Annotated in this window: 95 protein-coding genes and 1 tRNA gene (1 of these 96 cut by a window edge); 63 read left to right on the forward strand and 33 right to left on the reverse strand. The window is 36.5% G+C overall.

Going from position 1 to position 104,092, the window contains the following annotated elements:
- Window positions 1-55 carry the 5' end (the start) of an ecotin gene (locus tag AC5YGI_RS12160; protein ID WP_126358679.1) on the reverse strand. 137 nt of this gene lie to the left of the window's left edge, so 55 of the gene's 192 nt are visible here — the first part of the coding sequence; it begins with the start codon at window positions 53-55; its stop codon lies off the left edge, out of view.
- A gap of 51 nt (window positions 56-106) precedes the next feature.
- Window positions 107-2,233, reverse strand: a complete 2,127-nt coding sequence (locus AC5YGI_RS12165) for an outer membrane beta-barrel family protein (RefSeq protein ID WP_496168476.1) — start codon at window positions 2,231-2,233, stop codon at window positions 107-109.
- Between the two features lie 210 nt (window positions 2,234-2,443).
- Here AC5YGI_RS12165 and AC5YGI_RS12170 point away from each other — a divergent pair, with 210 nt between their 5' ends.
- From AC5YGI_RS12170 to AC5YGI_RS12190, 5 genes are all read left to right on the forward strand, one after another.
- Entirely contained in the window at window positions 2,444-4,174 is a 1,731-nt protein-coding gene (locus AC5YGI_RS12170) for a helix-turn-helix domain-containing protein (RefSeq protein ID WP_496168477.1), read from the forward strand.
- 148 nt (window positions 4,175-4,322) lie between these two features.
- Window positions 4,323-4,493, forward strand: coding sequence for a hypothetical protein (locus tag AC5YGI_RS12175; RefSeq protein WP_164720342.1), 171 nt, complete (start codon window positions 4,323-4,325; stop codon window positions 4,491-4,493).
- A 57-nt stretch (window positions 4,494-4,550) separates the two neighbouring features.
- Window positions 4,551-6,782, forward strand: a complete 2,232-nt coding sequence (locus tag AC5YGI_RS12180; protein ID WP_496168478.1) for a CocE/NonD family hydrolase — start codon at window positions 4,551-4,553, stop codon at window positions 6,780-6,782.
- Window positions 6,782-8,977, forward strand: coding sequence for a lantibiotic dehydratase family protein (locus AC5YGI_RS12185; protein ID WP_496168480.1), 2,196 nt, complete (start codon window positions 6,782-6,784; stop codon window positions 8,975-8,977). The genes AC5YGI_RS12180 and AC5YGI_RS12185 overlap by 1 nt, the downstream gene beginning before the upstream one ends.
- 5 nt (window positions 8,978-8,982) lie before the next feature.
- Window positions 8,983-9,834: a thiopeptide-type bacteriocin biosynthesis protein gene (locus AC5YGI_RS12190; protein WP_496168482.1), complete on the forward strand. Its 852-nt coding sequence runs from the start codon at window positions 8,983-8,985 to the stop codon at window positions 9,832-9,834.
- 57 nt (window positions 9,835-9,891) lie between these two features.
- Here the strand turns inward: AC5YGI_RS12190 and AC5YGI_RS12195 are convergent.
- Window positions 9,892-9,965 (reverse strand) — tRNA-Ile (locus AC5YGI_RS12195).
- A 62-nt stretch (window positions 9,966-10,027) separates the two neighbouring features.
- Entirely contained in the window at window positions 10,028-10,426 is a 399-nt protein-coding gene (gene mce, locus AC5YGI_RS12200; protein WP_137905486.1) for a methylmalonyl-CoA epimerase, read from the reverse strand.
- A 93-nt stretch (window positions 10,427-10,519) separates the two neighbouring features.
- On the opposite strand from mce, the gene rbfA reads away from it, so the two are divergent.
- The 8 genes from rbfA (at window position 10,520) to AC5YGI_RS12240 (ending at window position 18,697) form a co-directional block, all read left to right on the forward strand.
- Window positions 10,520-10,879 (forward strand): 30S ribosome-binding factor RbfA, encoded by a 360-nt coding sequence (gene rbfA / locus AC5YGI_RS12205; protein ID WP_002983518.1) that lies wholly within the window; start codon window positions 10,520-10,522, stop codon window positions 10,877-10,879.
- A 3-nt stretch (window positions 10,880-10,882) separates the two neighbouring features.
- Window positions 10,883-12,088: an ABC transporter permease gene (locus AC5YGI_RS12210; RefSeq protein ID WP_496168485.1), complete on the forward strand. Its 1,206-nt coding sequence runs from the start codon at window positions 10,883-10,885 to the stop codon at window positions 12,086-12,088.
- Window positions 12,089-12,167: 79 nt separating this feature from the next.
- Window positions 12,168-13,961, forward strand: a complete 1,794-nt coding sequence (locus AC5YGI_RS12215) for an endonuclease (protein ID WP_496168487.1) — start codon at window positions 12,168-12,170, stop codon at window positions 13,959-13,961.
- 63 nt (window positions 13,962-14,024) lie between these two features.
- Window positions 14,025-14,762 (forward strand): shikimate dehydrogenase family protein, encoded by a 738-nt coding sequence (locus AC5YGI_RS12220; RefSeq protein ID WP_330745275.1) that lies wholly within the window; start codon window positions 14,025-14,027, stop codon window positions 14,760-14,762.
- 74 nt (window positions 14,763-14,836) lie between these two features.
- Entirely contained in the window at window positions 14,837-16,636 is a 1,800-nt protein-coding gene (locus AC5YGI_RS12225; RefSeq protein WP_330745274.1) for a DUF349 domain-containing protein, read from the forward strand.
- Between the two features lie 64 nt (window positions 16,637-16,700).
- Window positions 16,701-17,726, forward strand: a complete 1,026-nt coding sequence (ribD, locus tag AC5YGI_RS12230; RefSeq protein WP_496168490.1) for a bifunctional diaminohydroxyphosphoribosylaminopyrimidine deaminase/5-amino-6-(5-phosphoribosylamino)uracil reductase RibD — start codon at window positions 16,701-16,703, stop codon at window positions 17,724-17,726.
- A 64-nt stretch (window positions 17,727-17,790) separates the two neighbouring features.
- Window positions 17,791-17,973: a bacteriocin-like protein gene (locus AC5YGI_RS12235; protein WP_330745272.1), complete on the forward strand. Its 183-nt coding sequence runs from the start codon at window positions 17,791-17,793 to the stop codon at window positions 17,971-17,973.
- 118 nt (window positions 17,974-18,091) lie between these two features.
- Window positions 18,092-18,697 (forward strand): IMPACT family protein, encoded by a 606-nt coding sequence (locus AC5YGI_RS12240; RefSeq protein WP_496168492.1) that lies wholly within the window; start codon window positions 18,092-18,094, stop codon window positions 18,695-18,697.
- On the opposite strand, the gene AC5YGI_RS12245 is transcribed toward AC5YGI_RS12240, so the two are convergent.
- On the reverse strand, window positions 18,694-19,404 hold the full coding sequence (locus AC5YGI_RS12245) for a zinc metallopeptidase (RefSeq protein WP_171006330.1): 711 nt from the start codon (window positions 19,402-19,404) through the stop codon (window positions 18,694-18,696). The two genes, AC5YGI_RS12240 and AC5YGI_RS12245, sit on opposite strands and share 4 nt — an antisense overlap.
- 104 nt (window positions 19,405-19,508) lie before the next feature.
- On the opposite strand from AC5YGI_RS12245, the gene AC5YGI_RS12250 reads away from it, so the two are divergent.
- The 18 genes from AC5YGI_RS12250 to AC5YGI_RS12335 all read left to right on the forward strand — a co-directional run bounded on the left by AC5YGI_RS12250 (window position 19,509) and on the right by AC5YGI_RS12335 (window position 38,043).
- Window positions 19,509-20,636 carry a GNAT family N-acetyltransferase gene (locus tag AC5YGI_RS12250; RefSeq protein WP_330745271.1) on the forward strand — a complete coding sequence of 376 codons (1,128 nt, stop codon included), beginning with the start codon at window positions 19,509-19,511 and terminating at the stop codon, window positions 20,634-20,636.
- A gap of 51 nt (window positions 20,637-20,687) precedes the next feature.
- Entirely contained in the window at window positions 20,688-20,864 is a 177-nt protein-coding gene (locus AC5YGI_RS12255; RefSeq protein WP_330745270.1) for a hypothetical protein, read from the forward strand.
- 273 nt (window positions 20,865-21,137) lie between these two features.
- Window positions 21,138-21,509 carry an NADH-quinone oxidoreductase subunit A gene (locus tag AC5YGI_RS12260; protein WP_034693436.1) on the forward strand — a complete coding sequence of 124 codons (372 nt, stop codon included), beginning with the start codon at window positions 21,138-21,140 and terminating at the stop codon, window positions 21,507-21,509.
- A gap of 103 nt (window positions 21,510-21,612) precedes the next feature.
- Window positions 21,613-22,173, forward strand: coding sequence for an NADH-quinone oxidoreductase subunit B (locus AC5YGI_RS12265; RefSeq protein WP_002983540.1), 561 nt, complete (start codon window positions 21,613-21,615; stop codon window positions 22,171-22,173).
- 6 nt (window positions 22,174-22,179) lie between these two features.
- A complete protein-coding gene (locus AC5YGI_RS12270) occupies window positions 22,180-22,674 on the forward strand; it encodes an NADH-quinone oxidoreductase subunit C (protein WP_110009632.1) in 495 nt (164 codons plus the stop codon).
- Window positions 22,675-22,749: 75 nt separating this feature from the next.
- Window positions 22,750-23,973 carry an NADH dehydrogenase (quinone) subunit D gene (nuoD, locus tag AC5YGI_RS12275; protein ID WP_065400512.1) on the forward strand — a complete coding sequence of 408 codons (1,224 nt, stop codon included), beginning with the start codon at window positions 22,750-22,752 and terminating at the stop codon, window positions 23,971-23,973.
- Window positions 23,974-24,064: 91 nt separating this feature from the next.
- A complete protein-coding gene (locus AC5YGI_RS12280; protein ID WP_062675585.1) occupies window positions 24,065-24,574 on the forward strand; it encodes an NADH-quinone oxidoreductase subunit NuoE family protein in 510 nt (169 codons plus the stop codon).
- 102 nt (window positions 24,575-24,676) lie between these two features.
- On the forward strand, window positions 24,677-26,035 hold the full coding sequence (nuoF, locus tag AC5YGI_RS12285; RefSeq protein ID WP_089697000.1) for an NADH-quinone oxidoreductase subunit NuoF: 1,359 nt from the start codon (window positions 24,677-24,679) through the stop codon (window positions 26,033-26,035).
- A gap of 7 nt (window positions 26,036-26,042) precedes the next feature.
- Window positions 26,043-26,954, forward strand: coding sequence for a hypothetical protein (locus tag AC5YGI_RS12290; RefSeq protein WP_117753116.1), 912 nt, complete (start codon window positions 26,043-26,045; stop codon window positions 26,952-26,954).
- A 41-nt stretch (window positions 26,955-26,995) separates the two neighbouring features.
- Window positions 26,996-27,994, forward strand: a complete 999-nt coding sequence (locus tag AC5YGI_RS12295; RefSeq protein WP_062675587.1) for an NADH-quinone oxidoreductase subunit G — start codon at window positions 26,996-26,998, stop codon at window positions 27,992-27,994.
- Between the two features lie 89 nt (window positions 27,995-28,083).
- On the forward strand, window positions 28,084-29,148 hold the full coding sequence (gene nuoH / locus AC5YGI_RS12300) for an NADH-quinone oxidoreductase subunit NuoH (RefSeq protein ID WP_202843681.1): 1,065 nt from the start codon (window positions 28,084-28,086) through the stop codon (window positions 29,146-29,148).
- A gap of 124 nt (window positions 29,149-29,272) precedes the next feature.
- Window positions 29,273-29,830 (forward strand): NuoI/complex I 23 kDa subunit family protein, encoded by a 558-nt coding sequence (locus AC5YGI_RS12305; RefSeq protein WP_002983553.1) that lies wholly within the window; start codon window positions 29,273-29,275, stop codon window positions 29,828-29,830.
- A complete protein-coding gene (locus AC5YGI_RS12310) occupies window positions 29,830-30,327 on the forward strand; it encodes an NADH-quinone oxidoreductase subunit J family protein (protein ID WP_202843683.1) in 498 nt (165 codons plus the stop codon). Before AC5YGI_RS12305 ends, AC5YGI_RS12310 begins: the two co-directional genes overlap by 1 nt.
- Window positions 30,328-30,331: 4 nt before the next feature.
- Window positions 30,332-30,661: an NADH-quinone oxidoreductase subunit NuoK gene (gene nuoK, locus AC5YGI_RS12315; RefSeq protein WP_002983557.1), complete on the forward strand. Its 330-nt coding sequence runs from the start codon at window positions 30,332-30,334 to the stop codon at window positions 30,659-30,661.
- Window positions 30,662-30,663: 2 nt separating this feature from the next.
- Window positions 30,664-32,577, forward strand: coding sequence for an NADH-quinone oxidoreductase subunit L (gene nuoL, locus AC5YGI_RS12320; RefSeq protein ID WP_227942373.1), 1,914 nt, complete (start codon window positions 30,664-30,666; stop codon window positions 32,575-32,577).
- A gap of 2 nt (window positions 32,578-32,579) precedes the next feature.
- On the forward strand, window positions 32,580-34,073 hold the full coding sequence (locus AC5YGI_RS12325) for a complex I subunit 4 family protein (protein WP_330745269.1): 1,494 nt from the start codon (window positions 32,580-32,582) through the stop codon (window positions 34,071-34,073).
- 16 nt (window positions 34,074-34,089) lie between these two features.
- Window positions 34,090-35,469 carry an NADH-quinone oxidoreductase subunit N gene (locus AC5YGI_RS12330; RefSeq protein WP_330745268.1) on the forward strand — a complete coding sequence of 460 codons (1,380 nt, stop codon included), beginning with the start codon at window positions 34,090-34,092 and terminating at the stop codon, window positions 35,467-35,469.
- A gap of 261 nt (window positions 35,470-35,730) precedes the next feature.
- Window positions 35,731-38,043, forward strand: coding sequence for a GAF domain-containing protein (locus AC5YGI_RS12335; RefSeq protein ID WP_496168494.1), 2,313 nt, complete (start codon window positions 35,731-35,733; stop codon window positions 38,041-38,043).
- Between the two features lie 4 nt (window positions 38,044-38,047).
- Here the strand turns inward: AC5YGI_RS12335 and AC5YGI_RS12340 are convergent, their stop codons facing one another.
- Together AC5YGI_RS12340 and AC5YGI_RS12345 are read right to left on the reverse strand one after the other, a co-directional pair.
- The gene (locus AC5YGI_RS12340) at window positions 38,048-38,971 is read right to left on the reverse strand and encodes a bestrophin family protein (protein WP_496168495.1); all 924 of its coding nucleotides are present in this window, start codon (window positions 38,969-38,971) and stop codon (window positions 38,048-38,050) included.
- Between the two features lie 17 nt (window positions 38,972-38,988).
- Window positions 38,989-40,164, reverse strand: a complete 1,176-nt coding sequence (locus AC5YGI_RS12345; protein WP_330745265.1) for a Pycsar system effector family protein — start codon at window positions 40,162-40,164, stop codon at window positions 38,989-38,991.
- A 26-nt stretch (window positions 40,165-40,190) separates the two neighbouring features.
- On the opposite strand from AC5YGI_RS12345, the gene AC5YGI_RS12350 reads away from it, so the two are divergent.
- Together AC5YGI_RS12350 and AC5YGI_RS12355 are read left to right on the forward strand one after the other, a co-directional pair.
- Window positions 40,191-43,907, forward strand: coding sequence for a metallophosphoesterase (locus AC5YGI_RS12350; protein ID WP_496168496.1), 3,717 nt, complete (start codon window positions 40,191-40,193; stop codon window positions 43,905-43,907).
- A gap of 313 nt (window positions 43,908-44,220) precedes the next feature.
- Entirely contained in the window at window positions 44,221-44,943 is a 723-nt protein-coding gene (locus AC5YGI_RS12355) for a hypothetical protein (protein WP_146207843.1), read from the forward strand.
- A gap of 93 nt (window positions 44,944-45,036) precedes the next feature.
- Here the strand turns inward: AC5YGI_RS12355 and AC5YGI_RS12360 are convergent, their stop codons facing one another.
- From AC5YGI_RS12360 to ruvX, 5 genes are all read right to left on the reverse strand, one after another.
- Window positions 45,037-45,909 (reverse strand): SdiA-regulated domain-containing protein, encoded by an 873-nt coding sequence (locus AC5YGI_RS12360; RefSeq protein WP_496168498.1) that lies wholly within the window; start codon window positions 45,907-45,909, stop codon window positions 45,037-45,039.
- Window positions 45,910-45,966: 57 nt separating this feature from the next.
- Window positions 45,967-46,734: a nucleoside triphosphate pyrophosphohydrolase gene (mazG, locus tag AC5YGI_RS12365; RefSeq protein WP_454511517.1), complete on the reverse strand. Its 768-nt coding sequence runs from the start codon at window positions 46,732-46,734 to the stop codon at window positions 45,967-45,969.
- 231 nt (window positions 46,735-46,965) lie between these two features.
- Window positions 46,966-47,520, reverse strand: a complete 555-nt coding sequence (locus AC5YGI_RS12370; protein WP_330745261.1) for a DUF5606 family protein — start codon at window positions 47,518-47,520, stop codon at window positions 46,966-46,968.
- 75 nt (window positions 47,521-47,595) lie between these two features.
- Entirely contained in the window at window positions 47,596-48,168 is a 573-nt protein-coding gene (gene def, locus AC5YGI_RS12375) for a peptide deformylase (RefSeq protein ID WP_110009647.1), read from the reverse strand.
- Complete coding sequence (gene ruvX / locus AC5YGI_RS12380; RefSeq protein WP_496168499.1) at window positions 48,165-48,581, reverse strand: Holliday junction resolvase RuvX; 417 nt, start codon at window positions 48,579-48,581, stop codon at window positions 48,165-48,167. Before ruvX ends, def begins: the two co-directional genes overlap by 4 nt.
- 115 nt (window positions 48,582-48,696) lie before the next feature.
- Between ruvX and AC5YGI_RS12385 the strand changes: the two genes are divergently transcribed.
- Together AC5YGI_RS12385 and AC5YGI_RS12390 are read left to right on the forward strand one after the other, a co-directional pair.
- Window positions 48,697-49,173, forward strand: coding sequence for a SixA phosphatase family protein (locus AC5YGI_RS12385; protein WP_330745260.1), 477 nt, complete (start codon window positions 48,697-48,699; stop codon window positions 49,171-49,173).
- Window positions 49,154-50,047 carry a Zn-dependent protease gene (locus AC5YGI_RS12390; protein ID WP_496168500.1) on the forward strand — a complete coding sequence of 298 codons (894 nt, stop codon included), beginning with the start codon at window positions 49,154-49,156 and terminating at the stop codon, window positions 50,045-50,047. Before AC5YGI_RS12385 ends, AC5YGI_RS12390 begins: the two co-directional genes overlap by 20 nt.
- Before the next feature lie 276 nt (window positions 50,048-50,323).
- On the opposite strand, the gene AC5YGI_RS12395 is transcribed toward AC5YGI_RS12390, so the two are convergent.
- On the reverse strand, window positions 50,324-51,868 hold the full coding sequence (locus AC5YGI_RS12395) for a serine hydrolase (protein WP_496168501.1): 1,545 nt from the start codon (window positions 51,866-51,868) through the stop codon (window positions 50,324-50,326).
- Between the two features lie 88 nt (window positions 51,869-51,956).
- Between AC5YGI_RS12395 and AC5YGI_RS12400 the strand changes: the two genes are divergently transcribed.
- The 6 genes from AC5YGI_RS12400 (at window position 51,957) to AC5YGI_RS12425 (ending at window position 55,479) form a co-directional block, all read left to right on the forward strand.
- The gene (locus tag AC5YGI_RS12400) at window positions 51,957-52,424 is read left to right on the forward strand and encodes a hypothetical protein (protein WP_330745257.1); all 468 of its coding nucleotides are present in this window, start codon (window positions 51,957-51,959) and stop codon (window positions 52,422-52,424) included.
- A gap of 56 nt (window positions 52,425-52,480) precedes the next feature.
- Window positions 52,481-52,930, forward strand: coding sequence for a hypothetical protein (locus AC5YGI_RS12405; protein ID WP_496168502.1), 450 nt, complete (start codon window positions 52,481-52,483; stop codon window positions 52,928-52,930).
- Window positions 52,930-53,427, forward strand: coding sequence for a metallophosphoesterase family protein (locus AC5YGI_RS12410; RefSeq protein ID WP_496168503.1), 498 nt, complete (start codon window positions 52,930-52,932; stop codon window positions 53,425-53,427). Before AC5YGI_RS12405 ends, AC5YGI_RS12410 begins: the two co-directional genes overlap by 1 nt.
- A 143-nt stretch (window positions 53,428-53,570) precedes the next feature.
- On the forward strand, window positions 53,571-54,065 hold the full coding sequence (locus tag AC5YGI_RS12415; RefSeq protein ID WP_330745254.1) for a DUF8465 domain-containing protein: 495 nt from the start codon (window positions 53,571-53,573) through the stop codon (window positions 54,063-54,065).
- Between the two features lie 18 nt (window positions 54,066-54,083).
- Window positions 54,084-54,800 (forward strand): DUF3822 family protein, encoded by a 717-nt coding sequence (locus AC5YGI_RS12420; protein ID WP_110011729.1) that lies wholly within the window; start codon window positions 54,084-54,086, stop codon window positions 54,798-54,800.
- 106 nt (window positions 54,801-54,906) lie between these two features.
- Complete coding sequence (locus AC5YGI_RS12425; RefSeq protein ID WP_227942389.1) at window positions 54,907-55,479, forward strand: RsmD family RNA methyltransferase; 573 nt, start codon at window positions 54,907-54,909, stop codon at window positions 55,477-55,479.
- On the opposite strand, the gene AC5YGI_RS12430 is transcribed toward AC5YGI_RS12425, so the two are convergent.
- A complete protein-coding gene (locus tag AC5YGI_RS12430; protein ID WP_034693356.1) occupies window positions 55,476-55,823 on the reverse strand; it encodes a winged helix-turn-helix transcriptional regulator in 348 nt (115 codons plus the stop codon). The genes AC5YGI_RS12425 and AC5YGI_RS12430 overlap by 4 nt on opposite strands.
- 84 nt (window positions 55,824-55,907) lie before the next feature.
- Here AC5YGI_RS12430 and AC5YGI_RS12435 point away from each other — a divergent pair, with 84 nt between their 5' ends.
- A complete protein-coding gene (locus AC5YGI_RS12435; RefSeq protein WP_446106761.1) occupies window positions 55,908-56,507 on the forward strand; it encodes a nitroreductase family protein in 600 nt (199 codons plus the stop codon).
- 267 nt (window positions 56,508-56,774) lie between these two features.
- Here the strand turns inward: AC5YGI_RS12435 and murI are convergent, their stop codons facing one another.
- The 5 genes from murI to AC5YGI_RS12460 all read right to left on the reverse strand — a co-directional run bounded on the left by murI (window position 56,775) and on the right by AC5YGI_RS12460 (window position 62,073).
- Entirely contained in the window at window positions 56,775-57,605 is an 831-nt protein-coding gene (gene murI / locus AC5YGI_RS12440) for a glutamate racemase (RefSeq protein WP_110011736.1), read from the reverse strand.
- A 60-nt stretch (window positions 57,606-57,665) separates the two neighbouring features.
- On the reverse strand, window positions 57,666-58,790 hold the full coding sequence (gene hemW, locus AC5YGI_RS12445; RefSeq protein ID WP_496168505.1) for a radical SAM family heme chaperone HemW: 1,125 nt from the start codon (window positions 58,788-58,790) through the stop codon (window positions 57,666-57,668).
- 51 nt (window positions 58,791-58,841) lie between these two features.
- Window positions 58,842-59,792 (reverse strand): PorP/SprF family type IX secretion system membrane protein, encoded by a 951-nt coding sequence (locus tag AC5YGI_RS12450; RefSeq protein WP_110011724.1) that lies wholly within the window; start codon window positions 59,790-59,792, stop codon window positions 58,842-58,844.
- Between the two features lie 51 nt (window positions 59,793-59,843).
- The gene (locus tag AC5YGI_RS12455) at window positions 59,844-60,917 is read right to left on the reverse strand and encodes an RluA family pseudouridine synthase (protein WP_171006329.1); all 1,074 of its coding nucleotides are present in this window, start codon (window positions 60,915-60,917) and stop codon (window positions 59,844-59,846) included.
- 73 nt (window positions 60,918-60,990) lie between these two features.
- Window positions 60,991-62,073 carry a PASTA domain-containing protein gene (locus tag AC5YGI_RS12460; protein ID WP_496168506.1) on the reverse strand — a complete coding sequence of 361 codons (1,083 nt, stop codon included), beginning with the start codon at window positions 62,071-62,073 and terminating at the stop codon, window positions 60,991-60,993.
- A 156-nt stretch (window positions 62,074-62,229) separates the two neighbouring features.
- Between AC5YGI_RS12460 and AC5YGI_RS12465 the strand changes: the two genes are divergently transcribed.
- The 3 genes from AC5YGI_RS12465 to AC5YGI_RS12475 all read left to right on the forward strand — a co-directional run bounded on the left by AC5YGI_RS12465 (window position 62,230) and on the right by AC5YGI_RS12475 (window position 64,512).
- Window positions 62,230-63,213, forward strand: coding sequence for a D-alanine--D-alanine ligase (locus AC5YGI_RS12465; RefSeq protein WP_496168507.1), 984 nt, complete (start codon window positions 62,230-62,232; stop codon window positions 63,211-63,213).
- Window positions 63,214-63,301: 88 nt separating this feature from the next.
- On the forward strand, window positions 63,302-63,766 hold the full coding sequence (gene coaD / locus AC5YGI_RS12470) for a pantetheine-phosphate adenylyltransferase (protein ID WP_047428484.1): 465 nt from the start codon (window positions 63,302-63,304) through the stop codon (window positions 63,764-63,766).
- 110 nt (window positions 63,767-63,876) lie between these two features.
- The gene (locus tag AC5YGI_RS12475) at window positions 63,877-64,512 is read left to right on the forward strand and encodes a trimeric intracellular cation channel family protein (RefSeq protein WP_227942395.1); all 636 of its coding nucleotides are present in this window, start codon (window positions 63,877-63,879) and stop codon (window positions 64,510-64,512) included.
- A gap of 335 nt (window positions 64,513-64,847) precedes the next feature.
- On the opposite strand, the gene AC5YGI_RS12480 is transcribed toward AC5YGI_RS12475, so the two are convergent.
- Both AC5YGI_RS12480 and AC5YGI_RS12485 read right to left on the reverse strand, forming a co-directional pair.
- A complete protein-coding gene (locus AC5YGI_RS12480; protein ID WP_496168508.1) occupies window positions 64,848-65,417 on the reverse strand; it encodes a DUF2892 domain-containing protein in 570 nt (189 codons plus the stop codon).
- 147 nt (window positions 65,418-65,564) lie between these two features.
- Complete coding sequence (locus tag AC5YGI_RS12485) at window positions 65,565-66,065, reverse strand: dihydrofolate reductase (protein WP_496168509.1); 501 nt, start codon at window positions 66,063-66,065, stop codon at window positions 65,565-65,567.
- 73 nt (window positions 66,066-66,138) lie between these two features.
- Between AC5YGI_RS12485 and AC5YGI_RS12490 the strand changes: the two genes are divergently transcribed.
- From AC5YGI_RS12490 to AC5YGI_RS12510, 5 genes are all read left to right on the forward strand, one after another.
- Window positions 66,139-66,744: a LemA family protein gene (locus AC5YGI_RS12490; RefSeq protein ID WP_034693337.1), complete on the forward strand. Its 606-nt coding sequence runs from the start codon at window positions 66,139-66,141 to the stop codon at window positions 66,742-66,744.
- A gap of 2 nt (window positions 66,745-66,746) precedes the next feature.
- Window positions 66,747-67,175, forward strand: a complete 429-nt coding sequence (locus AC5YGI_RS12495) for a TPM domain-containing protein (RefSeq protein WP_227942397.1) — start codon at window positions 66,747-66,749, stop codon at window positions 67,173-67,175.
- Window positions 67,156-67,968 carry a TPM domain-containing protein gene (locus AC5YGI_RS12500; protein ID WP_062675618.1) on the forward strand — a complete coding sequence of 271 codons (813 nt, stop codon included), beginning with the start codon at window positions 67,156-67,158 and terminating at the stop codon, window positions 67,966-67,968. The genes AC5YGI_RS12495 and AC5YGI_RS12500 overlap by 20 nt, the downstream gene beginning before the upstream one ends.
- Before the next feature lie 198 nt (window positions 67,969-68,166).
- The gene (locus tag AC5YGI_RS12505; protein ID WP_330745249.1) at window positions 68,167-68,688 is read left to right on the forward strand and encodes an NAD(P)H-dependent oxidoreductase; all 522 of its coding nucleotides are present in this window, start codon (window positions 68,167-68,169) and stop codon (window positions 68,686-68,688) included.
- A gap of 3 nt (window positions 68,689-68,691) precedes the next feature.
- The gene (locus tag AC5YGI_RS12510; RefSeq protein WP_446106764.1) at window positions 68,692-70,581 is read left to right on the forward strand and encodes a monovalent cation:proton antiporter-2 (CPA2) family protein; all 1,890 of its coding nucleotides are present in this window, start codon (window positions 68,692-68,694) and stop codon (window positions 70,579-70,581) included.
- Between the two features lies 1 nt (window position 70,582).
- On the opposite strand, the gene AC5YGI_RS12515 is transcribed toward AC5YGI_RS12510, so the two are convergent.
- Window positions 70,583-71,410, reverse strand: a complete 828-nt coding sequence (locus AC5YGI_RS12515; RefSeq protein ID WP_496168510.1) for a GIN domain-containing protein — start codon at window positions 71,408-71,410, stop codon at window positions 70,583-70,585.
- A 185-nt stretch (window positions 71,411-71,595) separates the two neighbouring features.
- Here AC5YGI_RS12515 and AC5YGI_RS12520 point away from each other — a divergent pair, with 185 nt between their 5' ends.
- Window positions 71,596-73,737, forward strand: coding sequence for a M3 family metallopeptidase (locus AC5YGI_RS12520; protein ID WP_454511531.1), 2,142 nt, complete (start codon window positions 71,596-71,598; stop codon window positions 73,735-73,737).
- Between the two features lie 241 nt (window positions 73,738-73,978).
- A complete protein-coding gene (locus tag AC5YGI_RS12525) occupies window positions 73,979-74,266 on the forward strand; it encodes a YchJ family protein (RefSeq protein ID WP_496168511.1) in 288 nt (95 codons plus the stop codon).
- A gap of 297 nt (window positions 74,267-74,563) precedes the next feature.
- Here the strand turns inward: AC5YGI_RS12525 and AC5YGI_RS12530 are convergent, their stop codons facing one another.
- Entirely contained in the window at window positions 74,564-75,064 is a 501-nt protein-coding gene (locus AC5YGI_RS12530; protein ID WP_330745244.1) for an FKBP-type peptidyl-prolyl cis-trans isomerase, read from the reverse strand.
- Window positions 75,065-75,210: 146 nt separating this feature from the next.
- Window positions 75,211-75,459, reverse strand: a complete 249-nt coding sequence (locus AC5YGI_RS12535) for a VF530 family protein (protein WP_114820949.1) — start codon at window positions 75,457-75,459, stop codon at window positions 75,211-75,213.
- A gap of 121 nt (window positions 75,460-75,580) precedes the next feature.
- Between AC5YGI_RS12535 and AC5YGI_RS12540 the strand changes: the two genes are divergently transcribed.
- The 3 genes from AC5YGI_RS12540 (at window position 75,581) to AC5YGI_RS12550 (ending at window position 80,123) form a co-directional block, all read left to right on the forward strand.
- A complete protein-coding gene (locus AC5YGI_RS12540; protein WP_171006328.1) occupies window positions 75,581-75,733 on the forward strand; it encodes a hypothetical protein in 153 nt (50 codons plus the stop codon).
- A gap of 145 nt (window positions 75,734-75,878) precedes the next feature.
- The gene (locus AC5YGI_RS12545; RefSeq protein WP_496168513.1) at window positions 75,879-77,084 is read left to right on the forward strand and encodes a metallophosphoesterase family protein; all 1,206 of its coding nucleotides are present in this window, start codon (window positions 75,879-75,881) and stop codon (window positions 77,082-77,084) included.
- 3 nt (window positions 77,085-77,087) lie between these two features.
- Window positions 77,088-80,123: an AAA family ATPase gene (locus tag AC5YGI_RS12550; protein WP_496168514.1), complete on the forward strand. Its 3,036-nt coding sequence runs from the start codon at window positions 77,088-77,090 to the stop codon at window positions 80,121-80,123.
- A gap of 73 nt (window positions 80,124-80,196) precedes the next feature.
- Here the strand turns inward: AC5YGI_RS12550 and AC5YGI_RS12555 are convergent, their stop codons facing one another.
- Window positions 80,197-81,222, reverse strand: coding sequence for an LLM class flavin-dependent oxidoreductase (locus tag AC5YGI_RS12555; RefSeq protein ID WP_330745241.1), 1,026 nt, complete (start codon window positions 81,220-81,222; stop codon window positions 80,197-80,199).
- A gap of 292 nt (window positions 81,223-81,514) precedes the next feature.
- Here AC5YGI_RS12555 and AC5YGI_RS12560 point away from each other — a divergent pair, with 292 nt between their 5' ends.
- The gene (locus AC5YGI_RS12560) at window positions 81,515-81,889 is read left to right on the forward strand and encodes a hypothetical protein (RefSeq protein WP_330745240.1); all 375 of its coding nucleotides are present in this window, start codon (window positions 81,515-81,517) and stop codon (window positions 81,887-81,889) included.
- Between the two features lie 40 nt (window positions 81,890-81,929).
- On the opposite strand, the gene AC5YGI_RS12565 is transcribed toward AC5YGI_RS12560, so the two are convergent.
- On the reverse strand, window positions 81,930-84,068 hold the full coding sequence (locus AC5YGI_RS12565) for a S9 family peptidase (protein ID WP_496168515.1): 2,139 nt from the start codon (window positions 84,066-84,068) through the stop codon (window positions 81,930-81,932).
- A gap of 331 nt (window positions 84,069-84,399) precedes the next feature.
- Between AC5YGI_RS12565 and AC5YGI_RS12570 the strand changes: the two genes are divergently transcribed.
- Window positions 84,400-84,912, forward strand: coding sequence for a YceI family protein (locus AC5YGI_RS12570; protein ID WP_395972437.1), 513 nt, complete (start codon window positions 84,400-84,402; stop codon window positions 84,910-84,912).
- Window positions 84,913-84,992: 80 nt separating this feature from the next.
- Window positions 84,993-85,820, forward strand: coding sequence for a 4,5-DOPA-extradiol-dioxygenase (ygiD, locus tag AC5YGI_RS12575; protein WP_496168516.1), 828 nt, complete (start codon window positions 84,993-84,995; stop codon window positions 85,818-85,820).
- Between the two features lie 69 nt (window positions 85,821-85,889).
- On the opposite strand, the gene AC5YGI_RS12580 is transcribed toward ygiD, so the two are convergent.
- The 3 genes from AC5YGI_RS12580 to hutH all read right to left on the reverse strand — a co-directional run bounded on the left by AC5YGI_RS12580 (window position 85,890) and on the right by hutH (window position 89,529).
- Window positions 85,890-87,371: a S8 family peptidase gene (locus tag AC5YGI_RS12580; protein WP_330745236.1), complete on the reverse strand. Its 1,482-nt coding sequence runs from the start codon at window positions 87,369-87,371 to the stop codon at window positions 85,890-85,892.
- Window positions 87,372-87,462: 91 nt separating this feature from the next.
- The gene (locus tag AC5YGI_RS12585) at window positions 87,463-87,909 is read right to left on the reverse strand and encodes a GNAT family N-acetyltransferase (protein WP_330745235.1); all 447 of its coding nucleotides are present in this window, start codon (window positions 87,907-87,909) and stop codon (window positions 87,463-87,465) included.
- A gap of 132 nt (window positions 87,910-88,041) precedes the next feature.
- Complete coding sequence (gene hutH / locus AC5YGI_RS12590) at window positions 88,042-89,529, reverse strand: histidine ammonia-lyase (protein WP_330745234.1); 1,488 nt, start codon at window positions 89,527-89,529, stop codon at window positions 88,042-88,044.
- Between the two features lie 130 nt (window positions 89,530-89,659).
- On the opposite strand from hutH, the gene AC5YGI_RS12595 reads away from it, so the two are divergent.
- Both AC5YGI_RS12595 and uvrC read left to right on the forward strand, forming a co-directional pair.
- Window positions 89,660-90,421 carry a hypothetical protein gene (locus AC5YGI_RS12595; RefSeq protein ID WP_110011807.1) on the forward strand — a complete coding sequence of 254 codons (762 nt, stop codon included), beginning with the start codon at window positions 89,660-89,662 and terminating at the stop codon, window positions 90,419-90,421.
- Between the two features lie 87 nt (window positions 90,422-90,508).
- Window positions 90,509-92,302: an excinuclease ABC subunit UvrC gene (uvrC, locus tag AC5YGI_RS12600; RefSeq protein WP_110011808.1), complete on the forward strand. Its 1,794-nt coding sequence runs from the start codon at window positions 90,509-90,511 to the stop codon at window positions 92,300-92,302.
- 392 nt (window positions 92,303-92,694) lie between these two features.
- On the opposite strand, the gene AC5YGI_RS12605 is transcribed toward uvrC, so the two are convergent.
- From AC5YGI_RS12605 to AC5YGI_RS12615, 3 genes are read right to left on the reverse strand one after another with little or no spacing between them, the layout of a single operon-like run.
- Window positions 92,695-93,438: a hypothetical protein gene (locus tag AC5YGI_RS12605; protein WP_496168517.1), complete on the reverse strand. Its 744-nt coding sequence runs from the start codon at window positions 93,436-93,438 to the stop codon at window positions 92,695-92,697.
- Window positions 93,439-93,448: 10 nt separating this feature from the next.
- Window positions 93,449-94,531 (reverse strand): putative type IX sorting system protein PorV2, encoded by a 1,083-nt coding sequence (locus tag AC5YGI_RS12610; RefSeq protein WP_330745232.1) that lies wholly within the window; start codon window positions 94,529-94,531, stop codon window positions 93,449-93,451.
- Between the two features lie 13 nt (window positions 94,532-94,544).
- Window positions 94,545-95,423: a DMT family transporter gene (locus AC5YGI_RS12615; RefSeq protein ID WP_110011811.1), complete on the reverse strand. Its 879-nt coding sequence runs from the start codon at window positions 95,421-95,423 to the stop codon at window positions 94,545-94,547.
- Between the two features lie 528 nt (window positions 95,424-95,951).
- On the opposite strand from AC5YGI_RS12615, the gene AC5YGI_RS12620 reads away from it, so the two are divergent.
- Window positions 95,952-97,580, forward strand: a complete 1,629-nt coding sequence (locus tag AC5YGI_RS12620; RefSeq protein WP_110011812.1) for an acyl-CoA carboxylase subunit beta — start codon at window positions 95,952-95,954, stop codon at window positions 97,578-97,580.
- Between the two features lie 62 nt (window positions 97,581-97,642).
- Here the strand turns inward: AC5YGI_RS12620 and AC5YGI_RS12625 are convergent, their stop codons facing one another.
- Entirely contained in the window at window positions 97,643-97,840 is a 198-nt protein-coding gene (locus tag AC5YGI_RS12625) for a hypothetical protein (RefSeq protein WP_202843765.1), read from the reverse strand.
- Window positions 97,841-98,368: 528 nt separating this feature from the next.
- Between AC5YGI_RS12625 and AC5YGI_RS12630 the strand changes: the two genes are divergently transcribed.
- A complete protein-coding gene (locus tag AC5YGI_RS12630; protein WP_496168518.1) occupies window positions 98,369-101,509 on the forward strand; it encodes a SusC/RagA family TonB-linked outer membrane protein in 3,141 nt (1,046 codons plus the stop codon).
- A 28-nt stretch (window positions 101,510-101,537) separates the two neighbouring features.
- Window positions 101,538-103,193 (forward strand): SusD/RagB family nutrient-binding outer membrane lipoprotein, encoded by a 1,656-nt coding sequence (locus AC5YGI_RS12635; RefSeq protein ID WP_496168520.1) that lies wholly within the window; start codon window positions 101,538-101,540, stop codon window positions 103,191-103,193.
- The last annotated feature ends 899 nt before the right edge of the window (window positions 103,194-104,092 follow it).

Genomic DNA, 104,092 nt, shown 5'->3' on the forward strand with positions numbered 1-104,092 from the left:
TGATCTTACCGAGGGTTATCTTTTTGGATAACTCCACAAGTTTTTTGTTTTTCATGGTTATTAGTTTTTATTCTTAGTGTATTAGTTTTGCAGTAAAAAAACAGGATTACAGCCGGGGGTTTTCATTTTGAGTTCTCCCCTTGTCTATGTCTCCGGTATTCACTTTTTTTACTTTGTTGTTTCCAAATGTTTTGGATATGCTGAGTGATATGGATCTTAAATTTGATTGCGAAAGAGTTTCAATATATCCGTCATTATTATATAGTGTATTGCGGGAGTTTGAAAGATTCAGCAGATCTTTTACAGAAAGCTTGAACTTAAAATCTTTATAACTCTTTGAAACCTCAAGCTGATTATTGATAAAATAACCGTTTTTCTTATTAACTAATGTATATGGAGAGGTGTAACCAAAGTTATAGCTTATGTTCCAGCCTTTATTCCAAAGATTATTTCCACTAATTGTAACGGAAGAGTTATTATACCAAGAACTAGGATAAACATCATAGATATCTGCATTATTGATATAATACATTCCTGTAGACAGATTGAACATCCATTTGTTTTCAAACAATGGTTTATTATAGTTCAATCCCACATAAAGACGTTTTACATTACCTTCAAAGTTTTTGGGTCTTGTAATGGAAACATTATCTACAACCTCTGTATAAGGAAGAATAGGATTTTTTACAATTCCGAAATTACTTACAAACACCCAGGTTCTTTTTATGCTGTAGCTCGCATTGAATAAGTACATCTTTGCCACATTAAGGTCAGGATTTCCGGTTTCCCACCAGGTTTCATTATTCTTATAAATAAACGGGTTCAAATCATCTACATAAGGTCTCCATAATGCAGTTCTGTATCCCAGAGAAACTCTGTTGTTCTTATTGATCATATAAGAAAGGTTGATGCTGGGCACAATATTGTTGTAACTTCTGGAAAAGTTCTCGCTAACTGTATTTTGTTTTGCGTTGATATTTGTGTTTTCATAACGCACCCCTAAGTTGACATCCAACACAGAAAAGATTTTTTTCTTAACATTAGTATATAACGCGTTTATATTTTCATGATACGTGAAATTATTGGAAAATAGGGTATTCAATGTGCCGTCTGCGTTGTAATAAGCATAAGGGTTATCCGTAGAAAGCCAATTAAGCTTTCCTCCCGCTTCAAGACTAATCTTTAGTTTTTCGAAAGTTTTGGAGTAATCTACTCTTACCGTATAATTGTCCTTCTGATAATCATTATATATTAAATTAGTATACGGATTTGTCAAATTAAAAAACTCTGTCGTATTATCTCTGTGATGGGTGTAATAATCAAAGTTGATATCTAGTCTTTTGGATTTTTTATCATCATCAAAGCTGTAATAAATATTTCCTCCGAAAAGATTCAGCTTATCATTTTGTGTATTTACCGTTCTGTTTTCAAAAATTCCTCCTGTAGTATCATAGTATATATTCCTGTTTTCAAGTGAAGATTCAGGTGTTTTGTGGTAATATTCCAGAATACCTCCTATGCTGCTTCTTTCATTAAGCTCGTAATCAAAACCTGTATTTCCTCCAAAGTTGGTTTCTTTAATCAGCGTACTTCCTATAATCTGATTTCTGCTGAATTTTGAGCTATAGTTATCAATACTGTTTCTTTGCAGGTCATTATTATTTTCAAAAAACAGCATGGTATTATTTGAAAATCTGTTTTTATGATAATTTAAAGCAATATTCGCCTGCTGGCTGTTTTTTCTGTTTTGTTTATCGGTAATGGTAAAACTTCCTTTCAGTCCATCTGTTTCCAGTTTCTTCAGCTTCAGATTAATAATCATTGCATCCTCCAGATCATATTTTGAGGAAGGATTGGTAACCAGCTCTATCTTTACCAGATTAGAAGCCGGCATAGCATTAAGATATTGTATTAAATCTTTGCCTTTAAGAATTGATTTTCTGTCATTGATGTAAACAGAGGCGTTCGTTCCCAGAAGAGTTATTTTATTATCATCTACTTTTAACAATGGTGTTTGAGAGAGAACTTCGGATATGTGATTTCCTACAACCAAATCGCTATTTTCAACATTAAAAACAAAACGGTCATCCTTTTGTTCAAAAAAAGGTTTTTTACCATTCACTTTTATTTCTGCAATTTGTTTTTCTATAACTGTTTTAATGGAATCTTTCTTCTCTTGAGAGAAACCCAACAAGGGAAGCAGAACACTTACACATATTAATATTTTCCTCATTTACTTTCAATATTTCTGATGCAAACATCATGATTATACCTAAGGTCTACAAGATTAGTAATCCGAGATTGATCAATATCGGTATATCATTTTCCAAAAATTTACAAATTCACGATTAAAAGAGATCAATACACAACTGATAAACAACCGTTTATACTTCCATGATAAAAATCCGATGATAATTCATAAATTTGCAGTGTATTTAGAAATATGAAGAAGTTTCATTTAATTATTTTAACTGTTTTCCCTGTTTTTTTCTTTTCTCAAAGTATAAAGGGACTAAACATTCCAGACTCGTTAAAGAATAAAAGTTATAAGTATATTAATGATGCTTACAATAAAGTATTCCAGGTTGACAACGATAAAGCTGAGCTTTTTGCCAATTACATTCTATTAAAAGGAAAGAAAGAAAATAATAAGGACATCCTGTTTGATGGATATTATAATATAGCACGGGTAAAAAATCTGAAGAATGAAAACGGGCATCCCTTTGCAGATTCACTCATCTCTGCCTCAAAAAACGTTAATAACTACGATTACCCGGCAAAATCTTATATATTAAAGGGTATTTTATTCAACAATGAAGGGAAATACAAAGAAGCTTTAGATGAATATACTATAGCTATTAATCACAACAGAGCTGAAAATAAAGAACAGTTTTTTTATATAAACAAACTCATTGCTATCCTAAAAACAGCCACAGAAGAATATCAGGAAGCACTCCCTCTCTTTTTGAAATACTATAAGTATGAAAAAGATAAAATAAAAAACAACAATGTAGATGCTAAAAACTATATTGCTTCTATTTTTTCTTTAGCTAATATTTATACCAAATGTAAGGACTATAAAAAAGGTATTGAATTTGCAGATCTGGGGCTTACAGAATGTAAGAAATACAATAATTATTCTTATTACAGCTATCTGCTTATGATAAAAGGGATTAGCCTCTTTTATGTAAAAGATTATTCGCTGTCTTATAAAATCCTGCTGGAAGTACAAAAAGGATTGATAACAAATAAAGATTATAGTAATCTAGGAGTTTTATATTACTATCTGGGAAAAATAAAATATGCAACCCGCAGTGAAAACGAAGCTATAGAATTTTTTAAAAAGGCAGATTCAATTTCTTTTACTTTCAACAGTTTTGAACCTATAAAAAGAGAGGGATATGAAATTCTGATAGACTTTTATAAAAAGAAAGGCGATTTAAAAAACCAACTAAAATACATTGACAACCTGATGTATAGTGACAGTATAATAGCTGTGAACCGAAAAAATCTTTCAAAAGAAATTCTGAAAAAATATGACACCCCTTTGCTTATGAAAGAAAAGGTAAGTGTAATTGAAAGACTGAACCATCAGAATGCCTGGCTGATATCGTGTTTGCTTCTGATTACTTTAGCTTTCATATTCGTAATCAGGAAAAACAGGAAGAAAATAAAAGAATACGAAAAGCAGGCAAAAGTATTATCAGAAAAACCTTTGAGTACCCCTGTGCTGGAAAAAGAGCAAAAGAATGAAACTCCCATTACAGATAATGCTTCCATTACCATTGAAAGAAAGGAAAAAGCTACGAAAAGTGACCTTTCTTCTAATCCAAAATTTAAAATACTCATTGATAAAATAGAACAGTTTGAAAAGACTAATAGTTTTCTAAATAAAAATATTACTTTAGATTCTCTGTCAAAAGAATTTGATACTAACAGAGATTATCTCTCAAAGCTAGTCAATGAATTAAAGGGTAAAAACTTTTCCCAATATCTGAACGAGCTTAGGATCAACTATATTGTTGAAGAATTAAAATCTAACGAAAAAATAAGAAAGCATACCATTGCTGCTATTGCTGATGATATTGGCTACAACAATGCTGAGTCTTTCACGAATGCCTTCAAAAAAATAACAGGAACACTTCCTTCTTATTATATAAAAGCACTCAATTAAAACAAAATTACAAACTGCTAAAAATTAATATTTTACATGTAAATCTCACCGAAATTTATCAATTTCGGCATATATAAATTCTTTATTTACAGGAATAGAATTTCCTTTGTACTTCAATTTATTTAAAAATCTTAAAACTACTTTAGCAGTGAAAAAAATTAAAAAAACAGAAAAAAGATTATCCCTAAACAAAGTTCAAATGTCTAAAATAAAAGGAGGGATTAGCTCCGGAGGAGGTGATCAAATGCTTTTGAATGATGGTAATGATACGGTCTTAGACAAAACATTAGATACTCTGGATGTGACAGTAAAAAATTAATGACAATTTTAACATTTTATCAGTAATTTTGAGAAAAATTACTGATTTTTTATTTTTATGAAGTACCTGTTAGCCCTATCATTTTTCCTTACATTCAATATTTCTTTTTCTCAGAAAATAAGTATTAAACATTTTAATGACTACAATATTGAAAAACTGCAGCCTTTAATTTCTTATTTAAATTCTGAAATACAACAGAATTATAAAGAAAAAGACAAGGCGGTAAAGTATGATAATCTTTTCAGAGTAAGTATGGCAGCACAAAACTATGATACTGCTTTAAGTCAGCTAGATTCAGTACGCAGTGTTTACAGAAAAAGTAATCCTATTATTTCATACGCTATGGGAACACAGTATGAAATTTACATAAATGCTCAAAAAAATAAAAATTCATACAAAAATTTTCAGGAAAAATATAAAGAAGAATTTCTGAAAAAATATGAAAGTCTTCCTATAAAAACACAGGTCATACTTCCCCGCTATTTCAATGGTGATACCGAGAAAACAAAAAAGGAAATTCTGGCTACTCTTAAAAATGATTTTGAGAACAAAGACAGCGTAGATCTGAAAAAAGCTTTACAGCTATGCAGAAGTTATAACTCATATATAACAGGACCTACATTTGATATCGCTAAAAATTATTTAAAAGAACTCGACTCCAGAAACTTTGAAGTAAAAGACAGTTTATTAATCAATAATAATATAAGTATAAGAGTTGTTTTAAATAAAAAAATAACTAATCCGGAAGCCACCATCCTGGTCAATTCCATCTATCCCGATCCGGAAGATGTCAATGATCAAAAAGTACATGCAAGCTCTGGTTATCATTCTGTTTACATTTATCCCAGAGGAAAATATACGAGCAACGCTGCCATAGAACCTTTTGAGCATGAGCAGGAAGATATAAATAAGGTTATAGACTGGGTGATAAAACAGCCATGGAGCAATGGCAAAGTAGGAATGATCGGAGGCAGTTATCTGGGATTCAGCCAATGGGGGGCCGCTAAAAATATTCATCCTGCTCTAAAAACTATTATTCCACAGGCCTCTGTAGGAATTGGCGTTGTAGATTTCCCCATGAATAATAACATCTTTTCATCCTATTCGCTTCGTTGGATTAATTATGTTACCAACAATAAAATGCTTGATGCAGGTTTTAAAGATGAAGATCATTGGAATTCTGTTTTTAAAAAATGGTATGAAGGTGGTGAGGCATTTAACAAGTTAGATTCTATTGCCGGTAAAAAAAATATCATATTTCAGCGCTGGTTAAAACATCCGGCATTTGACAGCTATTGGCAGAAAATGATTCCTTATAAAAAGGAATATTCTAATATCAACATCCCGGTTTTAACCATTACAGGATATTATGACTCTGATCAGCTGGGAGCATTATATTATTTAAGAAACCACTCTAAATATAACAAAAACGCCGACCATTATGTCATTATCGGCCCGTATGATCATTCAGGAGCTCAAGGTTATATTAAAAGTAATTTAAAAGGGTATGCTATTGATTCTGCAGCCAATATTGATCTCGGAAATATGACAATGGAATGGTTTGATTATATTCTGAAGGGTAAATTAAAACCAGCTTTCTTAAAAGATAAAATTAATTATCAGGTAATGGGAACCAATGAATGGAAAAGTACCTCCGGCATTGATGATTTTGATAAAAATAAATTAAAATTCTATATCACAAACCAACATCAGCTTTCTCTAGCAAAAGATAAAGATAAAGATAAAGACTTCACACCACTTACGGTAGATTTAAAAGACCGTACCAATGCAGATGAGCTTTTTAAGCAAAAAGATAATGTGCTCGATAGTAAAATTTACAGTCCAGACGCTGTTGTATTTTCATCACAGCCATTTGAAAAACCGGTAGAATTTACAGGAAATTTTGTGGGTAATCTGAAATTATCTGTTAATAAAAAAGATGTTGATGTATATATGAAACTTTATGAAAAGACCAAAGAAGGTAAATATTTTCTGTTATCCACCTATTATGGAAGAGCAAGCTATGCTAAAAGCTCAGAGAAAAGAAAATTGCTGCGTGAAAATAAAGAAACGGATATAGCTGCTGTCAATAATGAATTTGTAAGCAAAAAAATAGAAATAGGCAGTACACTTGTCTTGGTGCTGGGAGTTATAAAAAATCCACTTATGCAGATCAACTATGGAACCGGAAAAGATGTGAGTGAAGAAACCATCAAGGATGCTTCCGTTCCTGTGGAAATAAAATTTTACAATAACAGTTTTATAGAAATTCCTATTTCACTTAATTAATGCCACGTTTTCCATTTCAGTTTTTTGACACATTTGTTGTCAGATCGCCAATTTTTTCCTACAAAGAATTTCAGGATCATTTCTCTGGTGAAAACATCACCAAGGGATCTTTAGAAAAATATTGCAACCATACAATTTTTAGAGAAGCCATTTATTTAGCTTCTCTTTCCTTATATGATGAGATAAAGAAATTGACGGATCGTGAACATACAACGTCTAATTTGCCAAATGAAAAAACAAAGATTTCATTATTAAAATATTATAACCGCTCAAGTACCCGCTGTACCCCATTTGGTTTATTTTCAGGAGTAAGTACAGGAAAATTTGAAAAAGAGACTCTATTTCCGATATTCTCAGAGCCTACAAAAGTAAGAGATACAAAGCTGGATATGCATTTTTTAGTGGCACTATCAGAGCAGATTCTTTTAATTCCGGCCATTAAAAATAGTATCTCTTTTTTTCCTAACAACAGTATTCATAAGGTTGGAAATAAAATTCGCTTTGTAGAATATGAAAATACAGGAGGAAAAAGAGATTACATCATTTCTTCCGCTCCATTTTCCAAAGAGTTGGAACTTATACTACAATTTTCAGAAACCGGTAAAACAATTGACCAGCTTGCCACCTTTCTCGTTCATGAAGATATATCTTTTGAAGAAGCCCGGGAATTTATTGATGAGCTTATCGGAAATCAGGTTTTGATAAGTGAAATTAATCCTACAGTTTCGGGAGGAGATTTTCTGGAACGATTAATCTACATGCTAAACAAAATTGGCAGATATCAGGAAAAAGATATTTTAGTGGCTATTAAAAACAAGATCAGTGAACTTGATTTACATTTTGGAAATACGGCAGAAGTATATTCTGAAATTGAGGAACTCATCAAAAAGCTGAATGTACAATATGAAAAGAAATATCTTTTTCAGACAGATCTTTATTTTGAAGATGAAACAAATTTATCCTATCAATGGAAAAAAGAACTGAAGAAAGGAATCTCTTTTCTGAATAAAATTGCTGTTCCTTACAAAGAATCTGCTTTAGAAAAATTCAAAAAAGCCTTTTATGAAAGATTTGAAAACGAAGAAGTTCCATTATCGTATGCTTTAGATCCGGAAATAGGAATTGGCTATTTACAAGATATTATGGCCAAAGGGGTTCATCCTTATATTGAAGATTTAATCCTGCCCTATTCTAATCAGAAAAAAGAAATTCGGGTAAATCTTAATCCGGTACAAATTATTCTCAATAGGAAATTACAAAAAGTTTATTGGAATAAAGATCATGTAATACATTTAACTGATGATGATTTTAATGGTTTTGAGGAACAGTGGAATCAACTGCCAGATACATTGTCCGTTATGGCTGAAATCATTTCAGAAAATCAGCAGGAAAAATTATTTTTAAAATCTGCCGGTGGAAATGCCGGAAAATTATTGGGCAGATTCTGTTCAGAAAAATCATCTATAAAAGATTTGGTGAAAGCCATTGCTGAAAAAGAACAGGAACTTAATCCGGACAAAATTTTAGCAGAAATTGTACACTTACCCGAATCCAGAATTGGAAATGTGATCAGAAGACCTTCTATAAGAGAGTATGAAATTCCTTATCTGGCGGGCTCTGCATTAGAAAAAGACAATCAAATTTTTGTGGAAGACTTGTACCTGTCCATAAAGAATAGCCAGTTATTTCTAAGGTCAAAGAAGCACAATAAAGAAATTATTCCTCATCTTACGAATGCCCATAATTATTTAAACAACTCTTTACCTGTCTACCATTTTTTATGCGATTATAATAATCAGAATGTAAAACCTTATTTATCATTTAGCTGGGGGGGATTATCCCAAATTTATGACTTCCTTCCAAGAATTGAATATCAAAATATCATTTTGTCTAAAGCACAGTGGAAAATTGATCCTGAACAAATTCATTATTTTGATTCCATTCTTCAATCTGGTAAAAAAGATCTTCTGTTTCAAAATATTGAAGAGTGGAGAAAATTAAAACAAATTCCACAATGGATACAGTGGGTAAAAGGAGATAATACACTGGCGGTCAACCTGAAAAATTACGATTTAATTCAAATGTTTTTATCATCCGTAAAAAATGAGAAACTAATTTTTATTGAGGAGTTCCTGTATAATGATCAGTCAGATTATATTCATCAATTCGTTTTCTCTCTTTATAAAGATCTATAAATAAGATGATAACCAGAAAATTTCATCCGGGAAGTGAATGGCTTTATTTTAAAGTTTACACCGGGATCAAAACTTCAGATACTATTTTACAGGAAGTTATAAAACCATTAGTTGAACAATTACAAATTCAAAACCTTATTGATCAATGGTTTTTTATACGATATAACGATCCTAAACCCCACCTGAGAATAAGATTAAACCTTAAAAATATAACTGCCTGTAGTATGATCCTGGGAATGATCAATTCCTTATTTAAGGATTATCTGGAATCGGGAGAAGTCGCTTCTATCATTATGGATACCTACTCAAGAGAACTTGAACGTTACGGTGAAAACACGATAGAATACGCGGAAGACCTCTTTTTTAAAAGCAGTCAATTGATTTTAAACTTTCTGGAATACAGTGATGAAGAAAAGATCATTACTTCTTTATTTTATATAGATCAAATTTTATCAGCATTCAACCTATCTCCTGAAGAGAAAATAGAGTTTGCAAAGCGTTCTGAAAATGCTTTCAAATCAGAATTCAATGCAGATAAGAACTTAAATAATCAGTTAAAGAAAAAGTATAATGAGTTTTATCCTCATTACTTTGAATTTATTACCTCTGAGGAATATGAAGAAATCAGAAATTTAATAAAAAGTAATATCACTGAAATTGCATTAAAGCCTGAAGAACTTTCAAAATTAGAAAATGACAATGTATTAAAAATAAAACCAAAAGATTTCTTCAAAAGTATTTTTCATATGCATATTAACCGATTGTTTATTTCCCATCAAAGATTATTTGAGATGGTGGTTTATGATCACTTATTCCGTCTTTATAAAACAAACAGAACCCATTCTCTGAAAAAATAAATTTGAATTTATGAAAAATAAAAAACCGCCTACATGATGTAAGCGGTTGATTTTCTGTGGTCCCACCTGGGCTCGAACCAGGGACCACCTGATTATGAGTCAGGTGCTCTAACCAACTGAGCTATAGGACCTCAAAACTTGGTTAAATTTTGTGTTTGCAAAAATAGTAAAATTTCTTTCACTACAAAATTTTTTATTGCTTTTCTTGGCAAAGTTCTACCAGTACGCCGTTGGTAGACTTCGGATGAAGGAATACAACTAATTTGTTATCAGCACCTTCTTTCGGTTCTTCGGAGATAAACTGAAATCCTTCTTTTTTTAATCTTTTTACTTCCTCTAGGATATTTTCAACCCCAAATGCGAGATGATGGATGCCCTCTCCTTTTTTATCAATAAATTTAGAGATCGGACTTTCAGGATTACTGGCTTCCAGAAGTTCAATTTTACTTTCTCCTGTTTCGTAAAAAGAAGTTACCACACCTTCTCTTTCCACCGTTTCTTTTTTATAGGATTCTTTTCCTAATAGTTTTGTAAAAAGTTCATCAGAAACGCCTAAAGACTTTACTGCAATACCAATATGTTCTAGCTTCATAAATAGTAATCAATATAATTAAATCGTAAATTTGATACTACAGTTGAATTTCAAAGTATCAATTCAAACAAAAGTACTAAATTTGCAGAAATTATGGAAAGTAACAGACAAAGAAAAGTAGCACAGATCATTCAGGAAGACTTCGCGGAGCTTTTCCGCAAACAGGCTGCAGAAAGCAAACAGAGCATATTGGTATCTGTTTCAGATGTAAAAGTAACTGCCGACTTAGGAATTGCCAAAATTTATTTAAGCATTTTTCCACAGGAGTTCCGTACCGCTGTGATGAAGGAGATTGAAGAAAACAAACCTCAATACAGAAATTTCATTGGCCAGAAAATGGCAAAGCAGGTGCGTATTATTCCACAACTTAACTTTTACCTGGATACCGCTCTTGATGATGTTGAAAGACTGGAAAGAGAATTAAGAGGCGAAGGCGACAATCCTGTTTTATAGATCTTGAAGAATATTGCATTTTACATAGCATCCAGATACCTTTTGGCTAAAAAAGGAAGTACTGCCGTTACGTTCATTACGTGGCTGGCCGTGGGTGCCATGACGGTTGCTGTGGCTGCAATGTTCGTCATTATTTCGGTATTTTCAGGACTTGAGGACCTGAATAAAGACCTTATTTCCAATCTTCATGCTGATCTTACTTTAAAAAGCACTTCCGGAAAAACAATTAAAAATCTGGATAATGTCACAAAAATTCTCACCAGCAATAAAGAAATCAGCAGTTTCTCCCGTGTTATTGAAGAAAAAGTATACATCAGCTTCAACGGAAAGGGCGATATTGCTTACTTAAGAGGTGTAGATTCTGCCTATGTGAAGGTAAATCCTATCAATAAAGAAGTATTCTACGGAACGTATCCAAGTTTCAGATACTCGAATGAGGTATTGATGGAGAACAGTCTGGATAACAGACTATCAATTCCGGTAGATTCTTCCAATCATTATGCAACAGTCTTCATGCCCAAACCGGGAACAGGGATTATCACCAAGGAAGAAGACATCTATAATAAAAGAGATATTCTGGTAACGGGTGTTTTCCCCGGAAAAGACCAGCTGGACAATTATATCGTTTCTCCTATTGAGCTTACGGAAGAATTACTTAGTCTTCCTAAAAATTCGGCTTACCAGATTGTTATTAAATTGAAAAATCCGGAAAATGCAGATATAGTAAAACAAAGTCTGCTTTCTTCACTCGGAAAAAATATTGAGATCAAAACCAAGGAAGAAGAGAATGCAGCTTTCTGGAAAATGATTAACACTGAAAAGCTTTTTATTTACCTGATCTTTGCATTGGTGATCTTTATTACGACCTTTAATCTTGCCGGAGCAATTATCATCCTTCAGCTTGATAAAAAAGAGCAGGCAAAATCATTGATATCACTCGGCTTCCCTTTAAGCCATTTAAGAATGACCTATTTCTACACCGGACTTCTGATTGTTATTTCCGGAGTAATTACCGGATTAATTTTTGGAACAGCTCTTTGCTATTTCCAGCTATATACAGAATTCTTCAGAGCCAATGAAGTTCTGCCATTCCCGGTAAAAATTGTAGGAAAGAACTATCTTATTGTAGCCCTTACGGCTTCTTTATTTGGAATCACTATTTCATGGTTCTTTTCAAAAATCAGTAAAGAATATATTACTAAAAACTAATATTTCAAGTTTATATATTACATACAATTAATATACTTCGGTTTCATTTTTTCGTACCTTTACGCCCCAATTTTAAAAAATGAAACAAATTTTATCTTTTTTTCTTTTAAGCGTGACATTTATAAGCGCTTTGGCACAGGCTCCGGCAGGATATTATAACCAATCGCCGACCTTAACAGGTGCAGCTCTTAAAACAGCTCTTAAAACCATTATCACTAATGGACATGTAGACAATGGTTATGGTGGCCTATGGACAGGTTATGCTACCACAGACCGCGATTATTTCTATGAAAATGATGGAACTATTCTGGATATTTATTCTGAAAATCCAAATGGACCAGATCAATACAATTTCACCCTGGGGACCAGTCAATGCGGATCTACCGGATATTCTAATGAAGGTGACTGTTACAACAGAGAGCACGTAATTCCTCAGAGTCTATTCAACAGTGCATCTCCTATGGTTGCTGATATTCATTTTATCCGAGCTACCGATGGAAAAGTGAACGGAATGAGATCCAACTACCCTTTCGGAATTGTAGGAACCCCTTCTTTTACTTCGAAAAACGGATCAAAATTAGGAAATTCTGTATCAGCAGGATATGCAGGCACTGTATTTGAACCCATTGATGCTTTCAAAGGAGACATTGCGAGAATGATTCTTTATTTCGTAACAAGATATGAGGATAAACTTCCTAATTTCACTACTGGTGACATGCTTGGCAACACCGCATTTCCGGGATTACAGCCCTGGGCACTTAATCAGTATTTAGCGTGGAATGCAATGGACCCTGTGTCTGCTGAAGAAATTGCCAGAAACAATGCTTCTTATACTTACCAGGGAAACAGAAACCCTTTCATTGATCACCCTGAATATGTTACCCAGATCTGGGGAGCTCCGGTTATTGACAGCCAGGCACCTACAGCAGCAACCAACCTCGTTGCCAGCAATCCGACTTCAAACTCTATTGCTTTAAGCTGGACAGCTGCAACAGATAATGTGGGAGTAACGTCTTACCAGATTTACGCCAACGGAACATTAAAAGCTACTGTTTCAGGAACAACAACATCTACTATTGTTTCAGGATTATCACCATTGACTCAGTATACATTCTACATCATTGCTAAAGATGCTTTCTCAAACTCTTCCCCACAAAGTACAACTGCTACAGAAACAACTCTGGATGTACCTGCCGGAGGAGGAAGCTGTGGAACTGAAAATTTTGAAATGATCAGCGGTGCTGCCAATACTTATCTGACAGCAACCTGGACCAACAACGGAATTTCCTGGACTGCAACAGATGCAAGAGTTGATCAAACCATCAATAATAAAGCGATCACCATTAGAAATGGTATTTTAACAAGTTCTTCATTTTCAGGTGGAGTTCAAAGCTTAACTTTAACAACTCAATTGAAGTTCTCCGGAAGTGCAGGATACTTCAATGTTCTTGTAAACGACGTCAATGTAGGAACCATTCCTTACAGTAATGTTGTTACTACAACTACCATTAATAATATAAATGTGAGCGGAAATGCGGTGATTAAACTGACAAATTCCTCTACTTCCAACAGAGTAGCTCTGGATGATCTGAGCTGGACATGTTTCGGAACTACGCTAGCTACTGCTGAAAACCTAAAAGACAAGTCAGCTATTACCATCTACCCTAACCCGGTAAGAAATAATGAATTATTTGTAAAAGGAGAAAACCTTAGCAAAATTTCAAAAGCTGATATCTATGATCTTTCCGGAAAATTAATTGAAACGATTGCCAATCCTTTCAGACATTCAAATAAGATCAACCTTAAAGGTTTGCTTAAAGGAACTTACATTCTGAAAACAGAAAATTTCTCTACTAAATTTATCGTAGATTAATTATTAAAAAATATTTCAAATTAAAAGACTGGATTTATCCGGTCTTTTTTTTACTTTTGATAGATGGATTCCAATAAAAAATTAGGATTGATAGGACGAAACATTTCCTATTCTTTTTCTAAAAAATTCTTCGAAAACAAGTTCCAAAAGCTCATGCTGAAGAACTTCTCCTACGATATTTTTGATCTGAACGAAATTAATGAAGTAGAAAAACTTTTTGCGTCTCCGGACCTGTTAGGTTTCAATGTAACGATTCCTTACAAAGAAAAAATAATTGATTATCTGGATGAATTAAGTGATGAAGCGGAGAAAATAGGTGCCGTAAACTGCGTTCTTATTCAGGATGGTAAGAAAACAGGCTATAATACAGATGCATTCGGTTTTGAAAAAACGCTTCTTTTGCACAGAAAACCTTCACAGGATAAAGCTTTGATTTTAGGAAACGGAGGAGCTGCAAAAGCCGTAAAATATGCCTTGGATAAACACAGTATTCCTTCAGTCACCATTTCCAGAAGTACGGAAATCAATTTTGAAAATCTTGATCAGGAAACTGTTGCCGACCATAAAATTATCATTCAGTGTACGCCGGTAGGTACTTTCCCGAATGTGAAAGACTGTCTTAATTTTCCTTTTGACGGGCTTTCTTCAGATCATTTGGTTATCGACCTGATTTACAATCCCAACTACACCCAATTCATCATCAATGCCTCTGAAAAAGGAGCAAAAACCGTGAATGGCTATTATATGCTTGAACAGCAAGCAGAAAAAGCCTGGGAAATTTGGAATTTTCAAAAAAAATAACATAAATTAGTACTTTAATTGGCCTTAAAGCTATATTTAAAAGATATTAACGCCACTCACATAAAAGATTTGCTATGACTACAGAAAACAATCTTTCTGAAAACGAAGAAAAGAAAAATCCTAACGAAGTATCTCAGGACACATCAGAAAACACGGTTTCTCATGATGCAAACCACCATGACGATGATACAGAACACCTGGATGAACATGAAGAAGAAATTTCCCTTGCCGATGCTTTAAAGGAAATGGAAAAAATCATCAACACTCCCAACGCCGGTGAAAATTTCAAAAGATTCAATCAGCTGAAGGAAAAAGCAAGTCATTACATCCATGATGAAGTGGAAGATAAAAAGCATGAATATGTAGAAGCCGGAAATCCTGCTGAAAATTTCAGCTATGAACATCCATCTCAGGCAAAGTATTCTGCATTGGTTAATATCTTCAAGGAAAAACATGATGACTTCCAGAAAGGACAGGAAGAAGAACAAAAGAAGAATCTGGACCACCGCCAAAGTATTATCGAAAGACTTAAAAATCTATACACAAGCTCAGAACCGGGAATCAATCTTTTCAAATCTATTCGCGAGATTAAAGAAGACTGGTCAAAAGCCGGACAAGTTGCCAAATCTGAATTCAAAATTCTTAACAATAATTATTTCCACCATCTGAATCAGTTTTATCAGATGCTGGATCTGAATAAAGAATTTCTGGAACAGGAATACAGCCACAATCTGGAAAAGAGAGAGCATATCATTGCCCGTGCTAAAGAACTTGAGAATGAGCCTGTAATTCAGAAAGCGTTAAACGAGCTTCAATATCTTCATAAACTTTGGAAAGAAGAAGCAGAACCTGTTGCTGAAGAATTCCGTGAAAAAACATGGGAGGAATTCAAAGAAATTTCCAACAAAATTCACGAAAGAAAGTCTGAACTTTCCGCATCCATTGAAAAAGAGCAGGCTGTGAACCTTGAAAAGAAAAATGAGATCATCGCTGAAATCAAGAAACTGTCTGAACCTTCGGAAACGCCCAACCACAACTACTGGCAGAATGCCATTAAAAGAGTGGAAGATCTGCGTTCTGAATTCTTAAAAACAGGAAGTGTTCCAAGAAAACTTTCCAACCAAAACTGGAACGACTTCAAAACGACACTAAGAGGCTTTAATACAACGAAAAATAATTACTACAAATCGTTGAAAGGTTCTCAACAGGCGAATCTTGAAGAAAAATTAAAACTGATCCAGACTGCACAGGACAATATGAATAATGAGGAATGGGATATCGCCGTTCCGTTATTCAAAAAACTTCAGGAAGACTGGAAAAAAATCGGCCACGTTCCAAAGAGCATGACCAATAAAATATGGGATGAATTCCGTGACGCCTGTAATGCATTCTTCAACAATTACAGAGAGAAGAGCAATACTTCTACCGACAACTGGAAGGAAAACTATAAAAACAAAAAAGCACTTCTTGATGAATTGAAGGAAGTTTCCAACGAAGAAGGAAGCATCGAAAGAATTGAGCAGATCAAGACTTCATGGAATAACATCGGAAAAGTTCCGAGAGACAAAATTTCAATCAACTCTGAATTCAACAAAACATTAAGAGAGAAATTGAAAATAAACAAGATCAATGAGCTTGAACTGAAAGAAGAAGGTCTATCTGAAAACCAGCTTACCGACAAAGCAAGAAAGATCAAAAATCAAATCTCTGACCTTGAGGCAGAAATCGTTAAACTGGAAAACAACCTTTCTTTCTTCAACAAACCGTCGAGAGAAAACCCTCTGTTGAAAGATACTTACAACACGATTGATGAGAAAAAGGCTCATCTTGAAACATTAAAACAAAATCTCCACAGCATTATCAGCGGAGAATAATACATAACAAAATTAATAAAGGCGGAGCAAAGCAATTTGTCTTCGCTTTTTCTTTTTATAAAACATGAACAACGACGAATTTTATATTAAAAGATGTATCGAACTGGCTCAAAAAGCTCTCGGCAACACCTATCCCAATCCTCTTGTAGGAAGTGTTATAGTGCACAATGGGGAAATTATAGGTGAAGGATATCATCATAAGGCGGGAGAAAACCACGCAGAAATCAATGCCATCAATTCCGTTAAAAATAAAGATCTGATCCCGGAATCAACGATCTATGTATCTCTCGAACCGTGCGCCCATTATGGTAAAACACCGCCTTGTGCTTTAAAGATTAAAGAGCTGGGCTTTAAAAAAGTGGTGATTGGTGCTATGGATTCTCATGACAAAGTGAACGGCAAAGGAAAAAAAATCATTCAGGATGCTGGAATTGAAGCTGTATCAGGAGTGCTGGAAAAAGAATGCATTGAACTGAACAAAAGGTTTTTCACTTATCATGAAAAGAAAAGACCCTATATCGTTTTAAAATGGGCAGAATCCGGTGATGGTTTTCTTGATAAAGATTTTAAACCGACTGCTGTTTCAAACTCGTTAGTGAATCAGTTTGTTCATCAGTTAAGAGCTGACGAGCATGCCATTTTAGTAGGAACTCAAACTGCATTCAATGACAATCCAAGTCTTACCGTAAGAAATGCAGAAGGAGTAAACCCTGTCCGGATTTTAATTGATTTTGATTTAAAAGTTCCTGCCAGCTTCAATATTTATAACAATGAAGCAAGAACATTGGTTTTAAATTCTGTGAAAGAAGGTTCTGAAGGACATATTCAATTCATTAAAATCAACAAGGCCGATTTTCTGGCTGAACTCATGGTGGCATTGTATAAAGAACAGATACAATCAGTTATTATCGAGGGCGGCCGTTTTACGCTGCAGGAATTTATTAATGCAGGTCTCTGGGATGAAGCAATAGTGATAAAAAATGAAAATCTCATCCTTAAAAACGGAACAAAAGCGCCGGAATTCAATTATACAGCAACGAAAACAGAAACATTCAGAGATAATATAGTTTCATTCTATAATTCAAAATAACACGATTTTATCACCGTAAAATGAAATAATTTATTTACATTAGTTTTACAAAATTAAAACGACCATGAAAAATTTGAAAAAAGTATCAAGAACCGGTTTAAAAACAATCCAGGGAGGAGCTTTTGTAACATGTATCCTGCCCACCGGACAGCCTACCACATGCAGAGATAAATGTCCTCAGGATTTTTGCGGCCCAACAAGTTATATGTGCCTGATTCCGATGGATCTTTGCGGAGATGGAATGTAAGATATAATTTCAGATCAAAAAACAGATAAGCCGTCAAGATTTGACGGCTTAATTTATGATCATGGTGCAGAATCGTAAAGCATTTAATATTTTTGCATAAACAAAGCAGGAACCTCCAATGACGTTTGAATACAAAACCATAGAAAAACCCATAGAAAATACTCTTTTAAAAGAAAAAGGGAGCAAGTTCATCGGATTTGCTTTCCCGGTAACCAATGAAAAAGAATTAAAGAGTGCGCTGGAAAAAATCAGAGAAGAACATCCGAAAGCTACTCATCACTGCTATGCCTTCAGAATGGGATTAAATGGTGAAAATTACCGTGCCAATGATGATGGTGAGCCTTCCGGAAGTGCAGGTTTGCCAATCTACAACCAGCTTCTGGCTAATGAAATCACGAATGTGCTTGTCATTGTTGTCCGTTATTACGGGGGAACCAAATTAGGGGTTTCAGGATTGGTAAAAACCTATAAAGAATCGGCAAAGATCACATTGGAAGAAGCCAACATCATTACCAGAGAACTGGAAACAGAAGTAGAGATCAGGTTCAACTTCAATCAGCAGAACACGATTTTCACCCTGCTTTCAAAATTTGATGCTAAAGTTTTGAACTTCGATGCGAATGAAAACTGTATTCTTACCGCCTCACTGAAACTGGCACAAAAAGAAAGCATCTCAGAAAAGTTTTCCGAGATGCAATATGTTTCATTTGAATTTAATGACTAATCCCTCCTTCCACCAAGAAGCAAAGATGCCCAGTAAAGAAGTTGTGCCAGAGAGCCTAAGGCTGCCACCACATAAGTTCTTGCGGCCCATTTCAGGCTGTCCTGTACTCCAACAAATTCTTCTGCAGTTACCGTTCCCGTATCTTTAAGCCACTTCATCGCTCTGTTACTCGCATCGTATTCCACGGGAAGCGTTACAAAAGCAAAAAGAGTGGTCATCGCAAACATTGCTACTCCGATGGCAAGAACAGTTGTATTTCCATTTGGATTTTCAATTGTTCTCGATGCCGCCATTACTGCGATACCCGCAATAAGGACAAACTGCATCAGATTAGAACTTATATTTACAATAGGAACCAGCTTTGAACGTAAATTCAGCATAGAATATCCTACCGCATGCTGCACTGCATGTCCGCACTCGTGAGCTGCTACTGCCGCTGCCGCTGCATTTCTCTGCATATAAACTCCTTCCGAAAGGTTCACTGTTTTATCTGCCGGATTATAGTGGTCCGTCAACTGTCCGGGTACTGATATTACCTGAACATCATTTATCCCGTTATCTCTCAACATCTTTTCCGCTACTTCTTTGCCTGAAAGGCCATTTCGAAGGTGTACATTGGAATAATATTCAAATTTCGATTTCAATCTGGACGAAACCCACCAGCTCACCAACATTGAAATACCAATAATGATATAATAACCCACCATTTTATATAAATTTTGTGTTTAATTTTACCCATAATCAAATAAAAACTGTGCCAAAGTATACGATATTATTATTTATATTTGTCCTTTAATTCCTCTCAAAAAACATGTCTACAGTTTCAATTATTGAAGTAAAAACAGCGGGTCAGCTCAAGCAATTCGTAAAGTTCCCGATGGATTTGTATAAAAACAATCCCTACTATGTTCCGTCTTTTATCAATGACGAAATCAACATCTGGAATGCTGATGAAAATCCTGCGCTTCAATATTCTGAGGCAAAACAATATCTGGCTTATAAAAATGATAAGATCGTTGGAAGAATTGCCGTTCTGATTAATCATAAGGAAGAGAGAGAATTAGGAATTAAAAAAGTTCGTTTCGGATGGATCGACTTTATTGATGATGCTGAAGTTTCAAAAGCATTGATTCAAAAAGCAGTTGATTACGCTAAAGAAAAAAGTATTGACAAAATTGAAGGGCCTATGGGCTTCACCAATCTTGACAAAGCCGGGATGCTGGTAAAAGGTTTCGACCAGCTTGCGACCATGATTGGAATTTACAACCATGCGTATTATCCTCAGCATCTTGAAAACCTGGGTTTAACCAAAGAAAAAGAATGGGTAGAATTTGAAATCATTTTCCCTGAAACGTTACCGGATAAAATTCATAAATTTAATCAGCTTATTTCTGAAAAGTACAAACTGAAAGTTTTAAAATTCAAAACGAAAGAAGAGATTATTCAGTATGTGGATCCTATGTTTGATCTTCTGGATGAGACTTATAAACATCTTTCTACTTACACTCCGATTTCGGATGAACAGCGCAAAACCTACAAAGAGAAATATTTCAAACTTATTGATAAAGATTTCATTGTTTGTATTGCTGATGAACAGAATAATCTGATCTCATTCGCCATTACAATGCCTTCTTATTCCAAGGCGCTGCAGAAGTCCGGCGGAAAACTACTTCCATTCGGCTGGTGGCATTTTTTACAGGCAGGAAAGAAAAATGACAGAGCCAATTTTTACCTGATCGGTATTCACCCTGATTATCAGAGAAGAGGGGTCACTTCCATTATTTTCAAAGAAATCTGGGATATTTTCAGAAAAAAGGGAGTAAAATACCTTGAAACCAATCCGGAGCTGGAAGAAAACAAAAGCATTCAGCTGCTATGGCAGGATTACGATCCGGTGAATCATAAAAGAAGAAGAACCTATTCAATGGAAATCAAATAATTGATACCGTATTTTGTACGATGTAAATTTATCACCTAAACTTTGAATTTTATGAAACCACAGCTTATCATATTTGCTATTTTAATTGCCGGATTTATTATTTACAATTTTTTATTTCAGTCACCGGATGACAAAACAAACACCGTAATCAATATTCTTTTTGCGAGTATTCTTTTTGGTTACATTTCTTTTATGGCTTATACTCTTCTGAAAAAAATGAAGAAATAAGACCATAAAACAGCAACAGCACTGGTTTGTCATGTAAGCTCTTTCCGGTATTAAATGAATTCAAAATATTCCAAATGCAGGGAAAGAGAGTCCGTCTTTCCACAGTTACTACAAAAAATGGGGAAAAACACACCAAAAAAATAATCATAAAAAGCTAATTTTTATTGATTCTAAATTACCGGTTTAACTCATTTTCATCCTACTTTTAAGCTGATAAATTTCATGCTTTCTTGTTTATTCGCTAAATTTGCAAATTGAGATAATAATGCAAAAATGAATTTACCTGAAAGTTATATTCCAATCCTTATCCAGGCTGGTGTAGCAGTAGGATTTGTAGCGGTTTCTTTGCTTGGGGCACATTTCTTGGGGCCACAGCAGAAAAAAGGAAACTCTGTAAAAAACCAAAGCTGGGAATGTGGGGTTCCTGTAGAAGGAAACGCCAGAACACCGTTTTCTATCAAGTACTTCCTGACTGCGGTATTGTTCGTACTATTCGATATTGAAATCGTATTCTTTTATCCTTATGCTGTCAACTTCAGAGAATTCGGTATGGAAGGATTCCTTGCCGTACTTACATTCGTTGCGATATTCTTCGTAGCGTTTTTCTATGTCTGGAAACGCGGTGCGCTGGATTGGGATAAATAAAGTAATTATAAATTTTAATTAAACATTTTAGATGGTGATTTTAAGTTATGCCATTAAGAATTAATTTAAAATCTAAAATTTAAAATCTAAAATCATCTACAAGATGTCAGATAAAAAACCAGTAATAAGAACAGATGCACCTGCTCCCGAAGGCTATGAAGGAGAAGGGTTTTTCGCAACAAAACTGAGCAGTGTAATCGGGATGGCAAGAAAGTTTTCACTTTGGCCGTTACCATTTGCAACCTCTTGTTGTGGTATCGAGTTTATGGCTACCCTGAACCCGACATATGATGCTTCAAGATTTGGTATGGAAAGAAACTCTTTCTCTCCAAGACAGGCAGATATGCTGATGGTTTGCGGAACTATATCAAAGAAATTGGGACCTGTCCTGAAAGAAGTGTACACTCAGATGGCTGAGCCAAAATGGGTGGTAGCAGTTGGAGCTTGTGCTTCCAGCGGTGGTATTTTTGATACGTATTCTGTGCTTCAGGGAATTGATAAAATTATTCCGGTAGACGTTTACGTTCCGGGATGCCCTCCAAGACCTGAGCAGATCATTGAAGGTGTAATGCAGGTACAGGCTCTTGCAGAAAGCGAAAGCATCAGAAGAAGAGACATGCCTGAATATCAGAAATTATTAGATTCTTACAACATAAGCAACTAAACGGAAATGACAAACGAATTTGTATTAGAAGCAATCACAAGAGAATTTCCGGAATCTGTTATTTCAAGTTCAGAACCTTATGGGATGCTGACGATTGAAGTGAAGAAAGAAGATATTAAGAAAATCATTCATTATCTTAAAGATTCATCTCTGGAATTTAATTTCCTTACGGATATCTGCGGTATTCACTATCCTGAATTCCCTGAAAAGGAAATTGGCGTTGTATACCATTTGCATAATATGATGGCCAATTTCAGATTACGTCTGAAAATCTTCATGTCCAGAGAAAATATTGAAGTAGACTCTCTTGTGGATCTGTATGTAGGAGCTAACTGGATGGAAAGAGAAACGTTTGATTTTTATGGGATTAAATTTAAAGGACACCCGGATCTGAGACCTATCCTGAATATGGAAGACCTGGGATACCACCCAATGTTGAAGGAATATCGCCTTGAAGACGGTACAAGAACCGACAAGAACGATAGCATGTTCGGAAGATAAAAAATAATGCAATAAGCAGTAAGCAGCAAGCAATAAGCTTAAAGCCTAGAGCCTATAGCCTAAAGCATTTCAATTATGAAAGATAACTCATTATCTAATATACTAAACCAGTACGAAAGTAAGGAACAGATTGACGGACAATTGTATACCCTGAATCTGGGACCTACCCACCCTGCTACTCACGGGATTTTCCAGAATATCTTAACGATGGACGGAGAAAGAATCCTTCATGCTGAGCAAACTGTAGGATATATCCACAGAGCATTTGAGAAGATTTCCGAAAGAAGAAACTATTCTCAGATCACGACCCTTACGGACCGTATGAATTACTGTTCTGCACCGATCAATAACTTAGGCTGGCACATGACAGTAGAAAAACTGATTGGCGTAGAAGTTCCAAAACGTGTAGACTATATGCGTGTTATCCTGATGGAGCTTGCGAGAATCGGTGACCACCTGATCTGTAACGGGGTAACCGGGATGGACTCAGGAGCTATTACAGGTCTTACTTATATGTTCATCGAAAGAGAACGTATTTATGATATGTACGAACAGATCTGCGGAGCCAGAATGACTACCAATATGGGAAGAATCGGAGGTTTTGAAAGAGATTTCACTCCTAAATTCCATGAGCTGATCAAGGATTTCTTAAAAACATTCCCGCCAAGATTCAAAGAATTCTGTACTTTATTAGAAAGAAACAGGATTTTCATGGACAGAACCATCGGTACAGGAGCTATTTCTGCCGAAAGAGCATTAAGCTATGGTTTTACAGGTCCGAACTTACGTGCGGCAGGGGTAGATTACGATGTAAGAGTTGCACAGCCTTATTCCTCATACCAGGATTTCGACTTCATTATTCCTGTTGGAACTTCAGGAGACACTTACGACCGTTTCATGGTTCGTCAGCAGGAAATCTGGGAATCAATCAAAATTATCAAACAAGCATACGAAAATCTTCCGGAAGGACCATTCCATGCGGATGTTCCTGATTTCTATCTTCCTGAAAAGGCCGATGTATATCAGAAAATGGAAGCATTAATCTACCATTTCAAAATTGTAATGGGAGAAACTGATGTACCGAAAGGAGAAGTTTACCATGCTGTGGAAGGTGGAAACGGAGAATTAGGTTTCTATCTTGTGAGTGACGGAGGAAGAAGCCCTTACAGACTTCACTTCAGAAGACCATGCTTCATCTACTATCAGGCCTACCCTGAAATGATTACAGGTTCTGTAATTTCAGATGCCATTGTAACGATGTGTAGTATGAATATTATTGCGGGAGAATTAGACGCATAACTGGAATTATAAATTTTGAATTATAAATTATAAATTGATTTTAGACCGTTATTCATTTAGAATTTAAAATCTAAAATCTAAAATTTCAAAAATGAGCGAAACAATAGCTTTTAAACCGGAAAGTTTAGCACAGGTACACAAAATTATCGCAAGATATCCTGAAGGAAGACAGAAATCTGCTCTTCTTCCTGTACTTCACCTGGCACAAAAAGAATTCGGAGGATGGTTAGATGTTCCTGTGATGGATTATGTTGCCGGACTATTAAGTATCCAACCGATCGAAGTATATGAAGTGGCTACTTTCTATACCATGTTTAATATGAAGCCGGTAGGTAAATATGTATTGGAAGTTTGCAGAACAGGACCTTGTATGGTTTGTGGAAGCGAAAAAATCCTTGATCATATCAGAACCAAACTGAACATTAAGGATGGGGAAACTACTGAAGACGGTATGTTCACTTTAAAGCCTGCTGAATGTCTTGGAGCATGCGGATATGCACCTATGATGCAGCTAGGAAAATTCTTTCATGAAAATTTAACGATAGAAAAAGTAGATGAAATCCTTGATCTTTGCAGACAAGGACAAGTTGCTTTAGACTAATAGAAATTTTAAATTCTAGATTTTAGATTTTAAATTATTCACTTAACGTTTAATCATAATTAATGCAAGAAGCCAAAAGCCTATTGCAATAAGCAAATAACAATGAGTAAAAAACTTTTACTTAAAGACGCACATATAGAAGGTATTCGCTACTTTGAAACTTACCGTAAACAGGGAGGTTACACAGCCGCTGAAAAAGCCTTGAAAATGACTCCTGACGAAATTCTTGAAGAAGTAAAAGCTTCAGGATTAAGAGGTCGTGGTGGAGCTGGATTCCCAACAGGAATGAAATGGAGCTTTCTGGCAAAGCCTGAAGGTGTTCCAAGACACCTTGTTGTGAATGCGGATGAATCTGAACCCGGAACGTTCAAGGACAGATATCTGATGGAGTTCCTTCCTCATTTATTGATCGAGGGAATGCTGATTTCTTCTTACTGTTTAGGTTCCAATACTTCTTATATCTACATCCGTGGAGAATATTCGTGGATTCCGGATATCCTTGAAGAAGCTATTGAAGAAGCTAAAGCAGCAGGATTTTTAGGTAAAAATATTTTAGGAACCGGTTTCGATCTTGAAATCTACGTACAGAGAGGTGGTGGAGCATACATTTGTGGTGAAGAAACTGCATTGCTTGAATCCCTTGAAGGAAAAAGAGGTAACCCAAGATTAAAACCGCCATTCCCGGCTGTAAAAGGCCTTTGGGAGAGACCAACGGTGGTAAACAACGTTGAGTCTATTGCGGCAGTGGTTCCGATCATTGATATTACAGGTGCTGAATATGCTAAAATCGGGGTGGGAAGATCTACAGGTACGAAATTGATTTCTGCTTGTGGAAACATCAACAAACCGGGTGTATACGAAATCGATATGACGATCACTGTAGAGGAATTCATCTATTCTGATGAATATTGCGGTGGTATTAAAGATGGTAAAAAATTAAAGGCTTGTATTCCTGGAGGAAGTTCTGTTCCGATTGTTCCTGCTAACTTATTGTTAAGAACCGTGAACGGAGAGCCAAGATATATGAACTATGAATCATTGGCAGATGGTGGTTTTGCTACCGGAACCATGATGGGTTCAGGAGGTTTCATCGTTTTGGATGAAGACCAGTGTATTGTAGAACATACCATGACATTGGCAAGATTCTACAATCACGAAAGCTGCGGACAATGTACGCCTTGCCGTGAAGGAACGGGATGGATGTACAAGATTTTAAAGAAAATCGAGAAAGGAGAAGGAAAAATGGAAGATATCGATCTGCTTTGGGATATCCAGAGAAAAATCGAAGGAAATACGATTTGTCCGTTGGGTGATGCCGCAGCTTGGCCAGTTGCAGCAGCGATCCGTCACTTCAGAGATGAATTTGAGTGGCACGTAAAAAACCCAGAGTTGTCTCAGACACAAAATTATGGATTGGCACATTATGCTGACCCTATCCCGGCTGTTGAAAAGAACGCATAAGTAAAAGATGAAAAAATTATTGGTGGTCGGCTTAATGATGTCGAATTTTGTATTTGCACAGAATAAAAAAACTGATACTGCAAATTATAACAGATCTGTTGAAGAGGATTTGTCATATTTAGTAAGTGAGAAAGAGCAGATTAAAGCTGAGAGAAAGGAAAAACCTTTACCATTGAGCAAAAAAGGTCAGGTTTTCGTATTTTATGGTTGGAACAGAGCAGCTTACAGCAATTCTGACATTCACTTTACCGGAAACGGATACGATTTTCAGCTGAATAATGTAAAGGCACAGGACAGGCCTACAAAATTTGGAATTGTCTATTTTGATCCAAGCTGGTTTACTGTAACACAGTATAATTTCAGAATAGGATATTTTATTAAAGACAATTTAGCATTGGTATTAGGGATCGACCATATGAAATATGTAATGGATCAGAACCAGACTGTAGGTTTCAAAGGTCATATTTCAGATCCTGAGTATGCAGCAATGGTTCAGAACGGGCAGGTTAATCTTGCAGATGAGAAGTTCCTTACTTTCGAACATACAGACGGGCTTAACTATGAAAACTTAGGTCTTGAGAAATACAAAAATCTTGTTCATAAGAAAAATATAGATTTAGTATGGTCTTATGGAGCCGGAATCGGATTTATGTTTCCGAAAAGTAATGTAAAACTTTTTGGCAACGAAAGAAGTGACCGTTTCCACGTTGCAGGGATGGGAACCGATATCAGATCCAGTCTTAACCTTGTATTCTGGAAAAACTGGATGCTGAGATTAGAAGGAAAAGCCGGTTATATCAATATGTGGGATATTAAAACTACATTAAATAACAAACCGGACAAAGCACGCCAGGATTTTGTTTTCGGACAGGTCCTTGGAGGAATTGGATATACATTTAATACAAAGAAATATAAATAACAAAGCCTATTGCTTAACGCATAAAGCTTAAAGCATATCATATGAGCGAAGAAGTTAAAAAATTCAAAATAACTATAGACGGACAAACTACCGAAGTTTTGCCTGGTACTTCTATTCTGGAAGCTGCAAGACAAATTGGTGGTAAATCTGTACCTCCTGCAATGTGCTACTACAGCAAGTTGGAAACCAGTGGAGGAAGATGTAGAACTTGTCTTGTAGAAGTTTCTAAAGGATCTGAAGCAGATCCTCGTCCTATGCCAAAATTAGTAGCAAGCTGCAGAACTAATGTAATGGACGGTATGGAAGTAAAAAATCTTACTTCTGAGAAAGCTCAGGAAGGAAGAAAAGCCGTTACCGAATTCCTATTGGTAAATCACCCGCTGGACTGCCCTATCTGTGACCAGGCAGGAGAATGTCATCTTCAGGACTTAGGATATGAACATGGTGTTGAAAATACAAGAACAGAATTCGAAAGAAATACTTACGAAGCTGATGATCTTGGACCGAACATCAAATTAAATATGAACCGTTGTATTCTTTGCGCAAGATGCGTATTGACAGCCAACCAGCTTACAGAAACAAGAGAACACGGTATCCTTTTCAGAGGAGATCACGCTGAAATTTCAACGTATTTAAATAAAGCTTTAGACAATGACTTCATCGGAAACGTTATCGATGTTTGTCCTGTAGGAGCATTAACAGACAGAACAGCCCGTTTTGCAAGCAGAGTATGGTTTACAAAACCAATGAACGCTTCATGCAAATGTGATAAATGTTCAGGAAAAGCTGTAGTATGGATGAAAGGTGACGAAATTGTGAGAGTTACTGCCAGAAAAGACCAGTGGGGTGAAGTAGAAGAATTCATCTGTGATACATGCCGTTTCGAAAGAAAATCTTTATCAGACTGGAATATCGAAGGTCCTAGACATATCGACAGACATTCTGTAATTTCATTGAACCACTACGAAAAGCCTAAAGATGAGCTAAGAGTTTTAGATAATCCGATGGCTAAAGAAATCAGTGAAAAAGACGAAAAATAATTAATAAGACATCAGATTTCAGATACCAGACTTCAGTCAGCAAATTAAATCTGACATCTAGCATCTGACATCTTAATATCTAAATAAAAATGGATTTACTTACATTTAAACTTATACTTGTACTAGCACTTTTTCTGCTGTCACTTACGATTGCAGCCTACTCTACCTGGGCAGAAAGAAAAGTTGCCTCTATTATGCAGGATAGAATTGGTCCCAACAGAGCCGGACCTTTCGGATTGCTGCAGCCTCTTGCTGACGGTGGAAAGTTTTTCTTCAAAGAAGACTTTACGCCTGCCAATGCAGAAAAATTCCTTTTCGTATTAGGACCAGCGCTGGTAATGTTTATTTCATTGATCACAGGAGCTGTGATTCCTTGGGGTAAGAGTTTAAATATTGCAGGTACTTCTTTTGATCTTCAGGTAGCAAACATCGATGTTGGTGTACTTTTCATCATAGGTATGGCTTCCATCGGGGTTTACGGAATTATGATCGGAGGTTGGGCTTCGAACAACAAATATTCATTACTAGGTGCTATCCGTGCTTCTTCTCAGATGATTTCTTATGAATTGGCAATGGGATTAGCGCTTCTTTCTATCATTATGATGTCTGGAAGTTTGGATTTAAAAGAAATCACTGAAAGTCAGACTACCGGAAAATTATGGGGCGTTATTCCATGGGTTTCAGGATTGAACTGGAATATTTTCTACCAGCCGATTGCATTCCTTGTTTTCTTTGTAGCTGCTTTGGCAGAAACCAACAGACACCCGTTCGATTTACCTGAGTGTGAATCTGAATTGGTAACAGGATACTCTACAGAATACTCTTCCATGAAATTAGGATTATATATGTTCGGAGAATACGTGAACATGTTTATTTCCAATGCATTCATGGTAGTTCTTTTCTTCGGAGGTTATAACTATCCTGGTATTGAATGGGTAACTCAGAACTGGGGAGAAAATGCTGCAGGGATTTTAAGTATCGTAGCATTCCTTACGAAAACAGTAATCGGAATTCTGATCTTCATGTGGATCAGATGGACACTTCCAAGATTCAGATATGACCAGCTAATGCACTTAGGATGGAAAACATTAATCCCGATGGCATTGGTAAACCTATTAATTACAGGTGCTGTAATTTTAGCGTTTGGAAATTAAATTATCTAAACCTAACAGGTTTTTGAAACCTGTTAGGTTTGTGTAAATATTGAATATTAAAAATTAAGATAACAGACAAGATTAGTCTAAAATCTGGTGTCTAACATCTAATATCTATAATTAAATGAAACTTACAAACAGATCAAAAGTTGTTTCCAATAAAGAAATGACCCTTGCTGAAAAAATCTACCTTCCTGCCATCTTTACAGGGATGGGGATTACATTTAAGCATGCTGTAAGAACCGTGATAAAGGGTGCTCCCGCAGTATATTCGTATCCGGAAGTACAGAAGCCAAGAACCACCATCTGGAGAGGCCAGCACGTTTTGAAAAGAGACGAAGAAGGCAGAGAAAGATGTACAGCTTGCGGACTTTGTGCGGTAGCTTGTCCTGCAGAAGCCATTACAATGACTGCTGCTGAAAGAACTAAAGAGGAAAAACATCTTTACAGAGAAGAGAAATACGCTTCAGTATATGAAATCAATATGCTAAGATGTATTTTCTGTGGTATGTGTGAAGAAGCTTGTCCTAAATCTGCCATCTATCTTACTGACAGATTGGTAGACGTAGAAACCAACAGAGGTTCTTTCATTTACGGAAAAGATAAATTAGTTGAAAAAATAAATGAAAGGATTGATATCACCACAAGACAATCCGAGAAACAAAAAAATGCGGTAAAATAATGGATCAGTTTTTATTTTTCTTGGTGGCGTTTTTAGCTGTGGCAAGTGCAGTTTACTTTGTATTTGCAAGAAATCCTCTTTATGCTATTTTGTCATTAATTGTTACGATGTTTTCAATTGCCGGAATGTACATTCTTCTCAATGCACAGTTCCTTGCAATTATCCAGATTATTGTTTACGCAGGTGCCATCATGGTCCTTTTCCTTTACATCTTAATGATGCTTAACCTTAATAAACAAGACGAAAGTAAGAAGAACAATACTTTAAAATTTGTTGGAGTTTTTACTGCATGTCTTTTATTAATTGGAGTTTTAGGAGTATTCAGAGGAATTCAGGACCACCACATTGTTGTTGAAAATGTAGACAGAGGGGTTGGTCTTACCAAAAATCTGGGTAGACTTTTGTTTAATGAATATGTTTTACCGTTTGAGCTTGCTTCCATCCTAATTCTGGCAGGTATTGTAGGCGCGGTATTAATCGGTAAAAAAGATTTATAAAATTATGGGAGAAGTAAATACATTTATACAAAGCATCCCTTTGGACTACTTCATCATTCTTTCATCAGTATTATTCTGTCTGGGAGTAATGGGAGTATTGCTTAGAAAAAATGCTATTGTGATTCTGGGCTGTGTAGAGCTTATGCTGAATTCTGTAAACCTTTTATTGGCAGCTTTTTCAGCGTATAAAGGCAACGGCGACGGACAACTTTTAGTTTTCTTCATTATGGTGGTAGCAGCGGCTGAAGTAGCAGTAGGTCTGGCAATTATTGCTATGCTATATAGAAACACCCGTTCTGTAGATGTGAGTATATTTAATAAATTAAGAGGATAAGAATGGAGAATCTAGTATATGCAATAGTACTTTTACCACTTTTAGGGTTTCTTATTAACGGGCTGTTCGGAAAAAATCTTCCAAAAATATTGGTAGGATCTCTGGCTACTGCTGTAGTTTTCGGATCTTTCTGTATTGCAGTAAGCCTTTTCATGAATTTCAATTCTGAAAGCCAGCCTGTCATTGTAAAAGCTTTTGAATGGTTTAGAGTAAACGGAGTTCAGATTAATTTTGGATTCCAGATTGATCAGCTTTCTTTAATGATGGTAATGATCATTACGGGTATCGGTTCACTGATCCACTTATACTCTATCGGATATATGAGTCATGATAAAGGATTCTACAAGTTTTTTACTTACCTGAATCTTTTCATCTTCTCGATGTTACTTTTAGTAATGGGAAGCAACTACCTTATCCTGTTTATTGGATGGGAAGGTGTAGGTCTTTGTTCTTATCTGTTGATCGGATTCTGGTATACCAACGAAGAATATGGTAAAGCAGCAAGAAAAGCTTTCATCATGAACAGAATTGGTGACCTTGCGTTATTGATCGGTATCTTCATGATCGCTTCTCAAACCAATGCCGTAGATTACCTTTCTGTAGCAGAAAATGCTTCAAAATTTGAATTAGACGGAACAGTGATTATCTTTATCACAGCGAGTTTATTCATCGGTGCTACCGGTAAATCGGCTCAGGTTCCATTATATACATGGTTACCGGATGCGATGGCGGGACCAACTCCTGTATCAGCGTTGATCCACGCGGCAACGATGGTAACAGCAGGTATCTATTTGGTAGTAAGATCCAATTTCTTATTTACTTTAGCACCAACTGTACAGGGAGGAATTTTATTCATCGGGTTCTTAACTGCTGCTTTGGCAGGGTTCTATGCACTACGTCAAAACGATATCAAAAAAGTGTTGGCTTATTCTACAGTTTCACAGCTTGGATTTATGTTCATCGCTTTAGGTCTTGGTGCCTATACAACAGCAATGTTCCACGTAATGACACACGCATTCTTTAAAGCGTTATTATTCTTAGGTGCAGGTTCTGTAATTCACGCGATGAGCAACGAACAGGATATGCGTTTCATGGGAGGTCTTAAAAAATATATTCCTCTTACGCACGCTACATTCCTGATCGGAACATTAGCCATCTCAGGTTTCCCTTTATTATCGGGGATGATCTCTAAAGACGAAATTTTAGTAGCAGCTTTCGCTAAAAACCCTGTTTACTGGGTAATCTTATTTGTTTTAGCGGCAATGACTGCAACGTATATGTTCAGACTATACTACCTGACATTCCACGGAGAATTCAGAGGTACAGAAGAACAAAAACACCACTTACATGAAAGCCCGTCTAATATGACATTACCATTGATCGTATTGGCAATTCTTTCTGTAATCGGAGGTTTTATCAACCTGCCACACTTCATCGGTCACGGGCATTATGCCAAACTGATGGAATGGTTAAAGCCGGTTCTTACGGAACAAAGCTACAGCCAGATGGAAGCTACTCTTTCAGGAGTACCTTTCAATACTGAAATGATCTTATTAGCAGCCACAGTCTTGATGTTCTTCACTGTATGGTTCATCGTTAGAAATACTTATGTAAGTAAGAAAAAGATGGCTGTCGCAGAGGAAAGTTACACTGGATGGGAAAAACTTTCTGCTAAGAAATTATACGTTGACGAACTTTACAACGCATTGATTGTAAAAACTGTTGAAGGATTAGGACGCGGAGGAAAAATGTTTGATAAGGGTATCTTAGACCGTTTTGTAAACTTTGTAGGTGATGGTGCTGAAGACAGCGGAAAAGCTATGAAGCGTGTACAGAACGGAAATGTAGAGACATATATCCTTATCATGTCTTTAGCGGTGGGAATTATATTAATTGTTAACTTTTTATTACAATAATAATGTCTTGTTTGTTATTAACATTATTACTATTACCTCTAGTAGGTTCGGGATTAGTTTTTGCCTGGAAGAATAATTCCAGCAAATATTTGGCGCTTGGAATTGCATTGGTACAAATGCTCCTTACGTTCTACGTACTTTCGGATTTTGATTTTACTCCGACAGTAGACAGCGTATTGCAGCATGAGATCAATTATCCATGGTCACAATTTATGAAGAGCTCTCTTCACTTCGGTATCGATGGGATGAGCATGCTTCTTTTATTACTGACCAATATTCTGGCTCCAATCATTATTTTATCATCTTTCAATGAAAATGTAAACTACAGAAATACATTCTACGGACTGATTCTGTTGATGCAGTTTGGTCTTGTAGGAGTGTTCACTTCTTTAGACGGATTGTTATTCTACATTTTCTGGGAAGTAACTTTGATTCCAATTTGGTTCATTGCCGGACTTTGGGGACAAGAGAATAAAAGGTTTGAATTCACTACGAAATTCTTCGTCTATACATTCGTGGGATCATTATTTATGTTAGCAGGATTGATCTATGTGTACAACCACTCTGCATCATTCGCTTTAACAGATTTATATAATGCTCAGCTGAATGAAGTACAGCAGACTGTGGTATTCTGGTTTATTTTCTTTGCTTTTGCAGTGAAATTACCGGTATTCCCTTTCCATACCTGGCAGCCTGACACGTATACCTACTCTCCTACTCAGGGATCCATGTTATTATCAGGGATCATGCTGAAGATGGCAGTATACGGTGTAATGCGTTATTTACTTCCAATCACTCCACTTCCGATTGCCGGAATTTCAGGACAAATCGTAATTATTCTTGCTATTGTGGGAATTGTTCACGGAGCTTTGATCGCTATTATCCAGACGGATATGAAGAGAATCATAGCGTATTCATCTTTCTCTCACGTAGGATTGATGGTAGCAGGGATCTTCGCTTCAGCAGTAGTTACTTTAAGAGGAACTTTCAATGTAGAAGGAGCTGAAGGAGCTTTGGTACAGACATTTGCTCACGGTATCAACGTAGTAGGATTATTCTACTGTTGTGATATTTTATATAAGAGATTTAAATCAAGAGACATCAGACAAATGGGTGGTTTAGCTAAAGTAGCGCCTAAGTTTGCGGTGTTGTTCCTGATCATTATACTAGGTTCAATGGGAGTTCCATTAACTAATGGATTCATCGGGGAATTTATTTTGTTGAAATCAGTTTATGATTTTAACGGAACAGCAGCAGTAATTGCTGGTCTTACGGTAATTCTTTGTGCAGTGTATTTATTAAGATTCTACGGAAAAGCAATGTTTGGAGAAGGAGATGAAGCCGTTTTAAGTACAGCAAAAGATTTATCAGGCATAGAATTTTCTGTATTGGCAAGTTTAGCGGTTTTTGTGATTTTACTAGGTATTTTCCCACAACCGGTAATCGACATGGTGAGTAGTTCGGTGAAGTTTATCTACCAATCAATGGTAAGTTAATTTGATATTTTAAGAAATGAGTGTTTTAATTATTGTTTTCCTAACGGCAGTTATTGCGTTATTTTCAGGAGTTTTTGAACAAGGAAAATTCGCAAGATACATTGGGATTTTGGGATTAATCATCGCATTGTACGTAAGTTTTATGCCGGAATGTTCGTTCTTCGACCATTACAAGCATATGTATGAGTACAGTGACAATACCGCATTATTCACTAAAATATCAATCGTAACAACTTTATTGTTATTCTTCCTGGGCGGTTTTGCTTTCAGCAACCACAGAAGCCACCAGTCAGAATTATATGCATTGATGCTATTCGCATTATGTGGAGGGATCATCCTTTTCGGATACCAGAACCTGGTGACGATGTTCTTAGGAGTTGAGATCCTTTCTATTCCATTATATGTAATGGCTGGAGCTAATAAAACTGATCTGAGATCCAACGAAGCTTCTATTAAATATTTCCTTATGGGTGCATTCGCAACAGGTTTCTTACTGTTCGGGATTGCGTTCATCTATGGAAGTGCAGGAAGTTTTGATCTTTACAAGATTCATGATTTTGGAGTAGCTAATTCAGGGAATGTAATGTTCATCTTAGGAGTATTACTGATTCTTTGTGCATTGGCATTCAAAGTAGCTTTAGCACCTTTCCACATGTGGAGCCCTGATGTATATGCAGGTTCTCCTTCATTAATCACAGCTTTCATGGCGAGTGTGGTAAAAATCTCAGGATTCTTTGCCCTGTTCAGATTGATGACGCTTGGTTTCGCTGGAGTAACTCATGAGTGGATTAATGTTTTAGGCGTATTCTTAATCATTACATTACTTTTAGCAAACGTTATGGGTCTTGCTCAGACGAACGCAAAAAGAATGCTGGCATACTCTTCAGTATCTCACGCAGGATATATCGGATTGGTATTCTTCGGAATGACAAGCCTTTCTACTTATAACCTTGCCTTCTATCTGTTTGCTTATTCTTTATCTACAGTAGGAGTTTTCATGTGTCTGATCTGGGTAGAGAAATTAAAGAGAGAAACTTCTTTCGGAGCCTTCAAAGGATTGGCGAAGACAGAACCTTTATTGGCAACAGCCGCAACGATCTCTATGCTTTCAATGGCAGGAGTTCCGTTAACAGCTGGTTTCATGGGGAAATTTGCTTTATTCTCCCAGGCTATGAACGGTGCAGCTTTCTTAGTATTGGTAGCTGTGTTAGGTTCTGCTCTATCCATTGCTTACTATTTAAGACTGATTATCGCAATGTTCTTCTTTAAAGAATCAACATTCAAATCATCAGAAAAAGTAACTCTTACATACAATATCATTGCAGTAATTGTTATTGCCCTGATCATCATCCTTGGAGTTTTCCCGGATCTATTTGCAAGAATGTTCGGATTGTAAAATCTGAATTTTAAGATATAAAAAGCACAACTCGTCGGTTGTGCTTTTTTATTATCCTTCAAATAATGAACATCTCATCCCAAAAACTTTAATTTTTATTTATCAATAAATCTATAATCTGTCTATATAAAAAACAGTAAGGAATTATAAAATACCTTGCAGAGTTTCCCAAAGCACCTGCAAATTATATACAATAAAATAAAAATTCCACACGATCAATATTCTGCTTTTTTCATAACTTTACTTTAAATTTTTCAGCTCTTGGCTAATCTCTATAAAAAAGACTCTCCCTTTCAGGTTTATATATCATTCAAAAAATATTTGGATGTTCTGGAACATATCCGGTATAATGACAGACTGGAATACAGGGTCAATTATGCAGAGTCATTACTAGAGAGCACCCGAAATTTTAAAGACCTTAGAGAAGGTTTCCAGGATACAGCCCTTCTTGAAAAATACGAAGACCTCATCAGGCTGCTTCTTGCAGACCTTTTCCCGACAGGCCTCACCAGAAACGAAATAAAAGCGGCAAGTATTCCGCTTTCCAACATTACCTTTAACTATACCGAAAGATTTAAAGATATTCTGAAAGATGCAGGAAAAGATTTCGAAATAGAACTCAGGAATATTTCAGATAACGAATTCTATGTATTTTGCTGCTGTCTGATTCTTCAGAGCTATTTCAAAAAAGATATTAAAAGTACACTTCCGTTTTATTATGACATTCCGAATAAGCAGGGAATCATGAAGCATTATAAAATTACGGTCAATTCAGATTTTACGGAAATTACTCCTACAGAAGATGCCAAAATTCCATCTGATGATATTCTGGATATGCTTTTGGAAAATCTTGATGATTTTAAACTCTGGAAAAAGTATTTCCCTTCACAATCGTGGATACTGAAAGGATTTACCATTATTTCACTGGTAGACTGTACCTCTGAAGTGGCCCTTTCCGATCTGAAATCAAGCATGATTGAAATTGATCCGGAAAATATGAATCCCAATGAAAATCTAACTGAAATTTTCAAATCTTATTTTGATGTTCCAGAATTGAGCTTCGGACTGATGACGTTCAACAAAAAGGAACAGAAACTGGATAAGCTCCCGATCTATGAGAGTCTTCTTACCAACCATATCCTGGATTTCTGGATCAATGCATTTGATGAAGAAACCCGCAAGAGTACTTTTAATAATTTAAATCATAATTCAAAGCCTGTCGTTGTTTCCAATGTAAACAACCTGGAAGAGAATGTCAAGCTGCTTCCTTCCTTCAGTATTTTAAAGGATAATAATGTGAACAGCTTCATGGTAATTCCTATCATGAAAGACGGTGAACTCCTTGCGATCATGGAATTCACCTCTCCTATCGCCGGAAGTTTTAATGGCTTAAAACTTAAAAAACTGGAGTTTTTCACTGATATGGTTCTCTTCTCTCTGAACAGGTTTTACTTTGAGAAAAACTATCAGATAGAAGCCATTATCCAGCGCGAATATACCACGATCCACGACAGTGTGGTCTGGAAGTTCAGAAATGAAGCTGAGAAATATTTTACGGCGTCACTCGGAAAAAAGATATATACTTTAAAACAGATTGCATTCAAAAATCTTACCCCGTTGTTTGGGGTTTCGGATATCCGTTCTTCTTCTGAAAAGCGTTTTAATCTGATGCTGCAGGATCTCAACCAGCAGATTGAATGGTTGAATGAAATTCTGACACTCACCAACTCGGATTCCGAAAAATTTATACTGGCACTGGATGTCTTTGAAAATGAGATCAACAATGAGATCAAAGCGGATACGGAACAGCGTTTTCAGAGATTGTTAAGAGAAGAAATTCATCCTTTTTTACAGGGAAAACTGGAAATTAAAACGTCCAGGGAAATAAAAGCAAAGATCAAAGACTATTTCTCCCACATCTTTACTTCTACGGATCTGTTTTATCATCACAGAAAAAACCTTGATGATTCTATCACGCTTGTTAACCGGAAACTGGCAGATATGCTGGATGAAAGCCAGGTAAAAGCGCAGGAAATTTTTCCGCATTATTATGAAAGGTTTAAATCTGACGGTGTGGAACACAATCTGTATATTGGTTCTACCATCGCTCCTGAGCTGCACTATACTTCAAAAGTAGTCCACAAACTGAGATACTGGCAATTGAAAACCATCTGTAAAATGGAACTTGAATTTCAGTCGTTCAAAAAGTATCTTCCGGTACCACTTGATATTGCTTCACTGATTTTCGTATATAATGAAAAAATAGACATCCGTTTCAGAATGGATGAAAAACGTTTTGATGTAGACGGAGCCTACAATTCCTATTACGAGATTATCAAAAAGCGCCTGGATAAAGCCCATGTGAAAGATTCTTCAGAACGTATCACCGCTCCCGGAAAAATCACTATTGTCTATTTCGGAATGGAAAATCAGAAGGAATATTTAGATTATATTTCCAAACTCCAGAAAAAAGGGGTTTTGCAGCATGACGTAGAATTTTTAAGAGTAGAGGATCTGCAGGGAATCACGGGATTGCTGGCGCTGAGGGTATCTTTTACACTTCCGGAGGAATAGAAAACTAATCCACAAAATAAGTATCCGGTTTCTTCAACTCCCCTTGAGGAATTCCTGCCTGTTCAAAAATAGAAAACTCAATCGTACGGCAGATGCTGTTCAGGGCAAGGTCATTTTCCTCTTCGCCAAAAGGTTCACCAATCTCCTGAATAATGGCATCAAGAGCAATAAAGGTATAACTGATCAGCAGAACGATCAATGGCATCATCCATCCCAACGTATCTACCAGCCCGAAAGGAAGCCAGAAACAATATAAATAAACAGTACGATGCAGCAAAACGCTGTAAGCAAAAGGTAATGGTGTATTGTAAATCCTCTCACATCCGCCGGAAATATTAGAAAACTGATTCAGCTGATGATCCATAGAAGTCATAACAATGGTATCTATATTTCCTTTTTTATTCTGTTCTTTGAGCCAGTCTGCAATAAAACCTAAAATAATATTGGGAATAAATTTCTTATTCTTCACCTGTTCCAATTGTTCCGGTGAAAGCAGTCTCTCAAGATGTTCTGTACCAGATTTATCTCTCAATTGAAAATTCAGTGACCAGGAAAATGCAGAAATCAGCTTAATGATTCTCTCTTTTTCCTCTTTAGCTTCAGGCGAAGAATCGTTTACCAGCGATAGGATCTGTCTTGTAAGGGATCTGGTTTCAATGACCAGTAATCCCCAGAGTTTCCGGCCTTCCCAGAAACGGTCATAGCTTGCAGAATTACAGAATCCCATAAATATGGCAAGTGCCAGTCCTATCAAGGTAAAAATGGTAGGATTAAGATGCAGTTTATAGTCAAAGATTTTTCCTTTGAAAAAATAAATAGCCAGGGAAAACAGCGTGATAATGGTAAGCTGAACAACAATTTTCTTTAATACGGATCCTCTCCATATAAATAACATTTTCAGCCAATTCGTACGCTGTCTGACGATCATTTGTGTATGTTTATTAATTAAAGACTAAGAAATGCAGCTCCGAAAGATAAAACGGAAATAATAATTCCAGCCATAAAGATCTTATAGGTAATGGATAAAAGCCTGTATTTCCTGTTAAGAACTTTCCCGAGATAATACAGATCCTTCACCATAGAATCATAGATATAATCCCTGTCTTTAATAAGGTCTTTCATGGCATTGTTATAATCGTCAAACAACATCTGGTGAAAGTTTCCGAAGAACAATAGGTTTACTTTTCTGTTGGCAATATCCTGAGAAGTAAATGTTGATTTGGTGACATTCGGTTTTGTGGAAAGAATCGCAAATATAATCGTCAGTACACTTGACAGCAATAATATGAAACTTGGAAGAATCAGATGTGAATTTTTAGGAGCATCAAGCTTCGGAACCAATACAGAAAGACATACTGAAATAATAATGGCATTTACAGATAAAAGAATATTGGCTTTACTGTCTGCAATATCACTCAGTCTCGTATGATTATTAAGGGTCACCCTGAATAAGGTATCTACACTTCTGTCCGATTTTTCCTTTTCTTTTTTACCTTCTGAAACCTCCTTTTTACTTTCTTTCTTCTCTTCTTCTTTTTCCAGCTTCTTTTCGATTTTTTTGATATTTTTCTTTTTCAGAGGCTCCCAGTTTTCCTTGGCATAATCCGTATAAAAAGTATGCTTGTTCTTCAGCATATCCAGATTTCCGGCATTCCATTCTTCATTGGAAAAACATCTTACATTCGTCAGTTCCCATTCTTTTCTCAAAGCATCGGAAATATCACTGTAATCATGACCTGCAAAATGGCTGAAATCAGCATCCTTTACAATTTTTTCCAGTAAATTCTGAGGTTCATAATGAATTTTGGTAGCCAGAATCAGTTTTTCAACGTCTGCAATATAGTTTTCAGGATAATTTTCCTGATGTAAAAAGGCTTTCATCACCTCCACACTTCTTTCCTCATGGTTCAGGGCACATTCTATATACCCCGTATCATGAAACCATAATGCTACGAGTACCTTCTCCTGATCTTCCTCAGAAACAGGAGTATTTTTCATGATTTCCTCAGCCTTATTAACTGTATAGGCAGTATGGATAAAATTATGATAAAAATATACTGAAGATAACTTATCTTTGAATAAGATTTCAACATAATTTTTAGCTTTTTGTAAAATGCTCATCCCTGAAATTTTGTTAATGTAAATTTATGAATTTATCCTTTAAAACTCATCTAAAAAATACTTCTATTGTTCTTAGAACAGTAATGTCCGCAGGAGTCCTTTATTCCTGTGCTACCTATAACGTGCAAAAGGGCAAAAACTTATTTGAAGTAAAAGATTCCGAAATAAAATCCGATAATGATTTTAAACTCTTTCTGATTGGAGATGCAGGAAACTCAGATGAACCTCAGGCACAAAAAACACTGAATTTACTGAAAAGTAAGCTGGATTCTGCCGACAGCAATTCTATGCTGATCTTTCTGGGCGATAATATCTATCCTAATGGTATGCCCAAAGAAGCAGATAAAGATTATGCCCTGGCAAAACAAAAGCTGGAAAATCAGCTTGCTATCACCAAAAATTTCAAAGGGAAAACACTTGTAATTCCGGGGAACCATGATTGGTACAATGGACTGGAAGGATTGAATAACCAGGAAGCACTGGTTAAAAAATATCTTGATGATAAAAAAGCTTTCCTACCTAAAAACGGTTGTCCTATTGATGATATCAATGTTTCCAAAGATATCAAGCTCATTGCCATCGATACAGAATGGGTAATAGCGAACTGGGATAATTATCCGGGAATCAACAAAAACTGCAACATCAAAACCCGTGAAGATTTTTTCACAGAATTTAAAGATCTGATCATTAAAAATCAGGGAAAAAAAATAATTGTTGCCCTACATCATCCCATCATCAGCAGCGGAACACATGCAGGTTTTAATTCTGCAAAATCCCATCTCTTTCCTTTAAAGAGTAAAGTTCCTGTTCCTGTGGTGGCAAGTGTCATCAATATCTTAAGAAGTTCCTCAGGAGCCAGTCCTGAAGATATTAATAATCAACATTATGCAGACTTAGCCAACAGACTGAAAAGTATAGTTCAGGATAAGGAAAATATTATTTTCGTGTCCGGACATGATCATAACCTGCAATATCACGAAGATGGAAACCTGAGACAGATTATCAGTGGAGCAGGCTCTAAAACAGATCCGTCTACGATTGTAGAAAAAACAGACTTTTCCTACGGAGGAAGTGGTTTTGCGGTTTTAAATTTCAGAAAAGATGAAAGTACAGATGTTGAGTATTTTTCAACCAAAGATGCCCAACTTCAAAAGCTCACTCATATTTCCGTGATTTCCAAACCGGATGTATTCGTTAATAACTTCCCTAATTCTTTTCCTGCCACATTTTCTTCCACCATTTACCCGGTAGCGCTTACGGAAAAAAGAAAGTTTTACCGCTGGCTTTGGGGAGATCATTACAGAAGATATTATGGAATTCCTATTGAGGCACCAACCGCCAATCTTTCGGAATTGAACGGAGGGTATATTCCTTTCCGGGAAGGTGGAGGAAACCAATCCAACAGTTTACGGCTGAAATCTTCAGACGGACAGGAATTCGTCATGCGTGGAGTGAAAAAAAGTGCCATCCGCTTTCTTAACAATATGGCTTTCCAGAAAAGCACATTGGGAGAAGAACTTGCAGATACATTCCCTGAAAAATTTTTACTTGATTTTTATACGACCAATCATCCGTTTACTCCATTTACGATTGGAAATATGTCAGAAAAACTGGGTATTTTCCACAGTAATCCTAAACTGTATTACATTCCCAAGCAGCAGGCTTTGGGGAGATATAACGAAAACTACGGGGATGAAATGTATATGATTGAGGAGCGTTTTTCTTCCGATCCTAAAACATTGGCTTATCTGGATCATGCCAAAGATATCGTTTCTACAGATGATGTACTAAAAAACCTTAACAAAAGTGATAAATATTCTGTTGACAGAGAATCCTATATCAGAGCACGATTATTTGATATGCTTATCGGAGACTGGGACAGACATTCAGACCAATGGAAATGGGCTCAATATGAAGAGGGTGATAAAGTGATTTATAAACCCATTCCAAAAGACAGAGATCAGGCATTCAGTAAATATGATGGAGCAGCCTTTAAAATCATTATGAATGTTCCTGCCATCCGCCATATGAAAACCTTTACAGAAGATATCAGCAGTGTAAAATGGCTCGCTATGGAACCTTATCCGATGGATCTTGTATTCTTAAAAGGTGCAGACCAGAATGAATGGGAAACGCAGGCAAAGTATATTCAGGAGCATCTGACCGATGCGGATATTGATGACGCTTTCCACAATCTTCCGAAAGAAGTGCAGGATGATACCATTGCTGAAATTCAGAGAAAACTTAAAATAAGAAAGACGAAACTTCAGAGCTATGCCACTCAGTATTATGATGTACTGCAGAAAAAAGTTCCTTTGGCAGGAACGGTAAATCCTGATAAGTTTGTCATCACCAAAAATGGACATTCCGTCCTTGTACAGCAATATTACCTGGGTAAAAATAAAGATCAGAATGAACTGGTTTTTGAAAAGACGTATCATGATTCGAAAACAAAAGAATTATGGATCTACGGACTGGAAGATGATGACACCTATGTAGTAACCGGAAGCGGAAATCCTAAAATGACGATCCGACTGGTTGGCGGATATAATCATGATACCTACAACGTTGCAGATGGAAGAAAAGTGAAAATCTATGATTTTAAATCCCAGAAAAACACTTACAATTCCGGAAATGCAACCAAAAACATTACGGATGATTATGACATCAACAGCTATAATTATAAGCATCCTAAATATAATTCCGTTGCCGGATATCCAAACCTGGATTACAACCCGGATGACGGTGTGATTGTAGGCGTTCTGGCCAATTACACAGTAAATAATTTTATCCGCGATCCATTTACTCAGAGGCACAGTTTAAAAGCTAATTTTTATACGGCAACTGCAGGATTTAGCCTTACGTACAAAGGTGTATTTAAAAAAGCAATCTCAGGTTGGGATATTAACCTTGATGCATTCTATACGACTCCAAGATTTTCTCAAAACTTCTTTGGACTTTCCAATGAAAGTGAGTATGATAAGGAAGACACAGAAAGAGAATACAATAGAGCCAGAATTTCCAAGTTCAACTTTGCTCCTTCCATCTCTCAAAAGAGCTGGATGAATCTCAGCCACCAGTTTCAACTGACTTTTGAAGATAATAAAGTACAAAGAAAAGCTGACCGTTTCATCAACCAGTCTCCGGATGTGAGACCTGGCGTATTCAACAGCCAGCAGTTTGTTGGAGCCAACTATACCTTTGGTTATAAAAATGCTGATAATACGGCCTTCCCTACTCTTGGACTGGAATTTATGCTGAATGCAGACTGGAAAGCAACTCTTTCTGATTTTAATAAGAATTTCGTAACTGTAAAAGGAAAACTGGCCATTGACCACAGGATTGATAAAAAAGGGAAATTTGTATTCGCCAATTCCAGCAATGTGATGTGGATCAATAACAATAATTTTGAATTTTATCAGGCAGCGGCTATCGGAGGTAATAATGGAATGAGAGCCTTCAGAAACGAAAGATTCTCAGGAAGATCCTATTTCACCAATAACTCAGAAATCCGATGGGATTTTGGAAGGGTAAGAAATAATATTGCTCCTGCCAACATGGGAATTCTAATAGGATACGATACCGGCCGTGTATGGAATGACGATGAAAATTCCAGAAAATGGCATCAGTCTGTGGGTGCAGGAGTATGGCTGAGTATTGTGGAAATGATGTCTGCAAGATTAAATTATTTCTATGGTTCAGATGGTGGAAGAATTTCTGCCGGAGTGGGAATGAAATTTTAATCTGGCCCATTAAAAAAATTAATTCTCAATTTTGAAATGAGTACCACCATCAAATACTCAATATAAAACATTGTTTAACAGTATTTTAGACTGTTTTAAATTAAAAATTTGAAAAATTTCAATTTAAATAAAAATTAATAATTCAAATTTTCAACTCACATTTTTTACTGATAAAATAAATATGGCTTTTAAATAAAGGTCATATTTTCAGCTATATAAGTCAAAACTAGACATAGTTTAATATGATTATCAATTCCTTAAAAAATTGACATTTTAAAAACATTTTATATTTGTGGCAACAAAAAATCAACAAATGATGAAAAAAAAACTATTCTATATGGCTTTATTTGTCATGTTCATCCAGTTAAATGCACAGATAGGGATTAAAACATCAACTCCCCAACATACATTGCATGTCAACGGTTCCCTTCAGGTTGTTAAAGATCTGAATGTAGGCGGAGACGATAGAACAAAGGGAAATTCCGGAAACAAAGGTGAAGTTTTAATGTCTAACGGAGCAGGGAATGCGCCGGTTTGGAAAACAATTGAGTCAGAAAACTTTCTAAAGGTAGTTTTTGTTGGAAACAAAACAGACATCAGCCCGGCTAGTGGAAGTTATACAGGTACGCATTCTACACCAGTCAATACTCATGAAAGTTATTCACAAACCTATGTCTTTAATGTGAGTAATAAGATTGATAATGCATATTTAACGTACAATTCTACAACAGGACTTTTCACAGTAGTAAAACCTGGATTTTATAATATTGTTCCTTATGCTACCTACGATCTTAATTTAAATCCATCAGGACAAACTGCAGGAACAGCTAATTCATACATACAAAAAGTTTCCCCTACGCTCACAACGTTAGCAGGCATATCTACGGGCCATGGTGAGCGTACAACAGGACTGAATCATAATCTTTCCTCCATTAACTTTTTCAATACGGGAGAATCCTTCAGAATACGCTGCCGTTATACTCAGGATTTCAGATTATCCAGCGGAAATATTCATATCTCATATCTGACTCCATAAACAATACAAACGTCAATCACTTCATTAACATTCATATATTCAAAACCCCACAGATTTCTCTGTGGGGTTTGAATTTTTATAGAGGTTTGTTTTTTACAAAGAAAAACTATACACATTTCCCCCCTCATCTTTCCCTTTCTCATCTGCGATCATTAATGTTTTATCATCAAAGAATACAATAGCTTCCTTCTGGGAATTATGGTTCAGAGGAATTTTTTGAATTTTAGCAGAATTAAAATCGTTAGCAGCAAATCCGGTAAGAACATGAACATTTTTATGGGTAAGCAACACGATTTTATCTTTTGTGCTGTTGATACTCGCAGAGGTAATCGCAGCATCATTATACCCCCCATCAAGCTTTAATTTTCCTATTAGCTTAGCTTCAAAATCACCCTCTTTGTTAGGAACCTGGAATACAAGAAAGGTTCCGTCAAAACCTTTGCTCCTGTTTTTGGTGAATAAGTAAAAATTGCCATCCATTTCAACAAAACCTTCACAGTCGTACAACAGGTTCGACTTTTTCGGAGGAAATTCTGTCTGCCCCTGATAATGGAATTTTGTAGTCTGGATAACTTTGGTTACAATTTGTTTGCTGTCTTTCAAATCTGTTTTTAAGATCGCCAGATCCTGTCTGTTATTGTCATTATTTCCAAAATCTCCGATATAAATATTTCCCTGAGAATCGGATATGATGTCTTCCCAGTCCGTATTTTCAGCATTTTCTACCGGTATTTTTGCCAGCATGTCACCTTTATCACTCAGGCCATATATTGCATTTTTATTTCCCTTGTCTTCTATTGCCCAGATGGTTTTCTTATCTTTTGACAAAGTAATTCCGGAAACTTCCTTCAACTTTTTAGGTAAGGTAAACTGGACTTTCAGTTCATCCTCTTTAGCAGGGGAATTCTGAGCTTTTGGATTGCAGCTCAATAAAAGCAAAGCAGGTAAAATAAGGAAACGTAACATATTTATTTTTTATTTTTTTAACTGAATATAAGAAGCATTAATTGTTCCAATCGGCAACTATGAAAGTTTTTTTGCCTGTTCCCAAAGAACATCCATTTCTTCCAGAGACATGTCTGCCAGTTTCAGATCCTGTTCTTCGGCAAGACCTTCCATCTTTTGAAATCTTGAAATAAACTTCAGATTGGTTCTTTCCAATGCAGAATCCGGATTGATTCCTGAAATTCTGGCATAGTTAATCAGAGAGAAGAAAACATCCCCCAACTCTTGTTCTTTTTTATCCAAATCCGTTTCAGCATGAAACTCCTGAATTTCCTCATCTACTTTTTTCCATGCATCTTCTGCATCATGAAATTCAAAACCGATTCCTTTTACCTTATCCTGAATTCTGTAGGCTTTTACCAAACTCGGCAGACTTTTCGGAACTCCACCCAAAATAGACTTATTTCCTTCCTTTAATTTTAATTTTTCCCAGTTCTGCTTCACTTCTTCTTCATCTTTCACTTCAGTATCTCCATAGATATGAGGATGACGGAAGATCAACTTTTCATTCAGGGAATTGATAACATCTGCAATGTCAAAACTTCCTTTTTCAGAACCTATTTTAGCATAAAAAACAAGGTGAAGCAGGACATCGCCCAGCTCTTTCTTTATTTCCTGTAAATCATTTTGCAAAATAGCATCTGAAAGTTCATACGTCTCTTCAAGGGTAAGATGACGAAGGGATTCTAACGTCTGTTTCTGATCCCATGGACATTTTTCACGCAAATCATCCATAATATCCAGTAATCTTCCGAAGGCCTCCAGTTTCTCTTGTTTCGTATTCATAAATAATGGGAAATTCAATCTTATACAAATGTAAGGGTTATTCGGGCATCATTACAAACGTTGGAAGTAAAAGTTGCAGAGTGCAGAATTTAGGATAGATTTGATATGTAAACCTAACAGGTTTCAAAAACCTGTTAGGTTTGGAATATTACCCCCAATTATTTACTGCCAGAAAACAAAAAACCTTGTCCGGATTTCCAGACAAGGTTTTATATTTTTAATTCAAATGAATTATCCTTGTTTTCTGTGTGTACTCTTTGGAGCTGATTTAGCTGCTGAAGTCGCTTTAACTTTCGGAGCTGCTGGCTTTTCTGCTTTTGGAGCTTTTTTAGCTTCTTTTTCAATGCTTACTTCTTCAGCTGGCTCACCTTCTAAAGTTTCAGGCTCTGCTTTCACAAAGCTCTCAGGCGTAATATATCCTGCTTTTTGAAGGATGTTGTACCACTGAGCCAATTTCTTGATATCAGAAGAATATACTCTTTCTGTGTCATAGTTTGGAAGAGATGCCAACATAAAATCTTTCAGATCTGCATCAGAAGATTTGTGAGAGATAGTTTCCTTATAGTCGTTGTTTTTAGCAATATTTTCAAATACTTCAAACAAAGGAACTTCTTTCTCAAATGTAAACATGGCGATATTGTCCAATAAACTTACCTGGCTTGAGTTTCCAATGCTTACTTTTTTCTTTGAGGTAACATCTTCAATGATGAATCCGTTTCTTAATTGAGAAACTAATTTGAAAAGTCCTGGTTTTCCAGAAATTGAAATTATTTTTTCTAACAGCATAATTTTATTTTTTGTAAATTCTGCAATCAGCACTAGCTTTTTGCTTTTTATTATTTCTTTTTAATCCTTGTTTAATTATTTTGGAAATCTCATTTTGTAACCGATGTTTACGTCACCCTGAGAGATTTTTGTCAGCTTACCTTTTACGAGTTTCTTCTTCAGAGCACTCAGGTGGTCGGTAAATAAAATCCCTTCAATGTGGTCATATTCATGCTGAATTACGCGGGCTCTAATATCGGAAAAAGTTTCTGTATGTTTCACAAAATTTTCGTCATAATATTCAATAACGATTGTCCCTTTTCTTTTCACATCTTCTCTTACATCCGGAATAGAAAGGCAGCCCTCATTGAACTTCCATTCTTCCCCTGATTCTTCAAGAATCTGAGCGTTGATGAATACTTTTTTAAACTCTGCCAACTCATCTTTAATATCTTCATAATCCTCATCTTCTGCAAGAGGCGTCACATCTATTACAAACAGACGGATATCCAAACCAATCTGTGGCGCTGCAAGACCTATGCCATTTGCGCTGTACATGGTTTCGAACATGTTATCTATCAGTTCCTGTAATTCGGGATAGTCTTTGTCTATATCTTTTCCTACTTTTCTCAAAACAGGATCCCCAAAAGCTCTTATCGGTAATATCATCTTAATCTTTGTTCTAAAAAATTCTGCAACATGATGGTTGCACTTACTTTATCTATTAATCCTTTTTCCTGCCTCTTTTTCTTGTTTTTTCCACTTTGGGAAATAAAAAAAGAAGCCATTTTGGATGTAAATCTTTCATCGAAACGGTGAACTGCAATATCCGAAAATTCTTTTTTAAATTCTTCTATAAATTTTAGAATATCGGTTTCCACTTCCGAAACATTTCCTTTCAAATCTATGGGAAGTCCAATCACTACTTCATCTACATTATTTTCACTGAAATATTTTTTCAAAAATTCCATTAAAAAACGGTTCTCCACAGTCTCCAGCCCACTGGCTATAATCTGCATATCATCGGTTGCAGCGATACCACAACGAGCCTTTCCGTAGTCTATTGCAAGGATTTGTCCCATAAGTCTGCAAATTTAGTAAAATTTACTGATTTTATTCATAACGCAGTTTTTTTATATAAATCATGTTTTATTCCATTATTTTTTTTATAATTTTAATCTTCCAAAAAACAATTATATGAAGAAACTCATCCTCGTAAGACATGCAAAAAGCGACTGGCCGGAGGAAACGGAGGACTTTGACAGACCTTTGGCAGACAAAGGTTTGGAGGATGCTATGCACATGTCCAGATTCCTGAAAAGCAATAATATTTCTATTGATCATTTTGTATCGAGCCCTGCGGTTCGTGCACTGAATACCTGTAAGATTTTCAATCAGGCCTATCAGCTGAACTGTTCAACTGATGAAAAACTATATAACCCTTCGGAAAGAAGCTTTGAATCTGTAATTTATGATCTGGATGACAACCTGACTTCGGTGGCGTTCTTCTCTCACAATAATGGAATTTCCAATTTTGCCAATTCCATTTCTGAGGATATTTTCCATTTCCCCACTTGCGGAGTGGCGGGTTTTGAGGTAGACTGTGATTCCTGGTCAGAGTTCGACGGTGCCAAAAAGAAACTGCTATTCTTTTATGAACCGGGGAAAATATAATTTCACTTTTCTGTTTTTTTATGTTACAATAATTACCCTTCTTTTCTCTTGTCAGAAACAGAAGAAAAATTACTATGAATCTATTGCATTCAATGACATCAAACTTTCCTCTTCTCCAAAACCCGGAAGCTGGCGGTATAATCATGATGAGCATTTCCAGACATTTGAAGATTTTCAAAAATTAAAAAAGATAAAATCACAACCCGGAAAAAATATTATTTATCTTCAGCCTATAGGAACATTCGATGAACTTCAGAAAAAAGAAATAGCACTTACCCAACACTATTTAAAAACCTATTTTCAGCAGGAAACAAAGGTTCTTCCTGTTTTACCCAACACTATTTTCCCTGAAAAAGTTAAAAGAATTTCAAAGGAAGGACAGGAACAGGTTCTTGCAGGATATGTACTGGACAGTATTCTGATCAAAAGAAAACCTAAAGATGCTATTGTATTAATGGGTATTACGGAGAAAGACCTTTTTCCGTTACCAGAATGGAATTACGTATTCGGACTGGCTTCATATGAGGATGGCGTGGGAGTAACCTCTATATACCGATTTGCAGACGGACAATTAACAGATTCTAATTTTAACAAAAGTCTTTTAAGATTAATAAAAATCAGTTCACACGAGATCGGGCACATGTTTGGAATCAGCCATTGTCTGAATGCCAACTGCGTGATGAACGGAACCAATTCATTATCGGAAACTGATTATCATCTTGCCAGAGCCTGCTCACTCTGCCAAAGAAAACTGAATTCAAGTATCCATTATGATAATAAAAAAAGATTACTTGAACTAAAAAATTTCTTTGAAAAGCAACATCTTAACACAGAACTTACGTTAGCAAATCAGGATCTGAATCTTGTACAATAAACCAACATTCCTGTTACCGACTGCCTATTCCCCTCCACCGGAGGGGTGGCGAAAATTCAAAGAATTTTTGACGGGGTGGTCCTTCGGCTAAAGCCATTATCGCTGTAAACATGAAAAAACGACCTTTAGCCCGTTCCTATTGAATTATTTCAGTTTTAATTTTCAATAATCATTAAAATGAGTGTTATCTGAATAAATTAGTGGCATTCGTAGTTAACAAACAAAAAAAGAACGGACCCACGCCCGTTCTCCATAGAATATTTTATAATCTCTATTTTATTTCTTCTTCAAATCCAGATCATCAAAGTCAAAACTGAAATCTGTTACATCAGAAATCGCCTTCAATTTTGCAGATTCTGCTTTTCCGTTTTCGTCATAGCTGAAAATAATATAGGCATCCGCATCATAGCTTCTGTCGTCCCATTTGATAATGAAAGAATTATTGGAATAAGGAAGCAGCCCTCCTTTTAACCTTGGAGAGTTTTTGCACGAAATTCTGTAGCTATTTCCCTGTTGTGTAATTTCTACATCACCAAACCAAATATCATTGTAAGTTCCTGTAAACTGTTCTGCTTTTGGCTGCTGCGCTTTTTCTTTTTTGAAGGCTTCAGATTTTGCAAAAGCATCTTTCTTTTGTTTGCTGAATTCGGCTTCCATTTTAGACATTCTTTCGCTATAGGTTTTCAGCCAGTTTCTGTCGGCAACCCCAAGATAAGAATCTTTAACGGTATTCGTAATGGTATTGAAAGCTGCTCCGGACTGTTGGTTCGTCAATACTACAATTCCCAGTTTCATATCGGGAATTAAAGTAAATTGAGTAACGGTTCCGATCAGTCCACCGGTATGCTGTACCTGTTTATGTCCTTTCACATCACTCAGAAACCATCCTAAACCGTATCCGTAGAAACTTGTATCATAAGGATTTTTCGCAGCCACTCTATCTGGAATCTGCAAGCTCCAAAGTTGTTGAACATTCTTATCCGAAACCAGTTTTTTCCCATCTTTTGTGGTGAAATTATTTAGGAGACATTCCGCCCACGTGGTCATGTCTTTAATGTTACTCATAATTCCTCCTGCTGCATTACCCGTTTCGTTCCAGTCGTGGGGAACAGCAATTGCTTTTCCGTCTACCGGAGCGTGTGCATCAATTTTATTGGCAACAGCCTTTGCTCTGCTGTAGCTTCCGAAACTTGAAGTCATTCCTACAGGTTTCATAATTCGCTGCTCAATAAATTCCGCCCAGCTTAATCCGGAAATTCTGTGGATTACTTCTCCGGCTACAATAAACATGATATTGTTATAATCCAGTTTTGTTCTGAAAGGATTTTCCGGTTTCAGATATCTCACATTATGCACAATATCATTAACGGTTAAATTTCCTCCTTCAGGAAAAAACATAAGATCTCCCTGTCCAAGTCCTAATCCGGCTCTGTGGGTAACAAGATCCTTGATCGTAACATTTTGAGAAACATAAGGATCATACATTTGAAATTCAGGAATATATTTTGAAACTTTATCATCCCAGTTCAGTTTTCCTTCATCTGCTAAGATGGCTAATGCTGTACAGGTAAAGCCTTTTGAGTTAGAAGCAATCCCTACCAGCGTATTGTCATCCATTGGCTGCTTTGTTGTAAGAGAACGTACTCCAAACCCTTTGGAATAGATCATCTTGCCATCTTTCACAATTCCTACCGACATTCCCGGTACATCAAAGGTTTTCAGGGTATTTTGGATCAGTTCATCCAGCTTTTTTTCTTCAACCTGAGCATTGGCTAATCCTACGGTTAAAAGAAAAATGAAAAAAGAAAGTTTCTGTTTCATTGTTTATTTTAATTTTCCCAAATTTACTAAATATTAAGCGACGCTCATTTTAGCCGTGCTAAAACTTTACGATAAATCAGTTGTATTCATGAAAAAGCCTATTTGTATCTGTATTTTCTCTCTTTTCGCAGTCAGCGGTATCAAAGCCCAGGACAGAACTGCCAATCCTTTACTTTTACAAACCTGGAATCTCAGTAAAATGGATACTTATATTTATACTTATGAAAAACAGGATGGTTTTGAAGCGAGAAGAGAAGGAATCAGATTTCAGAAAAATGGAAAAATCACAGGAAATCTGATTAAATCTACTTTAAGATATGATACCCTGGAAGAAACTGTTAATAAAAAAAATGAAAAGCCGGACCGTTATATCGGGAGCTGGAAAAAAGCTTCAGACTCTACAGTAACGTTAGTATTTCCTTCCAATACCAATATGACCGGAACTTTTGTAATTTCAAAGCTTACAGAGAATCAACTGAAACTGAAAAAGGTTTTCAGCGCAGATATTGAAAAGAAAATGGATTCTATCAGAAAAACAAAAAATATCACAGACTAAGGTCGGAATAAGTTGATGGAGCTTCTTTATATTTGCAGTCTTAAAAAAATAATAAAATGGCACTAAACAGATTATTGGCTTTCTTCTTACTGATGATAAGCTGTAATTTATATTTTTCTCAGGATATAACCATCAAAGATGATAAAGTTTTATTGGATGGAAAGCAGATTCTGAAAGCTGAAAAGATCAATGCAGCCCAGTATTCGTTTTTCTCCATGAAAGATGATGAGGAAGTTCTTCTTTACCGGTATATGGATAATGAAACCCCAAGATATGTAAATGATGATTATTTTATTCTGAATTTTCTGACCGAAAAAACAAAAATAGAATCGACAGATATGAGCAAAATATCCAATTTTATGAATTCCAAAAAAGGAATGGAAAAACTGGTAAAATGGCTGTTGAAAGAAAGAGTAATCAATCATGACGGGGAGCTTAATCCTGACCGTGTGGCTGTTTTTAAAGATAAATACCACGAAAATATCACTGAAAGAACCTTTAGATAATGACAAAAGTTCTTCTTCTTTCCGATTCCCATTCTTATATTGATGACCGTATCCTGGAATATGCTTCTCAGGCTGACGAAGTATGGCATTGCGGGGATTTCGGAAGTCTGGATGTCATTGAACAGCTGGAAAAAATAAAACCTCTGAAGGGCGTTTACGGAAACATTGATAATGCTAAAATTCAGGCAGAATTTCCGGAAGTGAACCGTTTCTTTTGTGAAAAACTGGAAGTTCTCATGATCCATATCGGAGGTTATCCGGGAAAATATACTCCACTTACGAAAAAAGAAATGGCAGAAAAGGCTCCGAAATTGTTTATTTCAGGCCACTCTCATATTTTGAAAGCGATGTATGATGAGAAAAACAATCTCCTCCATTTGAATCCCGGAGCCTGCGGAAAACAGGGCTGGCATAAAGTGAGAACAATGATGCGGTTTGTGGTAGACGGTGAGGAAATCAAAGAGCTGGAGGTGATTGAACTGGGACCTAGAGTTTGATGAGTGAGAGGGTTGGAGAGTTTTAGGGTTGGAGAGTGTGAGCGTTTGAGAATTTAGGGGGGATTGGGAGTAAGGAGTTTGTGTTCATCCATTTTACTTTCTACCTTTGCACAAATATTGGTTCATACAAACCTGTAAAAATTATGAAGATCGGCGATAAGGTTTCGGTAGTAGATGAGGATTTAAGCGGGATAATTACTTCCGTGAAGGGAAATATTGTTGTTTTTAAAGATGAATATGGATTTACCCATCAATATCCCAAGGAAAAACTTGTTCCGAAAGATGCTGATCTGTATGAAAATATCAGAGTTGTAAGAAAAGCGGAACCTAAAAAAATCATTTCCAAGAAACATCAGAAAAATCATTTGGTTTTAGACCTGCATTTTCATAATTTGGTAAAGAATCCCAATGATTATGACAGCTTTGAAAGATTGTTTATACAAAAGGAAAAACTGATTGAAGTGATTGAGTTTTGCAGAAAGAACAACCTGAAAAGACTGGAAATTGTTCACGGCATTGGTGACGGTACTTTGCAGAGGATGGTCCGGGATGTATTGGAAAGCCAGGTCAATATTGATTTTTATAATAAGGAAATACTTCACCACCAATCGGGTGCGGTAATGGTAGAATTTCACTAAATTTGCAGGAATTGAAATATGAACGTACTTAATTTACTTTTTACCAAAGACGGATTGATCTGCCAGATTGTTAAAAACAAAAACATTCTGGAGGAAAAGTCTTATTTCGTTACTGAAGAGACACCAGCCAATCTTATTGACCAAAAGCTGGACGAAGTTCTTATTAAGCAGCGCTACGACGAGATCCATGTGATTTCAGCATTGAATCATTTTACGCTGATGCCGGAAGGCTTCTCTGAGCATGAGGCAGGATTTGATCTGATTGCTTTCAACGCTCCGACTGACAGAGAAAAAGAAGAGCTGATGCTTTCGATCAACAAAAAATTTAATATTCAGTTTTATTATACTTTCCCGAAAAACTATTATAAAAAAATAAAAGAGCTGGCCTTACCGGTTCATTTTAATTTCTCCGGGGAAAAGTTTCTAAGTTCGATCAATAATAAAACCAGCAAGGAAATTCACATCAACCTCTATCATAACCAGTGTGAGTTTTTTGCGATTGATAATAAGAAAATCATTCTTTATAATAATCTGGATGTCAATTCTGAAGTAGATTTCCTTTACTTCATTATGTTTACATTGAGCAAGATAGGTTTCGGAATCAATGAAACCAGCTTTTATGCTTATGGAGAAACTACGGAAAATGAAACGTTCATTTCCGAACTTCAGAAATTTGTTAAAAACCTGAAAATTGTTTTTGACAATATTCCTAACAAGAATTTTATACTTAATTAAGGAACAAGGGCTTAGGAATAAGGAATTAGCCTTATTAAAAGATAATGATGATGTATAATTTTAATCCCTAATCCCTAGAACCTACCATCTAACCCCTAACAATAATATGTTCAGAATCATATCAGGCAAATGGAAAGCCAAAAAAATCGCCGCTCCTAAAAACTTTGAAGTAAGACCTACCACCGATTTTGCAAAGGAGGCTTTATTCAGCATTCTGGAAAACAAATACGATATGCAGTCGATCTCCGTGCTTGATCTTTTTGCAGGAATTGGCTCTATTACCCTGGAATTTGCTTCCAGAGGATGCCAGAATATAACTTCCGTGGAAATGAACCCAAAGCATACGGCATTTATCAACAGTACGGCTTCTGAGCTTGATATGGCACTTCAGATCAATGTACAGAGAGGAGATGTTTTCGACTGGCTTAAAAAATTCAGAAATAAAAAATCATTTGAGATTGTTTTTTCTGATGCTCCTTTTGAAATGGAAGAGAAAAAATACCACGAGCTGATTTCTCTGGTTTTAAACAATAAATACCTGAAAGAAAACGGAGTCCTTATTGTAGAACACCAAAGCCGCATGAAATTTGACCATCCGAATTTAACAGATACCCGAAAATATGGAAACGTAAGTTTCAGTTTTTTTGAACCGAATAAAGAAGATAATCAGGAACTTTAATTCCTGATTATTTTTTTGGAGATGACAGGAGATTCTTCGCCCCATTTTGTTATCGCTTCCAAAACAGGTAAAAGTGTCTTTCCAAAGTCTGTTAATTCATATTCCACCACTAAAGGAGGCTTTTCCGTAAAAACTTTCCTGTCAACAATTCCGTCCTCTTCCAGTTGTTTTAGCTGCAAACTCAATGTTCTTTCCGTAATGGTAGGAATAGACTTTCTTATCTCGTTATAGCGCTTAGCACCGCCAATAAGGTGATGTAAAATCACTGCTTTCCATTTCCCTCCTATAAATTTCATTGTCACGCTGGTACAGCAGGGATACGATTTATTATCTATTGTATACATTTTTATACTATCATTTTTTACCGTTATTGCAAAGTTAGGAAACTTAAATTAATTTTGTAACTATAAAAATGATAGTATAAAATTATGAACTTTTTAGACCAAATGAAAAACAGGTATACTGTAAAAAAGTATAACCCCCAGGGAAAAATCAGTGAAGAGCAAATTGCAGCACTTCAGGAGATTTTAAATTTAAGCCCGTCATCTATTAACAGCCAGCCATGGAATTTTATTTTCGTAAATGATCCTGAACTGAAGAAGCAATTGGGGGACAAATCTTATTTTAATAAAGAAAAAGTGCTGGACAGCAGCCACATCATTGTATTTCAGGTGATGAAAAACATAGAAAACTTTGAAAAACAAATAGAGGAAAACCTTCCGGAAGGCCCTGTTAATTATTACCGAACTATGGTAAAACCTAAAGGAGAAGAAGCTATAAAATCATGGCTTGGCCATCAGGTATATTTATCATTAGGAGTTCTTTTATCTGCCTGTGCAGCGATGGGAATAGATTCTACCCCAATGGAAGGAATTGAACCTGAAGGTTATGATGCGATCCTGAACAATGAAAAATACGAAACTTTATTTGCCGTAGCCATCGGGGAAAGAGATGAAGCAGATGCAAACCAGCCTAAATTTAATCCTAAGAAAAGACTGGAGGCTGAAAAAGTAATTGTGGAAGCGTAATTTTAAACACAAATTCACAATCTCTTTCGCAACAAACACGAATGAAATTGAACATTATTTCCCCACAGATTTCACAGAGGACACAGATTTTTAGTCATCTTTTAATTTTAAAAACGTTATTATCCGTGGAATTTGTGAAATCTGTGGGAACTAAAAAAAGCATATAATTTTATCGAAAATAAATTTTTGTGCTTTGAAAACTTGATTTCGTAATGACAAAATTTAATAAATAAAAAAGTCTGCTTCAATATGAGGCAGACTTTTTTTTTATAATACTTTCAATTCTAAGTCAATGGATTTTCCAAAGAACTTCTTTGAAATTTTCTCGAAATTCTTGGTAATATCCGACAGATAGAAATGATAATTAGGCTTTGAGTTATGATCATGTAAAAGATTATACTTATCAAGAATGATCTTCAGATGATTGGCTACAATATTCGGAGAGTCAATGACACGGACTCTGTTTCCGTAGTACTGCTTGATTTCATCAATTAAAAGAGGATAATGAGTACAGCCCAGAATCAACGTTTCGATATTCTTTAATTTATTATTACTTAAATAATTATAAATAATAGCATGAGTAATCGGATGATTTTTAAACCCTTCTTCAATAGCAGGAACCAATAATGGTGTTGCCAGTTCGTCTACTTTGATCCATTTATTATGCTTTCGGATACTCTTTTTGTAGAGCCCTGAATTCACGGTTGCTTTGGTAGCAATTACGCCTACATTATTATGGATTTCGTATGACACTTTTTCGGCTACAGGATTAATAACGTCTATGACAGGAACTTTTCCTGCAACCGACTGCATCACTTCATTCAAAGCATTAGCCGTTGCCGTATTACAGGCAATTACAATCGCTTTACAGTTCTGCTCAAGCAGGAAATTGGTGATCTTTGTAGAATATTCAATAATCGCATCTTTGGATTTTTCTCCGTATGGAAGGTGCTTTGTATCTCCAAAATAGATCAAATCTTCATTAGGAAGAAGTCTTTTGATTTCTTTGGCAACGGTAAGACCTCCTACTCCGCTGTCGAAAATTCCGATAGGCTGGTTGGGTGAAAGATGTGAATAATCTTGTTTTTTCGTTTTCAAATGAGTTGAAATTTTATACAAAAATAGTGAATTTTATGGCATGCTGTATACATACAAACATTATACAATAAACAAATCTGAAGCAATTCCGTCTGCCATAAACCAATGTTTTTCAGGAATTTTTAAATGTTCATTCTCAATGATTAAAATACCTTCCTCCATTTTAGCTTTGATTTCTCTATGAAAATGTTCTAATAATCTCTCTGAAAATTTATTTTTTAAACTTTCCAGATCTACTCCCCAGATGGTTCGTAAGCCAATCATAATCATTTCATTAAACTGATCTTCCTGGGAAAGAATTTCTTCTTCTTTGGCAAGAAGTTTATCATTCAGTTTTTTGATGTACTGCTGATTATTGGCTATATTCCAGCTTCGGACATCAAATCCGTTATAGGAATGTGCTGATGGTCCTATTCCAAGATATTCATTGTATTTCCAGTAAGCAGAATTGTGTCGTGAGTAAAAACCGGGTTTGGCAAAATTGGAAACTTCATAATGTTCAAAACCATGATCTTTTAAAAAGTCGGATAGATAATAGAATTCCCTGTTTTGCTCTTCTTCCCGGGGACTTTTTACTTTCCCTTTGGAGATCCAGTTTTCCAAAGCCGTTTTGGGCTCAACCGTCAATGCATAAGATGAAATATGAGGAACTTCTAAAGCAATTGTTTTATTCAGATTTTCTTTCCAGATTTCAAGATTGGATGTGGGCGAACCATAGATCAGATCAATACTCAGGTTTTCAAAACCGAAATCCTGAGCCCGTTTGATAGAGCTTTCTGCTTCAGAAGCACTGTGAGCCCTGTTCATCAGTTTCAGATCTTCTTCAAAGAAGCTTTGTGTGCCGATGGACAATCTGTTTACAGGTGTTCCGGCAAGCTGTTTTAAAAAATTTTTATCCAGATCATCGGGGTTGGCTTCCAGAGTAACTTCTATATCTTTTTCAAAACTGAAATATCGTAATACTTCGTCTATTAAAGAACTAATTTCATCCGCAGAAAGAATAGAAGGAGTTCCCCCCCCGAAATACAGGGATTTCAGGTTTTTGTTCTGTAATTCATCTTTTCTTAGCAGTATTTCAGTTTTCATGGCACGAAGCATTTCATCCTTGAAATTCAGGGATGTTGAAAAATGAAAGTTACAATAGCTGCATTTTTGTTTACAGAACGGGATGTGAATATATATCATAAAAAAAGCTCTGAAAAATTTCAGAGCTCAAATTTATTTAAATTAAATTAATTAGTATCTAAATCCTCTAGCATTAATAAAGTTGTCGAAGTTATATCCAAGACCGATCATGAAGCTGTTTCCTCCATAGCTTTGGATATCAGATAATCCAAGGTTATACGTAGCTCCGATCATGAATTTGTTGAATCTTACTTTTACAATTGGAGAGATACTCAGGTCCTGATTGTCAAATCTGTTCTGAACCGTTCTGTAGCTTACCCCGAAAGAGAATGCGTTGATATCGTTAGAGAATGTCGCCATCAGGTTCCAGTCGATCATTCTAGTTGAGTTTGTGTTAAGGTTGATCAATGCTGACGGTGCAATGGTAATATTATCAGCAATGTTCCAGTTGTATCCTAAATTTAAGAAGAATTTAATTGGAGAAGGCTCGTAGTTGTTTACGATAGAGGCATCATTACTTAACGCGATATCATTTACGGAAACACCCCCGAATAATCCTCTGTAGGTAGCAGCCAAACCGAAGTTGGCATACACCATGAAGATGTTGCTTTCTTCACCTCTCAATAATGGGTCACCCCCTTCTTCAGTATTGATTTTTGAATAATCAAAATTCATGTTATAGAAGTTAACACTTGTACCGAAAGAGAACTGGTCTTTTCTGTCTCCTTCACTACTTAGCGGAATAAAATATGAAGCACCAGCCGTGATACCACCCGCAGAGATCGGTCCGTTACTGTCTCTGAACACGGAAATACCAGCACCTACTCTATCAAAGATATTCGCATTGATCCCGATTGACTGTACATTCGGAGAATTACTGAATTTTGAAAATTGTTGTTGATAATTGGCGTTGAGCTGTACGTAATCTGTTTTTCCGTATTGAGCTGGGTTGAACAGGAACTCACCATCCAAAAGATATTGCTGATAGTATGGTAGTGATTCTTGTGCTTTGTATGCATTTGACAAAAGAGCTAAACATACGATAGCATATAGTTTTCTCATAACAAATCTTGATTTCAATTCAACAAATATAAAAAAAATCTCAATATATTTTTAGTTTTCCAAATAATTTCTCCATTTTTTTACAGCATCCGCCATATCTTTGGGCATTGGGCTCTCAAAATATAATTCCTTCTTTGTTGTTGGGTGTATAAATCCAAGGGTATGGGCATGTAAGGCATGTCTTGGCAAAATTTCAAAAACATTTTTAATAAATTGCTTGTATTTGGGAAGATTTACCCCTCTCAAAGGTGTATGTCCCTCATACCTTTCATCATTAAACAAAGTATGGCCGATATGTCTGAAATGTGCTCTGATCTGATGGGTTCTCCCCGTCTCCAGCTTACATTCTACCCAGGTCATATATTTGAATCTCTCAAGGACTTTATAATGGGTCACAGCGTGTTTCCCCTGACTGCCGTCTTCATAAACGGACATCTGCATTCTGTTTTTAGGATGTCTTCCGATGTGGCCTCTGATGGTCCCCTCATCATCCTGCATATTTCCCCACACAAAAGCCCAGTACAGTCTCTTTGTAGTTCTGTTAAAGAACTGTTTGGCAAGGAAGCTCAATGCATATTCATTCTTCGCAATCACCAACAGCCCTGATGTATCTTTATCAATCCTGTGTACAAGCCCTACTCTGTCAAGATCGGATTTCTCCCCGTTCTTTTCAAAATGGAAAGCCAGTGCGTTCACCAGTGTTCCGTCCCAGTTTCCAAATCCTGGGTGTACCACCATTCCTGCTTCCTTATCCACTACAACAAGATCATCATCTTCATAAACAATATTCACCGGAATATCCTGTGGAATAATGACATTTTCTCTTGGAGGGTGCGTAAGCAAAACTGAAATCTGATCTCCCGGTTTCACCCGGTAATTCTGTTTCACCGCAGTTCCATTCACGATAACATTTCCGGCTCTGCAGGTCTGTGAAATTTTATTCCTTGAAGAATTCTGTCTGTATATTAAAAGGAACTTATCAATTCTTAATGGTTCCTGTTTACTGTCAACAGTGATATTAAGATGTTCATACAAACCTTTATTTTCCTCGTCAATATCGATGTTTTCGATACTGTTGGAATCTAATAATTCTTCATCTAAAAAATCTTCGTTATCTTCTGACATTGTTTTATATTTTTTACACAAAAGGCCTCAACATTTTGCAGTTGAAGCCTGTATTTTTGATATTAATCTGATTTTATTCTACGACAACCTTCTTAGCTTTCGGCTTTTGTGAAGGCTGCTGAGTGGTTGTTGCAGCCGGCTTGGCTGTACTTCCTGCTGCAGAGGTAGTGGTGGAAGTTTTAGGCTTCTCTGTACTTTGGGCTGCAGGTTTAGAAGTGGTAGTCTGAGGTTTTGGAGTCTCAGTTTTCGGTACTTCAGGTTTTGGAGTTTCTCTTCTAGGAACTGGTACTACCGGAGCTTCATAACTTGGCTCACTATGTACTTCTTCATATCGTACCGGAGGAAGTGAAGTATCTACTTTCATACGATAGATAGAATTCAGCTGCTCTACTTTAGCTCTTAATTCGGCAGGAGTCCTCTTACTTGCCCAAAGATCGATCTGCATTCCCTGATCACGAACATCGCCGGAAGCAGGATCCTGATAATAGATAATATCAGACTCATCTTTACCTCCATCTTCATGCTCTACCAATCCTACTTCAAACATACTTTTGGTAATGACAGCTCTTGCTTCTTTTACTGTAAGTCCCACAACATTAGGAATAGAGATATTTCTCATCGGCCCGGACCCCACTACTACATCAATAGTAGAGAATCTTGGTAAACGGGTACCCGGATTTACCGCATTTCCTTTATATAATATTCTTAAAAGAGCATCTTTCTGAATACTAGGCTCATAAATCGTATCCCCGATTTTAAGGCCTACCTGATCCAGTCTCTGGAATGCCAGTCCTGAATATTTATTGATTACATTCGGAACCGCAATAGGAGCCCATGTTCTCGGATTTACTTTTAGCGTTACCGTTCTTCCGTCTTTTACACGGGAACCTGGCGCAGGATATACCTGCAATACCTGGAATGGTCTGTATTTAGGATCATAATTGGCACTGTCTACTTCATATTCCAGCCCTGTATCATCTAATATTTTAACGGCATCATGCACCGATTTATTTACAATATTGGGAACAGGAATTTCCTGACCGTGATTAGTATGGTACTCCAACCAGCGAAATGTAAGCCATACAAGCCCCACGAAAACACCGATGGCTACTACTAAATTCAGTAAAACTTTCCAATTGAAAAGTGATTTAAGCATACTTAAAAATACTTTAATTATAACCGCAAATATAGCTAATAATTTTAGAATGGACTTTTTATTTAACACAATTCATTTTTGATTTTAAAATTTGCCGATTTCCCATATTGCATTGCATAAAATGATTAAATTTGCCTTAATTGATACTATATGGTTATGAATAAAAAAAGTGTTGCCGTAGTAATGGGAGGCTATTCCGATGAATATGTTGTTTCCTTAAAAAGCGGACAATTGATTTATGATTCTCTGGACAGAAATCTCTATGATGTATATAAGGTAGTAGTCCTTAAAGATGAATGGTATTTTTTAGGGGAAAATGACACAAAATATGCCATCAACAGAGGAGATTTTTCTGTGACTTTAGATAATGGTGAAAACTTAAAATTTGATGTTTGTTTCAATATCATCCACGGAACTCCGGGAGAAAACGGAATTCTTCAGGCATATTGGGATGCTATTGGACAAAAATATACAGGCTGCGATTTTTATCAGAGTGCTCTTACTTTCAATAAAAAAGACACTCTTGCCGTATTATCAAAATACGGAATTCCTTCTGCTAAAAGTATTTATTTAAGAAAAGGGGAAGACATCAATGTGGATGAAATTGTAGCAGAACTGAATCTCCCACTATTTGTAAAACCTAACCAGTCCGGTTCTTCTCTGGGAATTTCAAAAGTAAAGGAAAAATCAGAACTTATTGCTGCCACTGAAATTGCATTCAAGGAAGATGACGAAATCCTGATCGAAAGTTTTCTGGATGGAATGGAAGTTTCCGTAGGCGTTATTGATTTTAAAGGAGAAACCATTGTTCTGGGAATTACAGAAATTGTTCCTACCAATGAATTCTTCGATTACGAGGCAAAATATGAAGGTGCTTCTGAAGAAATTACACCGGCAAGAATTGACGAGGAAACCACAAAAAGAGTGGAAGAAATTGCTAAAAGAGCTTATAATTCATTAGGAATGAGTGGTTTTTCCAGAAGTGAATACATTCTGATGAACGGAATTCCTTATATGCTTGAAATGAATACCAATCCGGGATTCTCTCCCACAAGTATTCTTCCTCAACAGGCAAGACATTATGGAATTTCCATCATGGATCTTTGTGGAAATGAAGTTGAAAAAGCACTTAATAAATAATAAGAAGTTAGAGATTAGAGGTTAGAAGTTAGACATTGAATACACTTTTAACAAATAATTCACTACTCAAAATCATAACTCGTACAACATGAAAATTGCTGTTTTCCCTGGGTCTTTTGACCCGATTACACTAGGACATTACGACATTATAGAAAGAGCGGCACCGCTATTTGATAAATTAATCATTGCTATAGGGCAAAATTCTCAGAAAAAATATATGTTCCCTCTTGAAAAAAGAATGGAATTTATCCAGAACTCTGTAGCAGAATTTCCCAATGTGGAAGTAGATTATTTTGAAGGACTTACCGTTGATTATTGTTTTGAAAAAAACGCACAATACATCATCAGAGGCCTGAGAAACCCGGCTGATTTCGAGTTTGAAAAAGCAATTGCCCATACCAACAGAACTTTAGCCCACAAAAAACTGGAAACCGTATTCTTACTGACTTCTTCAGGAAAATCTTTCATCAGCAGCAGTATAGTAAGAGAGATCCTTAACCATGGAGGTGAATACGAACTATTGGTTCCTGAATCCGTGAGGGTGGAGAGATAAAAAAATATAATTGATGAGCGATAAATGATAATTGATATAATGGTCAAGAATTTGCTTAAGCAGAAATCATTCATCAATTATCATTTATCAACAATCATTTATAATTATATATGCACGAACAGTTCAATTTTGCGATAGAAGTCCTTGGGACCATTGCCTTTTCCATGTCCGGAAGTTTTGCAGCAATGCAGAAACGGCTTGATCCGTTCGGAGTGCTTATTATTGCATTTGTAACCTCTGTAGGAGGAGGAACTGTAAGAGACCTCTTACTGGATATCCCTGTATTCTGGATGCATGATATTCTGATGTGTACCCTGATTCTGGTGACGAGTATTTTTTCAATGGTGTTCAAATCTCTTGAAAAGAATTTTAAAGTCACTTTATTTATCTTCGACAGCTTCGGGCTTGGTTTGTTCACCATAATCGGTGTACAAAAAGGATTAAATGCAGGAATTCATCCGATGATCTGTATTGCATTAGGAACCATAACCGGCTGTTTCGGAGGGATTATACGGGATATATTGCTCAACAGGATTCCATTGATTTTCAGAAAGGAAATTTATGCTACGGCATGTATCGTGGGAGGAGCAGCATTTTTACTGATGACCAGATACACTACGCTTTCTTATACTTTCATACAGATCTTCACTATTTTACTGATCGTTGCCATTCGAACATTTGCTGTAAAATACCACTGGCAGATACCTAAATTTTACGGCTATGATCATAATAATTCGGAAATGTAATTTAAACGTCATTACTGTCCAATGAAAATTTTAAATACATTGACAGTATCAATATTGATGACTCCTCTGAAGCTTTATTTTTACGGAGATGTCATTTTTTTCTGCAACAGTAGATCACGACGGGATCAAATCCAGCTCCAATGGGAGCCAACTGTTAATAGAATGTATTTGTTTTAAAATCATAGCTCCGGAGGAGCGACCTGTTAATTATTTTTAAATAAATCGGACAACAATATTTAAAAGTATTTATTTACCCAAAAGAAACTTTTAATTCCAAAAATAAAAAACAAAAAGTCCTGAAAAATTCAGGACTTTTATAGTATATGTTAGGATGACTAGAAGAATTTTCCTCTGTTTCTCATATTCGGGTTATGCATATGCTTCTGCATGGTTGGCATTTTCAGCTGCTCTTTCATCATTTTAATCTGATCCGTCATCATTCCGGCACTATCCAGTCTTTTTGCTTCCTCAAGTAACTTCTGCCCTTCCTGCTTTCTTCCTTTGGAAATAGCTGCAGCAGCAAGATTTAAAGTAGCCATTGCTCTGTCGTGTTTCATATTCAAACCATATTCCAATGCTTTTTTCATGAAAGGCTCTACTTTCGCAGGGTGATCCTGAGCTTGTGTCAATCCTGATAAATAGTGGAAATATCCATATTGAGTCTTATGAAGCTGTGTTTTATAATCTGTAATTTTAGACAGCCATTCTCCGGCTTTCTCCATATTTTGTTTTCTCAATTGCCAGAATGCCAAAAGAATATATTCATTCTTAAAGAATAGTAAGATGGGAAATGCAACCAAAAGAAAAACAACAATACCCCATCCCAGATTTCTTGTGAAAATCATCATATAAAGTCCTAACAGGATAAGAAGTGCTGCTACTGCAATTTTTATGTATTTATTCATTATTAAATTTTAGAAGTGCAAAGATAATAAATTTAGAGCTTAAAGTTCAAAAAGTCAATGGTGAATGGTCAATTCGCTGCGCTTGTTAGTTTTGTAACTGCGGAAAATTCACGATTCACTTTGCGAAGCAAAATTGACTATTGATATCTAATCTTCTTTTTTGATTTTTTCAAACGTCTGGAAACAGAAATCATAACCGTTCTTTTCGTCTTTTTCATGGCAGATTTCGTTGGTCATTTTCCAGATTTTCGGATCTATTTTCGGAAAGAATGTATCAGCCTGATGAAGATCTGCTTTCACCAACGTCACTTCTAGTCTGTCCACAACATCCATGGTCTGTTCATATATATTTCCACCACCGATTACAAAAACGTCTTCATCAATCTTCCTGGCAAATTTCAATGCTTCCTTGATGCTTCCTACAATAAGGATTCCTTCTTCAAACCAGTCTTTCTTTCTTGACACAACAATGTTGGTACGGTTTGGAAGGGCTTTCCCAATACTTTCGTATGTTTTTCTTCCCATAATAACCGGATGCCCTGAAGTAATCTCTTTAAAATGTTTCAAATCTTTGGGAAGATGCCAAAGCAACTGGTTTTCAAAACCAATTTCATTTTTCTCTCCCATTGCCACCACTATTGTTGTCATTCAAATAATTTTTTACAAAATTAGCACATAATTTGTATATTTGGTTAGCACAAAAAATTTAAAAAAATAAACTATGAAAAATAAAGGATGTCTGGGCGCAGGAACCATTGGTATTGCCCTTCTTATTATTGTTGCAATTCTATTCTTCTGGGGAAAAAGCGGATATAACAGTTTTGTCAACAAAGAACAGACAGTAAATGCAAAATGGTCTAATGTAGAGACTGTTTATCAGAAAAGAGCCAACCTTATTCCTAACCTGGAAAGAACCGTAAAATCGTATTCAAAATTTGAGCAGGAAACTTTAACTCAAGTTGTGGAAGCCCGTTCCAAGGCGACTTCTATCAATATTGACCCTACGAATATGACCGAAGCTGATCTGGCTAAATTCCAGGCAGCACAAGGAGAATTATCGGGTGCATTAAGCAGATTGATGGCCGTGGTGGAATCTTATCCTAACCTGAAAGCAGACCAGCAGTATATCAACTTCCAGAGAGAATACACTGCTATTGAAAACAGTATCAGAACGGAAACGGTTTACTATAATGATGCGGCAAAGGATTATAATACTTCCATCAAGACTTTCCCGAATAATATTCTGGCGAATTTCACCAACTTCAAAGAAAAACCTTATTTCAAAGCTGACGCAGGCGCTCAGAAAGCTCCTGAAGTATTCAAATAATAATGGGTAATTTCCTTACAAATCAACAGATCGCTTCCCTTGTGGAAGCGATTCAGTCTGCGGAAGATCATTCTACGGGAGAGATCAGAGTGCATATTGATTCCAATACGGAAAACCGTGATGCCAAGACTGCATTTGAAGTTTTTAAAAAACTGGCTATGGATAAGACAGCCGACAGAAATGCGGTGCTTTTTCATGTCAATTTCGAACAAAAATATCTTACTATCATTGGAGATACCGGGATTCATGAAAAAGTAAAACAGTCGTACTGGGATCATCTTCACGATTATATCACTGCTGAATTTGCCAAAGGAAATTATTATCAGGCTCTGAAAAGTGCTATCCTGGAAACAGGACTTGAACTCAAAAAACATTTTCCTGTAGAAGGAGAAAACCCAAACCAACTTCCAAATGAAATTACGTTCTCTTAAAATAGTATTTTCATTTTTACTGCTCTGCTTTTACACTTTTGTATCAGCACAATATACCATTCCTGAAAAGCCAGCAGTGCTTTATCCTGTTTTTGATGAAGCCGGATTACTTTCCCAGCAGGAAAAAGATGCGCTTAATCATAAACTGATCAAGTTTGCAGATTCTACATCAACTGAAATTGAAGTGGTAATCATCCGCTCTACCAAAGGAGAAGATGTAAATTTTCTGGCTACCATGTTTGGTGAAAAATGGAAAATCGGAAAAAAAGGAGTAGACAACGGAGTGGTTTTCCTTATCGCAACAGAAGACAGAACGATGTCTATCCAACAGGGGCGTGCCGTAGAGCAATACCTTACCGCTTCAGTAGCTGGACAAATCTTAGATTACATCGTCACCCCAAATTTCAAAAAAGGACTGTGGTATGAAGGGATCAATGGTGGAACCTCAGCGATTATGGAGGCTGTTGAGGGAAAATTCAAACCTGTAGCCACAACAGCTCCTTCCGGCAACGGAAGTGCCTTTAAAGTTCTTATCATTGCTTTTATTATTTTCATCATCATTGCTATCCTGTTTGGCAACAGAGGTGGCGGACGTGGTGGAAATAATGACGACGATGATGATGTGATTATCACCAGAAGAGGACGCAGAAATTATCCTGGCGGTTTCTTCCCGTTCCCGGGCAGCTTCGGAGGAGGTGGCTTTGGCGGTGGAAGTTCCGGAGGCGGAGGTGGATTCGGAGGCTTCGGCGGTGGTGGAAGCTTTGGTGGCGGTGGCGCATCCGGAGGCTGGTAAATTAACAAGTCAATTTAAAATTTATATAGAAATCAGATCGTGATGATCTGATTTTTTTATTTAAAAACCTAAAATAATACTGATTCTTTAACTTTTATTAATGTTAATTTGATATTTAGATAGTAAAAAATTAATAAAACCTCATAAAAACCACCTTTTATTCAATATTTTTTCACTATATTTACTGAAAACAGGATTATGAAGAAGACGCTGGTAGTATTTGCACACCCCTATCTGGAGCACTCCAATTCGAATGTAGAGCTCATCAATTTCTACGTTCGCCACCAGCATTATACCCTGAGAGATCTTTACGAAGAATATCCTGACTTTCATATCGCAGCTTTCCGGGAAAGGAAACGCCTTAAAAACTATGAACGTTTTATCTTCCAGTTTCCCCTGATATGGTTCGGAATGCCTCCTCTTCTCAGATTATGGATTGATGAAGTTTTCGACAGAGACTGGCTGAAAGACGGCGAACATAATCCGCTCGAAGGAAAAGAAGTCTATATTCTGGTAACCACAGGCGGAAAAGAAAGGTCTTTCAGCAAAACCGGCACTTATCAATATACCATAGATGAACTCATCAGCGGGCTTATTGTTTCATTAAAAGTTTTTAAAGCAGATATTAAGCATATCAAAATCGTATACGAAGCCAATAAGCTCTCTAAAAAAGAAATTATTTTACATAAAAAAGAATTTACAGAACTACTCAATCAATAGCATATGGAATCCAGCTTAGCGATGAACACATTAATTTTCCTCGGTGTAGCCATTATTATGGTTCCATTAGCCAGGAAATTAGGGTTGAGTTCTGTCATCGGTTATATTTTAGGAGGAATTATCATAGGTCCTTACGTCCTTAAACTTACAGGAAACAATGTCAATGACATTATGCATGCCAGCGAGTTTGGAGTGATCATGCTTTTGTTTTTGGTAGGTCTGGAATTGGAGCCCCGGAAGTTCTGGGAAATGCGAAAGAAAATAATGGGTCTTGGACTTTCTCAGATGGCCCTTACCATTCTTCTGCTTTTCCTGGTATTCACAAGCGTAGGCTGGAGAGTAGACAAAGCGATTGCTATTGCCATGTGTTTTGCGCTGTCTTCTACCGCTATTGTTCTGCAGACTTTACAGGAAAAAAATAATCTCAAAACCACCGCCGGAGAAGCTTCATTTTCCACGCTTCTGTTTCAGGATATTTCAGTAATTCCTATTTTGGCGATATTACCTATTCTGGCTAATTATAAGGCCAAACATCATGACAATGAAATTCAGATTCTGATTCAAAAACTCCCAGAATGGCTTCAGGCCGGAACGGTTATTTTCGGGGTAGCATTATTGATTTTACTCGGCAGATATGTATTTGTTCCATTTCTGCGCTATGTTTCAAAATCAGGAATGTCAGAACTATTGACTGCTTCTTCGTTATTTCTGGTTATTGGAGTTTCGGAGCTGATGGTTGTGATTGGTCTTTCTCCGGCATTAGGAGCTTTCCTGGCAGGGGTAATGCTTGCCAACAGTGAATTCCGTCATGAGCTGGAAGCACAGATTGACCCGTTCAAAGGCTTGCTTTTAGCTGTTTTCTTTGTGAGTGTAGGGTCTACCATTAATTTTAATATTATCCAGCAAGATCCCTTATTTATCTTCAGTACTGTTTTTGCCGTGCTGGCTGTAAAATTTGTGGTTTTATACACCATTGGAAAATTTTTCAGGATAGATACTCCCCAAAGTCTCTTCTATGCCTTTGCCCTTTCTCAGGTTGGAGAATTTGCATTTGTACTGCTTAATTATGCATCGGATCTTTATCTTTTAGGGCCGGAGATGAATGCACAGATGATGGCTGTTACGGCAATTACCATGTGTATCACTCCTATATTGCTTATTATTAATGATAAATTTATCACTCCGAAATTCATTAAAGAAATTCCAGAGGAAGAACATGATTATAATATTCTCGACAGCGATGTTGCTCAAAAGAAAATTATTATTGTTGGTTTCGGGCATTTCGGAAGTACCGTGGGACGTCTTTTAAAAGCCAATAAAATATCAGCTACCGTTTTGGACCGGGATTCTGACCGTGTGAAACTGCTTAGAAGTTATGGTTTTAAAGTATATTATGGTGACGCAACGAGGATTCCTATTTTAAGAGCGGCAGGAATTGAAGATGCTGAAATTCTCGTTTTATGTCTGGATGATCCGGATGATAATAAGTTTATTGCAGAACTTGTCCGTGAACATTATCCCAATGTGAAAATTTTTGTAAGGGCAAAAAACAGGATTGATGCTTATGATTATCTGAACAGCGGAGTCAATCATATTTACCGGGAAACATTAGGAACTGCAGTGGATATGGCTGTGGACGTACTTCATGAAACGGGAATGAGAAAATACGCAGCAAGACGTCTTGGGCAAAGATTTATGGCAATTGATAAAGCGTCAATCCGGAAGCTGGCAAAAATGAAGGAGAATAATGAAGATATTACGCTTTTTACCACAAAAGAAATCCTCCAGCGTGAGGAGGAATTATTAGCTTATGATAATCTTAATTTTGAAAATAAAAACTGGGAAGGTTCCTCATCCGCAGATGAAGAAGATGAGGAAGAAACCCAGGATTAATTTATTGGATGTTTACGCTTCCACCGCTGCTTTCGTCTTTTATCACGCTCTTAAGCTCTCCTTTTTTCGAGATATCCACACTTCCACCGGATGAAGCCCCTGCTTTCACACTTGAGACAGCACTTATGTGAACACTTGCCCCACTGGAAGCATCTGCTTCCACGTCATCAGCAATGACATTTTTAGCGGAAACACTGCTTCCTGAAGAAGCACTCACGTCTACTTTTTTTGCTTTACCGGAAAGATCAAGAGTTGATCCTGATGAAGATTCAATATCTAGGTTTACTGCCCATATTTTCCCATCGAAACTACTGCTGCTGCTTACATTGATATCCATATCATTAGCTTCAAGGTCTCCGGAAATACTTCCTGCACTTGATGCTTCAATATCTGTTTTCTCCTGGGTAAATTTATCTTTTACAATAATTCTTGCTGCTGAATCGGCAAGGAGTTTTTTAAAGTCTTTTGCATAAATCTTCGCTGTCACTTTACTGATATTCATCACTCTGATCCCTGGCTTATAATGAATGTGCAGTTTCCCGCCATCATTATCCACCAGAATTTCATCAATGATACTTTGAGGGGCTGAGATTTCAACTTTCTCAGTCTCAGATTTTATAATTTCTGCTTCAATGGCCTGTGAAACCTGAATTTCATCAAAATCACCATTAAATTCCTTATGCTGTATCGGGCCGCTTTCTTTGCTCACTATTTTCTCTACCCAATTACTTTTGTCTCCTTCACGGTCTCTGTTTCTGTTCTCATGTTTATCATTACATGAGGCTAAAGCCACTAAGGCTGAAAAAATAAATAAAGTACTTGTTTTCATGCTTATTCCTTTTGTTAATTTTTTTATTGATTTCTTTATTTAAATAACAACTAATTTATAAAAAATATTACATTACATTTGAAAATACTGTAAATACCACAAAGGGCTTAAAGAAATACATCCGCCGAAATATGTTCTATGATACAAGTTTTTAATATCTTTATGCTTTAATAACAACTATATTTATGAAGAATATTTCATCGGTATTATTAATTTCTGCCTTGGCGTTCAATCAATCTTGTACTACAATGAAACAGACCGATATTCAACAGGAGCTACCTGCACCTGACCCCTCTTTAGCTTCCAATCCTTTTATGAAGAAGAGTAAGCTTCAATACGAAGCTCCGGAGTTTGACAAAATCAAAAACGAACACTTCAAACCAGCTTTTAATTATGGTTTAAAGCAACATGAAGCTGAAATTATAAAAATTGCCAATAATCCGGCTGCCCCTACTTTTGAAAATACCATCGTTGCATTGGAAAAAAGTGGTGAAGTACTGAGAAGAGCACAAATTGTGTTTTCAAATCTTACCAGCGCGAACACAAACCCTACTTTACAGGCTCTGGATGAAGAATATGCCCCTATTTTTGCTGCCCATTCTGACAAACTGTACCTGAATGAAAATCTTTTCAAAAGAATACAATCCATCAAAGAAGATGGTCTGGATTCTGAAAGCAAAAGACTTTTACAATATTATAAGCAGAATTTTGAAATCGCGGGAGCAAACCTTTCCGCAGCGGATAAAGAAAAATTAAAACAGCTCAATCAGGAACTGGCTTCTCTTTCTACTCAATATGCCAACAAATTACTGGAAGCAAGAAAGCAGGGAGGCGTATTTTTCTCTGATGCGAAAGAACTGGAAGGACTTTCTGCTGATGAAATTGCAGCTGCTGCAGCTGATGCCAAAACGGCAGGACAACCCGGAAAATATCTTCTGGCTTTACAGAATACAACACAGCAGCCTCTTTTACAAAATTTAAAAAACAGAGCAACCAGAGAAAAGCTATTTAAGGCTTCATGGACAAGAGCTGAGAAAGGAGATGCTAATGACACAAGATCAACGATAGAGCAGCTTGCTAAACTAAGATTGAAGAAAGCACAGATTTTAGGCAAGAAAAACTTCGCTGAATGGAAACTTCAGGATCAGATGGCAAAAACACCTGAAGCAGCTACTAAACTGATGAACCAGATTGCTACTCCGGCAGTAGAAACGGCAAGACGTGAAGCAAAAGATATTCAGGATCTTATTGATCAGCAGAAAGGAGGTTTTAAAGTAGAACCGTGGGACTGGAATTTCTATGCTGAACAGGTAAGAAAAGCAAAATTTGACCTTGATGAAAGTGAAATAAAACCTTATTTTGAAATCACAACCGTGCTTGAAAAAGGAGTTTTCTTTGCTGCTGAAAAATTCTACGGGCTGACTTTCAAAAAGAGAACAGACCTTCCGGTTTATCATCCGGACGTGGTAACGTATGAAGTTTTCGATCATGATGGAAAATCTATTGCCATTTACTATCTGGATTTCTATACAAGGGATTCTAAAAACGGTGGTGCATGGATGAGTAATTTTGTAGAACAGTCTTATTTATTAGGAACAAAACCTGTAATCGTGAACTGTTACAATTACCAGAAACCCGCTCCGGGGAAACCTTCATTAATCAGTTATGATGATGTTTCAACTATCTTCCATGAATTTGGTCACTCTATTCACGGAATGTTTGCCAGCCAGAAATATCCTTCACTTTCAGGAACAAATGTACCGAGAGACTTCGTGGAATTCCCATCCCAGATTAATGAGCACTGGGCTTTAGATCCGGTTGTTCTGAAGAATTATGCTGTACATTATGAAACAAAACAGCCTATTCCGCAGGCTTTGGTAGATAAAATCAAAAAGGCAGCTACATTCAATCAGGGTTATATGACTACAGAATTGGTTTCGGCTGCTGAACTTGATATGGATTGGCATACGGTAAGCAATGAAAATCAGTTCATTCCTGTTTTGGACTTTGAAAAGCAGTCTTTAGCCAGCCATGGATTTAATCTGGCAACAGTTCCGCCAAGGTATCACACGCCTTATTTCGCCCACATCTGGGGAGGTGGATATTCTGCAGGATACTATGCTTATTTATGGTCTGAAACATTGGATAACGATGCATGGGAATGGATCAGTAAAAACGGAGGATTAACCAGAGAAAACGGTGACCGTTTTAGAAAGTATATTCTTTCCGTAGGAAATTCTGTAGATCTGAACCAGGCATTCAGAGACTTCACAGGACACGATCCGGATATCAAACCTTTATTGAGAAACAGAGGGTTTATTAAATAAATCAAGGGAAGCATTCTTTAATCAGAGTGCTTCTTTTTTATACCTATCTGTGATAAATAAAATTTTCTATGTTTCGGCTAAAGCCGGTGGATTTTTGTTTATTTATTTTGAACGGGCTAAAGCCCGTTTCTATTGAATATAGAACAATTCAACATATTAATTCCATTATAAAATTCAAATAGGCAGAAGTCGTTTCTATTGATATTGATTACTTTTGCATTCAAAATTTAAAATACAATATATGAACTGTCCATGCTGTTCAGGAAAATCATACGAAGAATGCTGCAAGCCTTATCATTCCGGAGAAAAACATGCTCCTACCGCTGAAGCTCTGATGCGTTCAAGATTCTCCGCTTTTGCCATTCCGAATGGTGAATACCTGATGGAGACTACCCTTCCGGGAAAAAGAAAATACCACAATAAGAAAGATCTTCAGGAATGGGGAGAAATCAACCAATGGACAAAACTGGAAATCATCCGTACTCCGGCTTTAAATCATGTGGAATTTAAGGCTTATTATACCGATTAGGACGGGCATCCGCAAGTTCATCATGAGTTTTCTGTTTTTCAGAAGATGCACGAACGCTGGTATTATGTTTCCGGGGAGTTTTTGGATGAGGAAACGGATTGAGAAAATATAATGGAGTGATGCTTTGCGTATAGAACCACCCCGTCAAAAATTCTTTGAATTTTCGCCGCCCCTCCACAGGGGAATGCCAAGCAATCAATACCTGTTATAACCTTATCAATAAAAATGAGCCACAGGATTATCTGTGGCTCATTTTCTTATCTGAAACATGTCCGAAAAAATCGGGCATTTATTTTTTTAGTGAGCTTCGTTTCCGTCAATTCCGTGAGCATGACCATGTGCCAACTCTTCTTCAGTTGCCGGACGAGTGTTTAAAACTTCCACCTGGAAATCTAAAACTTTACCCGCCATTGGGTGGTTAAGGTCTGCTACTACAACTTCCGGAGTAATTTCTACTACAAAAGCCTGGAAATTATTCCCCTGATTGTCTGATAAAGGAAGAATAGCTCCTACTGGTGGAAGTCCGGATTCCTTGAACATTTCCACTGGTAACTGTGCAATAGCATCAGGCTGTCTTTCACCGTAAGCTTCTTCAGGCTGAATTACGAAAGCCGCTTTATCTCCAGCTTTTAAACCTAAGATATTTTGTTCAAATTTTGGAATCATCATTCCCACACCATACAAAAATGTAAGTGGATTTTCTGTTGTCGTTTCTTCTACAAGAATCTTACTTCCATCTGGTTCGATCGTATGAAGTATATACTTTACAGCTACAACGTGATTGTTTTCGATTGTCATATTTTTTCTTTTTTTCGTGATTTTCTTTCACGATTAATCATACAAATATACTCTTTTTGAAATGATTCAGTGAGCCTGGAGGCTGGAGGTTGGAAGAAGGAAGCTATGAAAGGCATAAAGAAATGGAGATCTTCTTTTTACAGCCTTTATTTTTTTCTACTTTCGTCTCTCTTTTTTTGTCTTAGCATAAAGAGATACAGGCTCTCGACTTTTGTTCTTGCCCATGGTGTTTTCCGTAGAAATTTCAGGGAAGAACTTATGCTGGGGTTATCTGTAAAACATTTTATATTGATCTGTTCGCCCAGCCTTTCAAAACCTTGATAATATTCTACCAGTTCTTCCAGGATAGCATCAAGTCTTTTTCCGTGTAAAGGATCTTTGGACTGCTGTTCCATCTTTTTTTTGCAAAATTAACTGATTATAAGTTTATATGGAAATCTACACCTCTTCTTCCCTTTTTGTTTCTTATTTTTGAAGAAGCTATTCCTTACCAATAAAAATTATCCGTTACAAAACATGAGCAAAAACAACGAAGCGAACAGGAAGAAAAATAAAAAGAAAATTGATCAGAAAAAACGTAAAATCCAAAATGCAGAAGCTGAAAGAAAAGCAAGGTTAAAACAAATCCGGGAAGATTTCAAAGCAAGAGAAGCTGACAATAAGCTATAATTGTCTTGATCCGAAGTAAGGGAAACCTCATTTTTTTAAATTAAGTATTCTCTATCTTTACATTGTAATAACATCAAAATAATTCTCTGCGAAACAACTTGAAAATTACGCTGCAAATACTCTTTTTAATTCTCAAATTTACATTATGAAAATCCTCCACACTGCCGACTGGCATTTGGGTAAACGCCTCGACCGTTTTTCAAGACTTGAAGAACAGGTTTTGGTGATGAATGAAATTGTTCAGATGGCTGATGAACAAAACGTTGATATGGTTTTAATTGCCGGTGATCTTTTCGATAATTTTAATCCCAGTGTAGAGGCTGCTGAACTTTTTTATAAAACATTAAAACGTTTATCCCTGAACGGAAAACGTCCTGTAATTGCTATTTCCGGTAATCATGATTCGCCCAGCTTAATCAATGCTCCCGATCCTCTGGCAAGAGAGTGCGGAATTATTTTAATCGGCCATCCCAAAGCGGAAATTGTGCCTTTCGGTACGGAACATTTTAGTATCATCAACTCGAAAGAAGGTTTTATAGAACTGAAAATTGATAGGATCAACTTTCCGGTAAGAATTCTTCACACACCTTTTGCAAATGAAATCCGGTTAAAGGAATACTTTGGTGAAAATAAAGAAGAAGAAATTAACAAAGTTCTTGCACAGGAATGGAAAAATCTTGCGGATCAGTTCTGTGATGATACCGGAGTCAATCTTCTGACAGCTCATTTATACATGAATAAAAGAGGTGCGGCAATTCTCGAGGAACCGGAAGGAGAAAAACCAATTAAGATAGGAAATGCAGATCTGATTTTTTCGGACAGTATTCCTGAGCAGGTTCAGTATACCGCACTCGGTCACCTTCATGGTTTTCAGAATGTAGGAACGAAGGAAAAACCTGTGATTTATTCATCCTCTCCTCTGTGCTACAGTTTCAGTGAAGCGGGACAGGCGAAGTATGTTTCCATTATTGACGCAGAACCTGGAAAAACAGTTTCCTACGAGAAGAAACTTTTGAAAAGCGGGAGAGCTTTAGTCCGAAAAACATTTACCGCCATTGATGATGCTGTTCAGTGGCTGGGTGAAAATCCCAATACATTTATTGAACTTACGCTGGAAAGTGAGACTTTTTTAACGGCAGACGAAAGAAGATTAATCTACCAGTCTCACAACGGAATTGTACACCTTATCCCCAAAATAAAAAATCTGGAATTGGCAGAAAATCAAAACCAGCAGATCAATTTAAGTCAGGATATTGATATTTTATTCAAGGATTATTTTAAATCCAAAAACGGCGGGCAGGAAGCCAATGAAGAACTGATGAATTTGTTTAACGAAATTTTAAATGCATAAGCCATGATCCCTGTTCAATTAACTATCGAAGGACTTTACTCGTACCGGAAACGCCAGACCATTGATTTCAGAAATCTCACTGAGGCGGGTCTGTTTGGGATTTTCGGGGCTGTGGGTTCCGGAAAATCATCAGTTCTTGAGGCCATTTCGTTTGCTTTATATGGTGAAACGGAACGTCTGAATATGCGTGATAAAAGGGCTTATAACATGATGAATTTAAAATCAAACAGTTCATATATTGAATTTGATTTTATCAATTATGAGAATAAACTGTTCCGTGCTTCCCGTGATTTTAAGAGAAATTCAAAAAAGTTCGAAGAGGTAAAACCTAATGCTGTTACTTTTTATGAAAACATCAATGGCAAATGGATTCCTTTGGATCACTCGAATGCAGAAGCTATTATTGGGTTAAGCTATTCCAACTTCAAAAGAACCATCATTATTCCGCAGGGACAGTTCAAAGAATTCCTTGAATTGGGTGCTGCAGAAAGAACGAACATGATGAAGGAAATTTTTAACCTTCAGAAATTTGACCTTCAGAACAATGTTTCTGCACTCAATGTAAAAAACAGATCTGAACTGGATCAGCTGGAAGGACAGTTAAAAGGTTTCGAAGAAATCAATGAAGAGAAAATCCGGATTCAGAAAGAGCTGCTTGCAGAGGAACAAAAAAAACTCTCCGAATCCAATGAAAAACTGGAAAAGGTTTCCCAGACCTATCAACAGCTGAAAAACCTGAAAAGTGACTTTGACAGTTTACAGCAGAATAAAGAAAAGTTCGGTAAACTCTCTGAAGAAAAGCCTCAGATGGATGCTCTGGAAATACAGGCAGAATTATACGACAGGACTTTCAGAATTTTCAACCCTTTGATTATTGAGAAAAATAAACTCTCAAAAGAAATTGCTTCAAAACGAAACGAAAAGGAACAACAAATCAAAGACTGGCAGGAAACTGAAAAGGTTTTTAATACTGTAAAAGAACAGCTCATGGTCCTTGAACCACAGTTTAAAGCCTTAGAGCAATCCAGAATTCAGGAAAATGATTTGAACCTTATCATTCAGATCCTGAAATTTTCTGAAGAAATTAAGATCCTGAATGAAAGAACCCGGAAAGGTTCTGAAAAAGTAAAAGAAGTAAATCTTAATAAAGAGAAAATTCAAAAGACTATTGATGAGCTTTCCGCACAAATTAAAACCTTAAAAGAACAAAAACTGGATTCTGCCCTGCTTTCTGAAGTGGGCAACTGGTTTATTCAACAAAAGAATTTAAAAAAATCGCTTCAGGAACAAGCTGAAAAGATCGGGAAACATCAAAAGCAGATCGGAGAAATTACAGAAGAATTAAAGCCTTTTGTTTATACCAAAAATTATAAAGAAGATTTCAGAATCAGAAAAGAAATCTTAGAGACTCAAAAAAAGGAACTTTCCCATAAACTGGATCATCTCAAAATACAAAAAGAACTTTCCCGTTTTGCCAGTGAACTTCATGACGGAGAAAACTGCCCGCTCTGTGGTTCTAAAGAACATCCGCATATTGTGGAATTTCATGATGTAAATACTGAACTACAGGAAATTCAGGAGAAAATAGCATCGCTTGAACAGGAAGGAACAGGACTTCAAAAGCAGGAGGCTGAAATTGACAAGATTCTGGACCGTAAAAAGATCTTTGAGGAACAGCTTCTTTCGGAACAAAAGATACTGCTGCAGATTCAGAAGGATATTGAAAATCATCTGCTGAATTTCACCTGGAAACAATTTGCTTCCAACCAGGAAGAGGAATTTGAGAAAAAACGCTCAGACTCGTTTACGCTGGAAAAAAAGATTGAAGAAACGGAACGGAATATCGCTTTAGCAAGGGAAAATTTTGACAGAGAATCCAAAACACTGGAAAAATATAAAAGTGCTCTGGAAGCTTTCCGTCTGGAAGAAGTTTCGAAGCAGGAGCAAATTAATATCAGCCGTTCCGGTCTTAAAATTCTCGAATGGGATCTGTATGCTCAAAAGGAAATAAAAGAAATTGAAGAATCGTATCAGAAGCTTGCTTATTCTAATAAAGAGATTGAAGAAAATTACCTGAAAACTGTAGAACAGGAAAAAATTCTTTCTCCGAAACTGGCAGAGCAAAAGGCTATTGTAAGCCAATCTGAAAAGCAGATTACAGAGCTGGAGAAGGAAATTTCAGGGAATGAAGAGGCTGTTGTCAAAGCATTGGCTGATCAAAATTTCACAGAATTTAAAGACGTTGAGCATATTTTACTTCAGGAGATTAATGTTCAGCTGGTGAGAGCCAGAGTTCAGAATTTCAGGATTGAATTCGAAGCTTTAAAGAAATTCATCGGAGAGCTGGAGTTAAAACTAAAAGGACTTTCGTTCAATAACGAACAGTTTTCTATCGCTGAACAGCAGTTCACCGAAGCACAAACCGAACAAAAGCAGATTAGTGATTCTGTAGTCACAAAAACGGCTGAAATAGACCGTCTGGAAAAGGAATTTGTAAAAAAAGAAGAACTTCTGAAAGAACTGGCAAAGCTTCAGAAACGTTCCGAAAATTTAAAAATCATGATGAACCTGTTTAAAGGAGCAGGCTTTGTACAATATGTTTCATCTATTTATCTGAGACAGCTTTGCGATCATGCCAATGTACGTTTTCACCGCATGACAAGAAACCAGTTGAGTCTTCAGCTGAATGAAAATAACGATTTTGAAATCATCGATTACCTCAACGAAGGAAAAAGCAGAAGTGTAAAAACGCTTTCCGGAGGGCAGGCATTTCAGGTATCTTTAAGTCTGGCTCTGGCTCTTGCAGAAAGTGTTCAGGCCAATGCGCAGGCCGATAAAAATTTCTTCTTTATTGATGAAGGTTTCGGAACTCAGGATACGGAATCTGTGAATATCGTATTTGAAACGCTCACCAATCTGATAAAAGAAAACAGGATTGTAGGAATTATTTCGCACGTGGAAGAACTGAAAGAGAAAATTCCAACAGCGCTCAACATTATTAAAGACGAAGAAAGAGGAAGTCTGATTGAGATTGTTTAATACTATATTTAAAACAACAAAAGCCACAAAAGAAACAAGTCTTTGTGGCTTTCACACCTCACAAACTTCCCTGTTACAGTCCTTTTATAACAGGTTTCACTTCATTACCAAACAATTCTATGGATTTCATCATCACATCATGAGCAGGATCTCCTACATCCATGTGTCCGATAAACCTTGTAATTCCGAAAATCTCTTTCATATAAGCAATCTTATCTGCTACTTCGGCCGGACTTCCGATAAATAATGCACCGTCTTTACTTCTTCCGCCATCATACTGTGCTTTTGTGTAAGGTGCCCAACCTCTGGAAGCTCCAATTCTGTCCATCTGGGATTTATAATTATGGAAATAACCATCTACTACTTTTTGATCATCACTTACAAAAGTATGCGAATGGATTGCGATCTGCATCTTTGAAACATCATGTCCCGCTTTTTGGTATTCCTGTTTATAAAACTCGATCAGATTTCTGAATTGGACAGGCATTCCTCCAATAATAGCTACCACTAAAGGCATTCCAAGCTGCGCTGCACTCAAAACAGACTGCGGAGTTCCTCCAACGGCTCTCCAGATGGAAAGTTTTCCGTCATTTTTTGCTCTTGGGTATACCGTTTGATTCTGCATCGGTGCACGAAGTTTTCCAGACCAGCTTACGTTTTCCTCAGCATTGATTTTTAATAATAATTCTAATTTTTCGTCAAATAACTGCTCATAATCATTCAGTGAATAGCCATACAAAGGAAATGACTCGATGAAACTTCCACGTCCCACAAATATCTCTGCTCTTCCGTCTGAAATAAGATCCAATGTTGAAAAATCCTCATACACTTTTACCGGCTCCGAAGAACTCAAAACAGTAACGCCACTGGCCAGTTTTATATTTTTTGTAATGCTTGCTGCTGCTGCCAAAACAATCTCCGGAGAGGAAACGGCATAATCCGGACGGTGATGTTCTCCCATAGCAAAAACATCAATTCCTACCTCATCCATCAATTTTACCTGATCCAGTATTTCACGGATCTTAATTCCTGCATCTCTATATTTTCCGGTTGACTGGTCTAAAGCCAGATCTCCGAACATTCCTATTCCTAATTCCATATTGTTGATTTTAGTGATACAAAGTTACCACTATGGAAAACCAAAAACATTGATGTTTGTTAAGATCCATCCATAAGATTCTATAAGGTGTGGTAAAAGAAACTCTGGACAACAATATAATTAATCAACAAAATATAATGTTTTTAAAAAAATAATTTCATCTTTTTTAAAACATTTAAAATTAATTCACACTAATCAATTTTAATCATTTAAATTATTCATTATCAGTAATTTAACAACAAAATACATGGAATTTATTTGTACATTTGTCATGTAATTAAAAATTCAAATAATGAAAAAGTACATTGTAATGGTATGCCTTTCTTTAGCAGGCATATTTAAAGCTCAAACAGCAAAAGAATTAGTAGGAAAATGGCAACTTGTAGAAACTGTAATTAATAACCAGCCGCAAGATATAAAATCCGTTTTTGGCAGTGACCAGATATTTCAGACGTTCAGTCAAGATTTTGGTTTTGAATCTACAGTTGGAAAAAGTACCAACAAAGGTAAATGGGAACTAACGAAGGACAATAATGAACAGATTCTTAACATAACCGTTGGAAAAAATACAACTCGTTTAAAAGTGGATTATTTTGATCAGAATAAAAGAACCATTTCATTTGTTAACAATGGAAACAACATGTCACTGACATATAAGAAAATCTAAGAGAATTAATAACGAAAAAACCAGCCTTTGGCTGGTTTTTTTATTTCTTAAGATTCTGATCAAAATAATCCGTGATTTTCTGCATCAGGTGAACTCTGTCTTTCCCGATCACATTATGCGGATGTCCCGGATAAGTAAAGTAGTCCAGCTGAACTCCGTTATCAACAGCAGATTTGATGAATTTAATAGAATGCTGCCATACGACTACGTCATCCTGTGCACCGTGAATCATCAGTAATTTTCCTTTCAGGTTCTGAACTTTATCCAATAGATTTGCAGCCGCATAACCTTGTGGATTTTCCTGCGGAGTATCCATATATCTTTCTCCGTACATGATCTCGTACATGCTCCAGTCGATTACAGGTCCTCCTGCTACACCCACTTTGAATACATCCGGCTTACGAAGCATGAAACTTGTCGTCATAAATCCTCCGAAGCTCCATCCATGAATTCCCATTTTATCTCCATCTACATAAGGAAGAGATTTTAAGTAGTCTACTCCTTTCATCTGATCGTTCATTTCTGTAGTTCCCAGGTTTCTGAATACAGCCTGCTCAAACTTCATTCCACGGTTAGAAGAACCTCTTCCGTCCATTGTGAAGATGATGTATCCGTTCTGAGCCATATATTCATACCAAAGATTTCCTGAAGCCGGGAAGCTGTTCGTGATCAGCTGTAAGTGTGGTCCGTTGTACAGATAAACAATAGTCGGATATTTTTTGTTCGGATCAAAATTGGTTGGAAGGATAATCTTTCCATACAAAGGAGTTCCGTCATCTGCCTTTAACTCTACATTTTTAATTTCAGGTCTCTGATAATTCTTTAATGGATTCTCAGAAGTAAGGATATTGGTCGTTTTTAAATTCGCTGTATTGATAATGTTGGCAACTCTCGGTGAATTCGCATTACTGTAAGCGTCATACAGATAATTTCCGTCGCTGCTTAACGTCCCTATGTGCATCCCTTCTCCACTGTCCAGCCTTTGCATCTTAAAGTTGGTCCAGTTAATTTTATACAAATGTCTTTCTAAAGGAGTTTCTTTTGTTGAGGCGAAATAAATTTCCTTTTTCTTTTCATTAAATCCTAAAATATCTGTTACCAGCCAATCCCCTTTTGTAATTTGAGCTACCAGTCCTTTTTCAAGGCTGTAGTGGAACAGGTGGTTGTATCCAGTTCTCTGGCTCTGCCAGATAAAGTCCGTATTAGAATTCGGGAAGAAAGTAAGCGGGTGCTGCGGCTCCACATATTTGCTGTCTGTTTCTTCAAATAATGTTTTTACCAATTCTCCTGTAACAGCATCATACTGATTCATTTTCATATGATTCTGGCCTCTGTTTAGAACCCCTACAAAGATATATTTTGAATCCGGGCTCCATGTAACCGCTGTCAGATACTGGTCTTTTTCGCCCTCCACTTTTAAGAAAGTGGTAGATTGGGTTTTAAGGTTGAAAACGCCTAATGTCACCTGATGAGAAGTCTGACCTGCCATCGGATATTTGATATTGTGGTTTACAGCAGGTGTTACAGACCAATCGATGATCGGGTAATCTGCCACCATGCTCTGATCCATTTTATAGAAAGCTACACTCTCAGAATTCGGAGCAGGAAAAATTCCGGTATCAATTCCGAATTCATTTCTGTGAACAGCCTGTCCGCTGATAATATTCTCATTGGTCTCGTTGGTTACAGCAATGGTTTTCCCGTTTCTGTTGACAAATAAATTATTCTTTGCTGTGAAAGCAAAAGTCTGACCATCATTAAACATTTTTACGTTGGCAGCATTCTGATCAATTGCAGCTGTACTTTTTACTTTCCAGTCGTTTCCTGATTTTTCAATCCACGACATTTTACCTTCTGTAGTAAAGTATCCTTTAGAATTCCCTATAAATTTGATTGCGGGAACAGCTTTAAGCTTATCAGCGGAAAGGTTTCTGTTCAGCTGACTCAAGGAGATCAGGGTATCCTGTTTGTTGGTCTTCAAATCTGTGATCAGATAACCGCCTTTCACCGCCTGGATATAAGATTTTCCGTCTGCAGCCCATGAAAACTGAGAGATATTTTTCACAGCAAGGTTGGTTCTCATCCCATTTACAGCCTCCGCCATGGTAAACTTCTGGGTCTGGGCAAATGCCGAACTGCCTAAAACCAGCATCAATAAAGAAAATTTATGTAATTTCATTGTATAAAATTGAATCCTCCAAAAATAAGAAATAAAAATCATTCGTTAAGAAATGTTAAATTAAAACATTCATAAAATGGAATTCATGCATTCAAAGGAAATATTCCTTAACTTAAGAGTAGAATTTTTTAAAGGAGATTAGAATAAGTCAATTGTGAACTGTCAATCCGCTGCACTTGTCATTTGGATGCTGGAATCAATTCACCATTCATTTGCGAAGCAAAATTGACGATTGACAAAAAAACTCATTTCTTATCCTATATCAATGACTTGTATAGGTACGCTGTCCTAAATTTGCATTATTAATAACAAACAAAAAATACGAAATACAATGGCAACAAAATGGATTTTAGACCCTACGCATAGTGAAATTACTTTCAAAGTAAAACACATGATGATCTCTAACGTAAAAGGAAGCTTCAGAACTTTCACTGCTGAAATTGACTCTGAAGATGAGTTTTTCGCAAACGCTAAAACTACTGCTACGATTCAGACGGATTCTGTATTCACCAACAATACAGACAGAGACAATCACTTAAAGTCAGCGGAGTTCTTCAATGCTGAAGTACATCCTACCATCACTTTTGAATCACAGACATTAAACAATACTGTTGTAGGTAATCTTACCATCAACGGAATTACAAAACCTGTAACACTTGATGTAGACTTTGGAGGAATCAATGTAGACCCATGGGGAAATACAAAAGCAGGTTTCTCTTTTGAAGGAAAAATCAGCAGAAAAGATTTTGGATTAAACTGGAATGCCGCTCTTGAAGCAGGAGGTGTAATGGTAAGCGATGATGTAAAAGTAGCTGGTGAATTACAGTTTGTAAAGCAAGCATAGTTAATAACATATATTTTAAAAGGTTCAGGGATTTTTCTAAAAGCCTTGAACCTTTTATTTTTTTATAATCTTCAATATTTATGAACCTCAACGATCTTCAAAACATAAGCGACGGTTTTAAAAGCACACAGAGAATGCCTGTTTTATTTCTTGGACATGGTTCACCAATGAATGCCATTGAAGAGAATCAATTTGTACAGGGTTTCCGCAAAGCAGCCTCAGAAATTCCAAAGCCCAATGCAATTCTTTGTATTTCTGCCCACTGGTATACGGACGGAACTTTTGTAACGGCTATGGATATGCCGAAAACCATTCATGATTTTTACGGTTTTCCAAAAGCCCTTTTTGATGTGCAGTACCCTGCTCCGGGAAATCCCGAACTGGCAAGAGAAACTGCAGAGTTACTTCTTCCTGTAGATGTGGAAGAAGATCATAGCTGGGGACTTGATCATGGGGCATGGTCTGTGATCAAACATATGTATCCTGATGCAGATATTCCGGTGATCCAGCTGAGTATTGATTATACCAAACCTCCTCAGTATCATTATGACCTGGCAAAAAGACTGAACAAACTTCGTGAAAAGGGTATCCTGATTATCGGAAGCGGAAATATTGTTCATAACCTTCGTCTTATCGACTGGAAAAACATCAATACAGTAGGAGCCGGCTGGGACTGCGCAGTGGAAGCCCGTGAAAAAACCAACAACTGGCTTCTGGATGGCAATTTTCAGAATATCATCGATTATCAGAAACAGGGAACTTTCTTACAATATGCTGTTCCAACTCCCGATCATTATCTTCCTTTATTGTATACTTTAGGATTAAAAGATCAGTCTGAACAGCTTAATTTATTCAATGATGAGCTTATCGGCGGATCATTGAGCATGACAAGTGTAAGGATCGGATAAACCTTCTATATAAAAACAAAAAGGAAATACCTCAGCTGAGATATTTCCTTTTTTTATCGAGTTATTATTTTATTGTACAGCTTTTAAAACATTGATATTTCCATAGCCGTAGCTTGAATTAACATTTGGATAGTAGGTTGAAGCCTGTCTCATTTTAGTAAGAACCTGATCTCTCGTCCATGATGGATTTTTAGCCCAAACGAGTGCCGCAATTCCCGCTGTTGCTGCTGTTGCCACAGAAGAACCACCCACATAATCTGCCTGGCCGTTATAATAGCTCAGCACCGGAACGGTATTTCCTGAAGACCTCTCCATCTGGAAGGTAAAGTCAATCTGGCTTCCAGAGTGGCATACATCACACTTCTGATTGGAAGTATTTTCTTTTACTCCTGTTATAGCCTGAGTTTCCGGCATGGATGCAGGGAAAATTACTCCGACAAAACTAGTGAAACTGGTAGAAGTACCTCCGGCACAGAAGATCAGTTTTCCTTTAGAATACGCATATTTCACTCCGTCTTCAATTTTTCCAACGGAGAAGATGTGTCCCATCGACATAGAAATGATCTTCACATTGGTATTGTTGCCCAATTCTGTGAAAGCGGTCTTTACAGCAGTCTGTTCGCTGGAAGTTTCCAAAACAACATTTTCTGCAGCTCTGTAAGCGATCAGATTGGCATTATAAGCTACTCCTACAGGTAATCCTGCATTATTTCTCGGAGCGGCCATTACGGAAGCCATTTTTGTTCCGTGTCCGCATTGATCTCCTGATCCGTCAGAATTATATACTCCATATTTACTGATTGTTCTTCCTGAAGAAGCACCATTATTAAAACTTCCTCCCAATAAAGTCTGTTCAGGAGAAACTCCGGTATCAATAAGTCCGATGGTCACACCAGCTCCGGTACTGTAGCTCCAGGCCTCAGGAATGCTGTGTCTGGTGAAAGCCCACGGTATTTTTGCACCTGGCGTTGTTGAAGTATAGTCTGCAGTACTTAATGCAGATGATGAAAATCCACATCCTGACGAACCGCTTCCTGATGATTTTGCAGCTGCATTATATTGAGCTTCAAATTCAAAATAATGATAATCTGCAGGTTCTACATATCGGATGTTTTTCATGTGTCGAAGAGCGGTAATGGTTTCTTCATTTTCAATCACAACATCCATCTGGTTAAGATACGGATCTGAAAGAAGAAGGAAATTTCTCTCCTCTTTCCCTTCATATTTTTTGATCACAGAAAGGATTTCCTTTTCCATGTCGCTGCTGTTTGGAGATTTACTTCTGTCGAAATCGTCCTTAGAAGCTCCGAAACCGATCGAAACCATTTTATTTCCACGGAAGACAGCACTCCATACAAAATGATCGGACTCATTCTTCCAATTGAAAGTTCCGTCCGTTTTTATAGCCTGATTGATCCTTTCGTTGATCTGTTTTGCAGTGAGGGGATCTTTCTGAGCCATTTCAGTTTTTACATTTTCGTTCTGCAGTTCTTCTCTGGAACACGAGTTTAGGGCAAAAAATATTGCCAGTAGGAATACAGTTTTTTTCATATGTTATAATTTTGGTTGGAGCCACAATATAACACTTTAACAGGAATTAAAAACTTTAAAAAAGTAAATTTAGCATTACAGGAATATTAAATTATAGTGCTTTTTCATAACACACACTCTGCTCAACTCCAATGTATTGCCCATAATTAGGTATTCTGTTAAACCCGCTTTTTTCATATACTGAAATTGCATTTTTGAGATCCCGGGAGGTTTCCAGGACTGCTTTTTTAAAATTCAGTTCTGCAGCCCAGTTTTCAAGTTCTTTTACAATGGCAGAGCCTAATCCTTTTTTTCTGAATTCCGGATGGGTAAACATTCTTTTTATTTCTACGGTATCTTCTGAAAATGCTTTGAATGCTCCGCAAGCTGCAGGAATATCATCTATATAAACTACGATACAGTTTTTGATAGTATCTATTGTATTGAACTGAGCAAAGAAGTCATCATTTTCTCCATTATGTTCAGACAAGGTGGCATCGAGGAGTTTTACAAGGTTCTGAAAATCTTTATTAGTAGAATCTGTTCTGAGTATGTGCATTTTTATTTGATTAAAAGATGAATGTGCATAGAATCAAACCTTATAGGTTTTTGAAACCTATAAGGTTTAAACCAGCCATTATTTATTAGAAAACAAAAAAGCTCCCTTCCGGAAGCTTTAGTGTATTTTAGGTTAGTTGACAACAAATTTTCTTTCGTTAATTAACTCAGCAATTGCCAGCATATCTTTACCAATTAGTCTGTCATCTTCCAGCTTGGCAACTTTAGAACGAAGAATCGCAAAGTTTTCTTCAATTACTTTAGAGCATTTCGCAGGTCTCCTGAATTCAAGTCCCTGAGCAGCAAACATCAGCTCAACAGACAGAATATTCACAAGATTTCCCAGAACCTGGTTAAATTTTCTTCCTGAAATACTTCCCATAGAAACATGGTCCTCCTGGCCTAAACTTGTAGGAATAGAGTCTGCTGATGCAGGGAAACATAATGTTTTATTTTCTGTAACCAAGGCAGCTGAAGTATACTGAGGGATCATAAATCCGGAATTTAACCCTGAGCTTTCCGTTAATAATCTTGGAAGTCCATATTTTCCTTCCAATAATAAATAACTTCTTCTGTCTGAAATATTCCCTAATTCTGCTGCGGCCAATGTAGCATAATCTAAAGGCAGCGCCATCAGCTGTCCGTGGAAGTTTCCTCCTGAAATAGATTCTTCGGCACTTAGCACAATCGGGTTATCGGTAACGGAATTCAATTCTGTTTCTGCCATTCCTCTAAGGTGCTCAAAAGCATTTCTGCTGGCTCCGTGAACCTGTGGTACACATCTCATGGAATAAGGATCCTGCACTCTTTCACAGTCTTCGTGAGCTTTCAAGTTTTCTGATCCCTTTAAGAACTTAAGTATTCTTGCCGCTACTTTTTTACTGCCTTCAAACGGTCTGATATCGTGAAGTTCTTTTTTGAAAGGGCTTGCAGAACCTCTGTACGTTTCAATACTCATAGCTGCTGTCATATCCGCCAGATCCAGTAAGTATTCAAATTTTTCAAGTCCTTTGATGGCATGGGCAAGGATAAACTGTGTTCCGTTGATCAGCCCTAATCCTTCTTTCGGACCTAAAGCCAGTGGTTCAAGGTCATGCTTTTTCAACACTTCCATGGTATCGGAAATCTGATCTCCTTCCCAAACCTGTCCTAAGCCAAGTAAAGGCAATACGAGATGCGCTAATGGAGCAAGGTCTCCGGAAGCTCCTACAGATCCCTGTTCAGGAACCACAGGAATGATATCTTTCTCAAGCATCAGAATCATTCTTTCAATAACCTCCAGGGAAACTCCCGAAAATCCTTTAGAAAGAGCATGTACTTTAGCAATCATCATGATCTTGGAAAGTTCTTTATCAATCGGTTTTCCTACACCTACCGCATGAGAAATGATCAGGTTATATTGTAACTGAGCGGTTTCATCCGCTGAAATTTTAGTATCACATAATGGTCCGAATCCTGTATTGATTCCATATACGCATCTGTCTGACTCTACTATTTTCTGTACGTTTTTCTGAGATTTTAAAATTTGTTCTTTTGCAGCTTTGTTCAGCTTCGCTTTATTTGGCTTTTTACAGATTTCCAGAACATCATGGAAAGTAAAAACATCTACCCCGTATATCATTTCTAAAAAATTTCCTTAAAATTACGCATTTAACAATAATTGGAAAAGCTAAATTTCAATCTTCTATATTTTTATAAAACAAGCGAATTAATTTACTACTTTTAGCCCCGAAAATTAAAAACAATAATACATGAGACTGAAAACTCTACTCCTTGCTTTATGTGTAGCAAGCACAGCTGCTTTCGCCCAGAAAGTAAAATACTCCAAAGAAGAAAGAAAAGAAATGAACCGCTATCTGTTTAACGAAGGTTTCAATACCGCAACAGATAAAAAAGTTTCCACCATTATTTTAAAGGATAATACGGAACATCAGGGTTACAGCAAATCCTGGGAAAAACAGAGGGGACAGATTCTTTCCATCACCATTGAGGATGTTGATACCAGAAAGCCTATAAAATTTGAGGCAGCCGATATTGCTGAAATGTATTTATATGCGACAGAGACTGAAAAGTCGATGAAAGCGGCAAAGTTTATTTCAAACATGAGAAATTACAGCACAAAAAAGTACGGCAAATCTGTCACCGACGATGCCATTCCTTACGAAAACCAGATTGTTTCTTTAAAAAACAAGAAAGAGCCCAGAGCTTTTTTAATGCAGGTGATCAATCCTGAATTTAATGAGCTTATTACGGTTTATCATGATCCGTTTGCTTCAGAAACAGTGAGTACCGGGTTTGCTGGTGCGCCTGCATTTGGCGGAGGTGTTATTAAATCCTATTATGTAAAGAAAGGCAATAAAGTAATGTGGCTTCACAAAGATGATTTTGAAGACAACTATGACTTTTTATTTGGTGACAATCCTGAATTCATGAAAAAATATCCAAAAAATTCTGTAGAGTGGAATTATTTAAGCTTTCTCATCTATCAGTATACCGAAATGAACCACGGATAGGATACACTATCAAAATACCGGAACCTGCAGAATTATCTGCAGGTTTTTTCTTTTTTTAAATAGGGAAAGTTTGCTTAATTTTGTTATATGAATCCTTCTTTAGAATTACAGCTCAAAACCTTACCATCCGAACCCGGCGTTTATCGTTATTATGATAAAAACGAACAGCTTTTGTATGTGGGAAAAGCTAAAAATCTGAAAAAGAGGGTACTCTCCTATTTCAATAAAAACCTTTCAGGATACAGGATCAAAATAATGGTCAGCAAAATCCAGCGATTGGAAACGACGATTGTAAACAGCGAGTATGATGCACTTTTATTGGAAAATAATCTGATTAAAGAGTACCAGCCGTTTTATAATGTTATGTTGAAGGATGACAAGACCTATCCATGGATCTGCATCAAAAATGAAGATTTTCCAAGAATTTTTCTGACCAGAAATATGATTAAAGACGGATCCGAATATTATGGTCCGTATGCAAAAGTACGTCCTGCAAAAATATTGCTGGATACTATCAAACACATCTATAAACTTAGAACCTGTAATCTGAATCTTTCCCCATCCAAAATTGCGGAAGGCAAATATAAAGTCTGCCTGGAATACCATATCAAAAACTGTGAAGGGCCCTGTGAAGACCTTGAAAGCAAGGAAGATTATGATGAAAAAATAGATGCCATCCGCGGAATTATTAAAGGGGATTTCCGTAAGGCAAAGGATTATCTGGTGAATCAGATGATGAAGCTGGCTTCCAATCTTAAATTTGAAGAAGCTCAGATCATTAAGGAAAGACTGGATATTCTAGAGGATTATCAGGCTAAAAACACCGTTGTAAATCCGAATATTGATGATGTAGATGTTTTCGGAATGACCAGTGATGAGACCGCTGCTTATGTCAATTTCTTTAAAATCAGAAACGGAAATATCATCCAGAGTTTTACTACCGAGATTAAAAAGATTCTTGAGGAAACGGATGAAGATATTATGGAAGAAGCTTTGATTGAGATCCGTCAGAAGTTTTCTTCCGATTCTAAAGAAGTTCTTCTACCGTTTCATCTTTCTGTAGAAATCCCAAATGTAAAACTGATTGTTCCTAAAGTAGGAGACAAAAAAAGAATTGTGGAGCTTTCTGAAAAGAATGCTAAAGAATACCGTCTGGAAAAGCTGAAACAGGTTCAGATTGTAGATCCTGAAAGACATACCAACAGAATCATGGCAGAAATGCAGAAATTGTTGAGAATGCCTGTTGAACCAAGACATATTGAAGGTTTTGATAACTCAAACATTCAGGGAACCAATCCTGTGTCTGCATGTGTTGTTTTTAAAGATGGAAAACCTAGCAAAGCAGATTACAGAATTTTCCATCCTAAAACGGTAGAAGGACCTAACGATTTTGCCACGATGGAAGAAGTAATCTACCGCCGCTATAAAAGAATGCTTGATGAGGGAGAAAGTCTTCCCCAGCTGATTCTGATAGATGGAGGAAAAGGACAGCTTTCTTCTGCTGTAAAAAGTCTCAGGTTATTGGGACTTTATGGAAAAATTACCATTGTAGGAATCGCCAAGAGACTGGAAGAAATATTCTTCCCGGAAGATCCTATTCCTTTATATCTGGACAAAAAATCTGAAACGTTGAAAATCCTTCAGCGTGTTCGTGATGAAGCCCACCGGTTTGGGGTAAAACATCACAGAACGAGAAGAAAAAATTCTACGATAAAATCTGAACTTGAAGAAATTCCTGGAGTTGGAGAAAAAACAATCGAATTGCTTTTGTCTAAACTGAAGTCTGTAAAACGCATCAAAGAAGCCAATTTTGAAACTCTTGAAGAAATTCTGGGGAAAAGTAAAGCTAAAGTGATTTGGGAATTTTTTAATGCTAACTGATAAATTGATGCAGTACAGCAGATAATTTATCACAGACAAACAGACGTTTTCATACAAAACTCATAACATTTTCTTATTTCCTCAATAAGAGACAAAAACAAACAAAACCCATTACAAAAAGAAAATTTATCAACGAAAAATACAAACAAATAAATATTTTATTAAATATTAGTATTATTTATATTTTTTCCATAAATTAGTATTATCAACTAATGACAATAATACTATGAAAATTCTCCTCTTTTTATAAATCTATTCGCATTTTCATTTGCTACTTGCCACCCCAATTGCTATAGGGTTCTGTCTAAATGCTAAAAGAATGAAAAACACATCAGCATATATATTATAAAAGGCTCTTTTTAAGAGCCTTTTATGTATTTTGTTACTTTCATTTATTTTGCAATAAAAACTTCTTTGGAAAATTTGCCATCGCCTTGGGGAATATCGATCACAATGCTTCCATTTTCAAAATATCCTATTGTAGTAGTTGCGTCAGCTAGTTTAACTATGAAAACAGAATTCTTAGAAGTCGTTTTGAAAACAGCAAATGGTACGGAACTTCCGGATTTTGCCAAAATAAACTGATTAGAATCAATCTGTATTTTCTGAAGATCAAGTTTCCCGTTTGAATAATTATTTGCTTCCGGAGTTGCTGCTGATGCTGACGGCGTTACAGTTTCAGGAGATGTACGCTGAGCATTATTATTAGATGCCGGTAATAGTGCAGAAGGATTGGAAACCGGGATTTTAATCAATGCTTCTCTTAATGCATCCTGTAGCCCCTCTTCAAATTCTTTAATCTTTGAGCTTCCCTTTGACTCAAGAACCAAGTTATTATTACAATCCTTAAATTGTACTATTAATTTATTTTTAAACAGGTTTTTATCATTAATAATATCAGCTGTGACCACATTACAGAAATTATTTTTAGCTTCTGAAGGCCAGTTATCTTTAATTACAGGAAGAATGATATACTTTTTCCCGGTCATAGCTTTGGTGAAAAAGTTTTTTAAACCATAATCTTCGTTAAACGTTTCAAGTTTTTCAGGAACTGCAACATATTTGTAATCTGAAACCTTTTGTGCGAAAGCCATTGTTGAACAAACAGCCAACACCAACATTGATAACTTTTTCATTTTTATAATTTTAATCGTTTCTAAATGCTCCCATATCCAGTTTTAAGGAGAAGAAATTGGAATAGAAATTAGATCCGCCAATCCCTGAATTTGTAATGGCATAATCCAGTGTAAGCCCTCTGTATCTTATCCCGACACCTGCACTTGGCTGGAAAGAAACTTTTCTTTTAAGATCTTCTATATCTGTAATAGACTGGAATCTGTTGATCCCCAATCTCACAAAAATCATTTTCTGGTATCCCAGCTCAGCTCCTGCATATGGACTGATACTGGCAAAGTCTGTAGAAATTAAGGATGCTGTCTTCGCAAAATCCACATTTATACCTGCTTCCGGCAATACATATACGCTGCTGTTGATTTCGAATAATTTGCTGGCCCCTACATTCAGTTTAGGCATTGTAAGTTCCAGTTTATCTTTGGGAGCAGGGTTAAATTCTTCCCCATTTACAACAGTAGAAAGTTCTTTCTGATTAACCGTCCAGAAGTTGACAGTAGTTGTAATATCTCTTACCATCCCCCCGAACTTCCATCCGTTATCTGCTTTATAAATCGCTCCAACATCGAATCCAAAACCATAACCATTAGCAAATTTACCCACATTTCTATATACAATCTTAGCATTGATCCCGACGTCTAATTTCGGATTTCCTCCTGGTCTGAATGCATAAGAAAGAATAGCAGCATAATCCGATTGAGAGAACTTTGTGATTTTATCATAATCAATATTCCCTTCAGAATCAATCATCTGGGTTGTATTTAAAATATTATCTACTCCCAGCCTTACTACGGAAACCCCAAAAACACCTTCCTCGAGTACTTTTGCATAAGCCAGATAGTCATATTTTGCAATAGATTCAAAGTATTCTGCGTGCATTGCTGCTCCCTGCCAGTCTCTTTCGATAGCCATTAAACCTGCAGGGTTCCACATAGGAGAATATACATCATCCTGGTTGGTAATTACCGCTCCTCCCATTGCAAGTCCTCTTGCTCCGGCTCCGATATTTAAAAATTCATTGGAATATTTTCTAATAATCTGAGATTGAGAAAGCCCAAACAACAGTGAAAATGCAAGTAAAAAATATTTTTTCATCATATAAATTTGATGCTTAGTTTAAGTTTTTAGTTTTTCTGGCTTTTATTAATCCGTTTGCAATGATTGCCAGTATCATAACACCTGAAGCGACATAAAATATAGGGCTCATATGTTCTGATTCCCCAAAGATAAAAAAAGCTAGTATAATTCCGTAAACAGGTTCTAAATTAACTGTTAAAATTAAAGTAAAAGGTGATATATATTTCATTAAATTCACAGATTCCAGCATGGGAAAAGCAGTAAAAACACTGGCTAACAAGCATATTAACGCCAGATCCCTATAGTTTATTTCATTCATCTGAAAAATTTGCCCCGAAAGCAGATAAAATATCATTAAAATGAACCAACCACAGAAGATTTCATAAAAAATAATGTTTCCCGAACTTGTTTTCCCAAACATCTTACCATTAAAAACCGAAAAAACAGTCCCGAATATGGCACACAGAATTCCATAAATAATACCTTCTTTAAAATGAAATTCTGTTTTAAAGATCAATAATATACAGGCCACAATAACAGTTCCCATCACCACTTCGGATATGTCAATTTTCCTTTTGAAAATAATGGGTTCCAGAATCGAGGCAAAAAGTGTCGATAAGGAAAGGCAGCTTAAGGCAATTGAAACATTGGAAACTTTAATAGAATAAAAGAAACAATACCAGTGAAGTGCCATTGCAAAGCCTATAGCAGCCAGCTGAAAGAATATTTTCCTGGACACCTTAATGCTTTCCTTTTTAAAGAATCTGATAAATACATACAAAAAGATTGAGGCAAACAACATTCTGTAAAACACAAGAATCTGAGCATTGGCCTGAATCAGTTTTCCTAAAATTGCGGTGAATCCCCATAAAAAAACTATTAAATGTAACCTGAAAAGCGCCAATTTATGCATAACCTATCCCCTTTTGATTTTAACGTGCAAATTTACAAATACGCTTTTATAAATCTTACAAAAAAACATAAATTTATATTAATAAAAAGATGATAAATAAAGTTTTTAATAGTTTTTACTCTTAATTCAGAACGTTTTCTAATAATTTAGTAAAATCAAAACCAATATGATATTAAGTCAGGATTGAATCAAAACAACATCTGACCAAAACGGTCTCTTAAATATCATATAGAAAGTATTACTGACAAACGCATATAGATATAAAAAAACCCTGAAAATTTGTTAAACTTTCAGGGCCTTCAAATAATAAACTATTAAAAAAATAAACTAGGAACTTAGAGTATTTTGCAGAGAATATCACCTCTGTTACTCTAGTGTAAAGTTAGAAAAAATATAAATTATTTAAAAATATTTTTTAGTTAAAAATTTCACAATTTACTAGAAACCAAATAATTAAACATCTGTTTTACTTCCAATTTATATTCCTCATAAAAATAGTATCTTTAAGCGTAAAAAATTGAAAATTTTATGGACATCGAATTCAATAAACGAGAGGATCAGAACAGATTAAAATTATCTGAAATAAATCGCTTACTCACTGAGATTAAAAAAGGAGGTGGTGAGAAAAGGCTTCAAAAGCTTCGTGATGAAGGAAAAATGACAGCAAGAGAAAGAATAGATTATCTTCTCGATAAAGATTCAGATTCCATAGAAATTGGAGCATTTGCAGGATATGAAATGTATCAGGAGCATGGAGGATGCCCTAGCGGAGGTGTTGTAGTTGTTATTGGCTACGTTTCCGGAAGACAATGTATTATTGTCGCTAACGATGCATCTGTAAAAGCCGGCGCGTGGTTTCCTATCACAGGAAAGAAAAACCTGAGAGCACAGGAAATTGCTATGGAAAACAAGCTTCCCATCATTTATTTAGTAGATTCTGCAGGTGTTTATCTTCCTATGCAGGATGAAATCTTCCCGGACAAGGAACATTTTGGACGAATTTTCAGAAATAATGCTAAAATGAGTTCTATGGGAATCATCCAGATCTCTGCCGTTATGGGGAGTTGTGTAGCTGGAGGAGCTTACTTACCCATCATGAGTGATGAAGCCATGATTGTGGATAAAACAGGCTCTATTTTCCTTGCAGGAAGTTATCTGGTAAAAGCAGCTATCGGAGAAAGCATTGATAATGAAACATTGGGTGGAGCAACCACTCACTGCTCTATTTCAGGAGTAACGGATTATAAAGCTAAAGATGATAAAGATGCTCTGAACAGAATCAAAAACATCATGAAATCTGTCGGAACTACTGAAAAAGCGGGCTTTGACAGAATAGAAAGTTTCCCGCCAAAAGAAAATCCTGAGAATATTTTCGGAATTATGCCGGTCTCAAGAGCTGAACAATACGATACCTACGAAATTATCAAATGTATTGTGGATAACTCCGAATATGAAGAATACAAACCAGACTATGGTAAAAGTATTATCTGTGCAACAGCAAGAGTTGACGGATGGTCCGTAGGGATTGTAGCCAATCAGAGAAAGCTGGTTAAAAGCGGTAAAGGAGAAATGCAGTTCGGAGGAGTGATCTACTCTGATTCTGCAGATAAAGCAACCCGATTTATTGCCAACTGTAATCAAAGAAAAATTCCTTTAATTTTCTTACAGGATGTCACCGGATTCATGGTGGGTTCAAAATCAGAACATGGCGGAATTATTAAAGATGGTGCTAAAATGGTAAATGCGGTTTCCAATTCCGTAGTTCCTAAATTCACTATTATAACAGGAAATTCTTATGGAGCAGGAAATTATGCGATGTGTGGAAAAGCTTATGATCCCAGATTAATTGTTGCATGGCCTTGGGCAGATTTAGCGGTAATGGGTGGTGCACAGGCAGCAAAAGTACTGGCTCAGATTCAGGAATCTACTTTAAAGAAACAAGGAAAAAATATCTCTGAAGAAGAGCATAACGAAATTCTGGATACTATCTCAAAGAAATATCAGAAACAAACTGAATCTACCTATGCAGCAGCAAGGTTATGGACAGATGCTATCATCAATCCTGCCGATACCAGAAAATGGATTTCTATGGGAATTGAAGCAGCAAACCATTCTCCTATCACGGAGAAGTTCAATCTTGGAGTAATACAGGTCTGATAAATAACCCCGGCTATTTTAATTTGAATAGCCGGGGTTATTTTTTTTATTATATGATATAATTAGTTGCCGTATTCCTCTTTACAAAATTCTTCAGGCCCACCAAGTTTCATACAGCATTGATATTTGCTTAAACAGATTCCATTTGGCCATCCCGGAGGATAACACATTCCAAACGCCGGATCATCCGGACATCCAGGCCCTCCGCTTCCTTTAAGTGATTTTAAACTCTCTCTTGAAATCTTTACTAGATTTTTCATAGTTATTTAGCTTTTGATAATTCCTACTCTATTATAGCTTTTCGGATTCCGCTTCCTCTAAAATACTATTTTTTCTATACACAGTGAAATTTAAGTGAAAATTTTTAATCTAAAAATATAATTAATGATACAATTTAAAATAAATTGATTGCTTGGGCTCCTACGAAATTACATTGCTTATGCTTGGTTGGATTTAAAGGAAAAACATCCCTTATCACATTGGTAAGGGATTTTTCATATCCATTCTAGAAATTGACAATAAAAGTGCTTTATCCCCCCCTTATTAACAGGCAAAAAGCTTATATCATATAAAAAAAGTAAAAAAAATAAAATTCACAGATAAGTAATATATGATCATTTTTTATATTTTCAATATTGTTCATTACAGAATATTATACATTAAAATTAACATTAAACAATAAAAACCCAAACCACTAAATATTGATAACCAATACGTTATATTTAAATTTATAATATTCGTGCCATATTTTTTTTTAATATTGCAGTAATAAGCAAATGATGAACAAAATGAAACAATTAAGTACAAGACTTCCCTTGGCTGTTGGTGTTTTTTGTTTTCTATTGGGTACAAACCACCTAAGTGGTCAAAATTCAAAGAAGGATTCTATAAAGAATAAACAAATTGATGAAGTGGTTGTTACTGCACTTGGGATAAAAAGAGATCAGAGAAAACTAGGTTATGCTATTACCAAAGTTGAGACCAAAGACATTACCCAGGCTGGTGTCGTTAACCCCATGGAGGCTCTTCAGGGAAAACTTCCTGGTGTGGAAATAACAGCAGGATCCGGAGGTCCGCAGTCCAGTGCCAGGATCCAAATCCGTGGAAACACATCATTAGGAAACAATAACCAGCCGCTGGTAGTCGTTGATGGAGTAATTATTGACAATGGAGTAACCGGTGCAGATTCCTGGGGTTCCGGTTATGATTTCGGTAATGAAATGAAAAACCTTAACTCAGATGTTTTTGAATCCGTTTCCATATTAAGAGGTGCTGCAGCATCTGCTCTTTATGGTTCACGGGCTGCTAATGGGGTTATTGTCATTACTACTAAGAAAGGAAAGGGTACGAATGGATTGGGTGTCAGGATAAACTCTTCTCTTACTACACAGCATGTCTATAGCAGTCCCAGGTTTCAGAATGAATTTGGTGCCGGTATTGGACCCAGTTTTTCAACAGATGCTAACGGAGACCGTTTTATAGATCCCAACTATTTTTTTTACAGCTATGGACCAAAATTTGACGGAAAACCAGTACAGGATATTGATGGCAGAACAATCCTGTGGAACCCTCAGCCCGATAATTATAAAGATATTTATCAGGTAGGATTTGATCGTAAAAACTCATTTGAACTCTCCGGAGGAAATGATAAATCTACTATCTTATTGAGTTATACCAATCAGGAAGCTGAGGGTATTCTTCCCCGCAACAAATTTATCAAAAACGCCTACTTTATCCGTGCAACCCATCAGTTTAGTAAATATTTGCAGGTAGATGCAAGTTTCAATTATAACCGGTCTTTCGGGCAGAACCCCGTACCTCAGGGAGGAAATGAAAGTCCCCTCTTCAGTTTTATATATGGCACTCCAAGAAGTTTTGATGCTGTTTATTGGAAAAACAATTATCTGGATCCTGTAAATGGCGGAAGAAAACAAGACAGTGCGGATCCTTATGGTATGACGTCTACCTATTTTAACATTTTCCAGAACACAAGAACCCAGAAAGAAAACAATTATATAGGCAGACTTGAGCTCAAATCCCAGTTAACAGACTGGTTAAACTTGATGATATCAGGCAACTTCAATAATTATGATTTTCTGAATGAATCTAAAATACTTGGAGAAAACCCCGGATTCAATGGCGGTGGGTATAGCATTTTGGAAGGGAGAAAGGAGCAGTATACAACGAAATTTCTACTGAATGCCAACTTTAAATTAACAGAAAATCTTACCCTTAACGCCTCTTTTGGTGGAGAAGATTTCAGATCCAAATATAAAGCCACAAGGCAATGGACTAATGGAGGACTTAATTCTCCTGGCGTTTTTCAGATCCAGAACTCAATAGATCCGGCAGGAAGCGAAGCCTATTATACCGATGGGAATCAGTCCCCGAAAAGAATTCAGGGGTTGTATGCTTTTGCTAATTTCGCCTGGAAAGATCAGCTATTCATTGACATTACAGGCCGCAACGACTGGTCTTCCACGTTGGCCTATCCTGATGGACATGGAAGTATAAGCTATTTCTATCCTTCATTTGTTGGAAACTGGATATTTTCTAATTCTTTTAAACTTCCAAAATGGATCAATTCCGGAAGTTTGAGAGGAAGTCTGGCATGGGTGGGAAGAGACACTTCGCCATTCAACACAAGCTCAGGTCTCTATTACAGACACGACCCTTCTGCTTATAATTCCCCTGATGGCGTTCGCATTCCGTTAGTAGGTTTCAATAGTAATTCTCTTGCCAATTTAAATTTAAAAAATGAATTGAGCAGATCCATAGAATTTGGATTAAATATGGCTTTGTTCAATAACCGGCTGGATTTTGATGTCTCTTTTTATAGAACCAATACTACCAATCAGCTGTTAACACTTCCTTTACCACAAGAATCAGGACTCAGCCAACAGCAGATTAATGCCGGAAATCTGCAAAACCAAGGCATAGAAATAGTTGTCAACGCAATTCCGGTAAAACTACCTAACTTCAAATGGAATACCACAGTTACATTTTCCCAAAACAGGGATAAACTTATTGAGCTCTATCCAGGAGTTACGGAATATGTCCTGAACTGGGCCATGGGCACTGACGTAAAAAGTATAGCAATACCCGGCCAGCAATACGGTTTGATACAAACCAAATATGCCTATGCAAGATATCAGGCATTGGACGCGAATGGTAATAAAATTGATGATCCCAGAAACGGAATGAAAGTTCTGAAAGCTGATGGCTCCTATCTGAGATCAGATTCTTACCAAAACCAGGGATATACTACAGTAGGAAAGTTAACTCCCGATTTTTTAGCCAGCTTCAGAAACACTTTCAGGTATAAAAATTTATTTTTAAGTCTACTGATTGATGCAAGAGTAGGAGGCGATATTCTTTCTGCCACATACAATTATGGTGTTCAGTTTGGCAACCTTTCATCCACATTAAAATACAGAGATGAAGAAAGAGGTGGTATCAAATATATAGATTCTCAGGGCAACACTCAATACGGGGTAATTCCCGATGGAGTATTTGGCCAGAATTCTATCATAAAGGATAAACAAGGGGTCACCAGAGATGTAAGCGGTATGACTTATCAGGAAGCTTATGAAAAAGGGTGGATCAACCCCGTAAAAACATCTTCCTACTACAACAGATTAGCCTCATGGGGAAATGGTATCCGGGAGCAGGCTGTGTTTGAAAATACATGGGTCTCCTTACGTGAAGCACGCCTGACCTATTCCTTTAAACCGGAAATGATCAAATCTCTTGGAGTCAATACTCTCAACCTCTCCCTCATCGGTAGAAACTTATTCTATATCTACAATAAATTACCGGATGGGATAAATCCTGAAGGAAAATATTCCAACAGTGCAGGCAGCTTTGCGGAATATGGAGGAGCTCCTATGTCAAGGTATATAGGATTTAACCTGGATTTCTCATTCTAGCTATTTATTATTCTAAAAATTAACAAAAATGAAAAAAATACTTATACTGGCTCTGTCAATTTCCCTTTTTACATCATGCACCAGCGATTTTGCAGAAATTAATACAAATCCGGTAGATCAGATAAAAGCTACACCTGAAGAACTTCTGCCTTTGGCAATGATGAAAGGATTTGATGGCAGCTTTGAATATTATTATGATTACTACCGCAGAATAATGCCCTGGACTCAGACATTGGTTCCCAGCACAGGCAATTCATCTCAGTTTATGGATGACGGCTCCAATATGAACCAAAGGAAAGATATCTTTTATGGAGATCATGGTGCCTTGCTTACAGACATCATCTACAAAATTGATCATATGCCTGCTGAAGATCAAAAAAAATACGTGAACATTAAAAGTATTGCCACGATTTTAAAAGTTTATTACGCATGGTATGTAACAGATGTAAATGGAAGTATAGCTTATACAGAAGCATTTCAGGCCCGCTACGGGGGAACACAAACTCCTAAATATGAAACACAGGAACAATTGTATGATGTTTTTGACAAGCAGTTAAACGATGTATATACTTCAATTCAAAGTGCTGATCAATCTGTACAGGTAAATCCGGGAGATAAAGACTTATTCTTTAAGGGTGATATAAGCAAATGGAAACGGGTAGCTAATTCACTCAGATTAAAAATTGCGTCAAGACTCATGAAAAGAAATCCTTCCAAACTGACTGCCATTGCTTCACAGGTTTTATCAAGGGATGAGATTAGCAGTACAGCAGAGAGCTTCATGTTACGGACTAAAAGGCTAACGGAGCATGGTAATTTCAATCCTGTAGGAATGTCTGCTGCAAAACCTATGGTTGACTTTATGAATGAAAGCAAAGATCCCAGAATATCGATATTTTTCCAGCAAAATGATTATTCCCAGGAAAATATAGATAAGCTGGCAGCAGCCGGTAAAATGGAAAAAACTACGGAAAGCCAGCGCTATGTTGGTGGTTTTGTCAGCCCTAACATGGTTTCAGCGGATATGAGCCGTTATTATACTTCAGCAAAAAGATTATTAAATGGAGTGAATTATGATACCATTTCAAGATTGCAATATAGAATATGGAGGCCGGAAAATATTTCAAAAGGTATTATTGGGACAGGAAATGCTATATTCCCAATTCTTACCTATGCTGATTATTCTCTGTTGAAAGCAGAACTGGCTGCAAGAAATCTTATTCCTGGTAATGTAAAAGATTTTTATGAACAAGGAATCAAAGCATCTATTGAAACCTATAATTATATTGCCAAAGAAGCATTGGTAGATGATTATAAAACAGCCTATGATACCGATATTTTAGCTTATCTAAAACAGCCTCAAATCAAATTTGATCCATTATTGGCCCTGGAACAGATTATCATTCAGGAATATTTAAACTATTTCAAGCAACCTAATGAAGTATGGGCATTGATTAAAAGAACAGGATTGCCTAATGTATCGACTGCGCTTAAGCTGGAAAATCCATTCAGTGAATCCGGAATTCTGTTAATAATGCCAAGAAGAATTGTTCTTCCCACCCCTTCAAAAGATAATCTGAATTATCAAAATCAAAAGGAAGCACTGGACCAAATGAAGCAGGATCCTGAATTTGGAACCAGTGAAAGCGATATACAAGGCCGAATTTGGTGGGATAAGAAATAATTGCACCAATATGTAAGCTACTATAATCAGCAATAACTTTTTCACAAAATGAATGCTTTTTTCTATTTTGTAATGCAAAAAGTGCAGCGTAAGATCCTTACAATAATTCAAGTAATTGAAAGCCTTATATATTAGTAATAGGATCTTACAATTTATGTCATCCTTAGGGTCTGAGTGCCTGACTTTACAATCTTCATTATTACAGGCTCTTGGATCCTTAGAGGATGATAATTTGAATTATGGATATAAACACTATAAATGAAAGATAATATCAGGAGCTGTTTCCCGCTATCCATTCATACTCCTCGCGCCCATGCACTCCCACGCTCCACCACATTCACTCCAACCCAAGCTGCGGGGTAACCATTCTTATCGGGGCTATGATAGTGAACGAACGATCAATGATGCGTTATAAATGATGTGACGAATTCGGGATACGGGTTACGTGGTTATCTTTTCCAATGGAATAATTTATTGGTTCCAATGGTCTTTCTCTTTCATTTGCTCCGCTTCTTCCACCGTGTCATTCCGCAGGAATCCAGCCTCCTTTATTAGAGTCTTTATGATTTAAAGGTTAAAAAGCAAAAGTAATACTGGTTATCTGATAATACTTTGTTGAGACTCCTGCGCAGTGACAATGGATGGGATAAACGATAGTAGTGAAAGCAAAGAAGATATCATATCAGCTGTAAGAATGAATAATTTTATGCTGAACCGGGGTAATGATCTTTCAACAGTGTCTTAAATATCCCTTCCCAATTGATCTAGTGGTTCCAATGGCGTCTCTCTTATTCATTTGCTCCGCTTCTTCCCACTGTGTCATTCCGCAGGAATTCAGCCTCCTTTATTAGAGTCTCTATGATTCCTTTAATTCAGACGATTTAATACTGTAAATTATT

The sequence above is a fragment of the Chryseobacterium sp. CS3K3.1 genome (genome assembly GCF_059515165.1).

Excerpts from the sequence above, each read along its gene's own strand:
- AC5YGI_RS12495 (WP_227942397.1), top strand. The coding sequence starts at position 66,747 with ATGGGTAATTTCCTTACAAATCAACAGATCGCTTCCCTTGTGGAAGCG.
- AC5YGI_RS12280 (WP_062675585.1), top strand. The coding sequence starts at position 24,065 with ATGAGCGAAACAATAGCTTTTAAACCGGAAAGTTTAGCACAGGTACAC.
- AC5YGI_RS12345 (WP_330745265.1), bottom strand. The coding sequence starts at position 40,164 with ATGAGCATTTTACAAAAAGCTAAAAATTATGTTGAAATCTTATTCAAA.
- AC5YGI_RS12295 (WP_062675587.1), top strand. The coding sequence starts at position 26,996 with ATGAGCGAAGAAGTTAAAAAATTCAAAATAACTATAGACGGACAAACT.
- AC5YGI_RS12500 (WP_062675618.1), top strand. The coding sequence starts at position 67,156 with ATGAAATTACGTTCTCTTAAAATAGTATTTTCATTTTTACTGCTCTGC.
- mazG (WP_454511517.1), bottom strand. The coding sequence starts at position 46,734 with ATGAATACGAAACAAGAGAAACTGGAGGCCTTCGGAAGATTACTGGAT.
- AC5YGI_RS12220 (WP_330745275.1), top strand. The coding sequence starts at position 14,025 with ATGGATTCCAATAAAAAATTAGGATTGATAGGACGAAACATTTCCTAT.
- AC5YGI_RS12505 (WP_330745249.1), top strand. The coding sequence starts at position 68,167 with ATGAAGAAGACGCTGGTAGTATTTGCACACCCCTATCTGGAGCACTCC.
- AC5YGI_RS12260 (WP_034693436.1), top strand. The coding sequence starts at position 21,138 with ATGAATTTACCTGAAAGTTATATTCCAATCCTTATCCAGGCTGGTGTA.
- AC5YGI_RS12540 (WP_171006328.1), top strand. The coding sequence starts at position 75,581 with ATGAGCAAAAACAACGAAGCGAACAGGAAGAAAAATAAAAAGAAAATT.
- AC5YGI_RS12615 (WP_110011811.1), bottom strand. The coding sequence starts at position 95,423 with ATGCATAAATTGGCGCTTTTCAGGTTACATTTAATAGTTTTTTTATGG.
- AC5YGI_RS12545 (WP_496168513.1), top strand. The coding sequence starts at position 75,879 with ATGAAAATCCTCCACACTGCCGACTGGCATTTGGGTAAACGCCTCGAC.
- AC5YGI_RS12480 (WP_496168508.1), bottom strand. The coding sequence starts at position 65,417 with ATGAATAAATACATAAAAATTGCAGTAGCAGCACTTCTTATCCTGTTA.
- AC5YGI_RS12305 (WP_002983553.1), top strand. The coding sequence starts at position 29,273 with ATGAAACTTACAAACAGATCAAAAGTTGTTTCCAATAAAGAAATGACC.
- nuoK (WP_002983557.1), top strand. The coding sequence starts at position 30,332 with ATGGGAGAAGTAAATACATTTATACAAAGCATCCCTTTGGACTACTTC.
- nuoD (WP_065400512.1), top strand. The coding sequence starts at position 22,750 with ATGAAAGATAACTCATTATCTAATATACTAAACCAGTACGAAAGTAAG.
- AC5YGI_RS12425 (WP_227942389.1), top strand. The coding sequence starts at position 54,907 with ATGTTCAGAATCATATCAGGCAAATGGAAAGCCAAAAAAATCGCCGCT.
- AC5YGI_RS12585 (WP_330745235.1), bottom strand. The coding sequence starts at position 87,909 with ATGCACATACTCAGAACAGATTCTACTAATAAAGATTTTCAGAACCTT.
- AC5YGI_RS12475 (WP_227942395.1), top strand. The coding sequence starts at position 63,877 with ATGCACGAACAGTTCAATTTTGCGATAGAAGTCCTTGGGACCATTGCC.
- AC5YGI_RS12430 (WP_034693356.1), bottom strand. The coding sequence starts at position 55,823 with ATGTATACAATAGATAATAAATCGTATCCCTGCTGTACCAGCGTGACA.
- AC5YGI_RS12310 (WP_202843683.1), top strand. The coding sequence starts at position 29,830 with ATGGATCAGTTTTTATTTTTCTTGGTGGCGTTTTTAGCTGTGGCAAGT.
- AC5YGI_RS12370 (WP_330745261.1), bottom strand. The coding sequence starts at position 47,520 with ATGCTGTTAGAAAAAATAATTTCAATTTCTGGAAAACCAGGACTTTTC.
- AC5YGI_RS12250 (WP_330745271.1), top strand. The coding sequence starts at position 19,509 with ATGTCTACAGTTTCAATTATTGAAGTAAAAACAGCGGGTCAGCTCAAG.
- AC5YGI_RS12395 (WP_496168501.1), bottom strand. The coding sequence starts at position 51,868 with ATGAAACAGAAACTTTCTTTTTTCATTTTTCTTTTAACCGTAGGATTA.
- AC5YGI_RS12360 (WP_496168498.1), bottom strand. The coding sequence starts at position 45,909 with ATGTTACGTTTCCTTATTTTACCTGCTTTGCTTTTATTGAGCTGCAAT.
- ribD (WP_496168490.1), top strand. The coding sequence starts at position 16,701 with ATGAACAACGACGAATTTTATATTAAAAGATGTATCGAACTGGCTCAA.
- AC5YGI_RS12350 (WP_496168496.1), top strand. The coding sequence starts at position 40,191 with ATGAATTTATCCTTTAAAACTCATCTAAAAAATACTTCTATTGTTCTT.
- AC5YGI_RS12530 (WP_330745244.1), bottom strand. The coding sequence starts at position 75,064 with ATGACAATCGAAAACAATCACGTTGTAGCTGTAAAGTATATACTTCAT.
- AC5YGI_RS12245 (WP_171006330.1), bottom strand. The coding sequence starts at position 19,404 with ATGGTGGGTTATTATATCATTATTGGTATTTCAATGTTGGTGAGCTGG.
- AC5YGI_RS12550 (WP_496168514.1), top strand. The coding sequence starts at position 77,088 with ATGATCCCTGTTCAATTAACTATCGAAGGACTTTACTCGTACCGGAAA.
- nuoH (WP_202843681.1), top strand. The coding sequence starts at position 28,084 with ATGGATTTACTTACATTTAAACTTATACTTGTACTAGCACTTTTTCTG.
- AC5YGI_RS12355 (WP_146207843.1), top strand. The coding sequence starts at position 44,221 with ATGATGAAAAAAAAACTATTCTATATGGCTTTATTTGTCATGTTCATC.
- nuoL (WP_227942373.1), top strand. The coding sequence starts at position 30,664 with ATGGAGAATCTAGTATATGCAATAGTACTTTTACCACTTTTAGGGTTT.
- AC5YGI_RS12570 (WP_395972437.1), top strand. The coding sequence starts at position 84,400 with ATGGCAACAAAATGGATTTTAGACCCTACGCATAGTGAAATTACTTTC.
- AC5YGI_RS12460 (WP_496168506.1), bottom strand. The coding sequence starts at position 62,073 with ATGCTTAAATCACTTTTCAATTGGAAAGTTTTACTGAATTTAGTAGTA.
- coaD (WP_047428484.1), top strand. The coding sequence starts at position 63,302 with ATGAAAATTGCTGTTTTCCCTGGGTCTTTTGACCCGATTACACTAGGA.
- nuoF (WP_089697000.1), top strand. The coding sequence starts at position 24,677 with ATGAGTAAAAAACTTTTACTTAAAGACGCACATATAGAAGGTATTCGC.
- def (WP_110009647.1), bottom strand. The coding sequence starts at position 48,168 with ATGATATTACCGATAAGAGCTTTTGGGGATCCTGTTTTGAGAAAAGTA.
- AC5YGI_RS12560 (WP_330745240.1), top strand. The coding sequence starts at position 81,515 with ATGAAAAAGTACATTGTAATGGTATGCCTTTCTTTAGCAGGCATATTT.
- AC5YGI_RS12435 (WP_446106761.1), top strand. The coding sequence starts at position 55,908 with ATGAACTTTTTAGACCAAATGAAAAACAGGTATACTGTAAAAAAGTAT.
- AC5YGI_RS12385 (WP_330745260.1), top strand. The coding sequence starts at position 48,697 with ATGAAGAAACTCATCCTCGTAAGACATGCAAAAAGCGACTGGCCGGAG.
- AC5YGI_RS12415 (WP_330745254.1), top strand. The coding sequence starts at position 53,571 with ATGAAGATCGGCGATAAGGTTTCGGTAGTAGATGAGGATTTAAGCGGG.
- AC5YGI_RS12510 (WP_446106764.1), top strand. The coding sequence starts at position 68,692 with ATGGAATCCAGCTTAGCGATGAACACATTAATTTTCCTCGGTGTAGCC.
- rbfA (WP_002983518.1), top strand. The coding sequence starts at position 10,520 with ATGGAAAGTAACAGACAAAGAAAAGTAGCACAGATCATTCAGGAAGAC.
- AC5YGI_RS12390 (WP_496168500.1), top strand. The coding sequence starts at position 49,154 with ATGAACCGGGGAAAATATAATTTCACTTTTCTGTTTTTTTATGTTACA.
- hutH (WP_330745234.1), bottom strand. The coding sequence starts at position 89,529 with ATGATATACGGGGTAGATGTTTTTACTTTCCATGATGTTCTGGAAATC.
- AC5YGI_RS12185 (WP_496168480.1), top strand. The coding sequence starts at position 6,782 with ATGCCACGTTTTCCATTTCAGTTTTTTGACACATTTGTTGTCAGATCG.
- ruvX (WP_496168499.1), bottom strand. The coding sequence starts at position 48,581 with ATGGGACAAATCCTTGCAATAGACTACGGAAAGGCTCGTTGTGGTATC.
- AC5YGI_RS12535 (WP_114820949.1), bottom strand. The coding sequence starts at position 75,459 with ATGGAACAGCAGTCCAAAGATCCTTTACACGGAAAAAGACTTGATGCT.
- AC5YGI_RS12420 (WP_110011729.1), top strand. The coding sequence starts at position 54,084 with ATGAACGTACTTAATTTACTTTTTACCAAAGACGGATTGATCTGCCAG.
- AC5YGI_RS12180 (WP_496168478.1), top strand. The coding sequence starts at position 4,551 with ATGAAGTACCTGTTAGCCCTATCATTTTTCCTTACATTCAATATTTCT.
- AC5YGI_RS12400 (WP_330745257.1), top strand. The coding sequence starts at position 51,957 with ATGAAAAAGCCTATTTGTATCTGTATTTTCTCTCTTTTCGCAGTCAGC.
- AC5YGI_RS12450 (WP_110011724.1), bottom strand. The coding sequence starts at position 59,792 with ATGAGAAAACTATATGCTATCGTATGTTTAGCTCTTTTGTCAAATGCA.
- AC5YGI_RS12485 (WP_496168509.1), bottom strand. The coding sequence starts at position 66,065 with ATGACAACAATAGTGGTGGCAATGGGAGAGAAAAATGAAATTGGTTTT.
- AC5YGI_RS12325 (WP_330745269.1), top strand. The coding sequence starts at position 32,580 with ATGTCTTGTTTGTTATTAACATTATTACTATTACCTCTAGTAGGTTCG.
- AC5YGI_RS12340 (WP_496168495.1), bottom strand. The coding sequence starts at position 38,971 with ATGATCGTCAGACAGCGTACGAATTGGCTGAAAATGTTATTTATATGG.
- AC5YGI_RS12215 (WP_496168487.1), top strand. The coding sequence starts at position 12,168 with ATGAAACAAATTTTATCTTTTTTTCTTTTAAGCGTGACATTTATAAGC.
- AC5YGI_RS12265 (WP_002983540.1), top strand. The coding sequence starts at position 21,613 with ATGTCAGATAAAAAACCAGTAATAAGAACAGATGCACCTGCTCCCGAA.
- AC5YGI_RS12565 (WP_496168515.1), bottom strand. The coding sequence starts at position 84,068 with ATGAAATTACATAAATTTTCTTTATTGATGCTGGTTTTAGGCAGTTCG.
- AC5YGI_RS12605 (WP_496168517.1), bottom strand. The coding sequence starts at position 93,438 with ATGAAAAAGTTATCAATGTTGGTGTTGGCTGTTTGTTCAACAATGGCT.
- AC5YGI_RS12255 (WP_330745270.1), top strand. The coding sequence starts at position 20,688 with ATGAAACCACAGCTTATCATATTTGCTATTTTAATTGCCGGATTTATT.
- AC5YGI_RS12240 (WP_496168492.1), top strand. The coding sequence starts at position 18,092 with ATGACGTTTGAATACAAAACCATAGAAAAACCCATAGAAAATACTCTT.
- AC5YGI_RS12515 (WP_496168510.1), bottom strand. The coding sequence starts at position 71,410 with ATGAAAACAAGTACTTTATTTATTTTTTCAGCCTTAGTGGCTTTAGCC.
- AC5YGI_RS12580 (WP_330745236.1), bottom strand. The coding sequence starts at position 87,371 with ATGAAAAAAACTGTATTCCTACTGGCAATATTTTTTGCCCTAAACTCG.
- AC5YGI_RS12465 (WP_496168507.1), top strand. The coding sequence starts at position 62,230 with ATGAATAAAAAAAGTGTTGCCGTAGTAATGGGAGGCTATTCCGATGAA.
- ygiD (WP_496168516.1), top strand. The coding sequence starts at position 84,993 with ATGAACCTCAACGATCTTCAAAACATAAGCGACGGTTTTAAAAGCACA.
- AC5YGI_RS12520 (WP_454511531.1), top strand. The coding sequence starts at position 71,596 with ATGAAGAATATTTCATCGGTATTATTAATTTCTGCCTTGGCGTTCAAT.
- AC5YGI_RS12405 (WP_496168502.1), top strand. The coding sequence starts at position 52,481 with ATGGCACTAAACAGATTATTGGCTTTCTTCTTACTGATGATAAGCTGT.
- AC5YGI_RS12635 (WP_496168520.1), top strand. The coding sequence starts at position 101,538 with ATGAAAAAAATACTTATACTGGCTCTGTCAATTTCCCTTTTTACATCA.
- AC5YGI_RS12620 (WP_110011812.1), top strand. The coding sequence starts at position 95,952 with ATGGACATCGAATTCAATAAACGAGAGGATCAGAACAGATTAAAATTA.
- AC5YGI_RS12555 (WP_330745241.1), bottom strand. The coding sequence starts at position 81,222 with ATGGAATTAGGAATAGGAATGTTCGGAGATCTGGCTTTAGACCAGTCA.
- AC5YGI_RS12625 (WP_202843765.1), bottom strand. The coding sequence starts at position 97,840 with ATGAAAAATCTAGTAAAGATTTCAAGAGAGAGTTTAAAATCACTTAAA.
- AC5YGI_RS12455 (WP_171006329.1), bottom strand. The coding sequence starts at position 60,917 with ATGTCAGAAGATAACGAAGATTTTTTAGATGAAGAATTATTAGATTCC.
- AC5YGI_RS12525 (WP_496168511.1), top strand. The coding sequence starts at position 73,979 with ATGAACTGTCCATGCTGTTCAGGAAAATCATACGAAGAATGCTGCAAG.
- mce (WP_137905486.1), bottom strand. The coding sequence starts at position 10,426 with ATGAAGCTAGAACATATTGGTATTGCAGTAAAGTCTTTAGGCGTTTCT.
- AC5YGI_RS12170 (WP_496168477.1), top strand. The coding sequence starts at position 2,444 with ATGAAGAAGTTTCATTTAATTATTTTAACTGTTTTCCCTGTTTTTTTC.
- AC5YGI_RS12490 (WP_034693337.1), top strand. The coding sequence starts at position 66,139 with ATGAAAAATAAAGGATGTCTGGGCGCAGGAACCATTGGTATTGCCCTT.
- AC5YGI_RS12595 (WP_110011807.1), top strand. The coding sequence starts at position 89,660 with ATGAGACTGAAAACTCTACTCCTTGCTTTATGTGTAGCAAGCACAGCT.
- AC5YGI_RS12235 (WP_330745272.1), top strand. The coding sequence starts at position 17,791 with ATGAAAAATTTGAAAAAAGTATCAAGAACCGGTTTAAAAACAATCCAG.
- AC5YGI_RS12190 (WP_496168482.1), top strand. The coding sequence starts at position 8,983 with ATGATAACCAGAAAATTTCATCCGGGAAGTGAATGGCTTTATTTTAAA.
- AC5YGI_RS12225 (WP_330745274.1), top strand. The coding sequence starts at position 14,837 with ATGACTACAGAAAACAATCTTTCTGAAAACGAAGAAAAGAAAAATCCT.
- AC5YGI_RS12610 (WP_330745232.1), bottom strand. The coding sequence starts at position 94,531 with ATGATGAAAAAATATTTTTTACTTGCATTTTCACTGTTGTTTGGGCTT.
- AC5YGI_RS12410 (WP_496168503.1), top strand. The coding sequence starts at position 52,930 with ATGACAAAAGTTCTTCTTCTTTCCGATTCCCATTCTTATATTGATGAC.
- uvrC (WP_110011808.1), top strand. The coding sequence starts at position 90,509 with ATGAATCCTTCTTTAGAATTACAGCTCAAAACCTTACCATCCGAACCC.
- AC5YGI_RS12290 (WP_117753116.1), top strand. The coding sequence starts at position 26,043 with ATGAAAAAATTATTGGTGGTCGGCTTAATGATGTCGAATTTTGTATTT.
- AC5YGI_RS12165 (WP_496168476.1), bottom strand. The coding sequence starts at position 2,233 with ATGAGGAAAATATTAATATGTGTAAGTGTTCTGCTTCCCTTGTTGGGT.
- AC5YGI_RS12330 (WP_330745268.1), top strand. The coding sequence starts at position 34,090 with ATGAGTGTTTTAATTATTGTTTTCCTAACGGCAGTTATTGCGTTATTT.
- AC5YGI_RS12270 (WP_110009632.1), top strand. The coding sequence starts at position 22,180 with ATGACAAACGAATTTGTATTAGAAGCAATCACAAGAGAATTTCCGGAA.
- AC5YGI_RS12630 (WP_496168518.1), top strand. The coding sequence starts at position 98,369 with ATGAAACAATTAAGTACAAGACTTCCCTTGGCTGTTGGTGTTTTTTGT.
- hemW (WP_496168505.1), bottom strand. The coding sequence starts at position 58,790 with ATGATATATATTCACATCCCGTTCTGTAAACAAAAATGCAGCTATTGT.